The 115,343-nt window shown below is 59.9% G+C and carries 73 protein-coding genes, 3 tRNA genes and 1 pseudogene (2 of these 77 cut by a window edge); 27 read left to right on the plus strand and 50 right to left on the minus strand.

What is annotated here, in order from left to right; genetic code table 11:
* The 5 genes from HZB60_00255 to HZB60_00275 all read left to right on the plus strand — a co-directional run.
* On the plus strand, window positions 1–596 hold the 3' portion of the coding sequence (locus tag HZB60_00255) for a TetR/AcrR family transcriptional regulator (protein MBI5058194.1). 37 nt of this gene lie to the left of the window's left edge; 596 of the gene's 633 nt are visible here — the last part of the coding sequence; its start codon lies off the left edge, out of view; the stop codon is at window positions 594–596.
* Window positions 597–636: 40 nt separating this feature from the next.
* On the plus strand, window positions 637–2,019 hold the full coding sequence (locus HZB60_00260) for a TolC family protein (protein MBI5058195.1): 1,383 nt from the start codon (window positions 637–639) through the stop codon (window positions 2,017–2,019).
* A gap of 60 nt (window positions 2,020–2,079) precedes the next feature.
* Window positions 2,080–3,129, plus strand: a complete 1,050-nt coding sequence (locus tag HZB60_00265) for an efflux RND transporter periplasmic adaptor subunit (GenBank protein ID MBI5058196.1) — start codon at window positions 2,080–2,082, stop codon at window positions 3,127–3,129.
* A 43-nt stretch (window positions 3,130–3,172) separates the two neighbouring features.
* Window positions 3,173–6,337 (plus strand): efflux RND transporter permease subunit, encoded by a 3,165-nt coding sequence (locus HZB60_00270; protein ID MBI5058197.1) that lies wholly within the window; start codon window positions 3,173–3,175, stop codon window positions 6,335–6,337.
* Window positions 6,338–6,477: 140 nt separating this feature from the next.
* Window positions 6,478–7,848, plus strand: coding sequence for an FAD-dependent oxidoreductase (locus HZB60_00275; GenBank protein ID MBI5058198.1), 1,371 nt, complete (start codon window positions 6,478–6,480; stop codon window positions 7,846–7,848).
* A 65-nt stretch (window positions 7,849–7,913) separates the two neighbouring features.
* Here the strand turns inward: HZB60_00275 and HZB60_00280 are convergent, their stop codons facing one another.
* Genes HZB60_00280 through HZB60_00290 form a run of 3 tightly spaced genes read right to left on the minus strand, consistent with a single transcriptional unit; the run spans window position 7,914 to window position 11,200 of the window.
* Window positions 7,914–8,888: a hypothetical protein gene (locus HZB60_00280; GenBank protein MBI5058199.1), complete on the minus strand. Its 975-nt coding sequence runs from the start codon at window positions 8,886–8,888 to the stop codon at window positions 7,914–7,916.
* A complete protein-coding gene (locus HZB60_00285; GenBank protein MBI5058200.1) occupies window positions 8,885–10,342 on the minus strand; it encodes a glycosyltransferase family 39 protein in 1,458 nt (485 codons plus the stop codon). The genes HZB60_00280 and HZB60_00285 overlap by 4 nt, the downstream gene beginning before the upstream one ends.
* Window positions 10,343–10,357: 15 nt before the next feature.
* Window positions 10,358–11,200, minus strand: a complete 843-nt coding sequence (locus tag HZB60_00290) for a class I SAM-dependent methyltransferase (protein ID MBI5058201.1) — start codon at window positions 11,198–11,200, stop codon at window positions 10,358–10,360.
* 377 nt (window positions 11,201–11,577) lie between these two features.
* Here HZB60_00290 and HZB60_00295 point away from each other — a divergent pair, with 377 nt between their 5' ends.
* Window positions 11,578–13,659: a methyltransferase domain-containing protein gene (locus tag HZB60_00295; GenBank protein ID MBI5058202.1), complete on the plus strand. Its 2,082-nt coding sequence runs from the start codon at window positions 11,578–11,580 to the stop codon at window positions 13,657–13,659.
* A gap of 76 nt (window positions 13,660–13,735) precedes the next feature.
* Here the strand turns inward: HZB60_00295 and HZB60_00300 are convergent, their stop codons facing one another.
* The 15 genes from HZB60_00300 to HZB60_00370 form a co-directional block, all read right to left on the minus strand.
* Window positions 13,736–14,149 (minus strand): DUF3788 family protein, encoded by a 414-nt coding sequence (locus tag HZB60_00300; protein MBI5058203.1) that lies wholly within the window; start codon window positions 14,147–14,149, stop codon window positions 13,736–13,738.
* 57 nt (window positions 14,150–14,206) lie between these two features.
* Entirely contained in the window at window positions 14,207–15,307 is a 1,101-nt protein-coding gene (locus tag HZB60_00305; GenBank protein MBI5058204.1) for a nitronate monooxygenase, read from the minus strand.
* A gap of 442 nt (window positions 15,308–15,749) precedes the next feature.
* Entirely contained in the window at window positions 15,750–16,256 is a 507-nt protein-coding gene (locus tag HZB60_00310; GenBank protein ID MBI5058205.1) for a hypothetical protein, read from the minus strand.
* 141 nt (window positions 16,257–16,397) lie between these two features.
* On the minus strand, window positions 16,398–16,892 hold the full coding sequence (locus HZB60_00315) for an isoprenylcysteine carboxylmethyltransferase family protein (protein MBI5058206.1): 495 nt from the start codon (window positions 16,890–16,892) through the stop codon (window positions 16,398–16,400).
* A 216-nt stretch (window positions 16,893–17,108) separates the two neighbouring features.
* Complete coding sequence (locus tag HZB60_00320; protein MBI5058207.1) at window positions 17,109–17,771, minus strand: hypothetical protein; 663 nt, start codon at window positions 17,769–17,771, stop codon at window positions 17,109–17,111.
* An 85-nt stretch (window positions 17,772–17,856) separates the two neighbouring features.
* The gene (locus HZB60_00325) at window positions 17,857–18,660 is read right to left on the minus strand and encodes a hypothetical protein (protein ID MBI5058208.1); all 804 of its coding nucleotides are present in this window, start codon (window positions 18,658–18,660) and stop codon (window positions 17,857–17,859) included.
* Between the two features lie 91 nt (window positions 18,661–18,751).
* A tRNA-Asp gene (locus tag HZB60_00330) sits at window positions 18,752–18,828 on the minus strand.
* Window positions 18,829–18,930: 102 nt separating this feature from the next.
* Window positions 18,931–19,005, minus strand: a tRNA-Val gene (locus HZB60_00335).
* The gene (locus HZB60_00340; protein ID MBI5058209.1) at window positions 18,996–19,292 is read right to left on the minus strand and encodes a hypothetical protein; all 297 of its coding nucleotides are present in this window, start codon (window positions 19,290–19,292) and stop codon (window positions 18,996–18,998) included. Before HZB60_00340 ends, HZB60_00335 begins: the two co-directional genes overlap by 10 nt.
* Window positions 19,293–19,494: 202 nt before the next feature.
* A complete protein-coding gene (locus HZB60_00345; GenBank protein MBI5058210.1) occupies window positions 19,495–22,044 on the minus strand; it encodes a S49 family peptidase in 2,550 nt (849 codons plus the stop codon).
* Between the two features lie 281 nt (window positions 22,045–22,325).
* Window positions 22,326–23,918 (minus strand): OmpA family protein, encoded by a 1,593-nt coding sequence (locus HZB60_00350; protein MBI5058211.1) that lies wholly within the window; start codon window positions 23,916–23,918, stop codon window positions 22,326–22,328.
* A 15-nt stretch (window positions 23,919–23,933) separates the two neighbouring features.
* A complete protein-coding gene (locus HZB60_00355) occupies window positions 23,934–25,142 on the minus strand; it encodes a hypothetical protein (protein ID MBI5058212.1) in 1,209 nt (402 codons plus the stop codon).
* Window positions 25,143–25,213: 71 nt separating this feature from the next.
* The gene (locus tag HZB60_00360; GenBank protein ID MBI5058213.1) at window positions 25,214–26,404 is read right to left on the minus strand and encodes an MFS transporter; all 1,191 of its coding nucleotides are present in this window, start codon (window positions 26,402–26,404) and stop codon (window positions 25,214–25,216) included.
* Window positions 26,405–26,412: 8 nt separating this feature from the next.
* Window positions 26,413–26,739, minus strand: a complete 327-nt coding sequence (locus HZB60_00365; protein ID MBI5058214.1) for a hypothetical protein — start codon at window positions 26,737–26,739, stop codon at window positions 26,413–26,415.
* A 141-nt stretch (window positions 26,740–26,880) separates the two neighbouring features.
* On the minus strand, window positions 26,881–28,134 hold the full coding sequence (locus HZB60_00370) for a T9SS type A sorting domain-containing protein (protein MBI5058215.1): 1,254 nt from the start codon (window positions 28,132–28,134) through the stop codon (window positions 26,881–26,883).
* Between the two features lie 201 nt (window positions 28,135–28,335).
* Here HZB60_00370 and HZB60_00375 point away from each other — a divergent pair, with 201 nt between their 5' ends.
* From HZB60_00375 to mtgA, 4 genes are read left to right on the plus strand one after another with little or no spacing between them, the layout of a single operon-like run.
* Window positions 28,336–29,226 (plus strand): DMT family transporter, encoded by an 891-nt coding sequence (locus HZB60_00375; GenBank protein MBI5058216.1) that lies wholly within the window; start codon window positions 28,336–28,338, stop codon window positions 29,224–29,226.
* A gap of 3 nt (window positions 29,227–29,229) precedes the next feature.
* Window positions 29,230–30,015, plus strand: a complete 786-nt coding sequence (locus HZB60_00380; protein MBI5058217.1) for a metal ABC transporter ATP-binding protein — start codon at window positions 29,230–29,232, stop codon at window positions 30,013–30,015.
* 14 nt (window positions 30,016–30,029) lie between these two features.
* Window positions 30,030–30,821, plus strand: a complete 792-nt coding sequence (locus HZB60_00385; GenBank protein ID MBI5058218.1) for a metal ABC transporter permease — start codon at window positions 30,030–30,032, stop codon at window positions 30,819–30,821.
* Window positions 30,822–30,826: 5 nt separating this feature from the next.
* Window positions 30,827–31,576, plus strand: a complete 750-nt coding sequence (gene mtgA / locus HZB60_00390) for a monofunctional biosynthetic peptidoglycan transglycosylase (protein MBI5058219.1) — start codon at window positions 30,827–30,829, stop codon at window positions 31,574–31,576.
* 115 nt (window positions 31,577–31,691) lie between these two features.
* Here the strand turns inward: mtgA and HZB60_00395 are convergent, their stop codons facing one another.
* The gene (locus HZB60_00395) at window positions 31,692–34,700 is read right to left on the minus strand and encodes a hypothetical protein (protein ID MBI5058220.1); all 3,009 of its coding nucleotides are present in this window, start codon (window positions 34,698–34,700) and stop codon (window positions 31,692–31,694) included.
* A 355-nt stretch (window positions 34,701–35,055) separates the two neighbouring features.
* Here HZB60_00395 and HZB60_00400 point away from each other — a divergent pair, with 355 nt between their 5' ends.
* Window positions 35,056–41,523: a carboxypeptidase regulatory-like domain-containing protein gene (locus HZB60_00400; GenBank protein ID MBI5058221.1), complete on the plus strand. Its 6,468-nt coding sequence runs from the start codon at window positions 35,056–35,058 to the stop codon at window positions 41,521–41,523.
* 76 nt (window positions 41,524–41,599) lie between these two features.
* Here HZB60_00400 and HZB60_00405 read toward each other — a convergent pair whose 3' ends face one another.
* From HZB60_00405 to HZB60_00450, 10 genes are all read right to left on the minus strand, one after another.
* Window positions 41,600–43,747: a prephenate dehydrogenase/arogenate dehydrogenase family protein gene (locus HZB60_00405; GenBank protein MBI5058222.1), complete on the minus strand. Its 2,148-nt coding sequence runs from the start codon at window positions 43,745–43,747 to the stop codon at window positions 41,600–41,602.
* Window positions 43,744–44,769 carry a 3-deoxy-7-phosphoheptulonate synthase gene (gene aroF, locus HZB60_00410; GenBank protein MBI5058223.1) on the minus strand — a complete coding sequence of 342 codons (1,026 nt, stop codon included), beginning with the start codon at window positions 44,767–44,769 and terminating at the stop codon, window positions 43,744–43,746. The genes HZB60_00405 and aroF overlap by 4 nt, the downstream gene beginning before the upstream one ends.
* Complete coding sequence (locus HZB60_00415; protein MBI5058224.1) at window positions 44,769–45,056, minus strand: chorismate mutase; 288 nt, start codon at window positions 45,054–45,056, stop codon at window positions 44,769–44,771. Before HZB60_00415 ends, aroF begins: the two co-directional genes overlap by 1 nt.
* 160 nt (window positions 45,057–45,216) lie before the next feature.
* The gene (locus HZB60_00420; protein MBI5058225.1) at window positions 45,217–49,785 is read right to left on the minus strand and encodes a glycosyltransferase; all 4,569 of its coding nucleotides are present in this window, start codon (window positions 49,783–49,785) and stop codon (window positions 45,217–45,219) included.
* A gap of 250 nt (window positions 49,786–50,035) precedes the next feature.
* The gene (locus HZB60_00425; protein ID MBI5058226.1) at window positions 50,036–51,427 is read right to left on the minus strand and encodes a DUF3459 domain-containing protein; all 1,392 of its coding nucleotides are present in this window, start codon (window positions 51,425–51,427) and stop codon (window positions 50,036–50,038) included.
* Window positions 51,428–51,438: 11 nt separating this feature from the next.
* Window positions 51,439–53,190, minus strand: a complete 1,752-nt coding sequence (locus HZB60_00430; GenBank protein MBI5058227.1) for a M3 family oligoendopeptidase — start codon at window positions 53,188–53,190, stop codon at window positions 51,439–51,441.
* Window positions 53,191–53,244: 54 nt separating this feature from the next.
* A complete protein-coding gene (locus HZB60_00435) occupies window positions 53,245–54,771 on the minus strand; it encodes a DUF362 domain-containing protein (protein ID MBI5058228.1) in 1,527 nt (508 codons plus the stop codon).
* Complete coding sequence (locus HZB60_00440; GenBank protein ID MBI5058229.1) at window positions 54,768–56,123, minus strand: phenylacetate--CoA ligase family protein; 1,356 nt, start codon at window positions 56,121–56,123, stop codon at window positions 54,768–54,770. Before HZB60_00440 ends, HZB60_00435 begins: the two co-directional genes overlap by 4 nt.
* The gene (locus tag HZB60_00445; protein MBI5058230.1) at window positions 56,120–57,310 is read right to left on the minus strand and encodes a glycosyltransferase family 4 protein; all 1,191 of its coding nucleotides are present in this window, start codon (window positions 57,308–57,310) and stop codon (window positions 56,120–56,122) included. Before HZB60_00445 ends, HZB60_00440 begins: the two co-directional genes overlap by 4 nt.
* A complete protein-coding gene (locus HZB60_00450) occupies window positions 57,294–58,610 on the minus strand; it encodes a nucleotide sugar dehydrogenase (GenBank protein ID MBI5058231.1) in 1,317 nt (438 codons plus the stop codon). The genes HZB60_00445 and HZB60_00450 overlap by 17 nt, the downstream gene beginning before the upstream one ends.
* Before the next feature lie 339 nt (window positions 58,611–58,949).
* On the opposite strand from HZB60_00450, the gene HZB60_00455 reads away from it, so the two are divergent.
* From HZB60_00455 to HZB60_00465, 3 genes are all read left to right on the plus strand, one after another.
* A complete protein-coding gene (locus HZB60_00455) occupies window positions 58,950–59,969 on the plus strand; it encodes an OmpA family protein (GenBank protein MBI5058232.1) in 1,020 nt (339 codons plus the stop codon).
* Between the two features lie 230 nt (window positions 59,970–60,199).
* Window positions 60,200–62,842, plus strand: a complete 2,643-nt coding sequence (locus HZB60_00460; GenBank protein MBI5058233.1) for a T9SS type A sorting domain-containing protein — start codon at window positions 60,200–60,202, stop codon at window positions 62,840–62,842.
* A 236-nt stretch (window positions 62,843–63,078) separates the two neighbouring features.
* Window positions 63,079–63,483, plus strand: a complete 405-nt coding sequence (locus HZB60_00465; protein ID MBI5058234.1) for a hypothetical protein — start codon at window positions 63,079–63,081, stop codon at window positions 63,481–63,483.
* Window positions 63,484–63,514: 31 nt separating this feature from the next.
* On the opposite strand, the gene HZB60_00470 is transcribed toward HZB60_00465, so the two are convergent.
* The 13 genes from HZB60_00470 to HZB60_00530 form a co-directional block, all read right to left on the minus strand.
* The gene (locus tag HZB60_00470; GenBank protein ID MBI5058235.1) at window positions 63,515–64,225 is read right to left on the minus strand and encodes a hypothetical protein; all 711 of its coding nucleotides are present in this window, start codon (window positions 64,223–64,225) and stop codon (window positions 63,515–63,517) included.
* The gene (locus tag HZB60_00475; GenBank protein ID MBI5058236.1) at window positions 64,212–64,739 is read right to left on the minus strand and encodes a sigma-70 family RNA polymerase sigma factor; all 528 of its coding nucleotides are present in this window, start codon (window positions 64,737–64,739) and stop codon (window positions 64,212–64,214) included. The genes HZB60_00470 and HZB60_00475 overlap by 14 nt, the downstream gene beginning before the upstream one ends.
* 438 nt (window positions 64,740–65,177) lie before the next feature.
* Entirely contained in the window at window positions 65,178–68,642 is a 3,465-nt protein-coding gene (locus HZB60_00480; GenBank protein ID MBI5058237.1) for a carboxypeptidase regulatory-like domain-containing protein, read from the minus strand.
* A gap of 393 nt (window positions 68,643–69,035) precedes the next feature.
* The gene (locus HZB60_00485) at window positions 69,036–71,711 is read right to left on the minus strand and encodes a hypothetical protein (protein MBI5058238.1); all 2,676 of its coding nucleotides are present in this window, start codon (window positions 71,709–71,711) and stop codon (window positions 69,036–69,038) included.
* 140 nt (window positions 71,712–71,851) lie between these two features.
* Entirely contained in the window at window positions 71,852–72,094 is a 243-nt protein-coding gene (locus HZB60_00490; protein ID MBI5058239.1) for a hypothetical protein, read from the minus strand.
* A gap of 140 nt (window positions 72,095–72,234) precedes the next feature.
* A complete protein-coding gene (locus tag HZB60_00495; GenBank protein MBI5058240.1) occupies window positions 72,235–73,620 on the minus strand; it encodes a sigma-54-dependent Fis family transcriptional regulator in 1,386 nt (461 codons plus the stop codon).
* Window positions 73,621–73,626: 6 nt separating this feature from the next.
* On the minus strand, window positions 73,627–75,513 hold the full coding sequence (locus tag HZB60_00500) for a hypothetical protein (protein MBI5058241.1): 1,887 nt from the start codon (window positions 75,511–75,513) through the stop codon (window positions 73,627–73,629).
* 757 nt (window positions 75,514–76,270) lie between these two features.
* Window positions 76,271–76,837 (minus strand): SEC-C domain-containing protein, encoded by a 567-nt coding sequence (locus HZB60_00505; GenBank protein ID MBI5058242.1) that lies wholly within the window; start codon window positions 76,835–76,837, stop codon window positions 76,271–76,273.
* Window positions 76,838–77,085: 248 nt separating this feature from the next.
* Window positions 77,086–77,424, minus strand: a complete 339-nt coding sequence (locus HZB60_00510; GenBank protein ID MBI5058243.1) for a hypothetical protein — start codon at window positions 77,422–77,424, stop codon at window positions 77,086–77,088.
* 178 nt (window positions 77,425–77,602) lie between these two features.
* On the minus strand, window positions 77,603–78,661 hold the full coding sequence (locus HZB60_00515) for an endonuclease/exonuclease/phosphatase family protein (protein MBI5058244.1): 1,059 nt from the start codon (window positions 78,659–78,661) through the stop codon (window positions 77,603–77,605).
* 950 nt (window positions 78,662–79,611) lie between these two features.
* A complete protein-coding gene (locus HZB60_00520) occupies window positions 79,612–79,950 on the minus strand; it encodes a hypothetical protein (GenBank protein MBI5058245.1) in 339 nt (112 codons plus the stop codon).
* A gap of 14 nt (window positions 79,951–79,964) precedes the next feature.
* Entirely contained in the window at window positions 79,965–80,816 is an 852-nt protein-coding gene (locus HZB60_00525; protein MBI5058246.1) for an IS3 family transposase, read from the minus strand.
* Window positions 80,768–81,139: a transposase gene (locus tag HZB60_00530; GenBank protein MBI5058247.1), complete on the minus strand. Its 372-nt coding sequence runs from the start codon at window positions 81,137–81,139 to the stop codon at window positions 80,768–80,770. The genes HZB60_00525 and HZB60_00530 overlap by 49 nt, the downstream gene beginning before the upstream one ends.
* 897 nt (window positions 81,140–82,036) lie before the next feature.
* Here HZB60_00530 and HZB60_00535 point away from each other — a divergent pair.
* The 3 genes from HZB60_00535 to HZB60_00545 all read left to right on the plus strand — a co-directional run bounded on the left by HZB60_00535 (window position 82,037) and on the right by HZB60_00545 (window position 85,983).
* Window positions 82,037–82,291 (plus strand): transposase, encoded by a 255-nt coding sequence (locus tag HZB60_00535; protein ID MBI5058248.1) that lies wholly within the window; start codon window positions 82,037–82,039, stop codon window positions 82,289–82,291.
* A gap of 170 nt (window positions 82,292–82,461) precedes the next feature.
* Window positions 82,462–82,707 carry a transposase gene (locus HZB60_00540; GenBank protein ID MBI5058249.1) on the plus strand — a complete coding sequence of 82 codons (246 nt, stop codon included), beginning with the start codon at window positions 82,462–82,464 and terminating at the stop codon, window positions 82,705–82,707.
* A 453-nt stretch (window positions 82,708–83,160) separates the two neighbouring features.
* Entirely contained in the window at window positions 83,161–85,983 is a 2,823-nt protein-coding gene (locus HZB60_00545) for a trypsin-like peptidase domain-containing protein (GenBank protein MBI5058250.1), read from the plus strand.
* 56 nt (window positions 85,984–86,039) lie between these two features.
* Here the strand turns inward: HZB60_00545 and HZB60_00550 are convergent.
* Window positions 86,040–86,817: pseudogene (locus HZB60_00550) on the minus strand (IS5 family transposase).
* A gap of 340 nt (window positions 86,818–87,157) precedes the next feature.
* Here HZB60_00550 and HZB60_00555 point away from each other — a divergent pair.
* Entirely contained in the window at window positions 87,158–87,670 is a 513-nt protein-coding gene (locus HZB60_00555) for a site-specific integrase (GenBank protein ID MBI5058251.1), read from the plus strand.
* Between the two features lie 392 nt (window positions 87,671–88,062).
* Here HZB60_00555 and HZB60_00560 read toward each other — a convergent pair.
* The 4 genes from HZB60_00560 to HZB60_00575 all read right to left on the minus strand — a co-directional run bounded on the left by HZB60_00560 (window position 88,063) and on the right by HZB60_00575 (window position 92,067).
* A tRNA-Glu gene (locus tag HZB60_00560) sits at window positions 88,063–88,138 on the minus strand.
* A gap of 65 nt (window positions 88,139–88,203) precedes the next feature.
* Window positions 88,204–88,716, minus strand: a complete 513-nt coding sequence (locus HZB60_00565; GenBank protein ID MBI5058252.1) for a hypothetical protein — start codon at window positions 88,714–88,716, stop codon at window positions 88,204–88,206.
* Window positions 88,717–88,823: 107 nt separating this feature from the next.
* Window positions 88,824–90,308, minus strand: a complete 1,485-nt coding sequence (locus HZB60_00570) for an MFS transporter (GenBank protein MBI5058253.1) — start codon at window positions 90,306–90,308, stop codon at window positions 88,824–88,826.
* Window positions 90,309–90,519: 211 nt separating this feature from the next.
* Window positions 90,520–92,067 carry an aminotransferase class V-fold PLP-dependent enzyme gene (locus HZB60_00575; GenBank protein ID MBI5058254.1) on the minus strand — a complete coding sequence of 516 codons (1,548 nt, stop codon included), beginning with the start codon at window positions 92,065–92,067 and terminating at the stop codon, window positions 90,520–90,522.
* A 725-nt stretch (window positions 92,068–92,792) separates the two neighbouring features.
* Between HZB60_00575 and metH the strand changes: the two genes are divergently transcribed.
* A complete protein-coding gene (metH, locus tag HZB60_00580; protein MBI5058255.1) occupies window positions 92,793–96,278 on the plus strand; it encodes a methionine synthase in 3,486 nt (1,161 codons plus the stop codon).
* A 261-nt stretch (window positions 96,279–96,539) separates the two neighbouring features.
* Here metH and HZB60_00585 read toward each other — a convergent pair whose 3' ends face one another.
* On the minus strand, window positions 96,540–102,344 hold the full coding sequence (locus HZB60_00585; protein ID MBI5058256.1) for a choice-of-anchor J domain-containing protein: 5,805 nt from the start codon (window positions 102,342–102,344) through the stop codon (window positions 96,540–96,542).
* A 178-nt stretch (window positions 102,345–102,522) separates the two neighbouring features.
* Between HZB60_00585 and proC the strand changes: the two genes are divergently transcribed.
* Window positions 102,523–103,377, plus strand: a complete 855-nt coding sequence (proC, locus tag HZB60_00590; protein MBI5058257.1) for a pyrroline-5-carboxylate reductase — start codon at window positions 102,523–102,525, stop codon at window positions 103,375–103,377.
* A 161-nt stretch (window positions 103,378–103,538) separates the two neighbouring features.
* On the opposite strand, the gene HZB60_00595 is transcribed toward proC, so the two are convergent.
* Both HZB60_00595 and HZB60_00600 read right to left on the minus strand, forming a co-directional pair.
* Window positions 103,539–105,158, minus strand: a complete 1,620-nt coding sequence (locus tag HZB60_00595) for a T9SS type A sorting domain-containing protein (GenBank protein MBI5058258.1) — start codon at window positions 105,156–105,158, stop codon at window positions 103,539–103,541.
* A 3-nt stretch (window positions 105,159–105,161) separates the two neighbouring features.
* On the minus strand, window positions 105,162–105,557 hold the full coding sequence (locus HZB60_00600) for a hypothetical protein (protein ID MBI5058259.1): 396 nt from the start codon (window positions 105,555–105,557) through the stop codon (window positions 105,162–105,164).
* Between the two features lie 313 nt (window positions 105,558–105,870).
* Here HZB60_00600 and HZB60_00605 point away from each other — a divergent pair, with 313 nt between their 5' ends.
* From HZB60_00605 to HZB60_00635, 7 genes are all read left to right on the plus strand, one after another.
* On the plus strand, window positions 105,871–107,382 hold the full coding sequence (locus tag HZB60_00605; GenBank protein MBI5058260.1) for a carboxypeptidase M32: 1,512 nt from the start codon (window positions 105,871–105,873) through the stop codon (window positions 107,380–107,382).
* A 704-nt stretch (window positions 107,383–108,086) separates the two neighbouring features.
* Window positions 108,087–108,527 (plus strand): MarR family transcriptional regulator, encoded by a 441-nt coding sequence (locus HZB60_00610; protein MBI5058261.1) that lies wholly within the window; start codon window positions 108,087–108,089, stop codon window positions 108,525–108,527.
* A 7-nt stretch (window positions 108,528–108,534) separates the two neighbouring features.
* On the plus strand, window positions 108,535–110,814 hold the full coding sequence (locus HZB60_00615) for a TonB-dependent receptor (protein MBI5058262.1): 2,280 nt from the start codon (window positions 108,535–108,537) through the stop codon (window positions 110,812–110,814).
* Between the two features lie 3 nt (window positions 110,815–110,817).
* Window positions 110,818–111,714 (plus strand): DUF4249 family protein, encoded by an 897-nt coding sequence (locus HZB60_00620; GenBank protein MBI5058263.1) that lies wholly within the window; start codon window positions 110,818–110,820, stop codon window positions 111,712–111,714.
* Window positions 111,711–112,262, plus strand: a complete 552-nt coding sequence (locus tag HZB60_00625) for an HAD family hydrolase (protein MBI5058264.1) — start codon at window positions 111,711–111,713, stop codon at window positions 112,260–112,262. The genes HZB60_00620 and HZB60_00625 overlap by 4 nt, the downstream gene beginning before the upstream one ends.
* Before the next feature lie 492 nt (window positions 112,263–112,754).
* Window positions 112,755–114,680, plus strand: coding sequence for a T9SS type A sorting domain-containing protein (locus HZB60_00630; protein MBI5058265.1), 1,926 nt, complete (start codon window positions 112,755–112,757; stop codon window positions 114,678–114,680).
* A gap of 308 nt (window positions 114,681–114,988) precedes the next feature.
* Window positions 114,989–115,343: the 5' portion of a sigma 54-interacting transcriptional regulator gene (locus tag HZB60_00635; GenBank protein MBI5058266.1), read on the plus strand. 1,337 nt of this gene lie beyond the right edge of the window; the window shows 355 of its 1,692 coding nt (coding positions 1–355); it begins with the start codon at window positions 114,989–114,991; the stop codon falls past the right edge of the window.

Consider the following 115,343-nt stretch of genomic DNA (forward strand, 5'->3'; position numbering starts at 1 on the left):
AAATGCGTTCGCTGATCCTCGAAACTGCGCGCGCCCTCTTTGTCGAGGAAGGCTTCGCCACGGTGTCGATCCGCCGCATTGCCGAAAAGATCGAGTACAGCCCGGCCACGATCTACCTCTATTTCAAGGACAAGGACGAGATTCTCTATGCCGTTCACAATCTCGGCTTCGAGATGCTCATGGAGAAATTCCGCGATACGGCCACGATCTCCGATCCGTTTGAGCGCCTGCAGGCCATCAGCCGCCGCTACCTCGAATTTGCTATCGAGCACCCCGGATACTACGATCTGATGTTCATCATGCGCGGCCCGATTAAGACGATCGAGGAGGGCAGCGACGAATGGAATTACGGCCGCAAGTCCTTTGACTTCTTCAATGCCACGGTTCAGGAATGCGTGGATGCCGGCTACCTGCCCGCCGATTCGCGCGAGATAGCGGCCTTTGCGCTCTGGGGCTACGTACATGGCGTGGCCGCGTTGATTATCCGCCGCCGCTGTCCGATGCTTGATCAGGACAATATCGAAAATATCGCGCTGGCCAGCGGGGACATGCTGAACCAACTTATCGCCGCGCACAAGCAGCGGACCCCGCATTGAGACTTCCGCGCTATTCATGTTGGCCGCTTACTACATCCCTATGAAACGAACTCCACTCATCCGTCTCGCCGCCGGCACCCTGTTGCGCGCGGCGGCTCTCAGCGGCGCGCTGCTGCTCAGCTCGCTGACCGCCCGGGCGCAAGATACGCTGCGGTTGTCCCTCGACTCCGCCATCACGATTGCGCTACAGAATAGCAAGACGCTGCTGATCGCCCGGCAACAATCCGAAGCCGCGCAAGCGGCGGCGCAGGCCGCGCAGACGACGATGCTCCCGACACTTAAGGCAGGCGCATCCTACGCGCGGCTCTCCGATGTACCGGCGTTCGCGGTTACGACGCCCTTTCCCGCGCCGCTGGACAAGATCACGTTGTCGGATCCGATTCTCGATAACTACTCCGCGAAGCTCGCGCTCGAGCAACCGCTGTTCACCGGCGGCAAGCTCAAGGCCGCGGTCGATGCACAGCGCGCCGCCGCCGGGGTCGCCGGCGCGGACCTCCAGACCACGCGAAGCCAACTGATCTATGATGCCCAGAAAGCGTATTGGCAACTCTACAAGGCGACGGAATTCAAAAGCGTCATTGACGATAATCTCGCGACCGTCGAAGCGCACTTGAAGGATGTCCGGAATCTGGTCGAGCAAGGATTAGCAACCACCACCGACGCACTGGCGGTCGAAGTGCAACTCGCAGATGTCCGACTGACGCAAATCGACGCCACCGACAACGTGCGCTTGGCAGCGATCGCGCTCTGCAATCAAGTCGGCTTGCCGCTGAACACTCCGATCAACGTGAGCACGCGGCCCGATCGCGCGGATGACATCGAGATCCCCGTGCGATTCCGGGATGGCGCGGCGCTCGATCAGACCGCACTGGCTCGTCGCGCAGAGCTGAACGCCGCCCAACACCGAATCGAAGCCGGTTCGGCCGGCGTGCGGTTGGCCCGTGCGGGATGGCTGCCGCAATTCGCAGGGGTGGCGAATTTCTCTTATCAGAATCCGAATCAACGCTATCAGCCGCTCACGCATGAGTGGAACGACAGTTGGGATGTGGGTATTGCCGCCACCTGGACGCTCTGGAACTGGGGCGCCACGAAACATCAGACTCGATTGGCGCGCGCCCAACTCGCCCAAGCCGAGACGGCCAGGGCCGCCATGCAGGACGCGATCCGGCTCGAAGTCACCGCCGATCTCCTCCATCTAAACGAAGCCCGGCAGAAGATCTCCGTCGCCGCCGACGGTGCGCGCTTGGCGGAAGAAAACTACCGGGCCACCCGCGAGAAATTCAAAAACGGCCTCGCCCGCAATTCCGAACTCCTGGACGCCGAAGACGATCTGCTGCGCGCGCGCTGGAATCAGACGCAGTCCATCGTTGATTTCCAGGTCGCGATTGCCAGGCTCGACAAGTCAACGGCAGCCACGCGCTGAGGTCGCGCACGCCGTTGCCGCATGACCGATTTCAATCCACAATTCCGATAGGACGCCCCCATGAGCAAGATAAGAACCGCCGGAATCACGATCATTCTGCTGGCCGTGATCGTATTCGTCCTGCTGAGTAACAAGCAACACCTCGCCGCGATCTCCGTGCCCGATGTCCAGCTCACGATTCCGGTCCGCGTGCAGCAGGTGCAGCGCGCGCCGCTGGCCAACCAGGTCTCCCTTGTCGGCATGATCGCCGGGGCGAGCGACGTGACGATCGTGGCCGAAGCCGAGGGCCGGATCACCGCCGTCACGGCCGAGGTCGGCGATCAGGTCCGGGCCGGAGACGTGCTTTTTCAAATCGAAGACGAGTTGAAGCGCGCGGCCTTTGCGACCGCCGAAGTGAATTACGAAAAAGCCCGGCGCGATCTTGAACGCTATCAGAGCCTGCATCTTGACAGTACCGTCTCCGACACGCAGCTCGAGGGCGCGCGGTTGGCCGCCAAAACGGCCGAAGCCGCCTTCATTACGGCCCGCCGGCAACTCGCCGACTGCCGGGTAACGTCGCCGATCGACGGTGTGATCACGGCGCGACCACTCGATCTCGGAACGCGCGTGAAAATCGGCGATGTCGTCGCCAATGTCGTGGATATCGCGAAACTCAAAGTACGGGTCCAAGTTGCCGAAAAGGACGCCTTCCGGCTCAAACCGAAGGATGCGGTCGAAATCCACACGGACGTCTATCGCGATCAGTCATTCCGGGGAGAGATCGCGACCATCAGCGACAAGGCTGATGACGCGCACACGTATGCCGTCGAGATCGCATTGTCGAACAGCGCCGCGCATCCCTTGAAAGCCGGCATGTTCGCGCGCGTGCAGTTCGCGATGGGCGATGTCAACCCGGTGCTGGCAATTCCGCGCGATGCGCTCACCGGCAGCTTGCGCGATCCGCACGTGTATATCATCGACGAGGGCGTGGCCCGGCTGCGAAGCGTCGTCATCGGCGACCAGGCCGGAACCCTGCTGGCGGTCGAGGGCGGTCTGCGCGAAGGCGAAACTGTCGTCACCAGCGGGCAGAACAACTTGCGCGACAGCGCGAATGTCAGTATCGTCGAGTGAGCCGGACCAGACACAAGCAACGTGACTCCGCGGAAACGACACTATGAGTATCACTGAACTATCGATCAAGCGACCGACGCTCGTCATCGTGGGCTTCACGATTCTGATGCTGCTCGGCGCATTTGGATACACGCAGCTCAATTATGAGCTGCTGCCGAAGATTACGCCGCCCGTGATCACGATCACCACGGTCTATCCCGGTGCTTCGCCGAGCGAAGTCGAGAATTCCGTCACGAAGGTGCTCGAGGATGCGGTGTCGGGACTCGACAAGGTGGACGCGCTCTATGCGCAGTCGCAAGAGGGCGCGTCGCTGCTGACCGTGAATTTCGAACAGTCCGCCGACATCGACAAAGCGCTGAGTGACGCCCAACGCGAGATTTCACAGGTCCAATCGCGCTTACCCGACGGCATCAAAGCACCGATCATCGACCGCTTCGCGCTGGACGAATTCCCCGTGCTGCGCGTGGCCATGACCGGCACGCTTCCGGGAACGCAATTCTATCAGTTGCTCAAAGACAAGGTGCAGCCCCGCCTCGCGCGGCTCGCCGGCGTCGGTCAAGTTACGCTGATCGGCGGCGAGGAACGCGAAATCCGGATCGCCCTCGACGCGCAGAAGATTCGCGCCAACAACTTGTCGATCTTGCAGGTCACCCAGGCGATCAAGAGCGCGAATCTCGATATTCCCACCGGCAAGGTCAACGATACCGACGGTGAGTACATCGTCAGGCTCGCGGGAAAATTCGCGAGCGTCGACGATCTGCGCACGCTGGTGGTGGCGGAGGCGCGTGACGGCAGCCGGATTCATCTGGCCGAGATCGCCGAGGTGCACGATGGCACTAAGGAAATTGCGACGTACAGCCGCTTGAATGGCGTGGACGCCGTGACCGTGCAGATCTTCAAGCAGTCGGACGCCAATCAGCTCGAAGTCAGCCGTCTCGCACGGGCGGAACTTGTGAATTTGGAGCAGGACTTCAAAGCGATCGGCCTCAAAGCGGATATTGCGCAAGACGGTTCGACGTTCACGGTGGATGCCGCGAATGCGGTGAAGCAGGACCTCAGCGTAGCGATTCTGCTTGTGGCGCTCGTCATGCTGGCGTTTCTGCACAGTGTGCGCAATTCCCTCATCGTCATGGTCGCGATTCCGGCGTCCCTGATCTCGACGATCTTCGCCATGTTTCTGCTTGGCTATACGCTGAATCTGATGACGTTGCTCGCCATGTCGCTGGTGATCGGAATCCTGGTGGACGACTCCATCGTCGTGCTCGAGAACATCTATCATCACATGGAGAAAGGCGAAGACCGGCGCCAGGCGTCGGTTACCGGGCGCAGCGAGATCGGCTTCGCCGCGCTCGCCATTACCCTGGTTGACGTCGCCGTGTTCGTGCCGCTCATCATGGTAACCGGAATCGTCGGCAACATCATGCGGCAATTCGCCGCCGTGGTCGTGGTCTCGACTCTGCTCAGCTTACTCGTGTCGTTCACGCTCACCCCGATGCTGGCGTCGCGCTTTGCGATCTTGCAGCCCTTGACGGCCAAATCGGTCATGGGACGGATCGGGCTGTTCTTTGAAGCGATGTACGACCGCTTCGCGAATCACTACTCCGGAATACTCCACTGGAGCCTGCGCCACCGCAAGACCGTCGGAATCGCCACCCTCGTCATGTTCTTCGCGTCTGTGGCCCTGGTGCCGCTGGGCTTTATCGGCGGCGAGTTCATTACGAAATCCGATCGCGGCGAGTTTTCGGTCACCGTTGAATTGCCACTGGGTACGCCGGTCGAAGAGACCAATCGCTTGACCCGCGACATCGAGGAGCGGCTGGCGGCTGTGCCCGAGGTACGAAAACTACTGACCAACGTCGGCACGTCCTCGGAAGGGTGGATCGGTCTAACGTCTCCGCACGCCGCGGAAGTGAATGTGACGCTGGCAGCGCGGAGCGAACGCGAACGAACCACCGCGGAAATCGCGCGCGAGATCAAAGCAATCGTGCGGTCGTTTCCGGGAGTCAAGGTACGCGTGAATGAGATCGGCATCTTCGGCACGGCCGACCAGTCCCCGATCCAATTGGTCGTGAACGGCACGGACTACGACGAGGTTAGAGCCGGAGCCGAGCACTTGGCAACCGTGGTTCGACACGTTCCGGGCGCCACGGACGTTCGGCTGTCGAGTGAGGATGGCAAGCCCGAAACGCGCATCGACTTTGACCGCGAGAAAATGGCCGCTTTAGGTCTCTCCGTCGCCGAAGTCGGGCAGACACTGCGCGTGGCGCTGGACGGCGATGATGATTCAAAATTCCGCGACGGTCCGAACGACTTCGGCATTCGTATTCAATTGGACAGCTATGACCGGTCGCGCACCGCTAATCTCGCGAATTTGACTTTCTTCAACCGCTCCGGTCAGCAGATCGAGCTGCAACAATTTGCGACGATTCAGCAGACCTCCGGGCCGACCAAGCTGTTGCGACGCGACCGAAACTACGGGATCACCGTGCTCGCCAACTCGACGGGACGACCCATCGGCTCGATCGGTCAGGATGTCGCCACCGCGCTCAAGAGCAATCCGCTCCCGGCGGGTGTCGGCATGGCGTACGAAGCGGACTTGAAGATGCAGCAGGAATCGAACTCGAGTCTCGGGATGGCGTTTCTCGCGGGCATCGTATTCACCTACCTGATCATGGTTGCCCTGTACAACTCCTGGATCTACCCGTTCGTCGTTCTATTCTCGATCCCGGTGGCGATGATCGGCGCGCTGCTGGCGTTGGCGCTGACGATGAAGAGTCTGAGTATCTTCTCAATGCTCGGCATCATCATGCTGATCGGACTCGTCGGCAAGAATGCGATTCTGCTCGTGGACCGCGCCAATGTGAACAAGGCCTCCGGGATGCCGACTTTCGCGGCGCTGATGGAGGCGGGCAAGACGCGCCTGCGGCCGATTGTGATGACCACGATCGCGATGATCCTCGGAATGGTTCCGCTCGCGTTGCATTCCAGCGCCGGCGCCGAGTGGAAGTCGGGCCTCGCCGCGGCCCTGATCGGCGGACTCACCAGTTCGTTGCTGTTGACGTTGGTGCTCGTGCCCGTCGTTTACATCAAAGTCGATCAGTGGCGCGAATCCGTACCGGCCTTCTTCGGTCGCCTGTTCGGTCGTCGGATTGCGGTTCGGCCGATCCGTGTAGCGGTCGCCGCCGAGCATACGTCCGTATCCGCGTAACGTTTGTTCACGGAAGCTTGTGACCGGGCCGGCTCAGTGAGCCGGCCCGGTCTTTTCCATGCAAGTTGAGATTGCGGATTGATTTTTGTCGCGGAATGCCGTACCTTGGTAACAACGGCCTAAGCAACGGCTTTCCACCCGTGTCGAACTCCTCAATCACTGCTCATCCCCAGCACTTAACCATTCTCGGTGGCGGCCCGGCCGGGCTCGCCGTCGGCTACTTCGCGGCAAAGCAGCGGCTGCCGTTTACGGTGCTCGAAGCCGGCGAGGTCGTCGGTGGAAACGCGCGGACGATCCGGTACGGCGAGTTCCTGTTCGACACCGGAGCGCACCGGTTCCATGACAAGCATGCAGAGATCACGCGGGAGCTGCTGTCGCTGTTAGGCGAGGACTTGATCGTGGCTTCCGCGCCGAGTCTGATCTTGTGGCGAAATCGGCGGATCGATTTTCCGCTGTCACCGGGGAATCTATTGAGCAAGCTGGGACCGCTGTTGACGGCGCGCGCGGCCGTGGACTACACGTTCTCGCGGAATGCGAATCGCGGCGCAGGCGGTTCGCTCGAAGCGTTGGCTGTCGCGCGCTACGGCAAGACCATCGCCGATCTGTTTCTGCTGCATTACTCGGAGAAGTTATGGGGTCTGCCCGCGAACATGCTCTCCCCGTTTGTGAGCGGTCAGCGTCTGAAGGGCCTGAATCTCACGACATTTCTCGTTGAAGCGCTGCGTGGCCGTCGCGCAAAGACCGAGCATCTTGACGGTAAGTTCTACTATCCGCGCCGGGGAATCGGCATGATCACGGAACGTCTGGCCCAGACCTGCGGCGAAGCGAATATTCGCACGAACGCCCGGGTTACCCGTCTCGTGCACAGCGACCGCCGGATTCGCGCGGTTGAAGTTAATCACCGCGAGCGGATTGAGGTTGACACGGTCGTCACATCGCTGCCGCTCGGATTGAATGCCGGCCTGCTGGACCCGGCACCGCCCGCGCGGGTGATCGAACTGGCGTCGAAACTGAAATTCCGGCATGTCGTGATCCTGATCCTGTTCCTGCACCGCGAGCGGGTGAGCCACCACGCATCGTTATATTTTCCGGAACGCGAGATCCCGTTCACCCGGATCTATGAACCCAAAAATCGCAGCGCGGAGATGGCGCCGCGGAATCAAACGTCGCTGGCGATTGAGTTTCCCTGTGGAATCGAAGACAATCGGTGGCGGATGAGCGCGCAAGAGCTCGCGGATCTCGCCATTCCCATCCTCGAAAGCAAGCGATTGATCACGCGGGCTGATGTCTTCGACGCGACGATCCATAGAATCCCGTTTGCCTATCCGATTCTGGCCTGCGGCATCGAAGGTAGCGTTCGCGAACTGGTCGATTATCTGAGCGTTTTCGAGAATTTGCAGCCGGTGGGACGCAACGGCCTGTTCAACTACACACACATCCACGACTTGCTCGAAGCGGGGCGGCTGTTGATCGACGCGCCGCGCAGCAAGGCAACGGTTTCGTCCGGCTAAACGCCGGTGAAAGATCTCGCCTTCCAGCCTGAGCGACGCCGCTCAGGCTTTTTGTGTCGCGGCGGTTAGCGGCGAACCATCGAGGCGGAGTAGATCCAGAGCGAGACCAACGTGAAGTAAACGGTGTCGAGCACGTGCTCGAAATAGTGGGAGGCGAGCAGGTAGGGAATTGAAAGGCCGGCTGAACCGGCAAAGGCGGGATGCTGCGCAATCTCGCTCACTCCGGCGCTAAGCGAGTGCTGCACCTGGTAAACGAGGCCGACGCCGAACAGCGCGAGACAGAGGGCCAATAGCTTCCAGCGGCGCGAATCGCGGACAGAAGTCGTGTTACCGGGCTCGCGGCGGCGATGGAGGAAGTAGAGTGGAAGCGGAAAGAACGTCAACGGAAACGTCGCGAGTTCGCGGACGCTGTGCGCCAGATAGCGCGGGTCGGACCAGACGCTGTATAGCGTGGAGACCGGCCGCGGAACCACGATTGCCGAGATGATCAGAAACAGCAAGGCGGCGGCGATGTACAACGATCCGCCGCGCAGAGTAAGTCGCGGGACGGCGGCGGTCAGCAGCCATTCCGTCGCGAAGAGATAGAGCAGACAGAACGGAAAGAGGAGCAGTGTGCTGGGAGTGTGCAGCAGCCAGGAACCACCGGCTTCAATTCGATGTACTCCTTGTCGCAGTTGCACCAGGTACGAGAGCGTGTCGTCGCGGCCGAATAGTACGAAGCTCAAGAGCAGGCAGGCAATCACCCAACTGACGGTCAACCAGGCGTAGCGGCGCGGTGTTGCTACCACCGCTTCAGAGGGGGCGGGCGACCAGCAGCGCAGCGCGCCGGTGAACAGGAACGCGATGACCGTCAGCGATGGAATGTGGCCGAGGAAATGAGATGCATAGAAGACGGATTGCAGAAAGGTCAGAGTTCCGCCTTCGTGTACGACAGTGAAACCGAGCCAGATTCGGCCATGATAGATGGCGAGATAGAGATAGGACAACGTGTAGGTCAGCGCCGCGGTCCAGAGCAAGGCGCGAGGTCGAAATGGTTTCACGGCGTCTCCGCCGCGTAAAGTGAGACACTGATCTCGGCCTGCCAGAGCGCCCAGGGATCTTTCGGAGCGTACGGCTCGACCGTGCAATGTGAGACCAAACGGCGTGCTTGCGCTGCGGCCTCGCGAAGCCGTTGCAACAGGTCCCCCTGTTCGCTGCCATAGGCCGTAATGAGCCAGACACGATCGCGGTTTGACAGCAGCGAATCGAGCGGAGTGGCTCGGCGCGCTACGGCCAGCTCGATTCCCGCTGTCGGTTCAAAGTAGTAGCTCATGGGTTCCGCGACATACCCGGGCGACAACACGATTAAGTCCCCGGCCTGCATTTCCCGACGCAAGCGCGCCGCCGTCTCACGCCACGGATCCTTGTCGGAACCCGCATAGTAGCTCCACAACCCGATGGTGCTGATGACCACCCAAACCGATACCCAAATCACGCGATTGGGTCGCGGCATCGCCGCGATCGACCATGCGAGAATGATTAGCACTGCGATTGAGGCCGGCAGCGTATATCGCGGAATCAACACCGGAGCAAACGTAACGGAGATCAACCATGGAATCACTACAAAGCTGACGTAAAGCCCGCTGAGCGCGAGTAGCGGCCGCCACTGCCAATGGACGAGGCGTCCTTGGCCAATGCCCGCGCGGAGCACGAGCAGCCCCGCTGCTATCGAGAGCACGGGGTACATAAAGTAGTGATGAATCGCGGCCAGGAGCATGAAGAGTGAAGGTCGCTTGATCCAGCCGCCGAGCGCGTCGCCGGCCATGCGCCCTTCGAGCTTTCCAGCGTATTGCAACACCGCAGGGAGCGACAGCAAAGCAATCAGCGCGCCGATCAAGGCGATCTGCTTCCCCAAGCGTGCCCGGTGCAGCTCGCCATTCCGCGACAAGAACGCGAGACACCACAGCAGCGAAGCGAGCAGAAGCAAGGCTCCAAAGGCGTGTGAATAGATCGCGACCAGCATGCTAACCAGGCAGAGCACCAGAGTCCGAGTCCCGGGTCGCTTAAGCCAGAGCTGCATCGTCCAGCATGACAGGATTACCGCCAGCAGCAGCAGTGAATAGGGCCGGGCATCTTGCGAATAATGAATCCAGGTCGGATTGATCGCCGCCAGCAGCGCCGCGACTAACGCCGTACGATCATCGAACAGCTGCCGCGCAAGCGCAAACAGCGCCGGGATCGCAGCGATGCCGAAGCAGGCGGGCAGAAATCGCAGCGTCCATTCGCTGGCGCCAAACTGACCGCAGAAAAGCTTCTCCAGCAGAATGAAGACCGGACCCTGCGTCTTGTCATGAAACGCCGACGACCAGCTCTGTGTGATCTCAAAGTAGGTATGCCCTTCGTCCAGCCAGAGACTTTCCGACGCGAGACCGAACAGGCGCAGCGCCGCGGCCAGCCCAATGATCAGGACGAGGCGGCGGGGCACGGAAAGCAGTGAGAATGCGTGAGGAGGCATCGCTACAGTCTGTAACTACGTTGCGGCCTTTCGCGCAACAGCCCGCACCACTCGGATCCGATTCGACTCCAGATTGTGCACGAGGTTCCGTACCTTTTCGGGAGCGCTCGCGCCCATGAGCAGCCGTTGATTGGGCCGCGGAGCGGAACCGACCTCCGCTGGCGCCGCGTGACGGGTGGCGACGAGCACAGCGAGAGCTTGTGACGTGACATCCTCAATGGCGCTCAACTCAAAATCTGCTTGACGAAGCAGCCCGCGCAGCTCGTCCGGCGAAACGAGAAAGCTGATTTCCGCGGACGATGCCCAGGGAACGGGGTATTTCATCGGTGATGCCGATCCGGCGCATACTTCGTACAGCGCATAGGCGCCGCCGGGAATGAGCACGCGACGGATTTCGGCGAGCAGGCGCGGCTTGTCGCGGACATTCATGGTCGTGTGTTGGGTCCACGCAAGATTGAACGTGCAATCCGGAACCGGCAGATCGGTCATGTCGCCTTGACGAAACTCCGCCAAACGATCGAGCCCGACCAAGCGCGTAAGCATCGTTGCAGCGGCCGTGTATTCTTCTACGATATCGATCCCGCGGACGCGGCAGCCAAACTCGCCGGCGAGGGTGCGCGCCGGGCCGCCGATGCCGCAGCCGAGATCGAGCACATGTGATGCCCGGCCCACACCGGCGAATTGCGCAAGCTCACGTGTGGCTGCCGCGCCGCCAATGTGGAATTCGTCGAAGCCGGAGAGATCAGCCAGCGTGAGTTTGCCGGAATCAATCCCGCCTGCGGCGAGCGCCGCGAGGATCGCTGCACTGAGATCGGGCTGGCGATAGTGAGTGATTATTGCCGCGGGGAGGTCGAACATTGCAAACGGTTGGAAGGGGCGAGGCCGGGCGCAGGATTCAGGCGACCGGGTGTCCAAGCGATTCTCGTCAATATAGAAGAATTACGCGAGCAATCAAGCACTCGGGCAGCGGACAGTCTTCGTCCGCTGCCTCCCGGCGCAAATGCGCTCACCGATAGCAGGCGAGGACCGCTCAGGAGATTTTCGCCGGAGCTGTCGTTTGCCGATTCAGGCACGGCAGGCCGGGTCATATTTGCCGAGTCAGCCGGGATCTCGTTGAAACCGTTGCGGATTCGGCCACGCCTACCGAAGGTACAGTTATTGCCATAAGCTATAGGAACCTCAAGGCGAGCGCAAGTTCGCCATGGCAAAACCGTCTTCAGCGTTGGGAAGCCGAAATGGAAATTGATCCGAAAACCGGAATCTGGGTGGGCGAAGATCGTCACCGAATCTATGATCAGACACTGGCGGCGGAGCTCGTTGCGCTGTGCCGGAACAAACAGTTCGCGACCGTCGTCGATCTGGGCTGCGGTGCCGGATACTACGTCGGTCACTTGCGCGAGAGTGGCATCCAGTGCAGCGGTTACGACGGCAATCCGCAGACGCCACTGATCACCGATGGCGCGTGCGGCGTGCTCGACCTGTCGAAGCCGATCAGCATCGGCTCGCACTCATGTGTGATCAGTCTCGAAGTCGGCGAGCATATTCCGCCGGAATTCGAGGAGATCTATCTGAACAACGTATTCGGTTCGGCGCGAAATTATGTGATTCTGAGCTGGGCGCGACCGGGGCAGGGTGGAGTCGGACATTTCAATGAAAAAGCGCAGAGCCTCGTGATCGAGAGAATCGAACGCGACGGCCTGTGGAAACTCGATCCACTTGCCACCTACACACTGCGCAGATCCGCGACGCTACCGTGGTTTCAAAACACAATCATCTGCTTTCAACGCACCCAGCGTCCCGCAGCGGATCGCCTGGTGCAGTCCGCGCAAGCCGAGTCGCAGATCGCGCTGCATCAGCAAAACGGCGTCGTGGACAACTCGCGCCGCGTGCGTGACGCCATGTTTCGCCGCCGAATGAAGAACACACCGCAAGCGCTGTCGCTGGAGTTTTGGAAGGACCATTTCTGCACTCAGGAAGCGCTTCGATCGCCGGAAGTGCACGGCCGGATTCTCGACTTTGGCAGCGGCACCGGCGAAAGCGATATCTGGATGGCGCGACAGGGGAAGGACGTGGTAGGCTTTGACATTTCGCCCGTGGCGCTGGATGAAGCGGAGAGATACCGCGCCGCCGAGACGCCGGAGGTCAAAGCGCGCGTGAGCTTTGTGCTCGGAAATCGCGGCGAGCTGCCGTTTCCCGACCAGTCGTTCGATGCCATCTTCAGCAATCATGCGCTGGAGAACATTCCGCATCTGACGCCGACGCTGAAGGAGCTGGCACGCGTGTTGAAGCCGGGCGGCGCATTCGTCGCGCTGGTCTCACAGGGGACCGCGTACTACGACATCGCGCGCATGCATTACTTCGAGCGCGCTGCGCTGGAAGAGCGATTGAGCGATTTCTTCGACGACGTAACCGTCGAAGAGCAAACGGAGTTCAAGCAGTTGAAGGCGGTCTGCCGCAACGCGCGCGCGACAAAGCACCCGCGGATCGCGTGCATCATGCGGATTCGCAATGAGGAGCGCTGGATCAAGGATGTGCTGGACAGCGCGGCGCGCGTGGCCGATGACATTGTAATCGTGGATGATGGATCGACGGACAATACGCCGAGTATTTGCAAATACCATCCGGCGGTGTCCGCCTATTACTGGCAAAATGAAGCGGAGACGGATCAACGCCGGGACAAGCAGCGCTGTCTCGAAATGGCACTCGAACTCAATCCGGATTGGATCATGGGACTCGATGCCGACGAGCCGCTGGAACGCAGCGCCGCGCACCGCATCTTCGAAGCGATCCGCAATTGCCCGGCCGACGTGGCGACGCTGAAACTCGAGAGCCTGTTCATGTGGAACGACATGAACCACTTCCGGAGCGATGGCATCTACCGGCGCATCTGTCAGGAACGCCTGTTCCGCGTGGCGGGGCAACCGCGCGACCGCTTGATCTATCAGCCGACGACATTCAAGGGCAACGGGCATTGCACGAGGCTGCCCGGCGGGATCGTCGGCAAGGAGCTCGAGATCGACGCGAAGATTTTGCACATGGGCTACATGTATCCCGATGTGCGAGCGCGCCGATATGAATACTATCGCCAGCGCGACCCGCGGGAATTCGCCAATGGGGACTACGAGCATCTGCTTGACCAGCCCGGACAGCTCATCGAGGAATGGCACGAGCGGCCCGATCGGCGCGAGCAGATCGCGACACGATCGCAAACGCCCTTGCCATTGGCGATGGTGAAAGCCGCAGGCGCCGCGGCGCCGGCGAATGCTGATACTCTGCACGCGCCGCGGCGGGCACGGGACTGGGCCATGGCCGAGTAATTTCGGGTCGAGTCCAGATGGCAGCAGAGCCGCTCGGGTGAGCGGCTCTGCTGTTTTCGGAATCCGGCCCGCAGGCTCAGGTGGAAAGCTTGATCGTGGCGAGGGTCTCGAGGTGTGTCAGATCAGCGGGCTTAGCGACTTTCACATAGAAGCCGCGACCTTCGGCATAGGGTCGGGCGGCTTCGATGGAGTTCTTGATGCGACTGGGAAGCTTCGCCTTGCGCGCGGCGGCAACGGCCTTCTCGCCGAAGACGAAAGCGACGGTGAAGTGGCCGTCAGCGGGGAACAGATAGCAGACGGTACGCGTGCGCCGTTTGGTGACGAGCACCCAGCCCGATTGCATGAACTTCCAGTCCCGCGAGATGGGATCGAAAAGATCGTCGAGGTAGGCGTTGAATTCGTGCCAGACCGCGGCGGCGTCGCCGAGCGCGCCCCACAGAGCAGCGGCCGTGGGCTTGCGGGATTTCTCAGTGAAGCAGCAGGCGGGCATGGTAGAAAAATGCGAAACAGCGAAAAGGCGAAAAGCTAAAGAGCGTGTGCAGCACGATCAGGGCTGGTGCTGGGCGGCCTGATCGAAGCCGGCAACCAGCGAATCGACCAACTGCTGAACGGTCGTGATCTCATTAACGCGGTAGGCATTGGCACCGGCGAACGGGAAGCCGTGTTTGAGATTGCCCTTCTTTGCGTTCATCAGCGCGAGCGCGATGCAGTAGGGACTCCGCTGGTAATCGCAGGTGATGATGCAGTGATAGGGACAGGCAAAGGGCTCCTTTTCACCGCGACCCATGGCCTCGACGAAGGGGTTGCGGATCACGCGGCCGGGGAGGCCGACCGGACTCTTGATGATCGTGATGTCCGCCTCGCGCGCGTCCACATAGGTCTGCTTGAATTCGCGTGAAGCATCGCACTCTTCGGTGGCGACAAAGCGCGTTCCCATTTGCACCCCCGCCGCGCCCAACCGGATAAACTTGTAAATGTCCGCGCCGGTATACACACCACCCGCGGCGATCACCGGGATGGGCCGATCCGGCGTGACGAACGGCTCCACGGCCGCGATGACTTCCGGCACGAGCTTCTCAAGTGCGAAATCAGGATCAGCGATTTGCTCGGGTTTGAAGCCGAGGTGACCCCCTGCGCGCGGACCCTCGACCACCAGCGCATCAGGCACACAATCGAATTTCTCCAGCCAGCGTTTGCAGATCATCGCGGCGGCGCGACCGGAGGAGACAATCGGAACCAGCTTCGTATTCGTTTCGGGCAGGCGGAATTTCGGCAGATTGAGCGGCAGGCCGGCGCCGGAAAAAATTACGTCGATGCCTTCTTCAATCGCGGTGCGAACCTGATCGGCGAAATTCGACAGGGCCACCATGATATTTACGCCGAGCACGCCGTTGGTGGCCGCGCGCGCCTTGCGGATCTCTTCGCGCAGCGCGCGCTTGTTGGCCTCTACGAAGTCGCGGTAGAAATCCGGCTCATTCATGCCGATGCCAGCCGTCGCGATGACACCGATGCCGCCCGCGTTTGCCACTGCCGCCGCGAGGCCGGAGAGGGAGATTCCCACGCCCATGCCGCCCTGGATAATTGGAATACGAGCGGTCAGATCACCGATATTCAGGGTGGGAAGCGCACTCTTCAGGCTGAATGTCATCGTTTGCGGAGTTTCGGGGGCGTCAGTTTGAAATGCTTTTGACCAAACAAACCCCGGCAGCGGTTGATAAAGCGGATGTTGGGCCCAGCTTCATGAGCTAAAAAGACCCAAGGTTCGGGCGGAATGGGATAACGAATAGCAGGGGATGGCGGGTGATAGTTGACCAGAACGGTCCTATTACAGAGGGCACGAATTTTATAATATACGAACATTTGTACAAAAAGTCAATAGCTGGAAATTGGAATCCGCTGAGCCAGAGACCCGGGAGGCGTGGATATCCCGACGGCGACGATGGGTGGCACCGGATGGAGCGGCCCCCCCGAGCGGGGCAGCAGAAGACTCATGACAACGGCCGCCTATGGAAACCAACGAACCGAAGCGCGAGCCTCGGTTCGTGTTTGTTGGCGATGAAAGCACGCTGGAGGACGATGGCCGCCGGCGACTATTTCACTTTTTCCCACGTGTCAACGAACACGCCTTCGAGCGTGCCGGTGATTGTGTTGCCATCGAAGACGAGCGCGGGCGGATCGAACGGGGCACGGAAAGAAACCTTCGAGCCTTCTACGGTTACCGGAACCGTCTTGGTCTCGCCCATCGCATAGACCGGGCCGGTGCCGGGCTTCGAGCCGGGCATCACGCCTATTTCGTCGTTCATGACGCTGAACACGACCGTCTCCGTATATTCCTTGTCCGTCAGCTTATAGGTCGAGATCATGGAGTAGGAGAAGTGCTTGCCGCTGGGATCCATCCAGCCGACGTTGAAGTTGCGGTGGCCGTCCACGAGCGTGTAGAGTCCGTGCAGGTCCTTCTCACCGAGCGTCGTGCCGTCAGCGAGTTTGCGCGACGTGAGTTTGTAGGTGCCTTCAATCGAGGGCAGAGCCGCCATCGCGACCGTACCGAAAGCCACGAGGAGTAGCACAAGTGTCAAACCGAAAAGCCGTGTTCGCATGTTTATCCTGTTCCCTGTGAGTGAAAATGGGTATTATGACAATATAAGTCATATTTACGATTACCTGCAAGGGGACTCAGTAAGAGACAAAGAAAGAGGGGAGGGGTGGGGAGAGGGCGGGGGGTGGTTTCGGGAGAACAATCAGAACCACGTTCGCGCCCGATAGTCTCGATAGAGATCTCCGTATCGCGAGATTAGCGCCTGTTCCTCCAGCCGTCTCCAGAAGAGAATACTTCCGATGCCGAGGATTCCCACCGCCATGCTCAGTCCCGCGCCGTGAAAAAGACTCCAGCCCACGATCCAGAAGACGAACGCCGTGTACAGGGGGTGGCGGATTCGCGAAAACAAGCCGGTGGTAATCAGACGGTCGATGTCTTCCAGTCCCCGTAACTGAACAACCGCCCCGATGCCGAGACCCCAGCCCAGGATCACCGCCCCGAGACCTGTCCAGCGGACGAGGCTCGGAATGCGGAGCGGAAACGGATCGAACGGGCACATGGCAAACCAGCCAACCCAGAGCAGAGTCATCGCGGCAAAGATGCCGGCAAACAGCAACTTGTGCCCCGAACGGACGCGACCGGACTGCTTGAGGACTTCATAGCTATCCCGTGTGACCAGCCCCAGCAGGTGAAGCACTAGCAAACTTGAATAAGCACCGCTCATACTTTGATAACCCTTGCCAGGTGGTACGCGAGGCGATTGCAGACGGCCGGATTGATCAGGTCAGGACTGACGCGCGACGTTGCTCCCGAGCCGGGGGCATGCCGGCGCGTGCCGCCGAGGGGGGGTCTCCCGAGCGGGGCATGTGAAGACGAAAGACACATGCCGCCGCGGGAAAGGAAACTGTTGCTCTTAGTGCTCGACATACCTGAGGCGCGTATCCGCCAGCAAGAATCCGCTATATATGGGTTTCGTATTGCCGTGCCAGCCAATGAGTTGGTTATGCAGAAGGCCAAGTATGAACGACAATCCAGCAATCTCGAAAATTGCGTTGGCAAATGACCCAAGACGCAGTTCCTCGTTGTCGCAGAATATCTGAGGGCGAGAGTCGACGACTCCCTTGCCTGAATATGATCGGATGATTGTTTCGACATGTCCCCCAGCCTCCAAGTGCAAATAGTGTGAATGAACAAGTCTATTGCGATTGCGACCTGCTTCTTGGCATTGTTTCGTGACTGAACCAATGTCGACAGAGAACTGCTCGATACCATCCAACTGAATCTTCTCCGCGTATCGCACAAGATTGGATTCGATGATCTTGATCAACTCATGGAACCGCATGCTTACATACCTCGTGCCTGAATTGTGCGCGTGCGCCGGATCATCAAGGAACCAAGCAATTTGGAGAATTTTGCTCTCGAGGTGTTGAAAGCAGACCACGTACTTGCCTAACTCCGAGTAGATATCCTCAATATCTTCCATCAGCAGTTTATCTGTAATATTGGTCGATTCCTGTCTGATGTAGCACTGTTCTGGAGGTATCTGCAAGCCAGGCACTTCCTTCGAGCGGTGCATGTGCCGCACGTGCCGCCGCGTGTAAGAGGGAGTTGGATTTCTGCTAATGATGACATTCTTGCTGGTCCACTGATCGGGCCGAGGCTCAAGTTTGCTTTCTAGCTCGGTACCAGCCCGACAAGGAACCTTGCTCGATTCTGCCTGCGTCGAATAACTCACCGATCGCACTCTGGACGGCATTTCTCGATTCGACATCATTGCGAAAATCCAAGCCAAGTTCGTCCATGATGCTTTGAGTCGATAATTCCTTGACCGCGAGAATGCCCAGTATCCGGATAGGAAGGGTAGTGTCCGGCGCTCGGGCTGCGGTCTCATCAATCCGATTGTCCAAAGCTTGCAGTATTCGCGGACCAACCTCCAGCGCCCAGTCAGCAGCCGCACGATCAACGGATGCGCCATGCACTGCGGAGTTTAGTAGTGAAATGAGGTCAGCAAGGACGTCGCGATCGTCATTGTCAATTAGCTCTCGAGTGCTTAGCTCTTTGAGAAGCCGCGTAATACTGCCGCGCTGAGTCCCGACGCCTCCTGCATCCGCAATTTGCATGAGGCGCTTTTCTATCTCGATCCGCAAACCCGCGAGAGCGAGATTTGAATCGGTATCGCCAACTATTTGGAAGGGGTAGCGAATAGCCGCGTGGTCATTGGTCTTGGCCGCCAAAAGTCCGGCTCTTTCTGCCCGTTCCTCTACGCTTTTCAGTTCGGGGAATTCAACCTTTAGACCACCCGGAAGTTCAACGGACTTGAACAGAGGAGTTAACCAAGGGATGACAGCAATAGCAATTAGTGTCAGGGTTGCGACATCAACCACGACACTTGGATAGCACAGGTGAGCGAGAGCACTGACGAGCGCAGCGGCCGTGACGATTGTTCTGAGTCGAGTAGCCTTCATGCGAATCGCTTTTGGGAGTGATTAATCAGAGGTTCGATTGCAATCATAACAAAAGCCCCTGCCGAGCGAGCTCAACAAGGGCTTGATAACTTGGCGGGGCCGACGGGGCTCGAACCCGCGACCTCCAACGTGACAGGCTGGCGTTCTAACCAACTGAACTACGACCCCACGCCAAAAACGCGAAACTTGAAATTTGAAACTTGAAACCTGAAAGCCGAATCCGATTCCGGCAGGGTCGGGAGACACCTGTTCGGGGTACCAGCGACTTTGTGGGCGATGACGGATTCGAACCGCCGACATCCTGCGTGTAAAGCAGGCGCTCTGGACCAGCTGAGCTAATCGCCCTTCGGTTGCCCCGCGCCTGCGTCCACCGTCCGCTCATGTGCCATGATCGCGTACGGAAAAATCACAACGTACGCCGTCGTCAATAAGATCGGCGCCAACGTCAAACTCAAAAATCCGTCCGCCGGCGGCTGCGCCAAACAAACATAACCCACCAGCAACACCGCCAACCCGATCCCCAGCCAGAGATAGTTCTTGCGCGTAAACGGAACCTGAAACCGCGGAGCGGCCTTGGCCTTAGGTTTTTCGCCCGGCACCCCGTGCGACTTCACGCCGGGACGGGTCTTCACTTTGGGAGGAATGGGGAACTCCGAAGAGAAATGCAGAAAATCGAAAATTGAAAATCGAAATTCCGAACCCGACGGGCCCGCAATTCAATTTAGACACCTAATTTACGGAGTTTTCTCACGCGTGTCAAGACGCGAGCGGCGAACCCAGTCCCGGCCCGCCGCTCGCGATTTAACGTAATGCTATGTAAACGTTTAGATTACGTTACTTGGCCGGCAAACCACCCAGCCCGGCCTCATGGTCCTCGACCGGGATATCCTCCGGCGAAACCATGTACAGAGGCTTGCCTCCCGATGCACTCAACTTCCGCCAATAGCTTAGTTCGTAGTCCGGGGAGGTCGTCCCCTCCGGACGTTCGCGGCCGGTCACGAGAGTCGTTAGCGCGGTCAGCACCGATGGTCCACCGAAGAGCGCAGGGTTGATCCAGGCAGGCTTCGGATACTCGACGAGCTTCACGCGTGCGTTTGGTTTCAGCTTCGCATCGGACTTCGCACGGGCAATGGCCGCCTCCATGCCGCCGATCTCATCAACCAGACCGTTCTCCAACGCGCGTTTACCGCTCCAGACGCGACCCTGACCAATGGAATCCACATAGCTCGCGGTAAGCAGCCGACCGTCCGCGACTTTCTCCGTGAATTGCTTGTACATGCCGCGAATCAAGCGCTCCACGCGCAAATGCTCGGTGCTGTCGAGATTGCGTTCGGGTACGGTCAGACCCAAGAACGGCAGGGTGATGCCGAAACCGACTTCCGCGTGCTGACCGACCTTAACGTAATCCGAAGTGAATCCGGTCTTACTGCCGAGGCCGTCATTCCATAGCCAGCCGCCGATCACCCCGATGGAGCCGGTAACCGTAAACGGCGAACTGTAAATGCGGTCGGCGTTCATGCTGATCCAGTAGCCTCCGGAGCCCGCGACTCCGCCCTGCGTGACGATCATCGGCTTGGAATCGCTGATGTTGTCCATCTCCGCCGCGACCAGATCGGAAGGCAACGCATCGCCGCCGGGAGAATCCGCGCGCAGTACCACGGCCTTGACGTGCTTGTTGTTGGCGAGCTTGCGCAACGTGCGCGAGGTGCTACGACCCTTGATGCCGGTGTCCATGGCGCACTCGCCGACTGCGTACACGACTGCGATTTCCGGCGGCTTGCCCCAATCCGGATCGGCATTGCGCGCCTTCTTTAACTCCGCGACGGAGAGCGTGCCGGGTTTGTCTCCGGTCAGGAGTTCGGCGAAATCCTTCACATCATCCCAGCGGCCCACCGTGTCCACAAGTCCGCCGGCCAGCGCCTCGTCGGGCGTGAAAATGCCCATCGTGTCCACGCCCGCTTCGATCTGCTCGCGAGTCAAACCGCGGGATGCCGCAATATCCGCCAGCCATTGCTCGTAGAAATCGGTGATCATCGTCAGCCGCTGCTCCTTGTCGGCGGCGGACATGTCCTTTCGGGAGAACGCTTCGAAGGCGGATTTGTAGGTGAAGAAACGCCACTCCTCCACGCCGAGGCCGATCTTCTCGAAGAAGCCCTTCCAGAACGTGCGGCCGGCGACGAAACCGGGAATCACGATACCGCCCTGCGGATCGATCCAGACGTAGTCGGCCACGCTGGCCAGATAATAGCCCGTCATCCCGACATTGTCAAAATAGATGTAAACCTGCTTCCCCGCCGACTTGAAATCGACCAACTTCTCGCGCAGCTCCCAAACCAGCTCGCGACCACCGTTGAAGCCGGAAAGATTGAGCGCGATGCCGCCGACCGTGGGATTCCGTTTGGCCTGTTCGATCGTTTGCAGCGTGGGCCAGAGCGGGATCTTGTAAGGCGCACCGATCTTCTCTTTCTGATACGTCAACACGCCCTTCATACCGACCGTAACGAGTTTGTCATCCTTGGCGAAGTACTTTGCCGGGTCGATGGTGGGTTCCTGCTCGCCCACGCGCGCGACGTAGCTGGTCGAGATGTGCTCCTGATCCTTATCGAAGTGCGGAACGACATTGAAGCCGAGGCCGTCGATCGACGCGCCGATACTCAGCGACAGTAGTTTGTCCTGCGACTCGGCATAGGGCTTCGACATTTTCAGCGCGGCGCGGAGGCCATTGAGCGGCTGCACTTCGACGCCGACGCCGTACTGCATCCGTTCGGGCGTGTTGAATTCGAAATGCCCCGCGGCCACGTCACCGAAAAAGGTGACACGATGATTGGAAAATGGCCGCAAGCCCACGTCGGCGGTCGCGTTGTAATCCAGTTTATCGAGCGTCAATGACGACGTGCCGCCCACGGAAACGAAGGGGAAGGGTCGATAGATGGAGCCCACCGTCAAATAGTGATCGCGGACTTCCTGATACGATCCGCCCTTGGACCAGTTGTACGAAAGACCCCAGTAGTTATCGGGGTCGCCGCCGCCCACGCCGAGCGAATAATCGTTCAGGCGATCAAAGAGCAGCGAATTGCGCGGATGCGGCGTGTATGTGCTGCGCATGGCGAAGCCGATCCCGTCCGTGCCCAGCGCGAGCGACCAGTCGTCGAGGCGCTTGGGATGTACATTCCGGTCACTCCACGAGAGCGCGGCCTCCCATCCGCCCATGGCGCCCCACGCCGCGGGATTCCAGAACGCGCCCAGCGCGCCGCCGTATGTTCCCGGTGTGGACGCGAGAGCGTTCACGCCCGCTGAATAATCGGGAAGATAGGATGATTGGAGTTGCGCGAAGGCTGCCGTCGTCAGCAGCAGCGCGGCGAGGAGGATGAGGATGCGATTCATGGCAGTCGTAGGTTCGGGTACTGAAATTGCGAAGTTTGTACGGGCGGAATCAAACGTGGGCCTGATGCGGAAGTGATCTTGCCGAGACACTCGGTCAGGGTGCCCGGACTGTGAGTAGAAAGTTACATGCTCGATGAAAATCGAAGCGCCACTTGCTCCGATTCCGGCCAGGCGAGGACGCCCGGCTCGGCGAGCGAAGCGACCCCCCTGCCCCCCTGTGAACGGAGGAGGGACCCGACGCAGATTCCGGCGGACTGAGGGCGGTCCGCTCGGCGAAACGCTTACGGCAGAGTCAGCACGACGTCAATGCGACGATTGCGAGCACGGCCTTCCTTGGTGGCGTTGTCGGCAATCGGTTTGCTCTCGCCGAAACCCATCGCCGTCAAGGTGTCTGCCCGGACCTTCAAGGCATCGGCCAGCGCGGCGCCGACCGCCAGCGCGCGTTGTTCGGACAGCGTCTGGTTCACTTCCTCCTTGCCGTCGGAGTCCGTGTGACCTTCGACCGTGATCTTGGCGCCGGGAAACTTCTGCACCGCCGTCGCGACCTTGCCGATGATCTTGAGCTGTGATTTCTCAACGTCGCTCTGGCCGGCGGCGAAGTTGACCGCGTACACGCGAATGACCACGCGCCCCCGCTCATCCTGCAGGATCACCGCTTCACCGGGCTTGAACAGCTCCTGGGCCTGCGCAATGAGCTGCGTAAGCTCCGTGTTCTTCTGCAACGCGCCTTTCGACTCCGAGTGTTGACTCTCCAGCGTCTTGATCCGCTGCTCGAGTTGAATGATCCGGTTCTGTGCGTCGGCGAGGCTGGTTTGCGCCTCCTGTAATGAGGCTTCAAGCGACGCATTCGTCGTCGCGAACTGCGCGGCCACGGCCTGTACGGAGTCGGTCGTCCGCGAGATCATCGTCTCGAATTGATCGTAGGTAGCTGCGCCGCCATGCGAAAAATCAAGCGTGCCGCCCAGTCTGCGCGCGATGCGCTCGAGCAGATCATCATAGGGGAGCAGCGCCGTCTCCCACGAGTTCTTCTGCCGCTCCGCGGTGTCCACATAACCCATCAGACCGGTGATGTGGTCGGCGACACCCGTGGCCAGGGTCGCATCGGTGCGGGCCTGATCCAAATTCTCCTGCGCCAGCGCGGCCTCCGCTCGACCCAGCGCTTGATGCGCGCGCAGCACGAGCGTGGGAACGAGCTTCTCCGCACCGCGCTGCTGCGCCGTCTCGATCCGCGAGCGGGATTCACCGAGAATCTGGGTGCGCATGGCCTCGCGGCGCAGCGCCCGATAGGCACCGGCGATCTCCTGGATCTCGCCGTCAGGAATCGACTCGACTCCGCGCTCAATGTCGCGAACCGCGGCATACAGCTTGTCGTCCGCGCGCTTCCAGCCGTCCGGATTGAGCTGATCGGCATGGACGTCCGCCGCGGCCGTTCGTTCCGCAATGGCGGGACCCAGTTTCGAGCGAACGACCTTGGCGGACTCCCGCGCTTCCTTGACCTCGTCAAGGCAGCTCATGAGCTTGATGCGAATCAGCTCGCGTTCGCGCTTGCGCTCGATCAGCGAGCGAGCCTCGTCCAGCGCGTCCGCCGCGCGACCAAAATGCTTCGGCGAATACACGTCGAGTTGATCGGCGCGGCCTTTCTCAACGGCCTGCTCCGCTTGCCCGAGCAACTCCTCCTGGGTCTGGTCCGACGAGGCAGTCTGGGCGATTGCCGGGGCGTTCGGTCCCGTGGCGAAAAGGCACAGCGCCAGCGTTAGCAAGCCGGCACGCAAAATGAAGCGTGCCGCAGGACCGGTTTCAGCCACCCGGCGAAAGCTCAGCCCGGTGCGGTAGCAAACTTGAATCCGCGTGAGTCTCAATATGTTAGATTTCATGGAATACCAAATGTTTCAACGAACGGGCAGCAGGACCGGTGCCAGACGGCGCGCGGGAATCCAGGCGGCGCGAAAGCCGACTTTTGCTCCAATAGTGTCAAAGCCGATCAGGGTCAGCGGAGTATCCGTCAGATCCCCTTCGAGATACGCACCTTTGCTCGGAACGCGAACGCGTGCGAAACAGGGCTTTTCACAGCCCCAGTCGGTTTGCGTCCAGAGGGAGGAATCGGCGACCCACTGGCGCGGATCAACGTATGCCTCCACGCCGTCCGGCGAGCCGACCTCGACCCAGTCCTTGATCCACGCTTTCACAATCGTCGGGCGGCCCTTCGGTATCGAAAGAAAGCGCACGGTGTCACCCAGGCCCGGCGCCGTGAACTTGCGCAGGTAGAGCCAATCGGACTGGAGGGGAGCATACGTTCGCGTCGTCCAGGCGACCGTCTTCGTGGGCCGGTGAACGGCAACCGCTTCATCGGTACTCAGCACGATCAAGCCATGCCATTGCTGCATGGCGATGATGACCTCGCCCGGAATCCCGTTTTGGGCAAGATCAATCTCGAACAACTCGGGCGCGGTGGCGGAGCAACGAATCCATTTCGTCTTGACACGTTCACCCTGGCGCGTTTGCTCAAAGAGCGCATGAATTGTATCGCCAATGGCCGCGATCCAGACCGGCTTCAGTCCTTGCAAGGCCGGTGTGTAGATGCGCGCGAGTTGTTGCGTGGCCGGGTCGATCCAACCGATGCCGCCGGTCATCGCACCGGAACTGCGATCCCGCAATTGCAGGCCGAAGAACACGCGCGAGCGGGCGGCCGTGATGGGACCGGTCAGTTCGACCGGATCCAGGGCGGGACGATCCTCCGCGCTGACGAGTTCACTGAGCAATCGCATCGACTCCAAACCCGGGCTAAGCAGCGTGTAGGCAGAATCCGGAGCGGGAGGATGAATCAACAGAATCTCGCTGCCGCGAGCCACGTACTCTTCGCCGTTCAGCAGCACGCTGACGATCTCCGTGGGGGGGAGCGGAGGCGGCGAGACGGAGTCACGGGGCACGGTCAGCATCGCCTCCAAGCCGACGCTTAGGTAACCGCACCATCGCTCGCCACAAAAATAGACGTGGCGGTCATCGTAGGAAATCTCGGGAAAGCGGAGAATCCACGGTTCGGCGGCCAGCGCGGGCCGAAGGGCGAATAAAACCAATAGCGAGCGGAGGAATCGATGCACGGGGAACGGGGGGCGAAACTTGAAACTTGGAACTTGGAACTCAAAAACCAATGCAGGTGAGGCGGGCGAGCTCAGCATTCCTCCGGGGGGCGCGTATGGCGGAAGGAAAGCCAGAGCAGGATATCGTAAGTAATCTTCATGCCCGCGCCGAAGAATAACGGCGCACCGAGTGTTAGCGATTGCATGCACGCCCCCGCGAAGGAGGGTGCCGCCGCCCACGCGCCGAGGCGTACCAGATGGGTGACACCGGAGGCGGTGGCGCGCTCCGCGGGTTTCACTACCGCCATCACATAGCTTTGGCGGGTGGGAACGTCCATCTCAACCAAGCCCTCGCGAAGCAAAAAGAGCACGGCGGCGATGGGAAAGGTCGGAGCAATCGCGACGGTGACCAGGAGCAGACTCGAAGGAATGTGCGTGAACACCATGGTGTTCACGAGTCCGATGCGCTTCGCGAGCCAGGCCGCGCCGAGATGCGAAACCGCGTTCAGCCCGCGCGCGGCGAAGAACAGCCCGCCGATGAGCTGCTCGTTGATGCCGAAGCGCTCGTAGAAAAAATACGAAACGAGCGAAGCCGTGAGAAAACCACCGCCCAGCCCGTCGAGCGCAAAGAGCGCCGAGATGCGAACCAGAATCCGGCGCGATTCCGGCGAGAGCCGCACACGAGTCGGCACGGGTGCGCTAACCGCCGCCGAGAGCCGCAGGTAGAGCAAACTGGAAATCAGCAGCAGGCAGGCGGCAGCGGCAAGCGCAAAACGAAGCGAGGTCAGTTCATCGAAATCGAAGAGCAATCGAAGCAGCGAGGGCAGTCCCGCGAACAGGCTGCCGAGCGCGTGGCCGACGTCCTGATAGACGTTGTACCAGGCGAAGAGCTTCGTGCGACCGCGGTCATCCGTCGCCGAGGGCAGCGCCGCCTGCTCGACAATCAGCGCGGCGCCGCGATCGCGGCCCATGCCGTTCAGCATGCCGATAAAGGCCGCGACAGCAATCAGACCGGGCTGCGAACCGAATGCAACCGCGATACCACCGACCGCTCCGAGCAGCGAGAGCGAGACCAGAAAACGGCGCGCACCGATGGTCCCGGCGGCCAGCGTCGCAAGCAGCGCCGCAACCGCGGCCCCGGCGAGTCCGCAGGCAATGAGCAGCCCGATCGTGGACGCGCCGAGACCGATCCGCGCGAAGTAAATCCCCAGCAACACGCCGACCATGCCCGTGGACATCGCACGGAGAAACGCGGTCGCGAGGAAGATGCGGCGGTCAGTCACGCCGCGAATCAGCTAAACATGGCCGGGCCCGGGGGAACCGCGAAGGCGCGCTCCAGAATCGAGCGCAAGACGAAGACCAGCACCGCGGCGAGAATCGTGCGAAAGAAGCCGATGCCGAGACCAACCCAGAGCACGAACAAGTTGAACATGAACAGGATTCCGCTCGTGAGCCAGAAGTCACCGATGACGTACTTGACGCCGCCGGAGACGAACGCCATGAGCAGGACCACGAGGAAGATGCGGATCAGGCCCGGAGCTTCCTCGCGACGCTTGGCGACAAAGCTGCAGGCCAGATAATAGAGCAGCGCTTCGACGATGAGTTGAAGGAAGGGCATGGGAATAGAAATACGGAAATGGAGAAACGCAGAAATGCGGAAATCCGACTCCAACAGGATCGAGGGACCCTGTACGGCGGCAGCTCGCGATTCCGGCAGAGACCGAAGGCTCCGTTCGGGGCGCGCGGAGCGGAAACGTTCCTACGGCAGGTAGAGCAACTTGGTGGTTGTGCTGAGTGCTGCGCCGTGCAGCCGGGCAAAATAGACGCCCGAAGCGAGGCCGCTGAAGTCGAGCATCGTCGTCGTCAAGGCGCTCATAAACCGGTGCTCACTGCTCACGATGCGTCCGGTGAGATCGAATACATCTAGCGCGTAATCGCCCGGGACCGGCACCGACAATGTGAGCGTCACGCTGGGGTTGAACGGATTCGGAAACGCTTGCAGCGAGAGAGATTGCGGCAGCGTGGAATGCGGGTTGTCGTCAACCACGAGCGGAGTGTAAGCGAAGATCGATAACCCTGCGGAGGTCGATGCCACAACCAGCGGCTGTCCGCCGCCGTGCGCGAGCGTCAGTCCGGTGGATGTGGAGGGCAGACCCGCCGCCGCCACAAACTCGGGCGTGTCACCGCGCTGATCGAGATACTGCAAACTGCCCGTGGCCAGTGCCACGAACGAAAAGCCGTTGCCACCCGCGACCGCCCGAATCGCCGAAGGAACCGAGTGAATTCCGGCCAGTGAGTAGTTTGACGCGCGAACAGCAACCGCGTCCGCGCCGCGAGCATAGGTAACGTAACTCCCGGCGATATCATGCGGAGTCATTTCCTGCGAGCCGTACTCGCCCGCCGCCGTCAACCGATAGCGCGTCGCGCCCGCGCTGTCATAATGCTGCACGCTGAGGGCGAAGGCGCCGGTTTGACTGCCCACGTAGAGCTTTGTGCCTTGCGGATCCCAGCGGACCGAGCTCGAGATGCGACCGAAAGTGGTCAGGAGATGCGGCTGCAGCGGGTTGCGGACGCCGATCAGCGAAACGTTGGCCGACGTCGCCACGGCCACGAGGGTGTCGAGGACGACCGCGTCACGGACTTGCCCGGCGAGGGCCAGATTCGTGCGCCAGACCGGATCGGAGGGATCCGTTGATTCAATAATCACCAACCCGGTGGCACCGCCTGCGCAATAGGCAAAGCCGCCGCTGACATCCACGGTGGCGAGGGCGGGGACGCCCGGCGCAACCTGGCCGATAATCATGGGCGAGGCCGGATCGCTGACATCCACGACGGCGAAATTGTTGTTTCCTACGCAATACACCCGGTCTGCGACCCCCCGCAACCCGGTTCGCGGGGTCATGTTCAGGCTGCCCAAGGGCTCCAGCGGCTGCGCAACTGCGAACTGAAGTGCGGTCGTCAGGGCCAGAACTCCGGTCAACAACAGGCGATTGTGGGCGATTCTCCGCGGCATTAGGGGACTCCGTTCGACTACCGGAAACGTACTCATTTCTGACGCGAAATGCAAGCGTAAGGGGTGTGCTCTGCTGAGTTTGCAGCTTGCATGCCGTCACAGCTTTTCGTATATTCGGCATCACAATGGTGCCTATCCACCGCAAATCAGCAATTCCCAAGCCACTCCGACGGCGCCTCGTGACCAGTCCGATGCCGAGCTGTGCGTGAGTCCGAGCGCGCCCGTGCCGCGCTGCTCCCGGCCGTGATGGCGGTCTCTTCGGCCGCGATCTTCGTGCGGATGGCCGATGCCCCGGCGATGGCGACGGCGTTCTGGCGAGGTGCGATCGCGGGGGCATGCTTTCTACCGTTATTGCTGCTGCCGAAGTTCCGCGCGGAACTCAGAAATCTGCCGGGGAAGACCGCGGGACAAATTGCGGCCGCGACCATGGTCATCGCGCTGCATCAAATTTGCTTCATCTCGAGCCTGAAGTTCACTTCCGTCGCCGCGGCCACGTTTTTGACCTCCATGCAGCCGATGTTCACCGCGTTCTTCGGTTGGGTGTTGCTGAAGGAGGCCGTGAGCGCGCGGGCGCTGCTGGCGATCTGCGGCGCGTTGGGCGGTGTGGCGCTGATCGCGCTGTCGAGCGGCGGCGAATTCGCCATGACGGGAAATCTGTTAGCGATCGCGGCGGCGATCCTCGCATCGCTGTACTCGATTGCCGCGAGAAAGCTGCGCCAGAACACGCCACTCGTCCCGTACATGACGACGGTACACATTTCAGGAACCCTCTTCCTGTTCGTGCTCACACAGCTGTTCGCGATTCCGCTGACCGGGTTCAGCAACGCGAGCTGGACGAGCCTGGCGCTGCTAGGATTGGTGCCGACGCTGATCGGACATTCGCTGCTCACGTATTCGATCGGGCATCTGCGGGCCTTTGTGGTCAACGCCGCCGTGCTGGGCGAACCGGTGGGGGCGACAATTCTGGCGGCGATCTTCATGCGTGAAATACCGCCGCTGCTGACGCTGCTCGGCGGGGCCGTCATTGTCGGCTGCATTCTCTGGATCGTGCTCGAAAAGGACGTCCCGGTCGTGGAAACGCAGATGGACTGAAACGTGAACGAGACCAAATCCATCATTGAGATTGAAGAACTGACCTTTCGCTACGGCGAGGCTGCCGTGCTGCGGGAGGTCTCCCTGCGCGTGGAAGCGGGTGAATTCCTCGGGATCATCGGCCCCAACGGCGGTGGGAAGACGACGCTCCTGAGAATTCTGCTGGGACTCGAGACGGAATACGACGGTCGAGTCGAGATGTTCGGCGAGACTCCGCACCGAAGTTTCGGTTGGCGCGCGCGGACCGGCGTGGTGCCGCAAACGCGCGAATTGCCGCCGCGATATCCCGCGCTGGTGCGTGACGTCGTGGAAATGGGAACCACCTCGCGGAAATCGCCCGCGCTCTCACGTGGCGAACGCCGCGAGCGAGTTGACGAGGCGCTGACGCTCGTGGGGATCGAGTCGCTCGCCAACCGGCCGCTGTGGGAACTCTCCGGAGGTCAACGACAACGTGTGTTTATTGCGCGGGCGCTGGCGTGCCGGCCCCAACTGCTGCTGCTCGACGAGCCGACCGTGGGCGTGGATCAACAAGGGCAAGACCTGCTGCTCTCGTGGATCGCGAAGTGGAGAAGCGAACACGGCATGGCGGTCGTACTCGTGTCTCACGATGTCGGCGTAATCGCACCGCTGGCGGATCGACTGGCCTGCCTCAATATTCTATTGCACTTCCATGATCGCCCGGACAAACTGACGGGCGAGGCGATCGAAAAAGCCTACGGCTGTCCTGCCGAAGTGATCTTCCACGATCACGGTGTTCCCCATCGCGTGCTGCGGAAGCATCGACACTGATGAGTCCGATGGCCATGCTCACACTGCCCTTCGTGCAGCGCGCCTTGTTGGCCGCGACGTTGATGGCCTTGACGGGCGGACTGCTGTCCTTCTTCGTCGTGCAGCGCAAACTGGCCTTCATGGGCCACGGGATCGCGCACTCGATGATTGCGGGCGTGGCGATCGGGCTGGTGTTCGATCTGCCGGTAGTTTGGCCCGCCCTGGCGGTGGCGTTAATCTGTGCTGCCGGAATCGGCTGGGTTGCCAGAAACGCGAAGGTCTCCGAGGACAGCGCGATCGGCATACTGCTCTCGGCGGCGTTGGCCGGTGGACTGCTGCTGATTTCGCTCCGACGCGGATTCCTGACGCATCTCGAAAGCTACCTGTTCGGCAGCATCGTCGCGGTCATGCCCGGCGACCTGCTGGTGCTGGGTCTGCTGGCCGCGGTTACGATCGGTATCCTGGGTAAATACTGGCGAATCATCTCATTCTATGCGTTTGATCCGGAAGGCGCGCAAGTCGCCGGATATCCGGTCGAGTTGTTCCGGTACGCGCTGCTGGTCTTGTTGGCGGTGACGATTGCCGTGGTCATGAAGATTGTGGGAATTCTGCTGGTGGGAGCGTTTCTGGTGATTCCCGCCGCGGCGGCGGCCTATTGGTCCCCGCGCGCGATAAGTGTCGTGCTGATTTCCGCCGGGATCGCCCTGGTCTGCGCCGTGGGGGGGATGTTCGCCGCGATTGCATTCAATCTCGCCGCCGGCCCGGCCATCGTCGCCGCGTTGGTTGCCGGGTTTGCCGTGAGCCGGCTGGTGGGACGGTATCGCTGACGACGATGGGCTGGATTTTCAAACGGCTGATCTGGCTGATCGCGATAATGGCGGTGCTGGGGATTGTCGTGACTACATTACAGGTGGCCTTGCTGAAGGTGCAAAATCCGCGCAGTACGGCGTGGATGAGAATGCGGGCCCGGGAAGCGAAACATGACAATAAGCCGCTCGAAATCAAGCAAACGTGGGTGTCGCTGACGGAGATTCCCAAGGTAGTGCAACTGGCGGTTGTCGCGGCGGAGGACGACCGCTTCTATGCGCATTCCGGCTTCGACTGGGAGGCGATCCGCACGGCGCTGAAACACAACGAAAAGAACGGCAAGGTCAAACGCGGCGGCAGCACAATTACCCAACAACTGGCCAAGAATCTGTTTCTGTCGCCGAGTCGCAGCTATCTGAGAAAAGCTCGCGAAGCGCTAATCACCTTCAATCTCGAACTGCTGCTGTCGAAGGACCGGATCCTCGAGCTCTATTTGAATGTGATTGAGTTTGGACCGGGCGTCTTTGGAATCGAGGAAGCGGCGCAGTATCATTACCATGTCCACGCGCGGCAGCTTGCACTCGATCAGGCCTGTCGATTGGCGGCGATCATCCCCTCGCCACGGCGATACAAGGTCAATGGACCCTATGTGGCAAGACGGGCCGCGATCATCCGCCGGATCGTTGGCGGACCGGATGAAGACCAAGGACAGAAATCAGAAATGAGGAATGAGAAAGCGGAGGCGGAGAACCAGGTACCGACGGTCATTCAGTAAATTGCAGTTGAGTGCTGATTCCGGCGGGGTGGGGGCACCAAGCTCGGCAGAAATTAGAAGACCCGGTCGATCGACCGGGCCTTTACGCATCTTGGCAACGCGGGTTCGGTGAACCTCAGTAGCGCGCGCGAACGGTGTAGAAACCCATCGGCGCGGGAGTTGGTTCCGTGAATTCGGTTGCCGCGGAGCTGCCGATTTGCACCGGCGTTGACGTCAGATCGGTGGAGCGGTAGATCGAGTAATCGCCGGCACCAAAGGCCGGGGACCAGCGAAGCGTGATGGCGCCGCCAAGGGCGGATATCGTGAGCGAATCCGGCAGCAGGTTGATGACAGCCCATTCGCCGGACTCCACATTGCCATTAGGAAGAACCGCCGCCGGGGCCTGTCCGGTGAGCGCACCGCCGTCGGGGGAATTGTAACTTACCGCGGCGACGTGAATCCGCGGGGGCAAGGCTCCAAGTTCACTGCTGACATTGATCGTGCATTCGAGCACGGCCCCCGCCGCGCTGCCCACGCTGCCGGTGGCGTCAAACCAGCCGCGCCAACCGTTGCTTGATTCCTCGGCGAGATAGGCGGCCCAATCGGCGACCTGTCCGGCTTTCGCCCACGGCGCCGCGCGGAGTGAACCCGGAGTTTGCGCGAAGAGCAAGAAGCGGTCGGAACCCGTGCCCAGCGCGCGCTCGGTGGCGAGATAGAGATCGTTGCCGTCGAAATCTGCCCAGAGCGTGACGGCGCCATTCGTCGCCACCTGAACCGCGCTCGAATCCAGCGCTCCGTCGAGCGCAAATCCTGAGGAGCCGGCGGTCACGGAAATGCGCCAGTCCTGCCCGCCGTTGTTGTCCCACAGCGGTGCCGCCGTGCGGAACACAAAATCCACGGACGTCGCCGAGAGTGGAATAACATAAGTGTAAGTCCAGCGCGCCAGCGAACTATCGTACGACATCGCGGGATCCGGCGTCACGACTTGCTGCCAGCCGGAGTGTCCGACATGAATGTACACGGGGTCGGTCGCGGGCGGAAGCGGACTCGCGGCCAGATCGTAGAGAATCGTGACCGGATCGCCGCCGACTGGACTCTGCGGTGACCAACTCACGCGATCACCCGGCGTCGAGCCACCACTGCCCGTGCCGACGTACGTGTGGTAAATGTCCGAGCGGGCGATGTTCCCCAGCGAATCCAGCGCTTCGACATAGTAATCCACCAAGACATCGCCGGAGTCGGTGACTTCGCCGTCGGTGAGGTGGTAATAATACTCTTCGGCGATGTAGGTCGGCAGGACGTCAAAGTAAACCCCAGCTTCATTGTACACATTGCCGGCGGGAAAAACGCGACGGGTCATCGCGCGCGAACGCCACGAGGTCACCTCGCCGCCTCCGGCGAAGGTCTCGTTCTGTGCCGATGCCAGCGGGTTGTCACCATTCAAATCCAGGCGGTAGTTCAGCGTCACGGTTTCGACGCCGGAGACATCGTGGATAAATGTCCAGACCCAGAAATCGCGGGCCTGCGGACGTTGCTGGTATCCGTAGAGCGGGCCGAAACCGACGCCGCCGGGATTGTGCGGAAGCTGCTGCAAGGCCCAGATCGTCGGCGGTATGGGATCGCCACCCTGAGCCAGCACGGCATCGGCGTGCGAGACGGCCGCATTGCAGGCCACCGTGGCCTTGACTTCCATGTCGAGCGCATTGCCGTAATACATGAAGCCGGAATTCAACGATCCGAGCAGGAAATGCCAGGCCAATTCGGCGTCGTCCGCGGGATTCACCGACGGATCCTGCACCGCACCGAGGGTTACGCCCCCTGCGAGGGCCTCGGCGGTGACCACACGATTAGTGGCGGCGGTGATGATCGCCCAATTGCGAATATCCAGCGCCCAGCCGCCCGCGATGTCGAACTGCCCGGAGGAATTGTACGGCGGCCAGTTCCAGTTGATGAAATCGGGATCACCAAAATCGCCGTCCGCATTGATCCACGCGCCGTCTTCAACATGCACCAGATCGCTCCCGGCGAGCGGGTGATCGGCGAGAAATTCGGGAACGGTGGTGGGCTCATAGCCCGCGCTCACGGCCTGACTGGTCAATGACGGCACGCTCTCCATATAATAGGAGTAACCGCCGCCGAACGCATTGTCGCCGTCATGTCCCAGAGTCACGAGCATCGGGTGCGCGGGGTCATTCTGCGAGGCGATTGCATTGATATCGCCGACACCATAGGACTGATAACCGTCCATCCAGCTCATCGCCATGGCGACGGGTACGACAATCACTTGCGCCGCCACTCCGGTGGCGGGGTTGATATGCTGTGCGCGATGCGGCTGGAACCCAAAGGGCACCGCATCCGTGGGCGTGCAGCCGCGACTGATCGTCAATGAAAACCAATTCGACGACGCCGGATTGACCTGATCGGCAGGATTGGGTGGATTGCAATTCTCGCCGCCGGTCCCGTACACCATCGGGAAATTGGAACACGCTCGCGACAGGTGGTTGGATGGGACAAAGCACCAGCTGAGCCCGCACTCCGCGAGCACAGGAATGATCCGCTCACTGAAGGCCAGTTCCGGCGGGAAGAAGCCCGTGGATGGCGCCGGTGTCGAGCCCCATACGAACGGGTAGAGATACTGGTAGATCTGAATCTCTTTCTTCAGTACTTCGCGGTCAACGAGCGGAGCCAGCGCATGATGATACGGAATCACGGTCAACTCGAGACGCGACCGGCCGCCGCTGGTCTGCCAATCGCGCGCCTGATCGAAGGAACTGCTCCAGCCCGGGCTGTAGCCGAGCTGATTGGCCGAACCGAGGCTTGCGACGTTTCGAATGAGGCCGCCGGAATAGGTGACCTGCGCCCCGGCATCAACGCCTGACATCGTCGCAATCGAAGCAGCCGGCCGACTCTGGTAAGCGGCCACGCGGTCGGCGACTGAGAAGATCTCCGTAAGATCATTCTGGGGATGCGAGGCTCCTGCATTGCGATGCTGAATCGACTCCCAGGCGGTCTCATAGCCGGCATATAGCTGGGACGGAGCCGGCCAATAGACCGGCTGTTCGAGGTGCCAGAGGTAAGTCGTATGCACCGGCGCCGCCATAGCGCAAGCCATACCGAAGAGCAAAACGGATAGTATGATCTTCATCGATTCAAGTGAGGCATGAGGGGGTATCCACTGTACAATTTAGTCAATTGGTCGCGGATACGCAATGCCGAAGTGAACCGGACCCCCGCGGGGACCGTCAACGAGGTTGGCCTCCAAAATGGCGATGAACGGCATTCCCGAGGCTGCCGCCACTGGACCTACGGAGGGTACTAAATGGCTGATATTCGACATGTTATAGTTTATCGCAAATGGTAAGGTGAACAGATATTCGGCTTGACATTGTGACATGATTTACGATAAATTAGGTTCGACGCTCTACTTATCTCTGACTCATGTCTCGTTGCGCCCGCTCGTTCCGGCGCGATGACACTGTGATGCTCTCCTACCCGCTCCGATGACTATACTTCCGCGACATTTTGTCCTGCTTTTTGTGACCGCAATTATCACGTGCTTTTGCGGCCTTGGCGCCGTCACGTATGCGGCTGAGTTCTCGCCGGAGTTGGACTCTCAACTCTCCTCGCGTGGCGCTGATGACTGGGTCAGCGCCATTGTCGTATTGGAAAGCCCACTCGACATCCGCGCGCTGGACGAGCGACTGCATGCGGAGCAGGCGCCATTAGCCAAGCGGCATCGGGAGGTCCTGGAGGCCCTGCGGTACAACGCGGCGACCACGCAACCGGCGTTCCTGCGCGAACTCGAGGCGGCCAAGTCCACGGGCGATGTGATCGGTTTCACGACGTACTGGATCGAAAACCTGATCGTAGTCCGAGCGCGTCCGGCTTTCCTGAATGCATGGCGCGGCCGCGCGGACATTCGCTTCGCAACGGAGAACTTTATCCCCGAGTTGATCGAGGATGAGGTCATCTCGAGCGGGAGATCCCGGCGCGCGCGGCGCGAAACCCTCGACAGCAACGAAACCACGAGCGGGCTGGACGCGATCGGCGCGACGCGGGTCTTCAGCGAGTTGGGAATCAGCGGCGAGGGTGTACTGGTGGCCACCGTTGATGGCGGAGTGGATGTCACCCATCCGGCCCTGAATTCCCGATGGCGCGGCTGGAGTGCGCCGTTGAATGAGTGCTGGTTCGATGCCCTGGGCGCGAGTCCCAACATTCCCGCCGATGTGCAGGGGCACGGCACCCATGTCATGGGTACCCTGTGCGGACGGGAGTTCCTCGCGGGCGATACGCTGACGGTCGGTGTCGCGCCCAATGCGCAGTGGATCGCCACCAACGCGGTGGGTCAGACCGGAGGCGAGGAATTGGATAATGACATCCTGGCGGCGTTTCAATGGCTGGCCGATCCCGACGGTAATTCGCTGACAACGGCCGACGTTCCCGACGTGATCCAGAATTCCTGGGGCGTGAACGGTGCGCTGGGATATTCACAGTGTTTCGACTTCTGGAACAGCGCGATCCTGAATTGCGAGGCCGCCGGACCCGTCGTCGTCTTCAGTGCGGGGAATGACGGGACCTCGGGTTTACGCAGCCCGGCTACTTATGAAATCAGCGAAACCCAAATGTTCGCGGTGGGCGCCGTGGATGTTGAGCATTACCCCGCGCCGTATCCACTGGCCAGCTTCTCCAGTCAGGGACCGACGCCGTGCCAGCCGAATCCGGGCGCGATCAAGCCGGAAATCGTCGCTCCGGGTGTCAACGTGTATTCGTCCGATCTGTTCGGACAGTACCAGCAGCGCAGCGGGACCTCGATGGCCGGACCCCATGTGGCGGGAACCATCGCGTTGATGCGCGAGGCCTGCCCCGAATGCGACCATACGACGCTCAAACAGCTCTTGATGAATACCGCGCTGGATGACGGATACGGCGCGATGGGTCCGGACAACCAGTTCGGGGCCGGATTTCTCGATGCGTATGCCGCGGTCGTCGCGACGCTCGGATACGGTCGTGTTCAGGGATATGTGCGGACCGCGTTCGGACAGCCGATCGCCGGCGCGCTGGTAAGAAACCCCGCCGGGACGGAGAATTCTTATAGCCAAACGGCCGGCGACTATAGCATCGCGTTGCCGCCGGGAGACTACGCGCTGGAGTTCTCGCACTTCGGTTTTGAAACGCTAACCGGCCCGTCGGTCAACGTGGTCAGTGGCTTAACCACGGATCTGGACGTCACGCTGGTTGGGCTGCCGACGTTTCTTGTGTTCGGAACCGTCACTTGCTACGAGTACCCGGCCGCGGGCGCCATCGTGGAAGTGATGAATCAGGCGGCGGTCCGCGACACGACCGATTCGCTCGGTCAGTATCAATTGCAACTGCCCGCCGGAGTGTACGACTTTCGGGCGTGGGCGGCGGGGTGCGACACCATGCTGCTCGCCAATGTGCCGCTCGGCGGCGGAAGTCTGCCGCTGGATTTTCCGCTGCAACACGATCCGCAATACAGCTGCTCGGCAGCGGACACCGCCGGATACTCGGTATGTGAAGACGGCGACTTTGGCGGTCCGATTTTCAGCTGGCTGGAAATTTCGCCGATGGCCGGCGGCCCGGGGACGCCGACCGGACTGGTCGGCGATGACCAGGCCTTCGGATTTGCGCTGCCGTTTACCTTCCGCATCTACGGACAGGATTTCGAGACGGTTTACATTTCGACCAACGGAATCCTCAGCTTTGATTCCTCCTCGATTCTGCACAACAACCGGCCGTTGCCGGTGGCCGACCTCGGCCATGCCTGCGTGGTCTATTGGGATGATTTCTACCCGTTGAGCGGGGGCGGCGATATCAGCTACTACTATTTCTCCGCCGCGAACGCCTTCATCGTCGAGTGGTACAATCTCGAACACTTCCCGGGCGGACCGCCTCGCGAGACGTTTCAGGTGTGGCTCTATAACGTTGCCACGAATCCGGGACCGAATGGCGACAGTCAAGTCCGCTACCAGTATGCGACCGTCGATGCGGCCAGCTCAACGACAATCGGGCTGCAGAACGGCACGACCCTCGCGAATCAATACTCGCACCTGGGTGAGCTGCAGGTGAATGCTCAGGGCGTGCGGAGTGGACGTGTGCTGACGTTCGGCGGATTCCAGCCGATCGGCGGTACCATTCAAGGTATCGTGCAAGATTGCTTCGGTGCGGCTGCGGACTCCGCCATCGTCGTCTTTCCGGGTTCGAGCTTCGGCCCCGTGACCTGCGACGCATTCGGATTCTATTCGATCGGATTGTCACCCGATATCTATCAGGTACGCGCCCTGAAGCCGCCGTGCTCCAGTGCCTTGGTCAGTGATGTCCCGGTCAACTCCGCGCAAACGGTCACCGTGAACCTGATCTTGAATCCGCCACCGGTGATTCAGGGGATGGTGACGGACTGTCAGGGCGGACCGGCCGCGTTTGCCAGCGTCACATTGCCGGGAACGGAATACCCGGTCGCGATCACGGATACACTCGGCTTCTATTCATTTTCGGTGGCCACGGGTGTGTACGTCGTCCGGGCCGACAACGCCTTCTGCTCGTTTGCCCTATCGGACACGACCGTGCTCGATGACGGCCAAACGACGACGATCAACCTCAGCTTGGAGGCGCCACCGCGGATTCAGGGACAGGTCTGGCATTGTGCGGGAGGTCCGGCGGTCAGCGCCGTCGTGTCACTGCCCGGATTCGGCTACATGGATGTGGCAACCGACAGCAGTGGTGCCTATGCATTCACCGTCGCAAACGGTTCCTATCTGGTCCGCGCCGACAACCCCATTTGTTCACCGACGCAATCCGCGGATTTCTCGATTCAGGATCGCGACACGATAACCATCGACCTGACGTTGGCGCCGCCGCCGGCGCTGGCGGGCACGGTCACGGATTGCTTCGGAATGCCCGCCGCCTATGCCACGGTCACGTTTCCGGGCAGCGAGTTCTTCGGGGTCATCGCCGATAGTCTCGGACAATGGCAGGTCGAAGTGCTGCCGGACACGTATCGCGTGAAGGCGGACAACGACGCGTGCTCGTCCGTCCTGTCCGGTGATGTCGTCGCCGTTGACGGAGACACTGCGGTCGTCAATCTCATCTTGAGACCGCCTCCGGCCATTGCCGGTTTTGTCAACGATTGCCGAGGCGGACCGGCTACCGGCTGCTCCGTCGCGATTTCCGGTACGCTGGCATCGTCCGCGTCCACCGACGCTAACGGATACTTCTTCCTGCCGGTGACGGACGATACGTTCACCATTGCGGCGGACAACGCCTGGTGCTCAGTCTCGCAGCTCGAAGGCGTGATCGCGTTCGACAATGACACGACACTCGTGGGCATTACGCTGCGCAACCCGGCGGGGATCGGCGGTGCGATTCTCGATTGCGCGGGTGGTCCTGCCGCGAACGCGGCCGTCGAAATCGTCGCGGATTCGACGGTTTACGCCCTGACCGATAGCGCCGGCCTGTTCTACGCTGCGCTCTATCCGGGACGTTATGTGGTGACGGCAGACAACGCCGTGTGTTCAAGAATCACTTCGGATACCCTCCTGCTGCAAGACGGTGATTCGCTTCGCGTAGATCTCACGCTCGCTCCGCCGCCGAGAATCCAGGGGACGATTAGTCTCTGCACCGGCGGACCGGCGGCAAACGCAACGGTGAGTCTGATGGACACCAGCTTGCCCGTCATCATGACCAATGTGGCTGGCTTCTATTTCTTCGAAGTACTTCCGGATTCCTACGCGGTCGTCGCGGAGAACACTACGTGCTCGGCGGTCGAAGCCGCGGCCGTGTATGTTGCCGACGGAAGCACGACCACCGTGGACCTCGTCCTCGAACCGGCCGCGACGATCGACGGCTATGTGCTGGGCTGCGACGGCCTGCCCGCGGATGGTGCGAACGTCGATTTGAATACCAGTCCACCGCGAAACCTGCTGACTGACTACGCCGGATATTTCAGTTTCGCGCAAATTCCCGCGGGAAATTACCGGGTGTTCGCGCAGATGGCGGGCTGTCGGCCGGATTCCGTCGCGGGTCTATTGGTAAGTCCCGGACAGACATTGAGCACGCAGATTACGCTGGTCGTGGATTCCGGATATCAGTGCTACACTCCCGGCCTGCCCGGTTACGAGGTCTGCGAAGATGTCGATCCCGAGGGGCCGGTATTTAACTGGCGCGCGATTACCCCGGCCGAAGGCGGCGCGGGAACGCTTGTGGCCGGACTCACCGACGACAACTACGCGGGGCCAATCCCGCTCCCCTTTGCATTCAAGCTCTATGGCACAAGTCATACGCAATGCTATGTCGGATCAAACGGCGTCGTGTCGTTTGGCAGCGGAGTGAGCTTCGCTTATGATAATTGCCTGCCCCAGCCCGCGCTCGCGGCGGGTCTCTATGCCTGTTGGGACGATCTCGATCCGACGGTGGGCAGCCCGCAGGTTGCCACCCGGTACGATGCGACGGAACATGTCTTTGTCATCGAATACTATCGGGTCTCGCGTTGCTGCGACAGCACGGCGCCCCGGACGTTCGAAATCGTACTGTTTGACGAGGCGGTCTATCCGACGGCGACTGGCGATAACGACATATTGTTCCAATACAATTCGCCGCTGAGTTTCCCGGAGTCGATTACGGCGGGCATTCAGAACGCCGGAGGAGCGCAGTCGTTTACGCACCTGTGCACGGGTGTGCCCGGGTCGCGCGCCGCCGGAATCGCGCCCGGCCGGGCCATCCGGTTTTCCACCGGCCCCGGGTTTGCGGATGTGGATATTTCAGTCAGCCCGCTCGACATCTCGCAGGCCGTGCCGCTCGGCGGAGCCGCGAATCAAGTCGTGCAAGTCTGTAATCTCGGTTCGGCAACGCCGCTGACCTGGACGCTGAACTTCTATCAGCACGAGCCGCCGGTCGTGCTGACGATTCCCGTGCACGAGCCGATTCGCGAGGCCGAGCGCGGGTCGCGGACGATCGACAATCAGGGCGGACCGGACGGCGGTGGCTATTCGTGGAAAGACTCTAATGAGCCGGACGGACCGGTCTATCACTGGGTCGAATTGCGCAACCGGGGCGTGAACACCGGACTGCACGACAACAACGCCTACGTGTCCGTGCCGCTCCCATGGCCCTTCCCGCTCTACAACGATGTCTTCACGACTGCGTACATCTCCACGAACGGAAACGTGCACTTCGCGAATGCATCGACGGAGGCGTTGAATCGCCCGCTGCCGACAGCGGCAAGCCCGAACGCGCTGCTGGCGGTATTCTGGGACGATCTCTCGGACTCGACGTTCGGTCGGATCTGGTATCTGAATGATTCGTTGAACAACCGCTTCATTGTCGAGTGGGATTCCATCGGCCGGGACCGGCAGGCCGGCGCGTACACCTTTGAGTGCATGCTCTACCGGAACGGGCAAATCGTGTATCAATACAAGTCGCTGGCTGGTTCCGTGACTTCCGCGTCGATCGGTATCGAAGACCGGTTCGGAACCACCGGGACACAGATTGCTCACAACCAGGCCTACGTGACGGCGAATCTGGCCATTCGTCTGGCAACGTTCGCGCAGTGGTTGCGCATCCCCGGTTCGAACAGCGGAACACTGCAACCGGGGCAGTGCGTCGATGTTGCACTGGATTTCCGCGCGGGGACGCTGCCTGCGAACGTGTACACCGGCGAGGCCGTGGTCGAAAGCAATGATCCGGATGAAAATCCCATCGTGATTCCGATCGAGTTTGCGGTTGGCGCGCTGCCCGTACCGGACCGACTGACTATTTCACGCGAAGCAGCGACCGGCCAGATCAGCTTGCGCTGGCAATCAACGACCGCTCCTTACTACCGCGTGTTTTCAGCGGCAATGCCGGATGGGCCGTTTGACACGATTGAGGGAACCACGACTTCTACGACCATGACGTTGCCGGATCCGGGAGCCGCAATTCGCTTCTACATTGTCGTCTCGCGGGATCAGCCGTAGAATTCGCTACTATTTGAGAGGAACAAAGGCCGCAGCGTCGCTGCGGCCTTTGTCTTATCGTCACCCACGATCTGAGTCAGCGTTCGAGCAGTGCAAGCACTTCAATTGATGCCGTCTGCGGAAAGAAGTCGAACGGCGTAATCTCGACGGGGTGAAAGCCGCTGGAAGTCAGGACCCGCAGATCACGCCCAAGTCGCGCGGGGTTGCAGGAAAGATAGCAGATGCGCCGGACCGGTGACTTGAGCAGGCGCTCGAGGATCGCGGGATGCACGCCGCTGGCCGGTGGGTCGAGAATCACGAGATCGCCGCCGCCAATGCGAGCGGCAAAGGAGTTAATGGTGTCGCGGAGATCACCGGGCACGAAATCGGGACCGGTGATTCCCCGCCGCTCCGCGAATTCCATGAATGCCGTCCGGGAGTGAGCAGACTGCTCGGCAACGGTGACTGGACAGCGTCCGGCGGATGCGGCAATCCCGAGCGCGCCGTACCCGCCGTAGAGGTCCCAAATGCGTGAAAGCCGTTCCGTTGTGAAGCGCTCCGCGATGCGCGCATGAACCAACTCCGCGGCGGCAGCATTGACCTGACAGAAAGCGAGGGGCGGCAGCTCGATCGGGTCGGCGCCGTGGCGCGTGAGCATCGGGTGCGAGCGCCCGGGCGTGAAACCGGCAAGCGATGAATTCGGAATGCCCGCGGAATTCCCGCGAACCGTCCAGATTCCTCCGGACAGCTCCGGCAATTCGAGCCGCGACTCCCACGCGCGATGCGATCGCGCATCGCATCCGCCGGGGAAGACCAGCACCGCCCCGGCGCCGTCCCGCGTGGCGTGAATCTGGATCCGCTTCGGTGTCGATTCAAGTCTCGCCGGATCGAGTTCGCGCAATCTCGCGGCGAGCGCCGACAACGCGCGCGATACCGCGGGCAGCGCCAGGCTGCACTCCGCAAGCGCGACGCCGCGAGTCGCGCGTGCCTCCGCGCGAAAGCCGACCGCAAGCCGCCCCTCGTCCAGCCAAATCGCGGGTGTGATTCGCTGACGGTAGCCCCACCGCTGCGGACTCGGAACCGTCGGCCGAATCTCGACTTCGCCCATCAGTTTTCGTAATGTGCGGTGAACCAGATCGCGCTTCTGCTCAAGCTGAATCGTGTACTCGAGTCCGCCCCACGGAGAAGCATTGCACTCGTGGTGGTGCGGGCACGGATGAGCGACGCGATGCGGAGACGGCTGAACCAGCCGCAGGAGCTTCGCGTTCGCGCCCCGCTGACCGGGCGTGTACTCAATCGCAACGCGATCTCCCGGCAGCGCTCCCGATATGAAGACCGCGCCGGATGTTGTGTGCGCGACGCCGTCTCCCGTGGTGGCCAGCGCGTCCACTTCGACTTCCAATTCACGACTCGAATCCGGAGTAGTGCCGGTCCGCGATTGTCGGTAAAATGCGTTCGCCGATGCGAACGCGCCGGCCAGCGTTGACTCCGTGGCGGAAAGCCGAGCGCCGAATTCGCGCAGCGCCGTGTCAATCTCCAGGCGATTGTGCTGATAGATGTCGCGCCAGAGTTCCCAATCGCTGCCGGCGAGCCGCGTCATGGACTCAAGTCCGGTGCCGCTCAATCCTCGTGCGAGTCCGGCGTCCAACGATTGCAGTTGCGCTGCCAGCAGCGTGGAAAGTACTTGCGGGAGGTGACTCGTGCGAGCGACGATAGAATCGTGCAGACCGAGCGGAATCTCGCGCACGACGGCGCCGAGCTCGCTGATCCACTGCGTTACCGCTTGCGCGCGCTCCTTGTCGGCTGCGTCGTGCCCGCAAATGACCCAATTGCGCCCGCGAAATAGTTCGGCCTCGGCATTCGCGATTCCGCCGACCTCTTTTCCGGACATCGGATGCGTGAGGATCAGACGGTGCGCGGCGGCTTCCGCGGTCAGCGGCAAGAGCGACGCCTTCACGCTGGCCACATCCACTATCGTCGCCGCGGCGTGCAACCGGAGAAACTCGCGGGTCACCTCAGCGGCCTGACGCAACGGAACCGCGACAACGATCAGTTCGGTTCGCAACTCCGCCAGCGAAGCGACCACGCAATGCACGGCACCGCGCTCCAGCGCCGCTTGCATTACCGCGCTCGAAATATCAAAGCCAAGGCATTCGACACGCGGCAGCTGCTTGCGCACGGCAAGACCGATCGATCCGCCGATCAGACCAAGTCCCGCGATGCCGACCGACTGGATGCGACTCACTCGGCCCCCGCGAGGCGCCGCCCGGTCGCTGAAGCGATGATGCGAAGCTCCACCATCATCCGCGAAAACTGATCGAAAGTCAGACTCTGTGGACCGTCCGAAATCGCATGGTCGGGATCGGGATGCACCTCGACCAACAAACCGTGCGCCCCGGCCGCGATGGCCGCGCGGGACATGGCCGGAACTTTGCTGCGCAACCCCGTGCCGTGCGAAGGATCGGCGAAGATCGGCAGATGGGACAGGGATTGAATCACGGGAATCGCGGCAATGTCCATGGTGTTGCGCGTGTAAGTCTCGAAGGTGCGAATTCCGCGTTCGCAGAGAATGACCTGCTCATTTCCCCCGGCGAGTAAGTACTCGGCGGCCATCAGCCATTCCTCGTAGGTCGCGGAGTTCCCGCGCTTCAAAAGCACCGGCTTGCGAATCTGCCCGAGCGCCCGCAGCAAATTGTAGTTCTGCATGTTGCGCATGCCGACTTGCAGAATGTCACAGTAGCTCGCGACCAACTCGATCTGGGAAATCTCCATGACTTCCGTGACCGAGAACATGTCGTGCTCCCGCGCCGCGTCACGCAAGAAGCAAAGCCCCTGCTCAGCAAGTCCGGTAAACGCATAGGGAGACGTGCGCGGCTTGAAGGCACCGCCACGCAAACCAACCGCTCCGAGCGCTTTCAGAGCTTTCGCGGTGGCGTGAATCATCTCCTCGTTCTCGATGGAGCACGGCCCCGCGATCACGGCTACTTCGTCGCCGCCGAGCGCGGTGTTGCCGACGTGAAGCACCGTCCCGGAAGGGTGGAACTCGCGGGCCGCGAGCTTGTACGGCTTCGAGACCCGAATCACCTTGTCAACACCGCCCAGCAGTTCGACTTCGCGCGAGTCAATGCTCTCGGTCTTGCCGATGACCCCGAGGACGGTCGTGGACTGCCCGGTCGAACGATGCACGGTAAAACCGCGCTTGCTCAACTCCTCAATAATCTGACCGACTTGCGCGTCGCCCGCGCCATGTTGCATGACGATAATCATCAGGACTCTCCTTGCCCGGTAGGATGCTCTTCGTACCCTTGCAGCAGCCGCATCTCGTCGATAATCCGCTCGTAGATGCGGCGCAGGGCGGCGGTCTCAAGCGGTCCGCGATTAGCGCCGCCCAGCTGAGAGTAAATCTGCTGCTCACGCTCCAAATCCACGATCGGCAAGCCGCCCTGCCGCTTGAGGTAGCCGATCATGCGGGCGCAGCGCGCGCGCTCATTCAGGAGCCGCACCATGGTCCCGTCGATCGCGTCGATCTGTTTTCTCCAGTGATCCATGCTCATCGGAATGGGAGTTGGCGAAGGGACCGGCATTGAACATCCGGCCCAGCGTGACTCGGATTGACCTCGAACTTACCACATAACATAGGGAAATCCGCGGTGGATGTCAAGCGGCTGCCGACACCGACGCGGATTTCCTCAACGATCGCCGCTCGCGCAGCGCTTAGACGCGGACCAGCGAAGGTTGGCGCCGAGGCGCCCGTGGCGCGAGTGCCGCCGGTGCAGTTCGCCGCGACATGAATTCGGTCAGGTACATAGCCGTTTTGTCGGCGACTCTTGTCCAGGTGAAGCGCCGGTAATTGCGCCGTCCGCGCTCAATCAACTGGTTGCGCAACTTCGAATCGGAGAGCACAGCGATCGCGGCCCGGGCGATATCCTCGACATCCTCGGCGTTGACGAGCATGGCCGCGTCGCCCGCGACTTCGAGCTGAGAAGAGTTGTTGCCCGCGACCACTGGGCACCCGGCGGACATCGCCTCCACGATCGGAAGTCCGAAGCCCTCGTACAAACTGGGGAACAACAGCAGGCGCGACTTCCGGTAAAGCGCCGTGAGATCGTCGTCGACGACGTGCCCGGGATAGATCACCGCGCCTGGCGGCAGGCCGACGGTGCGCTCGAGTCCGGAGAGCGCGTTCAGCATGCTGGACGGAAGGTCTCCCGCGATGACCAGCTTGACGTCACGCTGCAAGACCTCTCGAATGACGTGCAGCGAGTACAGCATGCCGGGCGCGTTCTTGCGCGGGTCAGGGACGCCGACGAACAGCAGGTGCTCGGCCGACGATGTGACAATTTCGCGCACCGTGACATTGGACGGTTGTGCGACCGGCGCCGTCGCATGCCGCTCCGTAACGCCCGCGTGGATGACCCGCAGTCGCTCGAGTTTCACGCCGAGCACACGGCGAATGTCCTCAGCGGTCGCCTGCGAAATGCACAGAAAGAGATCGCACTCACGGTTCAGCAGCGTCAATTGCTGCGTATAGCGCTGCTTGCCGACGGGATCGTGATTCAAATAGGCCGGAGCGAACAGCGCGGGGATGAGATCGTAAAACGTGCAGGCCAGCGGCACATCCAACTCGCGGGAATGCTGAACCAGCAGCGGCGTCGTCGGACTTAGCGGGTGAGGACTGTAAACCAGATCGGGGCGAAGCAGCGCGAGGTCCTGATAGGCGCAAGCGCTTACATCACGAAGTCCCAAATCATGGTCCACCGCCGCGCGAGTGCTCTCCGCGTCGGGTCCGACGAACGTGAACCGCCAATCCGGAAGGCGATGCAGCAACGCGGTGAAATGGTCAATCGTGTAACGCCCGATCCCGCGATTCCGTGTCGCGGTTTCAAGCAGCGCGTTTGCATCAACGGCCAAATGCAATTTGTCGGGCCAGGCGCGGCGATGGGCGCGGATGTCGGCGGCGGCCGGCGTCTCGCGTGCCGCGGATCGGCGCTTGCCAGCGCTGACATCGAGGAGGTAGAACTCGCCGCCCGATGACACATCAATCTCATAATCTGTTGCCCCGGCCTCGCGCAGCAGCGTTTCCACGGCAGCGCGCGTCACCAGCCAACGATGCTCAAGATTATGCACGAGTTCGGGATCGTAATCAGGCTTATCGGAGCTGGGAAGTGTGACCAGGACGCGCCGCCCCACGCGCATGCACTCGCGCAGGGCGCGGATTGCGTCCTCGAAATCGACATGCTCAAAGATTTCCGGTGCCATGACGCAGTCGAACCGGCCTGATTCATAGGGCAGACCCGCAACCACGTCCCCATAGTTGAATTGAATTTGCGGTCGAACCGCGCGGCAGACGTCCAACCGGCCACGGAAAATATCCGCGGCGTGGGTCGCGCCCGTGTAAGCGGCGACGTAGCCGTTGGCCGGGCCGATCTCCAGGATGTTCCCCGCCGCACGCTGTTTCAACCAACGTACGCGCTCACGCTGCAACGGCTCGGCGTAAATCTGATCCGGGTGCGTCGCATAGTAGCGCATGAGATCAGTCGTGGGCTGCTGCTCGGCAGCCTTGACTTTTTGATACACTGCCGACATTTGCTGGCCGACTAATGTCCAACTGAACGCACTTGCATACACGCGGACGTTGTCCGCGATGACGCGGGAGATCACCGGATTCGTCAATACATGGCTGATTGCCGCGGCCAGCGGAAAGGATTCGGTCGTCCGCAAGGAAACCGCAAACGGCGTATCGAGCGCGGGCGAATCCGACGTGACGACCGGCCGACCGCACGAGAGCGCGGTAACCAGCGCGGCGGACGCCTCATAGCGGCGGCTCTGGTAGTTCAAGACCACGACGTCCGACGCGCGCAGGAAGTTATCGCGCTGCTCGTCCGTCAGGTAGGTGTCCGCGAAGCGAACGGCAGCTCCCAAGCCCAGCTCTTCCGCGCGGGCCTTGCACTGTGATTCATAGGCAGGGCCGGCAGGATTGTGCGGATGGGGCCGGCCCAGAATCATGAGGCGGGAGTTCGGATGGGCCTTACGCACATCGGCGAACGCTTCAATCAACTCGACAATCCCCTTATGCGGGTCCAGAAATCCAACCGTCGAGACTATCTGGATCGCCGGGTCGATGCCGAGCGCAAGCTTGCTCTCAAATATGTCGGCGACCTTGAGCTCGGGAATTGCCATCGGAATCCAGTCCGTGCGATCCGGCGCGCCGCCCAACGCGACGAGCTGCAGCTCATTCTGGGGATGGTGAACGATACAACGATCAGAAAGCCGCTGGCGCTCGCCCATTTCGGTCACGGTCGAGTCGGTGGCGTGGAAGGTCGTCACGATCCGTGTCCCGAACTTGCGCACTTCGATCATCAGGGGGGTTAGCCAACTATCCGCCGAAAACATCCCGCCGTGGTTGATGTGCAAAACGTCAAAGCGCTCACGACGCAGGATCTCGTAGAGCTCACGATACCCGTCTTTGTCCCGGGTCCAACAACGAACTACGCCCGACTCATCACCACCATGGATGTCGGTCGCCCGTTCGGCAAGTACGGTGGGAGAAATCCCCGCCTTCCGCAGTGCGGCGACCAGCGATTCCGCGTACATGGCAAGTCCGCAGGTCTGCCGGTACGTTGTGAGCAGCGCGATACGAAGCGAGGTGGGCGCGGTAATGGTCTGTTCTGGCACGGGAGTCTCCATAGTGGTCGTCGGTTGTGCGATAACCGGCTTGCCGTGAGCCGTGAGCATTTCAGCGGCCGCAAAACCGTCGGCAGCGAAGTATTGCAGATCGTCCTGCTTGAGTTTGGACCGCCAGCGAGCCATAAAGCGCTCATGATTAGGCCCTTGCTTCGCGTGCCCGCTCACGGTCTTCGACTCAAAGTGCCGGATGCGGCTTTCCGCGCAGTACCAGACCTGCTTACCGGCCTCGCGCGCGCGCAGGCAAAGATCCGCGTCCTCGTAGGAATTGTGAAAGCCCTCGTCGAAGCCGCCCAACTGCTCGAATAAGTTGCGGACGATCATCAGGCAACTGCCCGCAACGAATTGGAAGGCGCGGCTGTGCGAGACCGCCGTGTGTGTCGCAGGCAGAAGATCATGATAAATACTGTAGAAATTCCCATCCGCACCCACCACATTGCCCGCTTGTTGAACGCGATCCGTGTCGGGAAAGACTTGGAGGTTGCCGACGATGCCGATCGACTTGTCGCCGCGCGCGCAATTGAGCATGGCGTCCAGCCAGCCGGGTTCAACCACCGTGTCGTTGTTCAGGAAGACGATGAATTCGCCGTTGGCTTTCGCCGCGCCGGTGTTGCAGGCAATGGCGAAACCGCGATTGCACCCCAGCGAAATAGCCGTGACGCGGCCGCCGAGCGAGGGCAAGTACTCCGTGGTACCGTCCGTGGAGCCATCGTCCACGACGATCACTTCATACGCTGCGGCACCGGGGGTGGTGAAAATCGATTGCAGGCACTGCTTGGTGAACTCGAGATTGTTCAAGACGGGAATTACAATCGAAACGTCACAGGCTGGCGAAGCGGAGATTCGAGGTGGAGGAACTGACACCTGCGCCTTAAGGCTGCCCGTGAATATAAACTGCTGCGCGGTCAGTTCGTTCAAGTCGGCCGGTGCGACCTGCCGCAAGACGAGACCGCCCAAGTCCAGATCGAGCGCCGTTTCCGGCGGTGTCTGCATCGACTTCTCAAACAGCGGATCGCGCACGGTCTCGACCAGTGTCGCCTCGATGCCCGCGCTCTCAAAGAGCCTGTACATGTCCTTCAGCGCAAAAAACCGCAAATGCGTGCTGTCGAGAATGCCCCACTCCTCATAGGTCCATGAGCCTTCGAGTAACTTGCCGATAATCCCCAGGTTCCGAATATTCGGGATGCTGGCAATCACGGTCCCGTGCGGTGCCAGACCCGTCGCGAGCTTTTTCAGCGTCGCCCAGGGATCGATCAGGTGTTCAAGCACGTCGGCAAGGATGATGCAATCCGCGGATCCCGCCGGAATCGGCAGCGGCATGCGCTCAATGTCACCCACGAAAACCTCGTCGAGGCATTCGCGCGCGATCTCCGCGACTTCCGGCTGAATCTCGATGCCGATCACGCGCGCGGTTCCGCGCGACTTCAACAGCGCGCCGAGCGCTCCGCGACCGCAGCCGACATCCAGCACCGTCTTCGCCGTGGTGGGTACTAAGTCAGCAAGATTTGCTCGCGCATTCGCGTAATAATAATCTGGCTTCAATGCCTGTTTGCGCGGCGCTGCGGAGTGTTCCGGTGTGGATCGCTGGTCGTTGGTCATGGCTACGGTACGTCAGGGTTCAGGTTTCGGGGTACGTTTCCCCTCGTCCGGCGGCGGAGAGAGTCCATTCCCGACCTGATAACGCAATTCGCATACCAAGCTGCTATGGCGATTAAGTCCCTATATAACCTAACCTATCGAGCCCGCTCTGGTACTGGTGCGGCACGTTCTTTCCCCGACACGAGCGAAAAAAATGCCCCTTCGCAAGTGTCGAAAGGGCACGAAATCCGGCGATGTATGCGGTCGCGACCTACCGCTTGAACACGCGATATCCCCACGGTTCAATGACTAATGCGGTGGCAGCCTGAATCCGAAGGGGGCTGCCCGTGAAAGCGTTTACGTAGTCCCCGTCGGCTTCGCGGTCGGTTAGCTTTGCCTGGACCAGTCCCGAGCTGAGGTTCAGCAACACCAGTACCGACGCGCCGTCCTGCTCGCGGCTGTAAGCGAAGATGCTGGAATCCGCGAGCGTGTGAATTCGCTTGAACCGACCGCCCCGCGCGCCGTTTGCCAGTGCCGGATGTGAACGCTTGAGCTGGAGTAGCGAGGTGTAGAACGACTCCAGCGGCAGCTTGGACCAATCGACGGAGTCCTTGTCAAAAAACTTCAGGCTGCGATCGAGTCCCGCCTCCTGACCCGTATAGACCAGCGGCATTCCGGGTGCCGTTGCCGTCAGCACGGCGAACGGCTTGACCGCACGTTGCATGCGCTCTGTAACCGCCGCATTCCACGAGTTCTCATCGTGGTTGTCCGTGAATAGCATGCGGAACGCGTCGCGCGGATAGGCCGCGGAGTCCGCGGGAAAATAGCGATCAAGATCCGCCACCGCCTTCCGGCCGTGCGCGATATCGCGCATCAAGTGATGCAGCGACCACGCATAGGTCATGTCGAAGGCATGCTCGTGACAGAGCGGATTCTCGTCCTCCGCAAGCATGAACACCGGCTTGATCCGGTTCAACTCGCGTCGCGCATGATCCCAGAAATCCGACGGTACCATGCCCGCCACGTCGCAACGATAGCCGTCGATACCGCATTCCGTTACCCAGTACTTCAGCGCGTCGGTCATGTAGCTCCGTAGCCCCGGCGAAGCGTAGTTCAGGTCCACCACGTCCGACCAGTCGGCTACCGGCGGAAGCGGCTGGCCCGTAGAGTCGCGCGTAAACCAATCCGGATGTTCGGCAAGCAGCGGATTGTCCCACGCGCAATGATTCGCTACCCAGTCGAGAATCACGTACATGCCCAGTTCGTGGGCGCGGTTCACGAGCGCGGTCAAATCCGCGATCGTGCCGAACTCCGGGTTGACCGCGCGATAGTCGCGCACGGAATAATAGCTGCCGAGCGAACCCTTGCGATTCTGCTCGCCAATCGGATTAACGGGCATCAGCCAGAGGATCGAAACGCCCATCTGCTGCAAGCGCGGCAGGTGCCGCGCAAATGCATTTAGCGTGCCCTCCGGTGTGTATTGGCGAATGTTGACTTCATAGATCGTGGCCTGGTACGACCAGTCCGGGTGTACGACATCGCTGGCCGCCGGCGCCGCGCCCAGCAGCCGGGCCAGACCCAACAGCGAACCCACAACCAGCGGCGGCCAGGTCGCCGCGCGGCGCAGGCGGCGGGATGTTGACTTGAAAAAGAACTCAAGCATGTTCACGATCATCAGGCTCCCGCTTTTTCCAGTTCACTTAGCCGGTCGAATTCCTGCTTTACCGCGCGCATCACCGGTGCCACCGTCTGCTCCGTGAAGTCGAAGCGAATCCCCGCGGCCTCGAACAGCTGCGGCAACGGACGGGAACCGCCGAGCGCAAGTGCCCGCTTGTAGGCAGCCACCGTCCCGCGCGTGTCACGGCGCGAGTTCAGCCAGAGTTGCAGCGCGCCAAGCTGCGCGATGCCGTACTCAATGTAGTAAAACGGGTACTGAAAAATGTGCAACTTCTCCTGCCAGCGATATTCATTGTAAATCTCATAGCCGGAGTAGTCCACGTCGCCATAAAAGCGGCGCCGCAGGTCCAGCCACGCCGCGCGCCGCTGCTCCCGCGTGTGCCCCGGATGCGTATAGATCCAATGCTGAAAGGCGTCGATCGACGCGCACCAAGGGAGAAACAACAGAATGCGCGTGAGGTTGTCAAGCCGCGCGCGCGCGGCGTTCGCGGGCGAATAGAAGACCTGCAGATGCTCCGAGGCGAGCTGCTCCATGCCCATCGACGCGACCTCGCAAAACTCGATCGGCGCCCCGCGATAGAAGGCCAACGGTTCGCCGCGCGCGGCGAACGCGTGAAACGCATGACCGCCCTCGTGCAACAACGTGTACAAGTCATCGTTACTGCCGACCGCATTCATGAAGATAAACGGCAAGCGCAGCTCCGACAGGTCGTGTTGATAACCACCGGGCGCTTTACCCTTGCGACTGTTGAGATCAAGCAGATCCAGTTCCGCCATGCGCGTAAAATAGGCGCCCAGCTCCTCGTCCACGCGTCCGAACATCTCGCGACAACCCGCGATCAACCGGTCACTCTGCTCGTACGGCCGCAGCGGCGGCTGTCCGGTCGTGTCGCATTCCGTGTCCCACGGGCATAGTCGGTCAAGGTGCAACTCCGCTTTGCGCCTGGCCATAATCTCGCGCTGCATCGGTACCACCTGCGTCTCCACCGCGCGATGAAACCGCTCGCAGTCGGCCGGCGTGTAGTCAAACCGCTCGTTCCGGCGAAAGATGTAGTCGCGGAAATTGTCGAAACCGGCATTGTTCGCGACCTGACCGCGCAATTCGACCATCTGGTCGAACACGTCCTCGATCGCATCCTTGTCCTGCAACCGCCGCGCCCAAATGGCCTCCCACGCGCGTTGCCGTAGCGCGCGGTCCGCCTCTTCGAGTTGCAGCGCCAGGCGTTGCAGCGTGCACTCTTGCCCGTCCCACAGCACCGACATCGCGCCGTTCAGCTTCTGATACTGCTGCGAGAGCTTCTCCAGCTCCGTTTCGAGCGGAATGTTCTGCTCGCGAAACAACTCGATGGAATTGCGGAAAGATCGCAGCAGGATCTCATAGCGCGGCCGGGGCATCCCCTGACAGGCGGGCGCGTCCACCACCTTGCGCGCGAGTTTGTCGCTCCAGGGTTTGATCCGCGGTTCGATCTGCTCGACGAAATGGAGGTAACTCCGCTCGAGTTCCGGATCGTCCGTCGCGCAGGTCATGCTGATATAGCGTCGCGCGCTCTCCTCAGATAGCACGGATTGAAGCTCGCCCCAGTCAAGCAACAGAGCTTCGATGTCCGCGACCGAGTCCAACGAGCGAGCGGCCAGCGCGCTGAACAATTGCTCAAGCGCGGACCAGTTGTCGAGGTCAAGCGAGTTGGGGACGGAACGGCGCGGAAATTCGCGCGACGGTCGCGCCAGATGATCTAATCGTGTCGCCATGGGATGCTGAAAATGAGTGAACGAAGAGGATTTCGCAAACAGCAGGCCGCCAGGTCAGAGCGTCGGAGGTCCCATGTCGCGCAGCCGCCGCGCCATGGCCGGCGTGAGCGCGGAGCCGCGCCGCAGGTAGTGATGCCAGCCGAGCGGCTCGACAAATTGCAGATCGATGGCCAGCCAGTCAGGCACCGTGCAAAGCACATCGATCCGGTCGAGGTCGGCGTGACCCAGCCAATACGGTGCGCGCGATGACTCCGCGCCAAGCAGCAGCCGGATGCGCGCAGGATCAAAACCCATCACGTGCGTCAGCACCGTATCGACCGCCACCGGATCGGTGCTCGCGGCCAGCACGCCGGCGGGCCGGGTCGTCGGCTTCACCGGCCCGTTGCCTTCGCCCGCGATGATGCCGTCCACGAGCGACAGATAGGCTCGTCGCTGCGTCGAAAAGGCGCCGCCGGGACGACCGTAGAATAGCACGCGGTTAAGATCAACCAAGGTCCGCCACAGCGTATCGTTGCCGTACCAGCCGCCGTGAATGACCGTCTTGTCTTTCCGTCCGATCGCGCGCGAGCCCGCATGCTTAAGGTACGCACCCGCGCGGATCAACTGGCGGCCGCCGGGAATTAACGCTATCTGCTTCAGAATCCGCTCCCGGTTGCGCAAGACCGCGCCCGGATCAACCGGGTACTCATCGCCCAGCGGCGGAAATCCGCTGCGGTGATGCGGCATCCACCGGCGATAGTGCGTAATTCCCATCAAGTTCTTCAGCGACAGCGTCACGCCGGTCTTCAAATGCGACTTCAGCTTGGGTACGTTGATGAATAGATCGCAGCCGAGAATCGTATTCGGAATGCAGAACTCGTGCTTGCCCCGGTGGTGATGCCGTTGGGGTTCACCGCGCTGCTCACTGTGATCCGCCAGCGTGAAATAGCGCGCCGGGGGATCCGTGTCCAGCGGCGCCAACGCACTGCGGTCCTCGAGATCGAGCACGCTGTTCCCCAGTGGATCACCCTCCAACTTGCGATAGTCACCGGACCAGCGCGCGAAAAACTCTTCCCGCAGATCGCGTAGCTCGACCGGATAACCGCGTTCGCGGAGCTGGGTGACCATCGCCCGGATCCCCGCCTGCTCGACAACGCCGTCAAAATCCGCGTGCACGAGCGGCGCATCCGCGATGACGATCAGGCCCTCCGGGCCGACCGCCTTGAAGGCATAATCCGTCAAGGGCCGCAGCACCGATGCGTGCGTGACCATGTCCAGCACGCGTTCGCCGCCGAGCGCAATCCAACCCTGCTTCAGGTCCACCAGATTCGGCTTGATCACGACGCGTCCGCCGGCGCCGACCAATTCACGCAGCGGATTCCATTCTGCTGTGCCGCAATGCGCGGCATCCAGCCCGAGCTGCGCCAGCGTCCAGCGCACCGCATCATAAACGCGATTCTCCGCGAGCTGCGTCGTTGCCGACGGCCGCTCCGGATAGGCTACCGACGGATCGAACGGCGGATCGTGCGGATAGGTCAGCAGCGTCGGATCGTAATACAGCGCGACCGGTGACTTCGTACTAATCGCGGGAAGCATCGTCATTGCGCAATCCGACAAATCACAAACTGCCGCTTGCCCAACGCGCCAACGGGAATCTCCGTTACCAACTCCACGCGAATTCGCACTCCCGGGCCCACACGATCGCTCATCAATCGCGTGATTTCCGCGAGCTGACCGCCGGGCGGAGGTCCGACCGGAACGATATTCACGACAATTTCCTCCGGCACGTCCTGCACAATCTGAAACTCCTTCACCCACGGCGTTTCCCAGAAGACGTGCGAGAAGAACTCGCCGTGAATCTGCTTTCCTCCCGCACCGATCAGGAAGCCGGAGATCCGTCCCAGCACGGAAGCAATCAGCGGCAGCCCGCGGCCGCAGGCACAAAGGGTCGCGGTGGCGTAACTCGCGACGTCACCCACGCGATAGCGAATGATCGGCATGGCATAGCTGAACAAGTCCGTCGCGATCACGTCGCCGCTTGTACCGGCCGGCACCGGCCCCGACTCGTCACAGACTTCCACGACGGCGTTCTCCACGGCCAGGTGCAGCCCCTGATGCTGCTCGCATTCGAACGCGCTGATGCCGCCGTCGCGACAACCCCATTGATCGAAGACACGCGTGTGCAATGCCGACTCAATCTGCTTTCGTTGATCGGGGAAGAGCGTCTCCGCTGTCGTGAACACCGCACGTACGCTGCCCTGCCAGTCCCGGGCTTCGGCATGCCGCGCCAGCGTATGAATCGACGACGCGTAGCCGCGCAAAAATGCCGCTCCGCGCTCGGCGGCGAGCTTCGTGAGTAGGCGATTCATCGCGGAATCGGTCAGGTCGAAGGCCGTATAATCCTCAAAATGATTCAGCCGCGAATAAAGCTTCGCTTTAGCGCCGGAGACACGTCGCGGACGCAGCGCCGCTCCCGCCACGACGTACTGCTTCTCGCCGACTGACCAACCGCCCGCCGACCACCAGCGATACATGTCCCCCCAGGCGACCGAATGCCGTGCGCGGTCCATCTGAATCACGAGCGGCTCCCCCGTCGTGCCGGCGGATCGATGCGGCCGCGGCTGAAACTGCGCGGCATTGTCCGCGAGCAACCGATCGCCCGCACGGCGAATAACGTCCTTGGTCAGCAGCGGAATAACCGCGATGTCGGCGAGCGTGTTGCACCGCTGCGCGTCGAATCCGCAAGTCCCGAATAGCTCGCGGTAATAGGGCACGTGCGTCTGCGCATGGATCAGCAGTAGCTTCAATCGCTCAAATTGCAACGTCGCAAGTCGTTCTGGCGACCACCATTGACTTGCGTCGAGTTCGCGAAACGCGCGAAGGCTCTCGGTCCGGCGGGCGAGGTCAACGATCGGAATTGCGAGGTGTCGATAGAGGAAAGCGGAGCCGCTCATCGGCTGCGGAGCGAAGTATACGCGGCGAGGAGATTGCGGGTACTGTGTTCCCAGCTCAGTTCATTGTGCAGGCGCTCGTACCCCTGGCGGCCCAGTTCCCGACCACGCTCCGGAGCAGCAAGCAGCTCGATGATCTTGCGCGCGAAATCCGTTTCGTCATTATCGGCGGCGAAGACTGCCGCGGGGCCCGCGGAGTAGGCGGATTCGACCAGGCGATAGGAGACAATCGGTTTCGACATCGCCATGTATTCGAGAATCTTGTTCATCGTAGAGACGTTGTTCAGCGGGCTGACCGGGTCAGGCGCCACGCAGACGTCTGCCGTCGAGAGCGTCTCGCACACCACTTCATTAGAGACGCGTCCGGTGAACAGCACGTCGTCGCCGAGTCCCAGATCGGCGGCAAGCTGCTTCAGATTCGGCAAATTCTCGCCGCCGCCCAGCAGCGTGAACTGAATGTCGGTCCGACCCCATTCGCGCGTGATCACCTTGATCGAGCGCAAGAGATAGTCAATGCCGTCCTGTTGGCCCATCGTGCCCAGATAGCTCACAAGATAAGCCTTGCCCCGCTTCAACGCCGGATTCGGCGCCGTGGCGACGAACCGTTTGAGATCCGGCGCGCTGCGCACCACCCAAATCCGGTCCGGTTGGACGCCGCCGCGCTCGCGGGCGACTCGTTGGTACGACTCATTCGTCGCGAGCACGGCACTGGCAGATTGGTAGGTCAGCCGTTCCAACCAATTGAGCAGCTTTAGCATCGCGCCGCCGCGCCCGGGAAACTTGGACTGAAACGTCTCCGGACCGAGGTCGTGCTGATCGAACAGAAACTTCACTCCCACCAACCGAAACGGCAGCGCGACCAGAAAAAACAAGTCCGGCGGATTGCAGCCGTGAATCACATGGAAACCGCGGCGGAAAAACACGTACACCGCGTAAACAAATGTGAACAACATCGCCCACGGATATTCGACGGCGTAGCCGAGCGCGCCGCGCGCGGTATAGGGCAACGGGTAACGATAGATCGACACGCCGCTCAATTGCTCATACGGCTTCCGGTCCATCATCCGCGGACAAATTACCGAGACCTGCCACCCGGCCGCGGCCAGCGTCGTCGATTCCTGCCACACCCGGCGATCGAACGGCACCGACAGATTCTCGACCAGAATCAGAACCTTACCAGCAGAAGCCATGGTAATTCAGGGTCTGCCGTAGCGGCGGCGGCGGCAGCCGCACCAGGTCGAACACGATCTTGTCGCACGGCACCTGCTCCAGAATCGGAATGAAGTCGCGGTCATGATTGCAGATCACGATCACTTCCGCGTGAGCCACCAATTCCTCCGCCGACGGGCTGAGCAACTCCGCGAGATGCGGAAGTGAATTCTCGATAAAGGCTCGATTGGAACCCACGAGCTTCGCCAGCGAAACATTCTTGTCCAGAATCTTGATTGAATACCCTTTGCCCAAGAGCGTCTCCACCAGTTCGACGGTCGGGCTTTCGCGCAAATCATCGGTGCCGGCCTTGAACGAGAGCCCGAGGAAACCGAGCTTCTTCTTGCCGAACCCCGCAATCGACTTCACCGCGCGCTGCACGTGCTCGCGATTGGCGTCCATCAGTGAAAACAGCAGTGGAGTCTTCACGTTCACGTCGCGCGCGCACCAGCTCAGCGCGCGGACGTCCTTCGGCAAACAGGAGCCGCCGAAGGCAAATCCGGGCTTGAGGTAGTATGGCGACAGGTTCAGCTTCGTGTCGCTGACAAAGATCTCCATCACGCGATGACTGTCCACGCCCAGGGGCTTGGCGATCGCGCCGATCTCGTTGGCGAATACGATCTTCACCGCATGAAAAACATTGTCCGCGAACTTCACGATTTCCGCCTCTTCGATCGCCGTCAGAAATACGGGCGCGGATATGCCCTCATAGATCTTCGCGACATTTTCGGCGGTCCGCTCATTCAGCGCCCCGACGACGGTCTTGGGCGGATCATAGAAATCGTGAATCGCGGAGCCTTCCCGCAGGAACTCCGGATTGTAGCCCAGGTGAAACCCCGCGCCCTCTTGCTTGCCCGATTCGGCTTCGAGGCGCGGTAGAATCTCCCGGCGAGTCGTGCCCGGCAGCAGCGTGCTGCGCACCACGACGGTGTGCGGGTGGGGGGCCGTCTTCAGCGCGCGCCCGATCTCCACGGAGACGCGCCGAATGTACTCCAGATTTGGGCCGCCGGATTCCAATGACGGCGTACCGACGCAGATCAGGCTGTAGTCCGTGTGATGAATCGCTTCGGCGACGTCTGAGGTCGCCCGAAGTTTGCCGACATCCGCGTATTTCTTAATCAGGACGTCGAGGTCCTTTTCGATGATCGGGCTTTGTCCGCGACGAATGAAATCGACCTTCCCGGGGTCAACATCGACGCCCCAGACTTCGTGTCCGAGATCGCAGAAGCAGGCTGCCGACACGCAGCCCACATACCCTAAGCCAAAAACGGATATTCGCATGTGGAGTTCTGTAACTCGTTCAGTAGTTAGTCTTGGAATCAGCGGGAGCATCCGCAAACCCGGTGCCGCGCCACAGGCACAGCCGCGGACAGGCGGCAGCAATTTGCTCCAGCGATAAATATAACAAAATCAGGTTATACGGTGCAAGCCGGGCCGCCTCCGGAGGCTCTTGCATTTGCCACCACCTGCTACGTTGTGTTCAATCGCCGCCCTGTTTCCAAATCCCAACCCGGCTGGCAGCCGCCCACGGCACGTCGAACCGATACCCTTGATTGCAATCTCCCAGTGCATTATATTACATAGCTTGTCTGAACCTGAACCTAATATGGAGTACCAGATATGACAGTCCGATTCCTATTCCTGCTCGTTGTCGCTGCACTTGTCGCATTTGACGCGAAAACATTTGCAATTGAAATGACAACCACCGATAATGAGCAACTTGCGTTCCTGACCTGCGGCGCCAGCAAACGCGACAGCGACGGTGACGGCCTCCTTGATCGGGCGGAAAAGAAACTCGGGACCGACCCCAGGAACGCCGACACGGACGGCGACGGCCTGAGCGACGGCGCTGAAGTAAATCAGTACAAGACCGATCCGCTGCAGGCCGATACTGACGGCGACGGCCTGAGTGACGGTGCCGAAGTCAATACCTATCACACGAATCCGCTCGACAAGGACACTGACGACGATGGCCTGGAGGATGGGGCTGAAGTCGGCCTGGACACGCCCGGCACGATTGATGTGCTGAAAGCGGTCCACACCGATCCAGCCAAAGCGGATACCGATGGCGATGGCTTGAACGACGGCGATGAAGTGAACAACCGGAAGACCGATCCCACCAAAGCAGATACCGATGGCGACACCCTGAGCGACGGCGCCGAAGTCAACACGCACAAGACCGATCCGCTTGTCACCGATACGGATAAGGGTAGTGTCGATGACGGCAAGGAGGTCGCCGCCAAAACGAACCCGCTGGACGGCAGCGATGACGTGCCGAAGATCATCATCCCGGAAGTCGGCAAGTCGATTACGCTCGAAGGCATCGTGTTCGACGTCAGCAAGGCTACGATCAAACCGGAGTCCGAGGAGATTATGACACGGGCCTACAACACACTGAAGCAGAATCCGGACCTTGAAGTGCGTATCGAAGGTCACACCGACAACAGCGGCAAGCGTGCCACCAACATGAGACTGTCCGAGGACCGCGCCAAGGCCGTCAAGGATTGGCTGGTCGCCAAAGGTATCGACGGCAAGCGCATCTCGACCAAAGGTTACGGTCCGGACAAGCCGCTCGCCGCGAACGACACACCGGAGAATAAGCAGAAGAATCGCCGTATCGAGTTTGCGCGCACGAAATAACGCGCCGATCGGTGTGAAACTTGGTTGAAGACGGAGGCCCGCAGATGGGCAAACAGAAACCGGAGATGAAGCGGCATCACCGCCGCAAGCTGAAGCGTCGCAGAGCCAAAATCAAGGCGGCCCGCGCCGCCAAAGCTTAGCGGCAATGGTTGACGGAACGAAGCGCAGGGTTAGCCGCGGTGGCTAACCCTGCGTCACGTGGAGAGATGTTCTTCGTCAAGGAGCTACCGATGATCATACCAAGGCCGGACCAGGGGATTCCGCTGTCGCCGTTCACGCTCTGCCTGCTCACGGCTTTCGTGGCGGTGCCGTCGATCAGCGATGTGTTGGGAACTCCCCGCCCGCCGGTCCCTGCCCCTCCTTCGATCTGCTTCGTGGCCAACGAGGGGCAGTGGGACGAGCCGTTTGCCTTCAAGCTGAGTACCGGTGGCACGACGGTCTGGGTGACGGAGGCGGGGTTGACGATTGACATTCAAGAAAATCGAAAATCGAAAATTGAAAATCGAAATGCCGAAGTCCGAGACCGATTCCGGCCAGGCGGGGACGCACGGCTCGGCGAGCTGTACCCCCCCTACCCCCCCAATCGAGTTGGGGGGGAGAAGTCGGGTCTCCCCCCATATTCTCTGGGGGGATTAAGGGGGGAAAAGGAGCCCCAGCCAGCAAAGGTTCGTGGTCACGTCTTGAAAATGAACTTTGTGAATCGGCTCTCCCCCCACTCTGTGGGGGGACTAAGGGGGGTTGACAAGTTGCCCAGCTACTCGAACTACTTCTTGGGCCGCGACTCGTGCAAGTGGCGGAGCAGAGTCGGGCATTACCAGCGCGTGATCGCCGAGAATGTGTGGAATGGAATCGATGTGGAGTTCGTTGCCGTAGGGGCCGTGTCCGCGACCGGCCCGGGCATCAAGACGAACTACCATGTTCATCCCGGTGCCGATGTTTCGCAGATTCAGATCGAGTATGAGGGTCTCGACGCGCCGCTGCGAGTTGACGGTTCAGGCAATCTCGTGCTCGCAACATCACTGGGTGATCTGCAGGAGCAAGCGCCATGGGCCTATCAGATCGATGGCCGTCAGCAGCGCGATGTGGGCGTGCAGTTCGCTGTGCTTGACGCGAATCGGTACGGCGTGATTGCTTCGTTGGTCGACGCGAGCAAGGAATTGGTGATTGACCCGTTACTTTACGGGAGCTACTTCGGCGGATTCGGACCGGATTCTGGTTACAACATTGAAGTCGGCCCACGAGGATCTATCTTCGTCGGCGGGCAATCAAGTTCGGACAATTTTCCCACCACTCCGGGCGCTTACGAAGGGACGAACCCGCATGGAGCCGCGTGCTTTGTGAGCAAGTTCACTGGTGATTTGGATACGCTCATTTACTCAACGTACGTGGGAGCACAAGTTGGTCCCGGCGGCACGCCCGAGTCATTTCAGACTGCGCTGGTTGTCGACAGCAATGGCAGGGTGTGGGGCGGTGGCGGGACGTCCTCATGGGGCTGGCCGGTCACAACCGATGCCTATGACTCGACGTTTGCAGATGTCTACCGTGAAGGTTACTTATACCGATTGAATGAGAGCGGAAGCGCGCTGGAGTATTGTTCGTATCTGGGCGGGTCAGGCCTGGACGAAATCATCAGTTTGGCTTTGGATCCGTCGGGTCAAACTTTGTGGATTGCCGCCGACGCGGCGGTTTCACCGGACTTCCCCGTGACCGAAAACGCATTGTATCCTAATCCACCGGGAGAAAACGATGTCATTGTCGGGAGATTTGGCGTGTCAACTCTGTCAATGGAGTACCTGAGTTACCTCGGTGGCGAGAATCAGGACGCGCCAACAGGGATACTGCCACTTACTTCAGAATCGGCTTGGATTTGGGGATGGAGCCAGAGCGCGGACTTCCCTACGACGCCGAATGCCATTCGTACCGAGGCGGCCGGTCATGATGGATTCGTAACCTTGTGGAATACCGCAGCAAATGAGCTGGTGTACAGCTCGTTGGTTGGTGGTGCGGCCTATGATATTGCGTGGGCGCTGTCCCCATTTGACGACGGGCGACTGGCGATTGTCGGGCAAACCTCTTCGCCGGACTTTCCGATTACGGCCAATGCGCCCGATACAACACTCAATCAGACGGCAAACGCGTTCGTCCTGGTACTTAACCCTGAGATTGGAATCACGGGCTCCACACTGCTGTCCGGCACAGCGGCCAATGGAGGGGATCTCGCGCGCGCAGTTCGGGTGACGGACGACGAAATCACCGTAATCGGCGAGACGTACGATTCTGATTTTCCGGTGACCCCCGGTGCCGAAGACACCGTCCTGAACAATTCGGGAAACTCGGGATTAAGCGATCTGTTCTTTGCGCGCTTGAACGTCGATGTGACTGAGCTACAGTACTCCACATTTTTCGGCGGTAACCACGTCGAGTATTACGGCAATGCATATTTCGTGACCGCCGACACATTCTGGGTAACAGGACAGACCGGCTCCACCGATTTTCCGTGTTCGCCTAACGCATATCAATCAGAGGGTGGTCCGTTGGGCGACGTGTTCATCATGAAATACGCGTTTCCGCCGTCCGACGCTGTGTCGGAACGACCCTATCCTGCAATCCTGAGCGATCTGAATCTGCTTGTTTATCCCAACCCGTTTAACGGTCAGGCACAGATTGCGTATGGTCTATCGCAGAGCCAGAACGCAAACATAGTCGTTTATGACCTGCTGGGCCGACGGGTGAATTCCGTGAACATGGGCTGGCAGTCGGCCGGAACGCATCATACATCCCTGTCATTGAAATCAGAACCTTCGGGTATCTACACCATCCGACTTCAAGCAGGCACCCAGGCGGCAATCCAGAAGGCCGTCTTGGTCCGATGAGCAGTACGAACATCCCGACTTTCAAAGACTCAGGCCGCCTCATGTGTCAACACATGACCCGCTCGAAAGAATGATTGGCACTGGCTGAGGTATGGCTGTAAGCGCTTTGCGAATACCGATCTATAGCAAACAGGGTTAGCCACTCCGGCTAACCCTGCTTAATTCCTATGCGACCCTATGACTCGGCCCGACGCTACTGAACGATCGGCGCCATCGCCAGACGATCAGCCGCCGGCGTGAGTAACATCGCTTTGCGGCCGGAGTTGTTGCACTTCGTACCGTTCCCGCAAGCTCCGCCCGAAGGACAGCCCGGGCACTGCGCGCATGGGCCGTCGCAGTTCATTGACTTCGCACCTTGCATCGAACAGCCGCTCTTCGCCGTCGCCGTCGCCGTCGGCTGGACGGTAACGGAAGTGGTTCCGAGCTGGCTGCTGGCGCGGACTTTCGACGTCGAGCAACCGGCACCGCCGGGACAGGCTCCGCAGCCGCCGGTCGGACACGAGGCGCAACTGCCGCACGCGGACTGCAACGACTTCGTCGCGGCGGGTGACGCCGTCCGATCCGCCGCCGACGAGCCGCCGATGAATAGCAACAGTGTGACCATGACGGCCGCCGAGATACACATTTTCAGTTTCATGTAGGTCTCCTTTGTGAGAATGAAGGGGGTGGATTCTATGGTTTGAGATGAGTTTCAGGTGTGCATGATTCGATCATGCAGCAGCGGCCGCCCGTAGCCATGCAAAACTTGATCGCCGAATCAACCAGTGCACTGTCGGCGCCGCGCAAATCGCAGATGACCGCTCCGAGCATGCCGGATTGTGCATTGCAGGCTCCCGCAAACCGCCGTGCGGCGCCCCGGTCAGTCGGATTGCAGGCCTGAATCTCGCAAAGCGTGAGTCCATTCTCCTGAATCAGTTCTCTGACCGTGCGGCTGTCAAAGCGACCCAGGCGGGCCGTGAGCACCGCTTCATGCAAGCGGGCTTCCGAGCGGCGCATGCGCAGATTGCAACGGGCCTGCGGATCGGTGGTTACCATCAGACAAACACGTTCCGTAGCGCGCTTGACAGGATAGAGTACATCACCGGGCAAACTTCGCTTGGACAAGTTGACCGAGCCCCACGCGCTGAAGCACAGCACAAACATCGCCGCGCCGACCCACGCCCAGCGATGCGAGTGCACACCCCATCGCGGGCGATCGACCGCCGCGGGTCGCGCCGCTTGTTCAATGGCCTGCAAGCAAGCCACCATCGCGGCCGGATGAGGTTCCTGAACGGGCAACGCGCGCAACTGTTCGGCGAGATCAGCCAGTTGCTGGACCGCGAGATCCGCGGATGAAGCTCCGGGACTCTGCAACGAGTGTTCGAGGTCGTCAGGCGCGCTCATGTTTAGTGCTCTTTGGTGTTTCCATGATGAACTCCCGCAGTGAGACCAATCCGCGATGCTGCAATGACTTCACGGCCGCGATTGACTTTCCCAGTTGCGCGGCGACTTCTTCGAGCGCATAGCCTTCAATGAATCGCAGCATGATCACCTGATACTGCTCTCCGGTTAGCCGACGAAGTCCGTTGACCAGATCAATCCCGGTAAGTTCTCGATCTGCGCGCGGGTCGGGATCGATCAGCAGCTCAACTTCAGCGTCCCGATCAATCAGGCGCGCGCGGCGCTGGCGGGATCGATAGTAGTCGATAATTAGATTCTCGGCGACCTTGTAGCACAGCGCTAATGCCGACAGACGCATGGGGCTTCGATAACCCAGCAGCCGCAAGAACACCTCGCTGCTCAGATCCTCCGCGTCCTCCCGCGAGGCGAGGCGATAGGCCACATAGCGATACACGCGGGGATAGTAGTCCCGGCAGAGCGCGGCCACCACATCGGGCTTGAGTCGCTGAAACAACACGAATTCTAAGATTTGAGCTTGGTCACGTCCGCCATGAATCTAAGACGTTTGAACCGGCCAAAGGATTCTGTGCCAACAGGAAAAGGGTCAGCGAATCAGGCTAACCCTTTGTTTTTATTCTTGTAGCGCGTGCGGGATTCGAACCCGTGTTGCCAACTTGAAAGGTCCACAAAAATGGCCTTCTAAACCATTGATAATACTAACCTGCTCGCGCACGGTGCGACTGCTGGGTCAAATCTGGGTCACGCAAGTGCCGACAAATGCCGACCAAAATGTGACCCAGTCTTCCCCAAATGGGTCAGGGAATGGCTGTTTATGTGGACGGGTTACCCACTGGCGCGCTCGCAGGGTCGGGGAGAGGAATAGCTTGGTCGCACCGGACGATAGTCAGGATCCCGATTGCTGAGGAGCCTGCCTACTCGAAAGCAGGCGAACGCCTTACGGATGTATGAGCTCGCGCATCTTCATCCAAGCAATCTGTCCGCGCAGGAAGTACTGGTGCGCGCCGTTGGGCAGGGCGGAAGCGCCGATCGTGAGCGGCATTTCGTTGTTCGGCGAACTGAATAGCAGCCGTCCGGCGGCGACGACGGTCCCATCGACCAGCATCAATGACTCGTCGCCGCTGATGATCAGTGTCGCCGTTAACCACTCGCCGAGCATGATCGGTACGACGGATCGCAGCTGATTCCAGCTGTTGCCGTTCCATGCCATTGCGACGAGCTTTCCATCCGGCTCGATCCGCCACGAGAAGCCTCCGTTCAGTGGAGCATAGCGCGAGTTGCCGATGATGTACGACGGCGAGCCCGCCGGGAGCTCGTCAATCTTCATGTGCGCGTCAATCTGCAGCGGCGCCATGTAGAACATATCGTGGTTGGCAACATCCGCCCATTTGTTGTTGCCGAAGCCAAGCCCGAAGCACATGTGGCTATCGACACTGTACTCATACCAGTCGGCGTTGTGCAGCGTGGCCTCATGCCCGTTGCCGGAAACGTCCCAAGCGGTTACACCGCTGCCTTCCTCCATCACCCAGTACGCCAGCAAGTCGGTCTGGTCAGGTTGCAGGGTCTCACTTACCGCGCGCTTGGCAATGATTTGGTAGAACCCGCGCGGTGATCCGGTGAGGATGCCGGGCGACTCGACCCACGACGTATCGAAGCTGGTTTCAACGGGTTCGAATTGATCAAACTGCTGGCCGCGAAGAATCTGGTAGAAGTCAGCACCCGGCACGCGCGTCCATTGCAGACGCAATCCGCTCGCGGTCATCGGCGCGGTCAGCGTTGGCGGAAGCAGCGCGGTGGCCGTGTACGTTTGCGGGGACTGGTCGTTGCAGCTGTTTTCGGCTGGCGGAACGATATCAATGTGATGGCCGCCTTGCGAATCAGAAGCCAACTGGAACGGAATCTCGACGGTCCGCCCGATCCACATGGGTCCCTCGGTATAGAATTGTTCGCGCTCGGCGGATTCTGAAGTTCGCATGGTCAGATGGTACATGCCCGCTGCAGTCCCTTCCAGCACAATCCGGTATTGCCCATCCTCGGGTTCATAGAGATTGAGCCACTGGGAGTCGGCGTAAGCGAAATAGAACGAGTTTCCGGTTTCGTCGATCGTGTTGCCTTCGACATTGCCGACTCGTCTGCCCGTTCCATCGACGACGCTTAGGCGGGCGGGGGATCCGAGTGCGAGATCGACCACGAAGAGCGGGTGTATCCCGAAGTCACCGAACGGTAGAGGTCTCGGAACGATGAGAAGAAACATCGGATTGCTGTACTCCCATTGGGAAATAGGCCCTCTCGGTCCGTTGTAGAACGGTCCATGGCCCGCGACAAGGTAAGAGCCCCAGTGTCCTCGCCAGCGCGCCCAGCCGCGAGATTCGTCAAATGGCACTAGATTGTACTGATCGGGTGAATGCTGGCTGTTGTCACTAATCTGGTCAAGGGGTGCTGTTCGGCTGAACGCATCCCAGAGATCGACAAGCGGTTGAGGCAGGTCGTTTTCTACCGCTCTTACCAAATGGTTCAGCCCTTCATGGCCGAGCATGACAATCACCTTTGCAATCAGCAACTTCGCTTGGGCCGCAGAGACTGCTATTCCTACTCGAGCCAGAGTAGCGGCAACCCCCGCACCTACCGTGGCCGGCACCCCGTACGCAATTAGAATCGTGGTAGCTACAGCATCTGGAATGAAGTTGCCGACAGATAGGGGGCAGGTGTTTGTCAGATAAGATGCGTGACTTCCAGTTGCCACCCACACATTAGGATGAGTCCCAGTCCATGTGATGTCTGCAGGCTGTTTCTGGTTGAAGAACCAGTGGACACCGGTGACGACATTGAGCACTTGTTGACCAGACTGATCAAGCTCGACCTCGACGAACTCCCAATCGCCTTCATGGTCCATATCAAATACTGCCGCGAAATAGTAGTCGTTGTAAGGATAGAACAAATAGTACTGAAGCACTATGTTCGACCCGTCCCACTTCTGGGTCCGTCGGCAATAAACGGTCGGCGTGTAGTCTGCCGCGCTGGAGTTCTCTGGATCACGCATAACAAGCCACTGATGATCATCGTCGCCATCGCGCACAAGCGAACTCGGCGAGGGACTTGAGTTGATCACGTCGCAGCTAAGTGGAATCGGATTCCAGCGCGGACACTGTTCGAGTTCTGACGCATCTGTCATCATCTGGACTTCCGTTGGTATCCAACCATGGTCAAGGTCAGTATTACTGTAATGCAGAATGGGCGCGTACAGGGCCAACAACGGATCGATCGGCGGAGCGTCCGGATGCATCATGAGCCCCAGATATGGTGTCTGGCCGCAGTCAATCTGCCAATTGGGTTGGTTGATGGTCTGGTAACCCGCCATTTGCACGATGATTGTGTAAGTCCCGGCGATCACGCTTGGGAAACTGTAATCGCCGCTCCCATTCGTTTGAACGTTGTAATCGGTCCCCGGTTGATCGGTGCGATGCAGCGTCACATCCGCTCCTACCAGCCGTTGATGCAGTTCATTCTCGACAAAACCACTCATCGAGCCATTGGGACAGTCACCCCCGATGCACAGGATCGGCATATGCAAGCCCATCCACGAGCCGAGGGTAATGTGGTTGTTGTCGATGTTTGCATGAATCAGATACCACGGATTCGGGATATGATCGAAGCGTGTGGCGTAATAGTGTCGGTTTCCGCCGCCATAGAAATGCTGACCATCCCGAGTAACAATCAGTGAGTTCTCCTCGCCTAACTGCCACGAAATCGAGCTGATGAAATCGTCCACCGAATGGCTTGCGCAGTAGGCAACAATGTCGTTCCAGTCGGCAATGCGGTAGTTGCTACCGAATTCGTTTGACACCGCCTGCTCGAGATTCTCGGTTTCGGTGTGAGTTCCGGACGTCACTCGAAATGGCGATACAATTGAGGTCGTCACCACCAACGTGCCCGTATAGGTCCCGAAATTGTCGTAGTAGAACCAAGCATGATCGTTGATCCCCAGCATGAGACTCTGGTCGGGATGCAGAACCCGCGATCCACCGCAGCCGATGTTCCAAGTGCCACCGTCGGGATCAATTCGCGCACCCAGCGACATGCAATTGCAGCCTTCTATGTTCTGAATACCGCAGGGGCCTAAGTTGTCCCCATTTGGATAGGGGCACGGTGGATTGTTGATGAAGTAGCCACACGGGTCCTGAAGACAATCATCGTTCGGTGAGTTTGACCAGTAGTGAAGAGCTCCCCCGAGATTCGCGACCGCCACCGTAACATCGGCACCAGTTGAATTGGTGTAGATCGGCGCAGCCATCCACGGTCGAGCTTCCTCGCCGGTTACCGCAAAAGGAATCTCCTCCGCGATCGCTTGCAGAGCGACCATCAGCGACAGAATCGCACAGGTGTCGAGTAATATTCGTTTCATCACAACCTCCGCGTTAGAGTGGATGACTAACAGACGTTTCAACAAATAATGTATAGAGGCATATACGAATTGTCAAGTGCGTGTCTCTGTCTCGTCAAATGGATAATTTCGTTTCAACCCGAGCCAAGTGAAGGTTAAACAGCAATTGAACCTGACAAGGTCTGATTACCTGTGATCGAAATGGCACTATGAAAAAGCCGCGATGCCTCGCGCACCAGTTGGTCTATGCTGGCTGATACCGCTCGTGAAACAGGCCCCCCATTGCTGAGGAGCCTGTCGAACTCTGTCACCAAAAGCTATTCCGCTCACACGAGCTATTGCGAGATGGCATTGGGCTTTCGCGCACGAACTTCTTCACCTCGATCACGGACTGTGTGATCGGTTCCAATCGCCTCATTCATTGCGACCAAGCAGCGCGATCGCGGTCTCGCGTGGAGTGTCCACTTCAATCCGCAAGACAGCCGACATCGAGCCGGAATAGGCCTCGACCTGATAGAACATGTTGCTCGCAAATCGGATCACACCATGATGCGCATAGGTGGTATCGCTCGTGTAACCGTGGAAGTAGAATGGACCTTCCACCTGAGGTGAATACCACACGAGGTAGGCGTCGACAACCGCTGGGCAGGCAGGATGTCCGGTTTGAGCGGGTGACCAGTGAATCTCCGCATCCATACCGTTTGGCAGCACCACGATCTCTGGCGGAAGTGGAGGGAAGGGAGTGCAATCGATGACTTCGACTTTGATCATGGCCGCCGGAACCCACCATGGGGTGTAGCCTTCCGGGAACTCGTACTGAGCCAGAGCCGCGTGATTCGCCAGCGTGAACAGGTATTTGTCTATTCCCCAATCGGCGATATCAAGGGCATCGTTCCAGTGCGGTTGCCCCACGCTCCAGTTGGTGAGTGAGGCGACCTGATCGCCGGTGAATTCTCCGGAATGAGCGACCGTAACGTAGTATGTTCCGGGTTCCTCCGGGGCCGTGAGACTCAAAGCGACGTCATGGGTGCTGAGACCAGTGGGAATCCAGTTGCTGATGGTCTGATAACTGGTCGAATTCTCGTCCCATCCCCACACCGCCACGAGCGGAACTACGGCGCTGCCGTTAAGCCAGTTGTCGGCCTCGACCGTGACAGTTCCGGTAATGGGATGTCCGGCACCGATTGTGATCTCGAGCACATTGTTCACCACCGGAGTACCATTGAGCTCCCCTCCTACAAGTTCTACCGTTCCATTCTCCATGGGATGAACCGCCACCAGTTCAACCGCTGAGGAATCGAGCGTCCCGCAGTTAACGATGGTGCTTCCTCCGCTGATGACCGTTGAACGGTGAATGCTCAGAACTCCCCCGACGCCCCCTTGGCCGGTGCAATTGAGGATCGCCGCGTTGCCGAAACCGCAGGGCGTCGCGACGCTGACCCGCATGTGCCTGAAGTATGCGGCGCCCTCGCTTTCGATGTTGATACCGCACGGGCAGTGAGGCCCGCAGTTCCCGGTAATCTGCTGAACGATCTGGGCCTGATTTGCGATAATGGTTCCGCCGGGACGAGCAACCAACCAGCCACCGGCCAGCAGCAGAACCGCTCCGGGTTCGATCCGCAACGTATCACCGGTGCGAACGTTGATGGCCAACTCCGGAATATACGGACTCATTTCGCGGGTTATCGTACCGCGGCAGCGCAAGCCTTGGCCTTCGGGATCGGGTTCGCAGACCAGCGGTGGCCCGGACTCTACTACGACTCTGATCATGCCTGCGGGAACCCAGCGCTCATGGTACCCATCGGTGAATTCGTACGGTGAGATCGCTGCCCCATGGAGTAACGTCTCCGCGTAGCGCACTGAGTCCCAATCCGCGATATCGGCGCCGTCATTCCAGTGGTCGTAGCCTACCGCCCAGTTCGTTAATGAGGCAACCTGCGAACTGGAGAACTCGCCCGAGTGTGCAAACGTCACATAATAGGTTCCCGGCGTCGTGGGAGCTGTCAGGTTCAGCGCGACTTCGTGCGTGCTCACCCCGGGAGGAATCCAGCCATTGATGACCGAGTGCGCCGTCTCGCGGGTGTCCCAATTCCAGATCATACAGAGCGGCACCACAGCACTCGCGTCCAGGTAATTGTCCGCTTCCACAGAGATTGAACCGTCAAGAAACTGTCCGGGCATCACCGTCAACTCGAGAACACCATCCTGCACCGGCGTGCCACTAACCGCACCTGACATCATCCTGACCGTGCCGTTCTCGTTGGCGTAGGCCCAGGCGTGCCCGATCGCATTCTGGTTGCCGCCACTACCAATGTTCCCGGTGTACCAGATTTCAAGTCGGTTGCCACGTGCAACGGTCGAACCACCAGTGACTTGATGCTGATCCCACGAGCCCGGCATGCCCGGTCCGACAATGGGATTCCCGGGGTCTTTTTCCCAGAGGAGACCATCGGTGGACGTCGCCAAGCCGATGCGGTCATTTTCGAATCCAGAGTCTCCAACATAGAGCATGTACCAACGATTGCCTGCGCGAACAACACAACCGGGCGTTACATCGTCCGCGTCCCATTCACCAGTCGCTCCACGCTGAAGTGCAGGTTGTGAATCCTCCGTCCAGTTCAGTCCGTCACTGGAAACTGCACGGTATATCTCTCCGTTCAAGGACTCCCATCCCCAGAACTGCGGTCCGTTTTGCAGCACAGCCAGCAGAATGCCCGTCACGCCAGATACGATTTGGCCGCCGGAGAAATTCTGAGCATCCGATGATGTAGTCAAGAAGACACCGGCGTTGGTCACGTACCACATCTTGTACACGCTTCCCTCTTTGATTACAGAACTGGCTCCGAGTTCAACTCCCGGCAGGTAGAGCGCGACTTGACCGCTGCTCCAATTGATGCCGTCAGTGGACTCGCTGTAGTAAATGTCTTCATCAACAATCGACCCTGCCATATACCACATCCGGTAGGTTCCGTTGTCGTAAATTACCCACGGCGCGCCCGTGTAGGGTCCGATCACGGGATTGCCTGAGTACTTCGTCCACGGGGCGGCGGAGACAGCGCCGCATGTGATTCCGACGATGAGAACCACCATCCATCGAGTCCAAGCTGATTTCATGAGAGGACCTTTCTATGCATTGAAGTTGGGGGGAGATTCTAACTACGCCTGTCGCGAGCGGGATTGCTGCATGAAGCACGTTGAGGTCGCGTTGATGGGTTGCCCAACGTGTCTGCTTAGCGTGAAGAGAGCAATGTCAGTATCTCGCCATCCGAGAGCACGTCAACTGGGCTTTGTGGATCACGCGGCAGGAGTCTGCCTGTTCGTTCGCTGTACAGTTCATAGGTCTCCATGACTACTGCCAGCGCAGCGGCGATGCGGCGACGAAGCTCGGCGATGTCAGCTCCTCTGGGGACTTCGACCGGAAACGTCCTGCCCGTGACAGGCTCCATGACGGTGATGTGAAGGAGTTCGTTCATGACACTGATTGATGTTATAGCAATTTCTTTGCCTCCTTGAAGCCATGGCATAAGTACCGCGAAAACATCGCGGCAACAGAATTCCCCACCGCTGGGCGATGGGGAATCGTGAGGAATGGTCGGGGAGTTTCGAGGAATGCCTACCAGCGAATCCCGTGGCGCTCGAGTTCTTTCAGAACTTCGGGCGGTGCTTGCTTCCGCCAGTTGACCAGCGTCTTGCGATCGACACCGAGATCGCCGGCGGTGTTCTCGCGATGCCCACGGTTGCGGATCAGGGCGTTCAAGATGACGTTCCACGCGAATCTCGAACCCAGAGGCCCACCCGTAACAGAGAGATCAGTCGGCTCGCTGGGGATTGAATCTGTCTCTGGCACAGTTGTGAGTCCGCTCACGTCACCCAGCTCTACAGTCCAACTGCGCCGAGCCAGAAGCCGTGCCCGGATCCGCAGCGCCAGGCCCTTCAGCTCGCGAACATTGCCCGGCCAGTCATGCTCCCTTAGCCGCGCCATTGCCCGTGTTGTAATGTCCAACGGTCGATCCGGCTTGATGAAGTGGTGGAGAAGGGCAACGATGTCGTCCTTATGTTCTTTCAGTGGAGGAACGGTGACGCGATAGCTGTTCTCCAAGCGAAACCGAAGGTCCTCCCGGAGTATTCCCTGCGCGTGCAGGTCAACGGGTTCGGATTGGGTGACATACAATAACCTGATATCCGGACTACGACGGGCACGGTCACCGATGCGCTGAATCTCGCCGGCCTCAAGGGCGCGCAATACCTTCGCCTGTGCAGGCAGGGAAAGATCACCCACTTCATCAAGGATAAGACTGGAACCTTCCGCGGATTCGAACCAACCGGGTAAGTCGTGCGTGGCCCCGGTGAAACAGCCCTTGACAAAGCCGAACAGTTCCGCTTCCACAAGCGAATCGGGAAGGGACGCGCAATTGAGGACCAACGGTTCGTGCCTTGATCTCCGCGACACTCGATGAACGGCGTGGGCTGCGAGTTCTTTTCCTGACCCCGTCGATCCGATGATCAAAACCGGCTCATCTCCGGCTGCCGCGGTTTCGATTTGCGTCCACAAGCGTTGCATGGCCGGTCCGTGACCGACGAGACCGTATGCGTGCCATGGTTCAGTTGGGTCATGCCGGACGGACCGGAGTATATGCGCGAGGCGCGCTCCATCGAAAAGATCTCCAGCTGAACGTTTCTCGATGAAATCCACACAGCCAGCGCGCTCAAACCGTTCAACAATGCGCCAGTCCGCGAGGCTGGAAATCGCAACGCACGGCGTGCCGCGGGCGGAACAGGCCGCCGCCAGCGCGAGGCTGTCGCTGTTGTCGGGAGTACCTGGCCGCAAGAATACGTCGAGCAGTACGAGATCGATGCCGGCATGATTTAAGGCCAGGTGCGCGCGCGCCACTGTGTCGGCAACTGCCACGTTGGCGCCGAGGCGTTCCAGTTCAAGGCGGGTTTCTTCGCCATGAGCGGGATCATCATCCACCACCAGCACATGAAGCGGTCCCATCATGAATCCTCATGCCGTGAGTTGTTGGAAATAGATGCGAACGACTGTACCGGCACTCGTTGATGTCCAAACAAGGCCGGCGGCATGCGCATCCACGATCTTCCGCACATCGAGCAACCCGTGCCCCCGAGTGTCTCCTTTCGAGCTGATCGGCTTGGCAAAAGCCAGACTGAGCATTTCTGGAGGCATGCCCGGTCCGTTGTCAGCCACCTCAAGAGCAACTGCCGGCTGCTCCAGCGTCGGCCGACTCGGATCAAACCGGTAGCAATCGTTGTTAACAGAAATCGTAACTACGGACTCGTCCTGTTCGGCCAAAGCCTCGGCGGCATTATGAAGGAGCACAGAAAGGAGTCGCTTGATCAGGCGTTCATCCCCATAGACAACTCCCTGACAGTCACCGCCGATCACCCAAGTGACCTGCGGGAATACCGCTCTAATCTTTGTTACAACCGCTTCTACTGTGCAGGGCAGATCGATGGGGTCTTGGCGCGGATTGAGGATCTGCCCGAGTTTCATCACTTCGGACAGTGACTCGGTAATCTCCTGGAGTTCAGGGACAACATGAGCGAGGGACGCCCGTTCCATACCCTTCTTCTCGAAAGCCCTCGCCAATGTCCCGAGTCGGGCCTTCAGATCATGTAGAACGGAGAAGGTTTCATCCTTCAGTCGGCGCCAACTCCGGTTCTCCGGGGACAAGTACAGAATGCGCTGCACCCGTGATCGTGGATCGGCCACCAGTTTCCCGCGCGCCAGCATGATCCACTCGTCACTGCGGTCTGTCAAGACAAAGGATCGCTCAAAGTCGCTCTGACTGCTCTGTAGAGTGGCAATTGCCTTCGCGAGGCCCGTGAACGTTGGCAGAATTACTTCATGCCAATGGCCCCTTCGCCGACCACGTCCGACCTCGCAAAACCGCCGGGCAATGCCAAGGCAAACAAGCAACTTGCCATCGCGGGAGAACCCGAGTGCACCCTGCTCATCGAGGCCACGAAATGCGGCAACGTACTGCATCATTCCACGCGCCCGCCGTTGTTGCAGGACGACCACGACTGCCAACACGACCAGAATCACCAATCCACTGGCCCCAATTGCGCGGTACGGTGGGATGCGTGTCAACGTCGCATAGGCGATCAAGCCGGCGTTTCGACTTTGGGGACCGTAACCGACAAGGAACCACCTGCCTTCCTCGTTGTCGATCGGTGGCAGCGGCGACGCCCTGCAAACGGTGAGTGGGGGAATAGATGCGGTGGAACCCGCCTTGGCCTTCCGATCCAGCCACAGAAGTTCGTTGCTACCTTTGAGGACCGGACGATATGGCTGATCGATGGCCGATCTCGGGATGCGAATGTCGTGCAGCGGACCCCCTAATCGAACGGCTCGCACGGTACTCAGCATCGAATCCAGAACGCTGATCCCTCCACTGTCCGGGAAGGCTAGAATCTGTATGTCTGATTCACCTGTGGTGCCGAACACGATCAACCCTCTGATCTTGTTCACAAAATTGCGTTGGGAGATCACATCTCCCCGCGCCGGTGCCAGCAGGTAGAGGGTTGATTGCAAGGAGTCACGTTCGTTTTGGTGGCTGATCAGTCCAATGGCCAAGTCATCTCGTCCGGGTACCGGATAGAGCCGTCCGCCCGAGGCGAATCCCCCCACAACGATACTCCAGATCATCACGCCGGCGGTATCGTAAGCGCTGATGTAGCCGTTGATCGAATCTGGCACCTGATTGCCCAGCACAAGCGTACCCTCCCCGAGGTAGAGCGCATCACTGATATTGGCATCTACCAAGATGGGATCATGGCAGAAGATCATGCGAAAGGGATCAACGACGTACACATGCCCCGGTCCGCGATGGTCGGGACCGCTGACATAGACGACAACATTCCGAGACATGGAATCGCCCGCAAAGGAGATCCAACGATTGCGGGACGCAAGATCCTGCCGCGAATCAATGCCGTCTTCGAGCTGGCACCGTCCAAGCTCCTCGATTCTAGACGGTCCTTTGGGGTCTTTCCGCTCCACGCCGTAGAGCACTAGATCGAATCCACCATCTACCTGTTCGAGAGCGACCCAGCGGTCCTTTCCAATCCTCGAATCATGCCATACAGTGAGCTGATCAGCATAAGGCCCGTGAAGCCTCTCGCAAACGACTCGGGCCAGATCCCCCTCCAGGACCGCCACATGGTTTGAATCCTGGAATACTACTTCTCTCTGCCCTCGACCGGTGAAGTCACCAAACCCCGAATGCCAATCGTCGATGCTCCATCCGGAGATGCTCAAGTTGCACGCATGCGATTGACTCCACCATTCAGGTCGTTGATGATCACAACCCATGCCTGTGATCATCAATCCAACGATAAGGACCAAGACCTGCATTTTGCAGAGAGTATTCAATTTCATGCCAAATCTAAGTGCCTGATCTGCGGCATCGCACGCTGCGCGCAATTTGCTGGCGATGAGGGCCATGTAGTTGGGTGGGCGAAGTCAAGACAAGTCGTTCCTATGTTCCGATTCTCGCCGCGCCGTGACCTTCACAATGATGGTGATGGCGGTAGCGGCTGAAGGCAGGCAGCAGCGTCGCCGCCGCGATTCCGACAATCGCCGTTATGCTGGCCATGATAGTGTGAAGATAGCCGGCTCATCACCAATGTCAATTGTATTCCGGATTCCCCGGCTTGATCTTGTCCATGCAGCACTGTTTGAACTTCTTACCACTACCACAGGGACAGGGATCATTGCGGCCAATACGAACTACGCCTTGCGCCTTGTAACGATTCACTCGATCTAAGTGAAGCTGGTGGCTGACGAACCGCATCAGGCGAGTCGTGCTCTTGCCGCGCGCCTCCAGGTCAGAGTTCAGCTTGTCAATCTCCTTGCTCGTGTAAGGCTTTCGTTTGAGACTGACACGACGAATGATCAACTTTATGTTGTCCTGCTCATCCGCAAGTTCGTCATAAGCGTTGCGGGCTGCCTTCGGGAAGTCACCCTCCGCGTAAGTCCCAAGACTTAGCCCTTTCCTGAATCCATACACTTCCCGCCACAAATCCGACGCCCACAGCAGCGGACCTTCCTTGTCCTGCCCGAAGCCGGTTCGGCGCACGCTCAACGGCAAGTTGTCTTCAATAGTCTCCGCCAACTGGTTGTGCAACGAGTGCAACACCGTAAGTACTCGATCCGCGGTCGCCGGGTCGGGCAGTTCCAATTTGAAACCTAACATGTGCGGCAGATACACAGAGGGTGGAACCAGGTACGGCGCACACACTTCCGTACATGACACCGACACAAAACGCGGCCGGAAAGGCCAGCTCAATCGGCTACAAGGCATCCTCGAGCTCCTCGAAGTTCACAGGCCTCGGCCGGGGCGTGATGTTAAGGAAGTCCGGTGGCAGTGATAGGCGGTCAGGCAATCACAGAGAGTTATCTTGGTCTGTCGGCGTGCGGATGACGGTGAGGAAGGGAGGAAGCTCAGGCGCCACCGTCTTTCAGTTCAACGCTGATGACGTGCAAAACCTTGTCGCCAACATTCACGACATAATGCGGTGGCAGCGGTGCGGACCATAGCACTTTCGGTGGTGTTCGAAACGCTTCTGCAGACCGTGAATCAAGTAGGAGTTCGCCCTTGTCGTCGTAACGAACGAAACCACTCCAGCTCAAGATGTATAGTACAGCAGGCCAGCGATGAGAATGAATGGGCGGCATCTCTCCAGCGTAAATGCAAGTGTCGAGAACTTGCACCTTGTCGTTTACCAGTATTTCGCGGTGGTGACTTGGTGTTGCGATAAGTGCGTCTATGGAATCAGTCATGGCTGCTCTTGGTGTGCTGGGCGTGAGTGAGCACCATCGGTGTGTCACACTCGCCACTGCTTCGATGGTGAAGCAGCCGGACGCGGAGTGGGCGGGCGACCATGCCTATGTTAATGTGGTAATCGAGCGGATCGATCTCGCATGCGTGTCACACCCCGATGGGCGAGTCCTTCCCCAGCTACTTGATGTAGACCGCCTTCTGCCAATGCGAAATCCCACTGGCATTTAGCCGAATGAGGTAGATCCCTGAGGCAGCGGCGCGAGGCATCCAATAGGCGAGATGTCGCCCCGGTGCTTGCGTTTCCTCAACTATCGCTGACACCAACCTGCCCTGCGTGTCATAGATGGCCAGCCACACATAGGCAGTATGGTCAAGGACATAATCGATCGTGGCTTGGCTGTTGAACGGATTCGGGTACACGCTGTGCAGTTCCAGTCGCACCGGTGCCGCGGAAGACGCGTCCGGCACGGTGCCTTGCCCCGCCAATGAGAAGACGGTCATGACCCCCAGATGGTCCGACGTGAAATGAGATCCATCATAGGTGCTGTCCATGACGATGCGCGAACTGTCGGCGAGTAGCAGACCCGGGCTCCTTTGAAAGATGTAATCAATGCGCGATGTTGGAGTCTCCGCCGGAATCGTGAAGCCGCTCTGCCCGGGGTTCATTTCGGCGAAACTATCGAAGAAGACAGTGTCGGTGGCGGATTCCACCAGCAGCAGGATGGCAGCCGATCCGGGCACTGAATTGAAGTCGCCTGCGAGTAGCGCACCAACCGATGAGTAGATCTGCTCGATCTCGCTTATGTACGCCATGACGCCCTGCACCTGCTGAAACGCGGCGTCGCCGCTGAGGTGCGTCGAGAAGGCGTTGACAATTCCCAGCGGCGTGTCTACGCGGTTCCATGCCACTTTTCGCGGGAAGTCTCCACGGGGAAGTGAGCGCGCCCCCTCTTCCAGAACCGGATACTTGGTGACAAATCCCACTCCCTCCGCGAACTGTTCCCAGCCGATGTGCGTCTGCGTGAAATAGTAATGGTATTCGATACCGAAATGGGCGCTCAACGCCTCCGCGACTGTTCGCGCCATATTGTCCTCGCCGTTTCCCCCCAGCGTCTGATTGATCTCCTGTAGACAAATGATGTCCGGATCCAGTTGTTCAAAGAACTGGATCATAAAGAACAGGCGCACTTGCCAATTGCTGCCTGGTCTCATCCCCTGCATATTGTAGGTCACCAATCTCAAGGACTCCTGAGCGAAGAGTCCTGAAGAACACAGCAAGAACATGACAAACCCGATGCCTGCTCTGCAGTGTCTGATCGCTCGTGCCACACAAGGTCTCATGCGCATTTCCTTAAGCAGGGCAAACCCCGCCGGTAAATCTGACGAGAAGGTCCGTGCGCCGTGACAACAAAGGGCACAGGTCGCTCCGCAGGGACAATTGGTGACGTGAGCTACCGTAGGCGATACAGCCGTACTAACGCTCCGCTGCCGGCTTCACCATGATCTTCGCGAAGATGGTTGGGGCGAACAACCCAGGGGCTGCATCAACGTCGCCGAATAGCCCACTCAAAACACAACGACAGTAACACCTCGGTTGTCCTTGGCATAGTACGTACTTCGCGCGAGGGATAGAAGGTGCTCGATCGCTGCCTGAGTCGTCTCGTCGAACATGGAGAACTTCTCTCCCCAAATCACAAACCTGATCTTGCCTGGATTCCGCAGTCGTGCCAGTGTCTTTCTAAGCTCTGGACCAAGCTTGCCACATTGACTGAAAGACGTGTAACCATGGACGATAACCTCGATCTTTGGTTTCGAACTGAGCCTATGGCGTTCAGGCCGACCAGCATTCGCTGACGAGCCTGCGCGACTGTTGGCGTACCCGATTCCACGTTGATGGCGACTGAGGCACTCATGGTAGTTGGATCAGCCGCAAATGCGGTAATGATCTGGCCTGCCTACTGCCTTGTCGGTTTCCTGCTTATGGTTTGCGTAGCTTCGGAATGATCTCCACCGGTCGATATCATGCACTTCGTTCAACCGAAGCGCAAACCACAAGAACAGCACACTCCGACATCAATTGTGACACTACTCTTTGAAGTTGAACCAAGGCCATTCGTGACACAAAAGGACTCGATTGTGTCAAGCCGTCTCACTATCCGCAGTGGAGGAGGCCACCCTGAAGGGTGCTAAGCCTCACTCTTGTCGTGCTTGAATAGCCAATGCCAGGCGATTAGTCCAGACAACAGTGCCACCAACAACACCGAGATCGGGAAGATCCACTCGTTCAGTGGCTCGACAAAGAACGTGTCGAAGCCTTGCCGGAGACGTGCATTGTCGGCAAATGCCATGTGGTACAGGTGCGCGCAGTAGACAGAGAGGACAAATACCTCAATGTACTCCACCATCGATTGAACGCGAGCGATGACGTCAAGATTTTCTGCTGCCTGCATGCTGTTCATCGCCTCCAGAATCGCGCCCATGCTCGTCGCGTCGAAGAACTGGACTGAACCCCATTTTTTGGACACGGCATCCAAGTAAGCTAGGCGGCGGGGAGGGTTTGATTGTATTGAAGTTCACATTCTTCCGGCGGTCGGTAGCCGAGGCTCGAGTGCAGCCGGATGCGATTGTAGTTGTGCTCTAAGAAGTGACCGATTTTGTGCCGTGCCTCTTCGACGGTACGGTACTCGTTCAGATAGACTTCTTCTTTTTTCAGCGTCTTCATGAAGCTTTCCAGGGCCGCATTGTCGTAGGGGTTGCCCTTACGGCTCATGCTGATCTGAAAGCCGTGCTGCTTCAGGAGATCGGTGTAGGCTGGGCAGGCATACTGCACCCCGCGATCACTGTGGTGGATCAGACCGGGTGCCGGTCGTCGTTGCTTCAAAGCCATCTCCAGCGCGGTGATCACCAGACGGGCTTCCAGAGATTTCTCCAGGGCCCAGCCGATCACCCGCCGGGCATAGAGATCGAGGATCGCGGCCAGATAGCAGAAGCCCAGCGGCAGGCGGACATAGGTGATGTCAGCAGCCCAGATCTGATTCGGCGCGGACGGCCACGGGTTTTGATACAGGTTCGGATAGAACGGGAAGGCGTGTTTGCTGTCCGTGGTGATCACGAAGCCGCGTAAGGGCCGCACCAGCAGGTCCGATGCCCGCATGATCTTCAACACCGTCTTGTGGTTGACGAGCTGTCCGTCCCGGTGCAGCGCCGCCGTGATGCGCCGATAGCCATAACTCGTATTGTCCAGGGCGAGTTCTTCAATGCGGTCCTGCAGATCCAGCTCTTGCTGCAACCGTGCTTCGTCCGCAGAAGAACGATAGTAGAACGTACTGCGTGGCAGGCTCATCAACGCGCACCCTTGCCGGATCGTGAGCCGGCCCCGATCTTCCGCAATGCAGCGGCGGCGGTCTGCTGTTCCTTCAGGCGGGCCGTTCTTTTTAGAAAGGTGATCTCATCTTCCTTCTGGCCGACGATCCGTTGCAGTTCGGCGATGTGGGCTTCATCGGCCCGCGTCTGCACCAGCAGCCGTTGCACATCCGGGCCGCCGGTTCCTTCTCCCCCCAAGGAACCGGCACGGTAGGCCTTCGTCCATTCCAAAATACTGTTGGCGGAAACCGAGTGTCTCCTCGCCACCGCGGCCTGACTCTCTCCGGCCAGCACTTCCTGCACCACTCCGAGCCTAAACTCCTCGGTAAATCTCCGTTTCGTACGCGGCATCCACGACTCCTCCTTGTCCTCCCCTTAAGATAACCTTTCTTGGAGACCGTGTCCAGCCTAAGGGGTGCAGCACAGTTTGTGCAAGCAAAAGTGTGCAACAGAAAACAGATAATTGGATTGTGAAGACCATGACTATATTCTTCATGTCTGATTCCTCAAAAAGAATGTGATTCGTCCCTTTTCCTAAGCCAGAATCGACTCTTGATATTCTTACAGACAGGAGAGACCCCTGGCGTTCGTTTAGTTGACCTGTCTGTTCCTACGCAGACGAAGCTCGCACCACACAAAGCACCGAAGCCTGAATCCCGAATCGTGAAACAGGCCAGTCTCGAAAGATATGTGTTTTGCGATCGAGATCACCCGTCAGCGTAGGTGCCCAAAGATACGAATCAGTGCGGGCGAAAGCAAACAAAACAGGTAGGTTAGAAGGGGTTGCGGCGTGGCCAGTGGAGTCTTTGAACGGGCCATTTCCATTGTGCTCGCGTAAGGCCCTGAAAAACAATGCAGAAAGCACGTGCGAAAGACGTGAAGCACATAAATATGACTCGCTCGGTCGCGTTCCCCGGATCCCCGAGAATAGCGCAGTTTCAGAACGGATTTCACCCTCTCGAAATACGCTGCTGATCCCCAGAACCAAGCATCAATACTGCGATTCAAGGCACTCGCGACTGACGACTTGCAATTCCAGTATACGTACAAGAGCAGGCTAACGACCTGCACTTCTATCTCTGGACAGCCGATCACAACCAGCGTCGTCGTAAGTTTCTGATTAGCCTCGCAAGCGCGTGTCCGGCTTCCCAGAGCGGCTCTGGAGGAATTCTATGGACTGTACCCCTCGGACTGGACAGTCAGGGGTTGATTTCGTAGATTAGGGGCGGGGCAACGAAGGAGTCCAGGATGGCACGTCAGAGAAGGGTCTTCAGTCCGGAGTTTAAGCGGCGGGTCGTGGAAGAACTGGAGTCGGGTCAGAGTCAGGCGGCGGTGGCCCGCAAGTATGAAGTGAGTCCACATCTGCTTATGCAGTGGCCGGACGTGGTGCAGGCCGGTCGCGTGGGGGGGGGGACCGGCGATGCGCCGCCAGCGGTGTTGCTGGCGGACCAGCTGATTAAGGGCGAGATCATCCGCAGCAGACGCAGCAGATTCACCTTTTGAGAAAAGGCTGTGACGTGATCGGGCTGGAGCATGGCACCTAACAGGATTTGGAATGAGCCTTGGTGCTACGCAATCCCGCGCCCGGCTGTATCCATCACAGCGATCAAGTCGTGTAGTATGCCTACCACGTCAACATCGATTTGCTCAAGGCGCGGGGCTTTCAGATCAGCATGTCCCGCAAAGGCAACCCGCGCGACAACGCCCAGGCCGAGAGCTTCATGGCCACGCTGAAAAAGGAAGAAGTCTACCTGTCCGACTACGACACGTTCGCAGAGGCACAGGCCCGCCTGCCGCACTTCATCGATCAGGTCTACAATCGCGATCGACGCCACTCGGCCCTCGGATATCTGTCCCCGGTCGAGTTCGAACTCAAATCAAAACAACCCCCAACACCCCATCTAACTCAACACACCTGACTGTCCAGTTTCTGGGGTACACTCCATACACTCCAGGTCCTCGGTAAGCGAAACTGTCGATGGCCCTCTCTACAGTCGTTCGCGCAGACTTCGCCCGCCCAATGCGCGAAGAGCGAGCAGATCATCAACGATCTTATGAAGTGGACCTCGTCTATCTAATCATGTGGGCACAACAACAGCCAAGGCATAAGCGACAATTCACAACATTGGGCTTTGTATGTGCAGAATTCGCCGCTCTGAATTGTGGGTCAATTCAATAGGATTTGCGAAGTGACCGTTGACTTTGGACCTCCTTGCAATTATATTAATTGAGCCGTCAGTGACCGACTTGAGGATTATATCTCGGCGCAGGCAAGTTCGGGGAGCGAATCCTCCGCTGATGTGAATGGCCGGGTGCGCGCGATCAAATTTGAGGCAACTCCCGAAACCAGTTTGTCATCGAGGAACACGATCATGAGCTATGCAAGACTGATGTTCAAGGAACTGTTCATCTGCGGAATCATGCTCTTAGTAGTTGGCACGATCACGACAGCTGCCGGGCTTCCGCATCCCCAATCCGTCCCGCAGATTCAAGACAGCTTGAGTTCGGCCGCGGGGGAGAGCGAGGAGGTGAAGCATGTGGATCTACTTGCGCAATGGCGCGAGTGGTTTCGGCAGCACGAGGCGGAAGCCAAGCCGATCCGCGTGCCTTTGATGCGAGAGAATCTCGGCGGCGAGACGCCCGACAATGAATTGATCTACTATGATCTTCTCACTCGCGAAACTCACACGATCGCTAACGCTTCAATCCCGTCTTTGCCGACCCCATCGATGCCTGGGTTTGCAGGACCAGATTACCCACGCCATGAGCGCGGCGAATCTCCGCTTGATGCATTCAATTACCCCATCGAGATTCAGGATCCTTCGCTCTGGCCCTGGCGGGTGAATTGTAAGATCTATATCTATGCTGAAGGTGGGCCGTACCAAGGTTCCGCGATCCTCATTGACGATCAGCATGTGCTCACCGCCGCACATTGCGTTTGGGATGGCGGTCATGATCAATGGGTGGATCAAATCGAAGTCATCCCCGCCTTCGATGAAGGAGATCGACCTTACGGAGACGCACTCTCCGTCGGCTTCATGACCTACGCGTCTTGGATCAATAATCCCAATTCCGAATGGGATCTCGCTGTCGTTGAACTCGATCGGCCCGTGGGCGCATTGACCGGTTGGTTTCCCACGAACTTCCGAACCGATCCGAATTTCTATTTGACCAACACGTTTCACAATGCGGCCTACGCTGCGCCGCCTCCTTTCGACGGTGTCCGGCTCGCCTATCGCTTCGGCCCCTATGATTCCGTAAGCACCCATGTCCTCTGGGAACTTGATACGACGGCTTTCGGTGGCATGAGTGGCGGCGGTGTGTATCAAATCGAAGGCGGGTATCGGCAGGTCTATGCCGTGGTGTCCGGCGGATACATTGGATATGGGACGTTTTGCCGGATTACCGGCACGAAGCAAACCGATATCACCAACTATATTGTCAGCCACCATCAGGAGGGAGCGGATCTGGGCGCGCTGGACTGTAATGTCAGCCCGGAATCCCTGCCATTAGGAACAACCCCTTCGGTGGTGGACTTCCTGCTTTACAACCACTCGCTCTCGGATACATTCACCGGAAGTGTCGACGCCACCCTCTATCTCTCAACCAATGACTTCATTTCCACCTCCGATCTGGCGCTCGATACTCGCACATTCAGCGTAGATCTTGAGCCTGCAACTTCGGCACGACTGAACTGGACCGATCCGCCACAGATCGCTTGCTACATCTCCCCGGGAACGCGCTGGATCGGCGTTGTACTCGGCCTCACCGATGCCAATTCCTCCAACAACAGCACGAGCGGCCAAGATGCGGCAGAAGTCAGCATCGTCAGCGCCCCTCCGTCGGCAGCCAATGATCCTGCGCCGGAGTCCGGGAATACCGGCGTATTACTCACAACAAATCTGGCGTGGACGGCTGGGACTTGCGCGCAGAGCCATGACGTGTATTTCGGCCATACCAATCCGCCGCCGCTGGTCGGGAATCAGAGCGGTGATGAGTATGATCCGCCCGGCAATCTGTGGTATGCTTCACAATACTACTGGCGGATTGATGAAGTGAACAGCACAGGGACTACACCTGGGCCGTTGTGGACCTTTACGACCGTGTTTCCACCGCTGCCGCCGCAAGCCGCACAACCAGATCCCGCGGATCAAGCAACGGCAGTGCCGGTCAATGTTGTCGTCTCCTGGTCGGCAGGTGCTGGTTATACGGAGACCTTCGACGTCTACTTCGGAACGACCAATCCTCCGCCGCTGGTTCTGACGAATACTCCGATTCAGAGCTACGATCCTCCGGGTGAACTGCCGTTTTTTACATCGCACTTCTGGCGGATTGATTCACGAAACGCCAGCGGTGTCACCCCAGGGACCGTCTGGCGGTTCACGACGTGGAGGGAGCCACCGGAAGCTGCCAGCAACCCGTCCCCTGTGAATGGTGCTTTGGAGGTTCCGGTGACGACGCTGCTATCGTGGACGGTGGGTGCCCGCACCACGTATAACTGGCTCTATCTGGGAACGACGAATCCGCCCCCTTTCGTGTCCACGCCCTACAATCCAAATTATGATCCGATTCTGAACTATGGCACGGCCTACTATTGGCGAATTGACGAAGTCAATAGTGGCGGAACCACGCCCGGTCCACTTTGGACTTTTACCACCGCCGTGTTCGTTGCGCCGCCCGGACTACCCACCAATCCTGATCCCGCTGATGGTGCTACTGGCGTCTCCATTTACACGGGTCTCGCCTTCACGCCCGGCGATGGGGCGTCCTCTCATGAACTGTGGGTCGAGGAAGAAGGGACATTCTATCTCTGGTCTTCCGTAGCTGACCCCGTCATCCCGTGGCCGGGTGTGGGTCCGTTGGAACCGTTTTCAACCTTCAATTGGCGGATCAGAGAAATCAACTCCGCCGGAGGGACTTGGGGACCGATTTGGAGCTTTACAGCCGGTGAGTTCGAACTCGCCGGGGCGCCATCGGAGTTGACCATCAAGATTCACGGATCTGTTGCAATTCTGCATTGGGCGCCGGCCGTTCATGATTGGTCGTACTATGTGCATCACTCAACGGATCCAGGCTTCGTTCCGGGACCGACCAATGTTGTCGCCACGGTGTGGGACACCACCTGGACCGACACAACCGTGTTTTCGACGCCGAGCGAACGGAGGTTCTACGCGATCTCAAATACCTACCCGTAGCATGGCCGAAGGGGTGCTAAAACTCTCGCTCAATGACTTCCTCTCTAGAGCTTATCTTAAAAATGTCGGAGGAGAATCAGGATGCAGGCGAGCTGGAGGAAGCCGAGATAGTTCTCGATCCAGTATTCGTAGCGCACGGGGATTCTGCGGAACTGCGTGAGCCAAGCGAAGAAACGTTCGACCTTCCAGCGGCGTTGGTAGCGGCGGAGCGGGCGACCATCCTGCGAACGTCGATTCCCTGCGCGATTCGGCGCAATCATCTCAATCCCATAGTTGCTCAGCAAGCGTTCGTCTAACGCGTTGCGTCATACGCTTTATCCCCGATCAGACGCTCCGGAACGTTGTCAAGGAAGCGGGCTTCCAGCGATTGCTCGACCAGCGTCACTTCATTCGGCGAAGCACTGGCTGTGCAAAGGGCGATCGGAAGACCAGCGCCATCTGTAATCGCCTTGATCTTTGTCCCCTTGCCCCGACGGGTGGGTCCCACCTGCCGCCCCCTTTTTTCGCCGGAGCAAAAGTTCCGTCGATAAACGACTCGGACAAGTCGAGTCCGCTCCGGTCGCGCAGATCTTCCGCGAGCGTTCGCAGCACCTGCTCGAAGACGCCGCTGCGGCAGTACTCCTGAAACCGCCGATGACACGTTTGGTACGGCGGATACTCGGGGGGCAGGTTGTGCCACGGCGAGCCACTGCGCAACACCAACAAGATGCCGTTCCAGACGTCGCGGGCTGGAAACCGGAGCCGGCCCCGACCATCGATCTTGCGACGCTTAATCCGAGGCTTATCAGCCACGAACAGAGCGATCAACGCCCACTGCTCGTCAGTCAAATCCATGGCGGTAACCTCCTGATAAAAGAGAGGTCACCAAAATACAAAACACCAAACTAACTGTCAACCGTTTTTGAGATGCGCTGTAGCGTTTCGGCGGCTGATCAAGGACATGGGAGATCTGCCACTATGCGAACTTTCTCAGGGCAGGATCGAGGAGTTCAAGGCAGGCAGATTGAAGACAGTTGCACCTGCGACCGTCAATATTGAGATCAAAGTGTTGAATACGGCGCCGAGCCAGGTCCGCGAAGCTGACTGACCGGACACTCCGTCCAAGTACTTCAAACAGATCCGCCGGCACGAACCGGAAGCGCCACAGTGGCTATCGCGGGAGCAGACAGAGCAGTTGCTGGCGGTCTGCAAAGATGATTACCACCGTCTCGCGATGTTCCTGCTTAACACAGGCTGTCGGTGTAATGAAGGGCTGGGGATGACGTGGGATGAGGTTGACCTTGGTCGACGCCAAGTCGTTGTCCGGTCGGCGGTGGGGAAGATGGGAAAGCGACGGACAATCCCGATCAATGACCAACTGGCGGCCGTGTTTCGCAATTGGCCCGGCGATCACACAAGTCGGCTATTCCCCAAGTTCGGACCCAATCAGGTTACTATGGGATTTCGACGGTTGCGTCGAGCCGCTGGCCTACCTGAAGGAATCAGTGTGCACTCGCTTCGCGCGACGTTTGCGCGTCATCTTATCGAACGCGGCGTGGACATCTCCACCGTCAGCCGCCTACTTGGGCACTCGTCCGTCAAAATGACTGAGAAGCACTACCTGGCGCTTGACCCCCAACATGTTCACTCGGCCGTCAATCAGCTGGACTTCACCAGTCCGCCACCAAGGCCGGATCCGACACAGTAAAAGCGGGCTTTCCCATCGAGGAGCCCGCTCAGATTGCTGACAAACCCCGTCATTTCTGGCGGGGTTTGTTTTGCAGGACTTGGTGACAGCTTTTGGCTATCTCATTTCACTCGGTTTGCTCTCAGAAGTTCTCGATTGGCGGGCCGGACACACCATCAAGATCGTGCTCATTTGTACCGAGGGACTTTGTCAACAGCCTGAGCGGGCTTTCCCATCGGGGAGCCCGCTTTTCGTCATGGAGAGGCGCGGTACCTGGCGACACCGTCAGCGGTTGTTTCGCCGACGCTGCGCCACATTGTCAGTCACTTCGACTCTGTGACCCAGATGTGACCCACGTGTGACCCAGCGCGAAAAGAGAGGGTTAGCCGAGATGGCTAACCCTTTGATTTTATTGGTAGCGCGTACGGGATTCGAACCCGTGTTGCCAACGTGAGAGGCTGGAGTCCTAGACCCCTAGACGAACGCGCCAGAAACTACAGACCAATAATTTAGTAATTTCTGGCCTTTAAGTCAACTCACTGACCCCGCGCGATTTAGCCGCCCGCCCGACAGAGACGCAGCGCCAAATTCAGAATTCGGTTCGCCGCTTCGAAATAGCGCAGCGCCATCCGCGGCTCGCCCGCCTCCAGCGCCCGCAGACCATGATTGTATGCCTGTTGCGCGCCGTGAGCCAACCGCAGCAAACGCGGATTGTCGTTGCGCGCCATGCACTCCCGCAGCGCCCGCTGCTGTGCCTGCAAGTGAGCCACAATTCGGCGGAAGTTCACCCGGCCTTCGTCGTCCAGACGAGCGCGATCCACGATGGATGAGGCCGATTCACTGGTGGGCGTCTGGGTCAGGATCGGGTCGTCCGCGGAGACGGGGTCCGGCACCAGGATAGAAAGTGAGGCCAATTCCTGCAGCGCGGCGTCAACCGACTCCGGGCTGTCCTCGCCAATCACGTCGTAGCTCAGCCCGCCGGTCGAGGGATTGTCTTCCTGCTGATTCGAACAGCCCCAGCCGACAAATACCAAGGCTGCCAAGCTGATAACCAAGAACGTCCGCATATCTCCTCCTTGTCGATGCTCTTGCGAAAGCGATTACCGGATAATCTACTGCATCCGGTGCGAAAATGCAATGCAAAACTCCATCCAGAATCACCCTGCTCGCGGTGTTAAGCGTTCATGTCCGACCAGCGCTTCGCCATCCGCGAGAAGATGATCAGAGCGATCACCGCCGCAACACCAATCACGGCAAAGGGAATCCAGACGGCATACTGCGGCGAATAGGTGTCCCACAAGAGCTGAGTCGTTTGCACAGCATCCTTGCCGATCAGCTCTTGCAGCTTGGCGAAAGCTTGCGTCCGCTCCACGCCTAGCACGCTCGACAAGGTGTCAACGTCTCCGTTCCAGGACTTGCCTTCACCGAACGGAGTGTGCTCGAGAATGTACTTCTGAGCCAGTACCGCTTTCTCGCCGAAGTTGCCGTAAAGATATCCGGCGAGTTTTGACCCGACGAAGCCGCCGACACCGACCGGGATGTTCACGTAGCCGAGATAGAGTCCCTTCTTGCCTTCCGGCGCGATCAACCCGAGGTACTCGTTCTTCTTCGGACCGGTGAGCATTTCGCCCGCACTGAAAAAGACCACGCCCAGCAGGAAGACCCAACCGCTGCCGGTAAAGCCCGCGACGAGAATGCCGCAGGTCGCGATCAGCATGCCGATCACCATGGATTCAAGCGTCCGCAAGCGTCGCACGAGCCACGAGACGGGGATCATGCAGATGACGATCAACAATGAATTGAGCGCGAGCATGTTCTGCTGCAGGACCTGCATCCCGCGATCCGTGGCGCGGGACATGAACTCGGGCAAGATGCCGGCCACCCCCGAGCTGTCCACCCAATCGGTGAGAAAATTCGGATGCAGGTCCCAGAGCTGGTACATCATCAGCCAGAAACAGGACATGATGCCCAGCCAGGCGAGCAACCGTGGCTCAAAGATATTCTTGACCGTGCGAATGAAGACGTGGATCGGTCCTTCCGTCTTGTCCGCCTTGGAATCAAAGTCCTTGAACGTGAACAGCATGAAGTAGTTGCAAGCCGTGAACGCGGCTGAGCCGAGAAACACGGCCTTCCAGCCGATCCCGACTTGCAACACCCCGGCGAGGGGATGTGCGATGAACGCGCCGACATTCACGATCCAGTAAAAGATGCCCCAGCCAACGGACGAGTTGGTCTTGTTCAGATTTTGCGCGAGCGAGCCTTGAAGTCCCGGCTTGAAGAATGCGGTTCCGGTGGCAAGAATCAGCACGCCGCCGAAAAAGCCCCAGAACGTGCGCAAGTAGGCCATGGTTACGAATCCAAGAATGTTCATCGTCACGGAAAAGAAGATCGTCTTCTTGTAGCCGTAACGGTCAGCGTAACCGCCGGTGAACATCGGCAGCACCGATTGGAAGACAAACCACCAGGCGAAGATCGTGCCCTTGTCGGCGGCGGTGAAATGCAAGCCGCCGGGATCGTCGGCCTGCATGATGTACACCGCGACCACGCTGCGCACCGTGAAATAGGCGAGACGCTCGAACATCTCGATGATGCAGAGCATCCAGTAGCCTGAGCGAAAGCCGGCCAGCGTGCGGCCCGCGAGAGTTTCAGTTCCGGTCATTGTGGAAGATTCGGAAAATCGGAGAGGTGGATATTCGGAAAGAGTGAAGGCGATTCCGGCGGGGTCTGGAGACCCCGCTCGGGGGGCCGGGGGCCGGAGACCGCGGTCGGGTTGGCGCAGCGGTTCCGGGCGGGTAACGCGCGTGTCAAGATCAGAGGTGCTGTCAGTCTCAGAGCGCTAACCCGCCTCGGCGATGCAGGCTCGCGCGGGCTCAGCCGCGAAACGACCACTCGCCGGTTTGGTCGGAGAGCTCGTACTGCGATTCGTATCGCTTGCCGTTCTTGGAAATATGATCTACGGCTTCGAGCAGCACCTGAAATTCCTCTTCGCTGACGGTGGGGGAGAAGCCGATGCGGACCCAGCCGGGTTTCTCGCCAATGTGGCCTTCGTCGAGACGGCACCGGATTTCGGAAGAGTGTTGCTCGTCGATGTGGAGCAACAAGTGACCATACGGTCCGGCGCACATGCAACCGCCGCGGACCTGAATTCCGTATAGATCGTTAAAGAGCGTGGCCGCGAGATTGTGGTGAAGGCCCTGGAAGATCAAGGAAACCACACCCAGCCGTTTGGATTCGAGATTACCGAGCACGATTAGATTTTCATTGGGCAGCCACTGCCGCAACGCGCGCCGCAGATAATCCTGCTCGATGCGTTCGATCCGCTCGGCGCCGATGGCCGCCTTGAGATCAAAGGCGAGTCCGGCCTGAATCGACTGCAGAATCGGCGGCGTGCCGCCGGTCTCGCGATGCTCGATGGATGCGAGATAACGGTGATCCCACGGCGACGTGTAAAGCACGGTGCCGCCGCCCGGCTCCGCGGGAACACGATTGGTGAAGAGCTTGCGATTGGCGACGAGCAGACCCGGTGTGCGCGGGCCGCCGAGGAATTTGTGCACGGAAAAGAAGATCGCGTCAAAATAGCCGTCCGGATCCGCCAGCGGATGCATGTCAACATCCACGTACGGACCGGCGGCGGCGAAATCAAAGAAGGCCAGCGCGCTATGCTGATGCAGCACGCGGGCCAGGCCGTGGCAGTCATTGAGGATGCCCGTAACATTCGAGGCCGCGCTGAACGTGCCGATCTTCCACGGGTGATCGCGGTAGCGTTCCAGTTTCGCATCGAGGTCGCCGACACTGATGCAGCCGTGCTCGTCAAAATCGATGTACACCGTATCGCCGATGGTCTCGCGCCAGGCGATGTCATTTGAGTGGTGCTCCATCAGGGAGCGGAAGATCACCGGTCGATCCGTGGCGGGAATCCGGTCCGTCCACTGATAGCGCTCGTCAAGCTGATCGGGAACCCGAATGCCGAGCACGCGAATCATGCGGTTGATCGCACCCGTCGAGCCGCTCCCGACCGGAATCAGCACATCGTCCGCCGACGCGTGAAGATAGCCGGCGATGCGGGAGAAGGCGTTGTGATAGTACTCCGTCATCAGCCGCCCGCCGTAGGTGGACTCCGTGTGCGTATTCGCCATGTACGGCAAGACGCGCTCGTTCAGCTCGTCCTCGACATCGAGATGGCAGCGGCCGGAGGCGATGAAATCGAAGTAACGCAATGGACGCGGACCGAACGGTGTGGGGATTTCCACGTTGCTGCCGATTACGCGCTCGCGGATGTATTGCATGAACAGCGCTTCGCGGCGCGAGCTTGAGGTCTGGACAGCGGCGCGCGGAGTGCGGGAACTCACGTTTACCGTGCGCTGACTGGTGGCGAAGGGCGGAGTGAGCGTTTCGGGAACCACAGTGGGGCTTGACATGTTCACCAATCTATCAATGCGCGGACCATTGTCAAGGGCGGGTCACTGACCAAAAACTTTTTGACCAAACGAAATGGGGTAAAGTCAATAAGGAACAAGCAGCAAGCGGCGAATTTGCCCCGTCGCGATGCGGTGATTTGGGGGGCATTCCTTGAGCGTCCCCGGGGTGGGTCAGAAATAGGCATGACAGGATTACTGATGTCAATGGCAATATAATGCTAAAGACGGCCCATGTCAAGAGGAATGTTTATTATTATGCACGCAAACATTGAACATAGAGATATCGAGAGGCGGCGGACGATGTCCCGATTCCGGCCGGATTGCGAAGACTTAACCCGGCTCGGCGGCTAAGGCTGGATTTGTGAATCCCGATTCCGGCCGGGTTGCGAAGACTTAACCCGGCTCGGCGGCCAACGCACATAGGACTATTGAGAGGCAAAGAGGGGAGTATCCTGACCCTCCCTCTATCCGGTTTCGGTGGGGGTCGGCACTTGACCGGACAGACCGGTATTGCCGCGATCTTCCGCCGGGGCACTTGGAGACGCACGGCCGCACGGCGGTTGCACTTGGGAGGCAAAAGCAGTATTTTTATACGTTAGGCCGGGGTGGGGACGCCTCGAAGCAGAGCATCCCCCTTCGTCCTCCGCAGGCGGCGGGGGAGACCCGACTCGCCGGCGATGAATGTTCGTGGGTCTGGACTCGCGAAAGCGATTCAATCAAGAAAGATGACTACTTTCAGTTCTGGAACGGCATTTCCGGCGGGGGAGAGCTTAGCCCGCGAACTACGCGACGATCTCACTCGCCGAATTCTGGTCATGGATGGCGCGACGGGGACCGGCCTCGAAGCATTGCGCCCGACCACGGAGGATTTCGGCGGCGACGCGCTGGTGGGCTGCAACGAGGCGTTGCTCCTGCATGCGCCGCAAATCGTGCGCGCGCTGCACCAGCTCTATCTCGAGGCCGGGGCCGATATTCTGGAAACGAATACGTTCAACGGCTCGACCATTGTGCTCGCGGAATACGGGCTGCAGGATCAGACTTACGAGATTAATCGCTTAGCGGGCGAAAGCGCGCGCGCGGCGGCCGCGAAATTCGCCGCGAACCGGCGCGTGTATGTCGCGGGGTCGATGGGGCCGACGAACAAGGCGATCTCGATTACCGGCGGGATCACGTTTGACGAAATCGTGCGCTCCTACGCGCTGCAGTCCGCGGGATTGCTCGACGGCGGCGCGGACTATTTGCTGCTCGAAACGCAGCAGGATACGATCAACCTGAAGGCCGCGCTGCTGGGTTGCGACGAGGCGATGCGCAAGACCGGGCGGCAGGTGCCGCTGGCGGTGTCGGTGACGATCGAAGCGAACGGTTCGATGCTCGCCGGGCAGAATATCGAAGCGCTGTACTACACGCTCGCCGCGCGTGACCTGCTCTACATCGGCATGAACTGCGCGACCGGTCCGGAGAAGATGACGGATCACTTGCGCACGCTGGCGGGACTCTGCCATCTGCCGACGGCGTGTGTGCCGAATGCGGGACTGCCGAACACAGAAGGCAAGTACGACGAAGGGCCGGAGGTCTTTCACGATCTATTCGAGCGGTTCTGCGCGGAGCAGTTCGTAAATGTGATCGGCGGCTGCTGCGGCACATCGCCCGAGCATATTCGCGCATTGCGGAAGGTCGCCGATCATCATCGGCCGCGGAAACCGCAGGCGAAAGCGACGCGCCGCGCGCTGGCGGGGAGCGAGCCGCTGAAGCTTGACGAGTTCATCCGGCCCGCGTTTGTGGGCGAACGGACCAACGTGATCGGCTCGCGGAAGTTCAAACGGCTGATCGAGGAGGGGAAGTTTGAACTGGCGGCGGAGATCGGCCGCGAACAGGTCGTGCGCGGGGCGCACGTCGTCGATCTGTGCGCCGCGAATCCGGATCGCCATGAATTGTCGGATATGCTCGCGGTGCTGAAACCGCTGCTGCGGAAGGTGCGCGTACCGGTCATGATCGACTCGACCGACGAACACGTCGTCGAGCTCGCGCTGCAGAATATCGGCGGCAAGGCGGCGATCAATTCGATTAATTTCGAGGACGGGGAGCAGCGGCTCGAAAAGGTGTGCCCGATCGCGAGGAAGCACGGCGCGGCGGTCGTGTTCGGACTGATCGACGAAGACAAGCAGGCGGGGATGGCGGTGACGCTGGAGCGCAAGCTGGCGATCGCGGAGCGCGCGATGCACACGTTGACGCAAGTGTGGGGATTCGATCCGGGGGAGATCATCTTCGATCCGCTGGTGTTTCCGTGCGGAACCGGCGATCCGAACTACGTGGGCGCCGCGCGGGCGACGGTCGAGGGAATTCGCGAAATTCGCAAGCGCTTTCCCGAGGCGCTCACGATTTTGGGGATATCCAATGTGAGTTTCGGTCTGCCGCCGGCGGGCCGCGAGGCGCTGAACTCCGTGTTCCTGTATGATTGCACGCTGGCGGGGCTGGACATGGCAATCGTGAACACAGCCGGGATCGAGCGCTATGGAACACTCAGTCCGGAAGCGGTGGCGGTCTGCGAAAACGTGCTCTACAAGGGTGATGCGGAGTCGATCGCGGCGTTTGCGGCGTTTTACCGTGAAGCGAAGACCGCGGTGCGGGCGGATGAGCTGGCGCACCTGCCGGTCGCGGAACGCCTGGCGCGGTGCATCGTGGATGGAACCCGCGACGGCATCGAGCTGATGCTCGACGAGTTGCTGAAGGCACAGTCACCCCTCGAAATCATCAACGGTCCGCTGATGGCCGGGATGAAAGTGGTCGGCGAGTTGTTCGGCGCGAACAAGCTGATCGTGGCCGAAGTGCTGGAGTCCGCCGAAGTGATGAAAGTCGCGGTGGACTACCTCAAGCAGTTTCTGAAGCCGGGTGAACGATCGGCGGCGCGCGGACGCATGCTGCTGGCGACGGTGAAGGGCGACGTGCACGACATCGGCAAGAACCTGGTGGACATGATTCTGTCGAATAATGGCTACGAGGTGGTGAATCTGGGGATCAAGATTCCACCGGACACCTTGATTGAAGCCGTGCACCTCCACAAGCCGGACTTCATCGGGCTGTCCGGACTACTCGTGCGGTCGGCGCAGCAGATGGTGGTGACGGCAGAGGACTTAACGTCGGCGGGGATCGATCTGCCATTGATGGTCGGCGGCGCGGCGCTCACGAGGAATTTCACACTCACCCGCATCGCTCCGGCCTACACCGGGCCGGTGTTCTATGCCAATGAAGCAATGGATGGACTACAGCTCGCCAACCGCTTGACGGACGAGACGCTGCGACCGGGCCTGGAGAGCGAGTGGCGCACGATGGGCGAAAAGGCGATACGCAGTGTGAAGGAATCCGCACCGCAATTGCCGCCGGCGCCGTCGCAGTCGCTCTATGAAGAATGTCCCGTTCCGCCGCCGCCGGATCTTGAATTGCATATTGATCTCGAGATTCCGGCGCGGGAGGTCTTTCCCCTCGTTTCGCGCGCGATGTTGTACGGTAAACATCTCGGCTTGCGGCTGGCGTCTTCCCGACTCGATGATCCGAAGGACAAACAGGCGCAGGAATTGCGGAGACACGTTGAGCGCGTGTTTGAGATGGCCATCGAAGAAAAACTGATTGTACCGCGCGGGACGTGGCGCTGGTTCCCGGTCGCGAGCGAGCAGGAGACGGTGCGCGTATTCGACCCGGGGAGCACGCAGACCCTGGCGACGTGGACGTTCCCGCGCGAGCGCAGCGCACCGTTCCGCTGTGCGGCGGATTGGGTGCGGCCGCGACGGCTTGGCGGCCACGATTATCTCTGCCTGTTCGTGACCACGGCGGGTGACAGCGTGCAGGTGAAGGCGAAAGCGCTCCACGAGCAGGGGGAGCTGCTGTCCTCGCACATTCTGTCGGCATTGGCGATCGAAATGGCGGAGGCGACGGCGGAATGGCTGCATCGGCGGATTCGCGCGGGATGGGGATTCGCCGATCCGCCCGAGTTCACGTGGCAAGACCTGATTCGCACGACATATCGCGGCATCCGGTTGTCGTTCGGCTACCCCGCGTGTCCGAACTTGGAAGATCAAGTTCCGCTGTTCAAGCTGCTGACGCCGGAGCAATCCATCGGAGTGTCCCTGACCGATGAAATGATGATGGTGCCGGAGTCGAGTGTTTCGGCGCTGGTCTTTCATCATCCGAACGGGCAGTATTTCGCGGCGCAATAGGAGAGTGACTTCGGGATCGCGAAAGTCCTGAAAAGAGCGAGGGGCACATGAAGACATGTGCCGCCAATTACATGAGCGGCGAAGGTCATGAAGACATGTGCCGCCAATCACATGAGCGGCGAAAGTCCTGAAGAGTGCGAGGGGCACATGAAGACATGTGCCGCCAATCACATGAGCGGCGAAGGTCATGAAGACATCTGCCGCCAATAACGCCAAGATGCAAACGCGCGGGTCAGGACCCGCGCGCTTTCGTTTTTAGCACTATCGAGGAGGCGGTGGCGCGCGGAAGGGCGGAGGTTCCGTGTCCGCTGTGACCATGTAGAAGCGACGGCTAAGCGGCGAGAAGTTCAGGTCCTCAAACTGCGTGTCCACGGTGATTCCAATTTCATTGGCGGGAATCGGTTCCACCGCGATCGTATCCGACGCGTACACGTGATAACTTGCCGCGCGTTCGACGGACAGCCAGTGCAGCAGCAGACGACCGCCCTCCAAGTCACAGGTCAGATAGGGAACGGTGTCCGGCGGAATGGCCACCGTGTACTCATCCGCGCCGATATCCGGCGTCGCGGAGCGAAGCTCACCGTCGATATCGCTCGTCAGCGCGGCCAGCGCCAGCCCCAGTCCGTCCACCGCGACGGAGTCGGGGCGAATGTGGAGATCGGACGCGCTGATGAATCCGGGCTCGCGACTGTAGCCGTGCAAATCGTACGCGGCGGCTTGCCAGGCCGCGAAGGTCACAAAGGATTGGGTACCGAGCCGAGCGACGGAAAAGGCCGGAGCCGACCCGAAGATATCGTTGTAATCGCTCTGCAAGCCTTCGCCGGTGGCGTGCAGGATCGCGTAATTCGCGCTGCCGGTCTCCCGTGAGACCAGGATGTTGTTCTGCAGGGTATGGGTGCTGGAATTGGAAATGAACACGCACGCGATTTCGCCGGCCGGTGTTACTTCGTCGAGCAGGATACTGTTGTTGAACACGAGATTCGTGCCGGACGACAGGTAGATCGCGTTGATGCGCAACGACCAGACATCGGAAAAATCATAAATAAAGTTGTTGGTGATCGTGACGGCGGCGCCGGCGGCCGCCGCGGCATAGACGCCGACGGCGCGATTAGTCACGGAGAGCGAATGATCGCTGAAGCCATGAATCCGATTCGCGTTGATGACGGCGCTGCCGCCGTTGTCGAGGCTGGCGACGAACACGCCGTAACAGGGTGCCGCCATTTCCGTGGGGAATCCGGGTTCAATGTCGTTGCCTTCGACCAGGGCCGCCACCTGATTGTCGAGCGAGACGCCGTAGCGCACGGCGGTAATCGAGCAGCCGCGAATGCTGTTGCCAAAGGACTGCGCCACTGCGCCGCCCGAGAATCCGATCCCGGTATAGGTGCCCGAAATCACGCAAGCGACCACGGTGTTACTGTCATTGCGGTCCAGGTCGAAGTGAATGCCGATGGAGTTCGAGTTCGTGGAATCCGGCCCGCGCACGAGGCAATTCGACAATGTGTTGTGCGTGGCGGTCTGGTGCAGGAGGACCGCTTCCGTCGCGGAGAGACCGGCACGGATATCGAATCGAGAGAGCGTGACGTAAGAACACCCGCGAAGTTCAACCACGGCTTGTCCCGCCGGATTAGTTAGCACGGGCGGCGACGCGGAGTCGGCGGCCAGAAAGACGACCGGGTTCGCGGCCGATGCGCCGGGAATCGGCGTGAGCAGCAGGGACTCGAAATAGTTGCCGGCGGCCACGGCGAGCAGCACCGAATCGGCGACGCCGCGCAACGTCAGGTGTCGAGCGGCGACGCCGAGGTTCGCAAAGTCCGAAACAGAGCCGCCAACCTGATAGCTGCCCTCGAGCGGCGGTCCGACCACCGTGACCGGATAGGCGACACTGTCATTCAAAGGAATCGCGTCGCCGGGCAGGAACGCCTTGACCTTGAGACTTCCGTCCTGCAGGTCCGTGGACGGTGTCAACCACCACAGGCTGACGGTGTCGATCTCGCCGGGCGTCAACGAGATCACGAGTTCGTCCAGCGGAGCATCGTTGAAGAACAGGCGAACCGGAACTTCGAGCTGCGCTTGAGTTCCGGCGTTGCGCACGATGGCGACAACCTGGCCAACCGAGTCCGCAGGAATGGTCGGCAGCGGTTCCGCCCACTGTACGGAATAGTCGTTGGCGGCCGCTACATAATCGTATTCATCCGCGCCGATATCCGGCGGACTCTGGCGGTAGTCGAGGTCGATATCGAGGCTCAGTCCGGACAGGTCGAGGCCGCGGCCATCCGCCGTCGCAACATTCCGAAGGACGTGCAGATCCGTTTCATTCACGAAGCCGGCATCGCCGGATACACTGTGCGAATCCGCGGCGGTGCCCGCCGTCCAGGCCGCGAGCGACGGATAGAGCGTCGCGCCCGCGCGGCCCATGTAGAACGGCGCGCCCGCCGACAACCGCGAACCGTCGATGAGATTGTAATCCGAAACCAATGCTCCCGCGGCGCGAACCAGCGCATAGGAGTTGTTATCGGAGTCCGAGATACGGATGCTGTTGTTGCGAACGGCTGCCGGAGTCACCGAGGTGTCATAGATCGCGATGACGTCCCCCCCGGGCGGGATGTCGGACAGGCAGATACTATTGTGGTCAACCTGCGCAGCGCCGGAACGCAAACATACGGCGAAGACCGAGCCGCCGCTGGATGTCAGCCGCGAGATGAAGTTGTTGCAGATTTCCGCGAGACCCGTCCCCGCGTTGGAGTAGATGCCGTACTGCGTGCCGACGATGCCCGCGCCCGTGATGCGGTTTCGTTCGATGCGACAGACCTGCGCGGCCGTATGCGAGCCGATATAGAGCCCGGCGCAGGAGACGGTCGCGCCGGCATATCCGCAGGTGATCCGGTTGTCGGTGTACGCGGCCTGCTGCTGATAGTCCGCGCGCAGTCCGTAGCGGCAGTCGGAGATGTCCCCGTTGTCAAAGACATTCCCGCTATCCGCGAGACTGGCGGTGCCTTCGAGTCGCACGCCGATGTACGCGCCGCTGACGGCCAACGAGTGAAACGAGTTCCCGTCATTGCCGCCGCCATAGACGCGCAAGCCATAGGCGGTTGTCATGGTCTGCGACGAGCCACGGACGCTGCCGCCGGAAATCGTGTTACGGTCGGCGCCGTTGGTCAGAACCACGGAGGTCGTGGAGGGTAGCACCGCCTCGAAGTCGATTCCGTCAACGGCGACGAAATCGGCACCGTTCAGCGTCAGCGCGGGGTCGCCGCCGGCGGAGCGAAGCAGCGCGGCGCCCTCTTCCATGGGATCGCGATGAAAGAGGATGGCGTTGATCGCGGAAGCGCCTGGAATGGGCGGGATCGTGACAGCTTCGGTGTAGGTCAGGGCCGCCACGTCGAACATGACGGGACCCACGACGCCCCGACTCGCCAGGTCCGCAACCGCCGCCGAGAACGTCGGATACTCCGCGCCGATACCGCCGATGCGGTAGCTGCCATTCAGGGCCGGATTGACGACGGTGATCCAAATTCCGGTGGAATCGTTATCCGGCTCGGCGTCGAGCGGAAGATCGCTGCGAACGGTCAGATATCCCGCCGCGGGCGCGAGCGGAGTCGGCCAGCTAAATTCCAGGGTGTCCACCTCGAGCGCGGCGAGCGAGACCGGGAGGGTTGTGACCACAACATTCTGGTAAAGCAAACGCACGGGCACGGCCGTCTGCGGCGCCGAGCCGCGATTCAGCAGGACGGCGCGCACCGCAACGGAAGTCCCGACGACGGGCGCTCCCCACAATTGCGGAACGTCAATCACGGCGTAATCATGGCTCGGCGCGGAAAAGGCATACTCATCCGCGCCGCGATCCGGAGGCAGCGACCGCAGGTCGCCGTCGATGTCACGCGGAGCACACGGAACCACGTCGCCGTTCTGATGAGCAAGCGAACTGAGCGGCGTAAGGTGCAGATCCTGGTCGCTCGCAAACTGTGGATTGCCCTCCGCGCTGCATGTGTCATAGCCGAGCACGCGCCACGAAGTCAGCGCAGCATAGTCCACGCCGAGCCGGGCGAGGCGGTAGTTGGCGCCCGTGCCCTGAAAAACATTGTGATCCGATGCGAGGCCGGTCGTCGAATTGAGAAAGAACAGGTTGTATGCCGAGGCGGTCAGCTCACGGTTGGCAAGAATGTTGTTCAGAAATGAGACCGTACCGCCGCCAAGGTTCGCAACATAGACAGAGTAGGCCGAGCCGGTCGCCGGGACGTCGTTCAGCAGGATGCTGTTGTTCGCAAGTTCGCAGCGACCGGAGGAGACCAATACGCCCCTGGTCTGTGAGGTCCCGGTGTTCTGGAAACCGTAGATGAAATTGTTCACCAGCCGCACGACGGCGGCAGCGGAATCGGGTTTGACGCGGATACCGACCGCGAAGGGACCCGACGTGGTCATCCCATGAATCTTGTTCGCTGAAATCAACGTGGTATCCATGGGCAACATGGTGCCGAGCTGGATGCCGGCGACATCCTCAACCGAACCGGCGTTCACACTGATGTCGTTGCCGGAGACGAGGCCGGCCCGCACCCGTGCAAGATATACCCCGCGACGAACGGAGTCAATCCGACAGCCAGTCACGGAGACTGAGTCGAGAACGGTGGTCCCGGATTCGATATGAACGCCGTCGGCGAAGCGGCGGATCGTCAGGCTGTCCAGTTGGATGTTGGCGCAATCCGATCCGCGAATGCGCACGCCGTCGGAATTGTTATTGGTGGCCGTGTAGCCGCGGATCGTCATGCCGCGGAGCACGACGTCCCGGCAGTTCGCATCGAGCAACACGCCATGCACGACGTTGGCTGCTTCCGCCCGGACGTCGAACCCGGTCAGCGTGATCGCCGCGCAATCGTGGAGACGTATCACGCTGGAATCGGACGAACCCGCATAGCGGATGACCACGGAATCGGCGTCGGTAGCGCGAGTGATTTCGAGCGGACTTGAAATACCGGTGCCGGGAATGGCAGGGATCGTGAGCTGTTCGGTGTAGGTGCCGGCGGCGACCCGGATCTCGGAGGGAGCCTCAATTCCGTTGGCGGCGAGATAGCCGATCGCACCGGCAAACGAATTGAAGTCCCCATCCGCACCGCCGAGCTTGTACTCCCCGGCGAGCGGGCCGTTCCCCACGCTGAAACTCCAAACCGGGCCGATCGATTGGCCGACGCCGTTGCCGCACACGACACGCCAGTACCACGTCTGGCCGCCGACGTAATTGGACGGCGGATCGTAGTCCGAGAATGCCGATCCCGCGGCGACGAGCGCGGTCGGCTGGAGCGTACTCACGTCGGACAGTGATTGCGACAGGTAGAGATCGGTAGCGACGGTCCAGCTGCCGTTGGTCCACAGCAAGGTCGTGGCTGTGGCGACTCCCGATGCGCCATCGGCAGGCTCGGGACTTGCCGGTAGTTGCGCGGCGGCCGCGACCTCGGGACCGCGAACGCTATCCACATACACGTTGTTATCAGCGGAGGCCCAGTCCGATGAGACGAACGCGAGGCGAATAACATCTCCGGAAAACGGAGTGAGATCGACGCTGAAGTGCCGATACGTGGACGCGAAGTCTCCACCGGTGCCCGGTTTCAGAGTAAGCAACGTCGTCGAGAAGTCGGTGACCGTATTTCCGCCGTGACTCAGCAGTAGGCGCAGAGTGTCGTCGGTTGATTCCGCATTCAGGGCCGGGAACTGCGTTCGCGCATAGAATTGAAGGAGGTCTGATCCGATCGTCGGCTGAAGCGGCGGAGTTACCAGCCAGCGTCGGGAAACATCTGATGGCCCAAGATTTTCGGCCGGGGAGTAGCCGCTCCAGCCCCAGCCGGACTCGAAGCGCGGGGAGCGCGTCCAGGTGGCGTTTCCAGAGTCGGACTGAAAGGTGGACCATCCCGCAGGAGGGAAGACAATCGAGAAGTTCTCGCCAAGGGGGGTCGCTTGAGCTATGGCGACCGTGATCGCCAGGCAAACCCAAGCACGAATTCCCCACCCGGCCGAGCGAATGGTTCGTCGGGCGTGGGGGGCGCTTGGCCGGGAGCGTTGAGGACTTCGAATCTGCATGGAGGTACACTATCTCTAACTTAACAAGATAATACTGCAAGCGCCGCTTGACAAGCCTAAGGCGGTGAATTCTTGGATTCGTGCAAGTTATTGGTGGCCCGGCAGAGTCCGAAATCATTGAACTTGTGGGATTTTTCGTGTATCTTAGCCTAACATACCTCTACGCAAGGCGCACAGATTGGCTACACCAAAGACACTCAGGATCGCGGTCATCGGCGGCGGGAAGATCGGCGAGGCGCTGCTCGGCGGCCTACTTAAGTCTAAGTTTATCAAGACTGATACGGTTGTCGTGACGACCGCCCATGGCGAGACGGCCCTGGCCGTCGGTCGGCGGCTGGGGGTGAAGGCCCACACTGATAATCTCAGGGCGGTTCATCAGGCTCAAGTCGTGATTATCGCGACCAAGCCGAAGCAGCTTCCGACCGTTTGCGCGTCGATTCGCGGTCGTGTCGCCAAATCGGCGCTGGTGGTTTCGCTCGCGACGGGGGTTTCCACCGAGGCGATCGAACGGGCACTGGGCGGGCGAGTGGCCGTGGTGCGGGCGATGCCGAATACTCCCATCGCGATCGGAAAGGGGATGACGGTACTCTGTCGCGGCCGGTATGCGACGGACGCGCAGCTGGAACTGACGAACCAGATCTTCTCCACCGTCGGGCAGGTGGCCACGGTTGATGAAGAACTGATGAACGCTTCGACCGGCCTCAGCGCCTCGGGACCGGCGTATGTGTTCGTCATCATCGAATCGCTGGCCGAAGCCGGCGTGAAAGTCGGCCTGCCGCGCGAACTTGCGACCCGCTTGGCGGCGCAAGCCGTGCTCGGAGCCGCCGCGATGGTGCTGGAGAGCGGCAAACATCCCGCCCTGCTGAAAGACAGTGTCACCACTCCGGCCGGAGTGACGATCGACGGGCTGATGGAGCTTGAGCAGGGAGGCCTGCGCGTCGCGCTGATCAAGGCCATCATGATGAGTACCCGGCGCGCCGCGGAGATTCAAGCGTCGATACCGGTGCAGGTGAAGAGGAAGCGGAAAGTCTGATAGGAATCCCGAAAACGCGCACCCGATGCTCCGCGTTGCGTTGGGGGAGGCAAGCGCGGGATTCCGGCGGGGACACAGTCCCCGCTCGGCGAGGCCGAACATTGAACGGGCGACCCGAGAGGCCGCCCGTAGAGAAAGTCCGGAATAGAATCTTGGCGGCGCTACTTCAGCAGGATCAGGCGAGCGGAAGCGTTGTCGAGTCGGCAGAAATACATTCCTGAGGGTAGCATCACGGCCGTCCAGCGCGCCGCGGTCGTGTGCGGCGGAACGACCAGCCGATCGACAAGCTGTCCGGTCAGATTGAACACATACAGCTCACGACGGACTGGCTGCGAAATAAACGTCAGCGTGGTCGAGGCGTTGAACGGATTGGGATACGCGGCCAGGAACTGATGGCGGTCGGCTATTGGTGGTCGCTCGCCCGGCACCGAGAAGTCGGGCGGCGCGGTCAACCACGGCTCGAAATCCACATTGCCGAAGATGCGGTCGCCAAGTCCGTTGGGGTTCAGTTCAGAGTTGTACGGACCGCTGGGATCGCCCCAGTAGTTCGAATCGAGGTCGATGGTCTCCGAGTCGCCGTAGAGATCGGAGAATGCCGCACCAGTGTTGCCGCGAAAGAGACTGTTGACAATCCGATAGCTGTCCCCGTTGGTTGCGCTAATGGCCGCTGTGGTATCCCAAGCGCCGGACGTGATGTTCCCGACGAACTCAGAATTGCGGATGGTGACTGCGCCATTCGACGTGATGCAGCTCCAGCGTGTTGATTGGTTATGCTCGAAAGTGCAGCCGTCAATTTCGTACGCGCCGTAGCCCAGACTGAGCGCGGCGGGTGGAAAGCCGCTAACGTTATCGGAGAAGATGCAGTCGCGAAGAATGAGGCTCTCGTTGAAAGCAACGATCGGCGACAGGTACCCGCTGTTGCCGACAAACTGGCAACGCTCGAAGGTCGCTGCGCTATCCTGAGTTCCGCCGACCGAGTGGCCCATTCCCTCCATCTCCGTCAAGTTACCCACGAACCGGCAATCCGTGAAGCGGGCGGGAGAGCGAAGTACGGCCATCGCCTCGCGGATGACACCCTGCTCCGCCCCGTTGGAGTCAAACAGCACGTCCGCGAATTCCACGGTGCCATCGACAGCGGCAAATACAGAGCCGTGCGGTCCGCGGTTCCGTGTGAGTCGCGAATGGCGGACTTCGATATTCGCACAATCGAAGAGCGTGATCGCATACTGTACCAGTGCGACGTGGTCGCGGATTACTGTGGAATCGAGAATGATCTCCGGCGCGCCGCGTCCGAAGATTGCCGCTCCCGTGTAGGCCGTACTCTCGTGCAAGTCGCAACGCCGCAAGTGAACGGAGCCGGAATCCAAAAATATCGCACCGCCAACCACGGTGCTATCGGGCAGCACTAAGGTTCCGTGTCCGCCAGTTAACGTGATGCCTACGAGCTGCGCCGTCGCGCCGTGCGGAACGATGAGCATGGAGCCACTGTCGGGCGGGAACTCGGCGGGCATGGTCCAAATCGTAGCCGGAATGTCCGTGGTGTCGCCACTGAACAGGTACTCGCCGGCGATTGTACGGAATCCCGGCGGCATCACGATATGTTCCGCGTGTTGGAGATGCGCCAACAAGATCGTGTCGCCGTTGAGGCTTGTCGCGAGGGCGGACTCGATCGTCGGGAACTCCTGCGGCACGCGGAGGACTGCCGCGCTGGAAATCACTGAAGTCGCGGAAACAACCAGCGCCAGACCGATGATTTGAGTGAGTCGGCGGCCGGACTTCATGGCTTAGTTCCCTGTGCAGTCAAAGTGAATCTTCGCCCGACAGAGGTCAACTCCGGGCTCGCAAGCGGTGGGAATTGGACCCATGATGACATCCAGCGTGATCCTGTAGTTGTGCCCGGCGGTCAATTGCACGGTCGGGGCACCCGCCGCGCAGCCGTCAATGCTGTTGGTGAAGGTGAAGTTGAGCAGTTCATTCTGGTATCCGGGGGTCTCATCCAGTAGCAGAAAGCTGTAGAGGTAGTTGGCGCAGATGTACGTGTATTCGTACTTGTACGTGCCGGTGACGCTTTCCGTCCACGTCGCATCTTTGGCCGTAAGACCGGAGGTGACTCTCGCCACAAACGGCCCCTGAACTTGGGCCGACGCGGTTTGCGAGGTGGCGAAGAAGTTAATTGCCATGAGCGCAATGATGAGAATTGCGCTCAGACGATGGGGGGGGTGAATTTCATGATGTTTTCCTCTTGGTTGCTTAAGTCGAGATTTGGTACATTCGCTGCCGGCCGCCCAACTCAACTATATCTTATATCACCGGACGCACAATGTCAAGAGTCCGAGACAAGATTGAGAAATTAGTTGTTGCAGATCAGCCATTGTGTTCATATCTTGCACACCTGCTGCGACAATAGTGTCGCATGACCCTCCAAACAAACGGCGCTCGCCGGACTGATCGCGTCGTCATTTCCAAATCTTCAACTTCAACACAGATCACAGTATGGCTGATGCTCTCCACCTCTACGACGAACTCGTCACACGGTACAAGGAATATGCGGTGCTGTCCTCGGTTACGGGAGTGCTGCACTGGGATATGCAGGTGATGATGTCACCCAAGGGTGCCGAACGCCGCGCCAATCAGATGGCGCTGCTCTCCGGCATCATGCACGACCGACTCACCGCGCCACGCATCGGCGAGCTGGTCGAGCGGCTCTCGGTCTCGCCGAACGGACTTTCGGACGCGCAGCAGGCGAACCTTCGCGAGATCGGACGCGACTACCGACTGGCGACGAAAGTCCCGAAGGAGTTGGTCGAAGAAATGAGCCGGCAACAGTCGGTCAGTCACGAAGTTTGGGCGAAGGCCCGCGAAGTCGGCGACTTCCCGATGTTCGCGCCGCATCTCGAAAAGCTGGTGGCGTTGTCCAAGCAGAAGGCCGAGTATCTTGGCTATGTGGACACGCCGTACGACGCGATGCTGGACCTCTACGAGCCGGGCGGAACGACCGCCTTTTTCACGACGCTGTTTGACCAAGTCAAGGCCGCGAACGTGCCGCTGGTCAAACGCATCGTTGACTCGCCCGTGAAGGCGGACCGCCGATTCCTGAGTAATGAATACGATCCGGAGTTGCAGAAGCAGTTTGGACGGGACGTGATGAAGCAGCTCGGATTCGATGCCAAAGGCGGACGGCTCGACACGTCGATCCATCCGTTCTGCAGCGGAGCCAAGGGGGATATCCGGATCACGACACGGTACAATCCGCGCGCACCGCAGCAGGCGCTGTTCGGGATCATTCACGAAACCGGCCACGCACTCTATGAGCAGGAGGTCAGCGCGGAGCATCTCGACACGCCGCTGTCGGAAGCGCTCAGCATGGGCATGCATGAGTCGCAGTCCCGGATGTGGGAGAATCTGGTGGGTCGCGGCAAGCCGTTCTGGACGTACTTCTATCCGCGACTCCAGAGCTACTTCCCGCAGCAGACGGAGGGAGTATCCATGGAGCAGTTTGTGCTCGCCATCAACCATGTGGAGCGTTCGCTCGTCCGCGTCGAAGCGGACGAGATGACTTATGATCTGCACATTATTCTGCGATTCGAGATCGAGCGCGATCTGTTCGCCGGGAAAGTGTCCGTTTCCGACCTGCCAAGGGTGTGGAACCGGAAGATCGAAGAATACCTCGGACTAACGCCCAAGAACGACGGCAAGGAAGGCGTGATGCAGGACGTCCATTGGTGCGAGGCCTACTTCGGCTACTTCCCGTCCTACAGCCTGGGTAACTTCGCCGCCGCACAATTCTGGGGAGCCATGCGGCGCGAGCTGCCGCAGCTGGACCAGAAGATGGAGCGCGGAGAGTTCGGCGACATTCTGGCCTGGCTGCGGGAGAAGGTACACCTCCACGGACGGCGCTTCGGGCGGGACGAGCTGATGACGCGGGCGACCGGCAAGGCGCTGGATACCGCGGACTATGTACAGTACCTCCGCAATAAATACTCGGAGTTGTACAGGCTGAGCTAAGGCGGAAGACCGGCGGCGCTGTTGTCCTATACGTCGTGGTCGGGGCACATTGGAGACAAGTGCCGCCGCGGGGTGATCGGGGCGGTCGGGGCACTTGGAGACAAGTGCCGCCGCGAGGTGATCGGGGTGGTCGGGGCACTTGGAGACAAGTGCCGCCGCGGGGTGCTCGGGGTGGCCGGGGCACTTGGAGACAAGTGCCGCCGCGAGGTGGTCGGGGTGGTCGGGGCACTTGGAGACAAGTGCCGCCGCGAGGTGATCGTCGTGGTCGGGGCACTTGGAGACAAGTGCCGCCGCGGGGTGATCGGGGCGGTCGGGGCACTTGGAGACAAGTGCCGCCGCGGGGTGACAAAACGGGCGGCGCAGCCTGCCCCTACACCTGGCGGGGTATGCTGAAACATTCTTGGTGGTCGGTATATCATAGAAGTGGGCAGGTCGGGCGACCTGCCCACTTCCCGTTCTGAGAGGCTTACGCCAAGATTTTCTCGTCAGCTTGATAGAATCAGTTATTAAAAATCAATTATTTGCGTGTTTCACATTGCGAATTCCCATATTGACTCTTTGGTCGGTTTGTTTTATTTTACGTATGTACCTTTCATGTGCTAACATTACGTTAACAAATTTTGAACGACCAAGAACAGCACTCCCTCGGCCCCTTTGCGGTTGACTTAGAGTCCCGAGAGGACATCTCAAATTCGATTCCGCGCATGGTGATCATGCTGGGGGACCTGTATGATCGGGGTGGCGACACCTATATTTTCGGGCCGCATGGCCTGACGACCGCCAAGTACGCCATGCTGGCGACGATCGCAGGCAGTCCGGTTCCGCTCTCGATGACGCAGCTCCGGGAATGCGTTATGAAGAGCGCCGCCAACCTGACGCAGATGATCGATGCCCTTGAGCGCGACGGATTGGTGCGCCGGCAAGCAATGCCGAAGGACCGCCGGGTCAACCTCGTGGAAATCACGGATGCCGGACGTGATCGCGTGGCGCAGGTTGAGGCGTTCATGCGGAGCACGATGGCCGCGTACTTTCAAGGTTTCTCCGATACGGAATTGCGTGAGTTCGCCCGACTGTTACAACACTTCGCGGCGCATGAGCTCGCGGCGATGAAAATCCCGCCAATTCCACCACATCAAACCACCTGACAGGAAGATGAAGAAATGCAATCGACGCCGAACCGTTTGCGGCGTCACGAGTTGGAAAGCGATTGTGATCGCGTTACTGGCGGCGCAGGCCGCGTGGGCCGGCGTCACGGTTTCCGGCAAGATCAAAGACCGGGAGACGGGCGAGTCCGTGCCCAGTGCATCCGTACAAGTCATGGGCACCGGCCGCGGTGCCGCCACGAATGTGGAAGGTTTCTTCTCGATTCCCGATTTGCAGCCGGGCAGCATTACCTTACTTATCAGTTCGCTGGGATACGCCGCGCTCAAGAAAGAGCTCATGCTGGAAGCGGGCAATGACATGCAGCTTGACTTGAAGGTCGTGCCCGAGGCCGTACAGATGATGGAAATCAATGTCGAGGCCGAGATCCAGAATCGCGGCGAGCGCGAGTACACGCCGCAGGTCGCGCAATATACGATGGAGACCAAAGAGCTGGCCAAGCTGCCGCGGCTCGCCGAAGCGGACCTGTTTCGCTCCCTGCAGTTTATTCCCGGTGTGCTGCCGACTTCGGACTTCTCCTCGGAACTCAACATCTGGGGCGGATCGAGCGATCAGAACTTGATTCTGCTGAACGGGATTGAGGTCTATAAACCGACGCACCTCGGCGGTCTGTTCTCGACGTTCAACATGGATGCGATCAAAGATGTCAAGTTGATCAAGGGCGGATTTCCGGCGAAGTACGGCGGCCGGCTGTCGGCAGTGGTCGATGTCGCGGATCGCGAAGGCAATCGCAACCAGATGCATGGCAAACTCGGGATTTCGCTGTTGTCAAGTCAGGCGACGCTCGAGGGGCCGGTCCCGCGCGGTTCGTGGCTGTTGGCCGGGCGGCGAACATATGTGGACGCCGCGACCAAGCTGCTGAGTTCCGCCGGGGTGATCGACGAGACCAGCGAGTTCCCGTATTACTTCTATGATCTGAACGCCAAAGTCACGCGCGACTTCGCGAACGGCGATCGCCTGACTCCGTCCGCATATCTCGGTTCCGACGTGCTCAATATTACGTCCACCACGGAGGACCGGATCCATCTCGACTGGGGCAACAAGACCTACAGCCTGCCCTTCGTTCACATTTGGAATCACAAGCTGTTTTCCACGAACACGCTCGCGGGCAGCCACTACAAGTCCACGATGCGGTTCGAGACCGCCGAAGAGTGGTCCGAATTCCGCAATCGTGTGAATGACTTCACACTGAAGTCGGACTACACGTGGTTTGCCAACGCGCGGAACACGTTCGATTTCGGGATCATGGCCAAGGACCTCGAATGCCTGTTCACCGTGCTGAGTAACACGACAACGTTCACGGACGGCACGTATCACGGTTGGCAGTATGCCGCCTACCTGCAGGACGACTTTCGCGTCAACCATACGCTTACGCTCTCGCCGGGGCTGCGGGTCGAACACAATACGCTCTCCGATCAGACCGAAGGGTTGCCGCGGTTCGCGGTCAAGCAAGAGCTGACGCCGACTTCTTCCATCAGCGCGGCGACCGGAATCTATGTGCAGCCATTTCAGCAGATCACGTTCGGCGACAATTTCGCCTCGCTGTTCAATTCCTACGTGCTGCTCGATAAATCGTTCAGCCCGAACCGGGCCTATCACTATGCCTTGACCTATGAGAACGACTGGGAGGGGCCATGGAAGCTCTCGGCCGGATCGTACTTCAAGGATTTTGCGCGCGTGATCGAATGGAATCCGTACTACATCCCCAAGGAAAGTGACGAACTGGGCGATATCTTCACGGTCGGCGACGGGCAGGCTTATGGCGCGGACGTCTATTTGCAAGGGCACTTCGACCGCTACACGATTCTGGCCGGATACGGGGTGGGACGCGCGGATCGCGCGTTCCCGTTCTGGGACGAAGGCGACAAGTATCCCGCGAGCTATGATCGCCTGCACAATTTGAATCTGTTCGTCAGCAAGAAGATCCGCAAACGCGGGAGTCTCGAAGCGCGCTTCAACTATGGCAGCGGGAATCCGGTCACCCGTGCCGAGGGGATCTACTCGCCGGGCATCGGTCTGCCGCCCTACTTCTTCGATCCGGGAGACAAAAACGGTTATCGCCTGCCGGCCTACAACCGACTCGACGTCGCCTACCGGCTGCGGTATGAGGGCAAGCGCTGGACGTTCAGTCCGTACATCGAGATCACCAATCTTTACAACCAGAAGAACATTCTGACCTTTGCCTACGAGCTGGGGCCGAATCCGGTCAAGATCAACGAGACCGGACAGATTCCGTTCCTGCCCTCCATCGGCTTCACCGCGGAGTTTTAAGCCATGAAAACAAGACTCAACTATCTCGCCGGGCTGTGCCTGACGGTGATGATGCTCGCGGGCGCGGGCTGCGACAACTCGGGGGAGTCCAACTTCGTCGAGCAATACGTCCTGGACGGCTTCATGCCGCTGGGACAGCCGCTGCGGATCCGGTTGACCAAGAGCGTGGACATTGACAACTACTACGATGGACAGGCGCTCGGCGTTGCCGGGGCGCAAGTGGTGATCCGGGAGTCGCTGAACGGAGACACCGCCGAGTATGCGCTCGTCGCCGATACCACCGGTCCCGTCGGCAACTACATTGCGACGACGCCATCAGCGATCGCGCGCAGTGGTTACAGCTACTCGTTGCGTGTGGACCTCGACGGCCAGGTGATTACCGCCCGGACGTCGCCCGCACCGCCCCCGGTTCGCCTGGACAGTTGTTACAACGGCAGCGCCAAGGTCGAGAGCTTCGCGGATTCCACCGACCCCGAGACATATGAGTACCGGGAGGGCAACTACTACGGGCTGTTTTTCAGCATGGACGCCGGCGCGGCGGGCATCAATTTCTTTATCGAGAATCTCGAGCCGGACTGGTATTCGAATGAGGACCGTGGGGTCTCCGGCCATAATGGCCCGGACCAGAGCAACGTCTGGGCATGGACGATTCGCGACGGCAACTACTTTGCGGTGCCGCCGGTGGTGCTCGGCTTTCAGGGGCGCCACCGCGTGCGCGCGATGACGTGCGACTCCGCCGCGTACGACTATTTCCTGACGTTGTTTCCGGGTGACCCGAATTCGAATCCGACGACCAACGTGACCGGCGCGCTGGGGTTGTTCTCGGTCTATGACGCGGATACGGCGTATTTTTGTATGATGGACCCGGAAGCGGATGTTCACGACTGGTGCGACCGATGACGCGCGAGCAGGCGTGGGAGCTGCTGTGCGAATGGACGCCCTCTGAGAGCCTGCGCAAGCACATGTTGGCGGTGGAAGCCGCGATGCGATTCTATGCGCGCCGCTTCGACGAGCCGGAAGAGGAATGGGGCATCGTAGGCTTGCTGCATGACTTCGACTATGAACGCTACCCGACCGAACAGGACCATCCGTACCGGGGAGTTGAACACCTCAGGACTCAGGCAGTGCCGGAGGCATGGCTGGAGGCGATTCTGGCGCACGCCGCGTACACCGGCGTTGAACCGACATCGCTGATGGCCAAAACGCTGCTGGCGTGCGACGAACTGACCGGGTTGATCACCGCGACGGTTTACGTCCAGCCGACCAAGAAGATCGCCGATCTGAAGCCCAGTTCGGTGCGGAAACGCATGAAGGAAAGTGGGTTCGCGCGCAAGGTGAACCGCGAGGATATCGTGCGCGGAGCCGAACTGCTTGGAATTAGTCTCGACGAACATATTGTGAACGTCGTGGAGGCGATGCGGGAATCGGCCGAGGCGCTGGGGATGTAAGAGGAACCCGCGGATCCGCGGAATTGCAAGAAAGCGGCTGTCCGGAATGTCCGGACCGCCGCTTTGCCTTATTTGGCGGTGCCTCGGCGGGGACTTGCCGATTCCGGGCACATGGAGACATGTGCCTCGGCGGTTCACTTCGGCGGTGCCCCGGCGGACAAGGACTTGCCGATTCCGGGCACATGGAGACATGTGCCTCGGCGGTTCACTTCGGCGGTGCCACGGCGGATGGAGACTTGCCGATTCCAGGCACAAGGAGACATGTGCCTCGGCGGTTCACTTCGGCGGTGCCTCGGCGGGGACTTGGGTCGGTGCTGCGGCGGGACTTGCTCCACGCCCCCGCTATGCGGCCATTGTTCTCGGTTTGAGTCTAATTTCATGCCGGGCTTGACAATGGATCAACAGTTTCATACATTTAATATGCGTATGCGGTGACGACCGCAGTTTTCTAACCTCTTTTTAATCAACACCTTCAGCGGAGGAGGTCGAGACATGTTTCGCAACTCTTGTATCAGCCTGTTGGCACTCTTGGTGATCGCATCCACCAGTGAGGCCGCCCGACCTGCAAAGGACCGCGTCGTCGGTCCTGTTTTTATGACTGGATTGGAAGAAACCAGCTTCAGCGCGGACGATCCGGGGTACCGCCCCGGACATCCGACGCTTGATGACACGATGCGCATCGGGACGACTTGGTATGACCTGCAATCGAATGGCACGATGGGCAAGCAAGTCAGCGTGGGCGGAGGCTATGTGCATTTCGTGTGGACGAATGGTCTGAATCTGGGCTCCTCGATCCGTCACGTCTATTACAACGCGTGGGATATCGAGGCCCAACAGTTTTCGTCCGCGGTCGGAGCGCAAGTGGACGCGTCAACTCGCGCGGGATTCGGGGTTAGCACCACGAATGTCGAAGGCTTCTGTTTCCCGGCATTTCACCAGGCCTTCGGCGGGAATCCATACACAGCCGTGGCTATCGACTACCTGCCGGGCAGCGGCGCGTTCACAACCCTCGAAGTCCCGCACCTGACCGGTGACCCGCAGATTATCTGGCCGAAGATCGACGTGGATGTGGAAGGCAATCTGCACATTGTTTCCACCGAAAGCGGCGGGTCCAGCCTGGACTACTACGTGAAGGGAGTGCCCGAAATTGTGGGCGGCGAAGGCCTGACCATCGACTTCCCGGATCCCTGGTTGGAGTGGGATGCGGCAACCTTCATCACGATGGACGTCGCGTGCGGCCGGCATTCGCCGCGCGTAGCCGTGGCGTGGCTGAATGAGAACGGCGGCGGCGAGGCGACAGATCCGACGAATGCTTACCTGCGGATCTCCGAAGATGCCGGCCTGACGTGGGGGGACATCATCGAGATCACCGAGATTCAACCGCTCGACACGGACTGCGTCGAGTTCGGCGGCGACCCGAATGTGTGCAACGGCGATACGATGCATCCGTGGATCGACCTGTCCGTGATCATGGACGACAACGACTCGGTCCACGTCGCGTTCTCGGCGAACGGCTATTTCTACTGGGACACCGACGGAACGGTGTTTGACGGCGGGTTGGTGTATTCGACACTCTGGCATTGGTATGAAGGCCGCGACGAACTGAACATCATTCACGATGCGTGGTACGCTCACCGGGATGTCGCACTCGGTGCGAACAACCTGATGGTGCATCGCCCCAATCTGGCGGTGGACACGACGAACGGGTTCCTGTATTGCTCGTTCCAGAAGTTTGACAGCTTGCAGGTGAGCCATGATCTCGGCTTCCCCTCCGGCGATGCCTACATCACTGTCTCTACGACCGGCGGTCGGACCTGGTCCGCGGCGCTGAACGTGTCGAACACCGTGACGGACAGCGGAGCCCCCGCCGGAGAATGTCTGAGCGAACGGGATATCAGTATCGCCGATATCGTGACGGACGGGACCGTGCACATGCAGTACATGCTCGATCTCGATTGCGGGACATCCGTACTCTCGACGGGCGAAGGCGACCCAACGCTGAACCCGGAATTCTACGTGCCGATTCCGGTAACGGACATTCCGCTACGCCCGCTGGTCAATCCGTACCGGAATTTCCATGCCGACTCGTCGGGCTATCCATGGGACCTGGATACACTGGATATTTCGGCGGAGCAGCGGCGAGAGTCGCCGCGCAACTTCGCGCTGTATCAGAACTACCCGAATCCCTTCAACCCCTCGACTCAGATTCAGTTTGATTTGGCGACGGCAGGGAGCGTCGAGTTGACCGTGTTCGATCTGACCGGACGCGAAGTCGTGCAGTTGCTGCAGGCCGAGCGCCTGGCCGCGGGCGCGCATGTCGTCGAGTTCAACGCATCCGATTTGTCGTCCGGCGTTTATTTCTACCGGTTGACGGTCAAGGACCTGAGTCAGACGCGAAAGATGATGTTGATCCGATAGGTCCGATTCTGGCTTCGCCAGGGCTGCCGGAGGTTTGATCGCCTCCGGCAGCCCCGGTTCGGAAGCTCGGGATGGAGAGCCCGGCGGGCGGAACTCGCCGGAACTGTCCGGCTGTAAACCATCGCAGAGATCAAACTACAGCAGCGACTCCCTGCTCGTCGGCGACGGCAGAGCGTGGAATTGGTGGCAACGCCCGACGGTTCGCTTGCTGTTCGGCCTTCCATGCGAAACACGTCTGGTCGTCGGCGGCGCAGCCCCTCGGCGGTGCGTACGCCGGTTGTTCGAAAGTAAATCTGCAGAGGTATTCTATGCATAAACTTACCAGAATTCTCTTCGTGGACGGTCGTGACCGGAAACACCCGCAGCTGGTCAGATCGTTCCGCAATCAGTTCGACGACGTCGTCGAAGCCGCCGATTGCGATGACGCACTCCAACAGATGCGCCGTCGCCGGTTCGACATCCTGTTCTTTGGGGAATGGCCCGACAGCACGCATGCCCTGGCGCTGCTGAGGGCGGCCCGCGAGCGGAGCACGGCCCTGTCCTACTTCGCGTACGACCGCGAGCGGGGAACCGAGTCGGTGGTCAATGCGGTGCCGATTGACGGCGACGACGTGATTGTGCGCTCCGTCGAGGGCGAAACGCCGGAACAGTGGGTGCAGCTGT

It is taken from the genome of candidate division KSB1 bacterium, from assembly GCA_016214895.1.
GTDB lineage: Bacteria > Electryoneota > RPQS01 > RPQS01 > RPQS01 > JACRMR01.

What these genes read in the sequence shown, in the direction of transcription:
- HZB60_00260 (MBI5058195.1), top strand. Translation starts at nt 637, where the DNA reads ATGAAACGAACTCCACTCATCCGTCTCGCCGCCGGCACCCTGTTGCGC.
- HZB60_00265 (MBI5058196.1), top strand. Translation starts at nt 2,080, where the DNA reads ATGAGCAAGATAAGAACCGCCGGAATCACGATCATTCTGCTGGCCGTG.
- HZB60_00270 (MBI5058197.1), top strand. Translation starts at nt 3,173, where the DNA reads ATGAGTATCACTGAACTATCGATCAAGCGACCGACGCTCGTCATCGTG.
- HZB60_00285 (MBI5058200.1), bottom strand. Translation starts at nt 10,342, where the DNA reads ATGCCTCCTCACGCATTCTCACTGCTTTCCGTGCCCCGCCGCCTCGTC.
- HZB60_00290 (MBI5058201.1), bottom strand. Translation starts at nt 11,200, where the DNA reads ATGTTCGACCTCCCCGCGGCAATAATCACTCACTATCGCCAGCCCGAT.
- HZB60_00295 (MBI5058202.1), top strand. Translation starts at nt 11,578, where the DNA reads ATGGAAATTGATCCGAAAACCGGAATCTGGGTGGGCGAAGATCGTCAC.
- HZB60_00300 (MBI5058203.1), bottom strand. Translation starts at nt 14,149, where the DNA reads ATGCCCGCCTGCTGCTTCACTGAGAAATCCCGCAAGCCCACGGCCGCT.
- HZB60_00305 (MBI5058204.1), bottom strand. Translation starts at nt 15,307, where the DNA reads ATGACATTCAGCCTGAAGAGTGCGCTTCCCACCCTGAATATCGGTGAT.
- HZB60_00310 (MBI5058205.1), bottom strand. Translation starts at nt 16,256, where the DNA reads ATGCGAACACGGCTTTTCGGTTTGACACTTGTGCTACTCCTCGTGGCT.
- HZB60_00320 (MBI5058207.1), bottom strand. Translation starts at nt 17,771, where the DNA reads ATGCACCGCTCGAAGGAAGTGCCTGGCTTGCAGATACCTCCAGAACAG.
- HZB60_00325 (MBI5058208.1), bottom strand. Translation starts at nt 18,660, where the DNA reads ATGAAGGCTACTCGACTCAGAACAATCGTCACGGCCGCTGCGCTCGTC.
- HZB60_00345 (MBI5058210.1), bottom strand. Translation starts at nt 22,044, where the DNA reads ATGAATCGCATCCTCATCCTCCTCGCCGCGCTGCTGCTGACGACGGCA.
- HZB60_00350 (MBI5058211.1), bottom strand. Translation starts at nt 23,918, where the DNA reads ATGAAATCTAACATATTGAGACTCACGCGGATTCAAGTTTGCTACCGC.
- HZB60_00365 (MBI5058214.1), bottom strand. Translation starts at nt 26,739, where the DNA reads ATGCCCTTCCTTCAACTCATCGTCGAAGCGCTGCTCTATTATCTGGCC.
- HZB60_00370 (MBI5058215.1), bottom strand. Translation starts at nt 28,134, where the DNA reads ATGCCGCGGAGAATCGCCCACAATCGCCTGTTGTTGACCGGAGTTCTG.
- HZB60_00385 (MBI5058218.1), top strand. Translation starts at nt 30,030, where the DNA reads ATGCTCACACTGCCCTTCGTGCAGCGCGCCTTGTTGGCCGCGACGTTG.
- mtgA (MBI5058219.1), top strand. Translation starts at nt 30,827, where the DNA reads ATGGGCTGGATTTTCAAACGGCTGATCTGGCTGATCGCGATAATGGCG.
- HZB60_00395 (MBI5058220.1), bottom strand. Translation starts at nt 34,700, where the DNA reads ATGAAGATCATACTATCCGTTTTGCTCTTCGGTATGGCTTGCGCTATG.
- HZB60_00400 (MBI5058221.1), top strand. Translation starts at nt 35,056, where the DNA reads ATGACTATACTTCCGCGACATTTTGTCCTGCTTTTTGTGACCGCAATT.
- aroF (MBI5058223.1), bottom strand. Translation starts at nt 44,769, where the DNA reads ATGATTATCGTCATGCAACATGGCGCGGGCGACGCGCAAGTCGGTCAG.
- HZB60_00415 (MBI5058224.1), bottom strand. Translation starts at nt 45,056, where the DNA reads ATGAGCATGGATCACTGGAGAAAACAGATCGACGCGATCGACGGGACC.
- HZB60_00420 (MBI5058225.1), bottom strand. Translation starts at nt 49,785, where the DNA reads ATGACCAACGACCAGCGATCCACACCGGAACACTCCGCAGCGCCGCGC.
- HZB60_00425 (MBI5058226.1), bottom strand. Translation starts at nt 51,427, where the DNA reads ATGCTTGAGTTCTTTTTCAAGTCAACATCCCGCCGCCTGCGCCGCGCG.
- HZB60_00430 (MBI5058227.1), bottom strand. Translation starts at nt 53,190, where the DNA reads ATGGCGACACGATTAGATCATCTGGCGCGACCGTCGCGCGAATTTCCG.
- HZB60_00435 (MBI5058228.1), bottom strand. Translation starts at nt 54,771, where the DNA reads ATGACGATGCTTCCCGCGATTAGTACGAAGTCACCGGTCGCGCTGTAT.
- HZB60_00440 (MBI5058229.1), bottom strand. Translation starts at nt 56,123, where the DNA reads ATGAGCGGCTCCGCTTTCCTCTATCGACACCTCGCAATTCCGATCGTT.
- HZB60_00445 (MBI5058230.1), bottom strand. Translation starts at nt 57,310, where the DNA reads ATGGCTTCTGCTGGTAAGGTTCTGATTCTGGTCGAGAATCTGTCGGTG.
- HZB60_00450 (MBI5058231.1), bottom strand. Translation starts at nt 58,610, where the DNA reads ATGCGAATATCCGTTTTTGGCTTAGGGTATGTGGGCTGCGTGTCGGCA.
- HZB60_00455 (MBI5058232.1), top strand. Translation starts at nt 58,950, where the DNA reads ATGACAGTCCGATTCCTATTCCTGCTCGTTGTCGCTGCACTTGTCGCA.
- HZB60_00460 (MBI5058233.1), top strand. Translation starts at nt 60,200, where the DNA reads ATGATCATACCAAGGCCGGACCAGGGGATTCCGCTGTCGCCGTTCACG.
- HZB60_00470 (MBI5058235.1), bottom strand. Translation starts at nt 64,225, where the DNA reads ATGAGCGCGCCTGACGACCTCGAACACTCGTTGCAGAGTCCCGGAGCT.
- HZB60_00480 (MBI5058237.1), bottom strand. Translation starts at nt 68,642, where the DNA reads ATGAAACGAATATTACTCGACACCTGTGCGATTCTGTCGCTGATGGTC.
- HZB60_00485 (MBI5058238.1), bottom strand. Translation starts at nt 71,711, where the DNA reads ATGGTGGTTCTCATCGTCGGAATCACATGCGGCGCTGTCTCCGCCGCC.
- HZB60_00490 (MBI5058239.1), bottom strand. Translation starts at nt 72,094, where the DNA reads ATGAACGAACTCCTTCACATCACCGTCATGGAGCCTGTCACGGGCAGG.
- HZB60_00495 (MBI5058240.1), bottom strand. Translation starts at nt 73,620, where the DNA reads ATGATGGGACCGCTTCATGTGCTGGTGGTGGATGATGATCCCGCTCAT.
- HZB60_00500 (MBI5058241.1), bottom strand. Translation starts at nt 75,513, where the DNA reads ATGTCTCGGAATGTTGTCGTCTATGTCAGCGGTCCCGACCATCGCGGA.
- HZB60_00505 (MBI5058242.1), bottom strand. Translation starts at nt 76,837, where the DNA reads ATGTTAGGTTTCAAATTGGAACTGCCCGACCCGGCGACCGCGGATCGA.
- HZB60_00510 (MBI5058243.1), bottom strand. Translation starts at nt 77,424, where the DNA reads ATGACTGATTCCATAGACGCACTTATCGCAACACCAAGTCACCACCGC.
- HZB60_00530 (MBI5058247.1), bottom strand. Translation starts at nt 81,139, where the DNA reads ATGCCGCGTACGAAACGGAGATTTACCGAGGAGTTTAGGCTCGGAGTG.
- HZB60_00535 (MBI5058248.1), top strand. Translation starts at nt 82,037, where the DNA reads ATGGCACGTCAGAGAAGGGTCTTCAGTCCGGAGTTTAAGCGGCGGGTC.
- HZB60_00540 (MBI5058249.1), top strand. Translation starts at nt 82,462, where the DNA reads ATGTCCCGCAAAGGCAACCCGCGCGACAACGCCCAGGCCGAGAGCTTC.
- HZB60_00545 (MBI5058250.1), top strand. Translation starts at nt 83,161, where the DNA reads ATGAGCTATGCAAGACTGATGTTCAAGGAACTGTTCATCTGCGGAATC.
- HZB60_00565 (MBI5058252.1), bottom strand. Translation starts at nt 88,716, where the DNA reads ATGCGGACGTTCTTGGTTATCAGCTTGGCAGCCTTGGTATTTGTCGGC.
- HZB60_00570 (MBI5058253.1), bottom strand. Translation starts at nt 90,308, where the DNA reads ATGACCGGAACTGAAACTCTCGCGGGCCGCACGCTGGCCGGCTTTCGC.
- HZB60_00575 (MBI5058254.1), bottom strand. Translation starts at nt 92,067, where the DNA reads ATGTCAAGCCCCACTGTGGTTCCCGAAACGCTCACTCCGCCCTTCGCC.
- metH (MBI5058255.1), top strand. Translation starts at nt 92,793, where the DNA reads ATGACTACTTTCAGTTCTGGAACGGCATTTCCGGCGGGGGAGAGCTTA.
- HZB60_00585 (MBI5058256.1), bottom strand. Translation starts at nt 102,344, where the DNA reads ATGCAGATTCGAAGTCCTCAACGCTCCCGGCCAAGCGCCCCCCACGCC.
- HZB60_00595 (MBI5058258.1), bottom strand. Translation starts at nt 105,158, where the DNA reads ATGAAGTCCGGCCGCCGACTCACTCAAATCATCGGTCTGGCGCTGGTT.
- HZB60_00600 (MBI5058259.1), bottom strand. Translation starts at nt 105,557, where the DNA reads ATGGCAATTAACTTCTTCGCCACCTCGCAAACCGCGTCGGCCCAAGTT.
- HZB60_00605 (MBI5058260.1), top strand. Translation starts at nt 105,871, where the DNA reads ATGGCTGATGCTCTCCACCTCTACGACGAACTCGTCACACGGTACAAG.
- HZB60_00610 (MBI5058261.1), top strand. Translation starts at nt 108,087, where the DNA reads ATGGTGATCATGCTGGGGGACCTGTATGATCGGGGTGGCGACACCTAT.
- HZB60_00615 (MBI5058262.1), top strand. Translation starts at nt 108,535, where the DNA reads ATGAAGAAATGCAATCGACGCCGAACCGTTTGCGGCGTCACGAGTTGG.
- HZB60_00620 (MBI5058263.1), top strand. Translation starts at nt 110,818, where the DNA reads ATGAAAACAAGACTCAACTATCTCGCCGGGCTGTGCCTGACGGTGATG.
- HZB60_00625 (MBI5058264.1), top strand. Translation starts at nt 111,711, where the DNA reads ATGACGCGCGAGCAGGCGTGGGAGCTGCTGTGCGAATGGACGCCCTCT.
- HZB60_00630 (MBI5058265.1), top strand. Translation starts at nt 112,755, where the DNA reads ATGTTTCGCAACTCTTGTATCAGCCTGTTGGCACTCTTGGTGATCGCA.